General features: G+C 59.7%; 114 protein-coding genes, 3 tRNA genes and 1 riboswitch (2 of these 118 cut by a window edge). Of the genes, 59 read left to right on the forward strand and 58 right to left on the reverse strand.

The features are described from left to right. Positions 1–303 carry the start of a chorismate synthase gene (gene aroC / locus IF204_RS14160; protein ID WP_194097739.1) on the reverse strand. The gene continues 801 nt to the left of window position 1, outside the view, so only the first 303 of its 1104 coding nucleotides appear in the window; its start codon is at positions 301–303; its stop codon lies off the left edge, out of view. A gap of 95 nt (positions 304–398) precedes the next feature. Then, a riboswitch (TPP riboswitch) is annotated at positions 399–500 on the forward strand. Between the two features lie 36 nt (positions 501–536). Here aroC and thiB point away from each other — a divergent pair. The 3 genes from thiB to IF204_RS14175 are packed head-to-tail and all read left to right on the forward strand — an operon-like array spanning position 537 to position 3713. Next, positions 537–1520 (forward strand): thiamine ABC transporter substrate binding subunit, encoded by a 984-nt coding sequence (gene thiB / locus IF204_RS14165; RefSeq protein WP_194097740.1) that lies wholly within the window; start codon positions 537–539, stop codon positions 1518–1520. Continuing rightward, positions 1496–3037, forward strand: coding sequence for a thiamine/thiamine pyrophosphate ABC transporter permease ThiP (locus tag IF204_RS14170; RefSeq protein ID WP_194097741.1), 1542 nt, complete (start codon positions 1496–1498; stop codon positions 3035–3037). The genes thiB and IF204_RS14170 overlap by 25 nt, the downstream gene beginning before the upstream one ends. Next, positions 3024–3713, forward strand: coding sequence for a thiamine ABC transporter ATP-binding protein (locus IF204_RS14175; protein WP_194097742.1), 690 nt, complete (start codon positions 3024–3026; stop codon positions 3711–3713). The genes IF204_RS14170 and IF204_RS14175 overlap by 14 nt, the downstream gene beginning before the upstream one ends. A gap of 48 nt (positions 3714–3761) precedes the next feature. Here the strand turns inward: IF204_RS14175 and IF204_RS14180 are convergent, their stop codons facing one another. Genes IF204_RS14180 through petA form a run of 3 tightly spaced genes read right to left on the reverse strand, consistent with a single transcriptional unit; the run spans position 3762 to position 6523 of the window. After that, positions 3762–4622: a cytochrome c1 gene (locus tag IF204_RS14180; protein WP_194097743.1), complete on the reverse strand. Its 861-nt coding sequence runs from the start codon at positions 4620–4622 to the stop codon at positions 3762–3764. Between the two features lie 14 nt (positions 4623–4636). Further along, positions 4637–5950, reverse strand: coding sequence for a cytochrome b (gene petB / locus IF204_RS14185; protein WP_194097744.1), 1314 nt, complete (start codon positions 5948–5950; stop codon positions 4637–4639). 12 nt (positions 5951–5962) lie between these two features. After that, positions 5963–6523, reverse strand: a complete 561-nt coding sequence (petA, locus tag IF204_RS14190) for a ubiquinol-cytochrome c reductase iron-sulfur subunit (RefSeq protein WP_167636456.1) — start codon at positions 6521–6523, stop codon at positions 5963–5965. A gap of 166 nt (positions 6524–6689) precedes the next feature. Here petA and IF204_RS14195 point away from each other — a divergent pair, with 166 nt between their 5' ends. Both IF204_RS14195 and IF204_RS14200 read left to right on the forward strand, forming a co-directional pair. Next, positions 6690–7043: a GFA family protein gene (locus tag IF204_RS14195; RefSeq protein WP_194097745.1), complete on the forward strand. Its 354-nt coding sequence runs from the start codon at positions 6690–6692 to the stop codon at positions 7041–7043. A gap of 72 nt (positions 7044–7115) precedes the next feature. Then, positions 7116–7781, forward strand: a complete 666-nt coding sequence (locus tag IF204_RS14200; protein WP_194097746.1) for an outer membrane protein — start codon at positions 7116–7118, stop codon at positions 7779–7781. 25 nt (positions 7782–7806) lie between these two features. On the opposite strand, the gene IF204_RS14205 is transcribed toward IF204_RS14200, so the two are convergent. The 3 genes from IF204_RS14205 to dapF all read right to left on the reverse strand — a co-directional run bounded on the left by IF204_RS14205 (position 7807) and on the right by dapF (position 10544). After that, positions 7807–8409 (reverse strand): glutathione S-transferase family protein, encoded by a 603-nt coding sequence (locus tag IF204_RS14205; RefSeq protein WP_194097747.1) that lies wholly within the window; start codon positions 8407–8409, stop codon positions 7807–7809. Positions 8410–8481: 72 nt separating this feature from the next. After that, positions 8482–9735, reverse strand: coding sequence for a tRNA (N(6)-L-threonylcarbamoyladenosine(37)-C(2))-methylthiotransferase MtaB (gene mtaB, locus IF204_RS14210; protein WP_194097748.1), 1254 nt, complete (start codon positions 9733–9735; stop codon positions 8482–8484). Then, on the reverse strand, positions 9732–10544 hold the full coding sequence (dapF, locus tag IF204_RS14215; RefSeq protein WP_194098240.1) for a diaminopimelate epimerase: 813 nt from the start codon (positions 10542–10544) through the stop codon (positions 9732–9734). Before dapF ends, mtaB begins: the two co-directional genes overlap by 4 nt. A 93-nt stretch (positions 10545–10637) precedes the next feature. On the opposite strand from dapF, the gene IF204_RS14220 reads away from it, so the two are divergent. Then, positions 10638–10713 (forward strand) — tRNA-Lys (locus IF204_RS14220). Positions 10714–10815: 102 nt separating this feature from the next. Next, positions 10816–10891, forward strand: a tRNA-Lys gene (locus IF204_RS14225). A 41-nt stretch (positions 10892–10932) separates the two neighbouring features. On the opposite strand, the gene IF204_RS14230 is transcribed toward IF204_RS14225, so the two are convergent. From IF204_RS14230 to pcaH, 6 genes are all read right to left on the reverse strand, one after another. Continuing rightward, entirely contained in the window at positions 10933–11670 is a 738-nt protein-coding gene (locus IF204_RS14230; RefSeq protein WP_194097749.1) for a proteasome-type protease, read from the reverse strand. 12 nt (positions 11671–11682) lie between these two features. After that, positions 11683–12486 carry a transglutaminase family protein gene (locus IF204_RS14235; protein ID WP_194097750.1) on the reverse strand — a complete coding sequence of 268 codons (804 nt, stop codon included), beginning with the start codon at positions 12484–12486 and terminating at the stop codon, positions 11683–11685. Next, a complete protein-coding gene (locus tag IF204_RS14240) occupies positions 12483–13424 on the reverse strand; it encodes an alpha-E domain-containing protein (RefSeq protein WP_194097751.1) in 942 nt (313 codons plus the stop codon). Before IF204_RS14240 ends, IF204_RS14235 begins: the two co-directional genes overlap by 4 nt. A gap of 4 nt (positions 13425–13428) precedes the next feature. Next, on the reverse strand, positions 13429–14856 hold the full coding sequence (locus tag IF204_RS14245; RefSeq protein WP_194097752.1) for a circularly permuted type 2 ATP-grasp protein: 1428 nt from the start codon (positions 14854–14856) through the stop codon (positions 13429–13431). 144 nt (positions 14857–15000) lie between these two features. Next, positions 15001–15606 (reverse strand): protocatechuate 3,4-dioxygenase subunit alpha, encoded by a 606-nt coding sequence (gene pcaG, locus IF204_RS14250; RefSeq protein WP_194097753.1) that lies wholly within the window; start codon positions 15604–15606, stop codon positions 15001–15003. A 3-nt stretch (positions 15607–15609) separates the two neighbouring features. After that, positions 15610–16332 (reverse strand): protocatechuate 3,4-dioxygenase subunit beta, encoded by a 723-nt coding sequence (gene pcaH / locus IF204_RS14255; RefSeq protein ID WP_194097754.1) that lies wholly within the window; start codon positions 16330–16332, stop codon positions 15610–15612. Between the two features lie 123 nt (positions 16333–16455). Between pcaH and pcaQ the strand changes: the two genes are divergently transcribed. After that, on the forward strand, positions 16456–17373 hold the full coding sequence (gene pcaQ / locus IF204_RS14260) for a pca operon transcription factor PcaQ (RefSeq protein WP_194097755.1): 918 nt from the start codon (positions 16456–16458) through the stop codon (positions 17371–17373). Here pcaQ and IF204_RS14265 read toward each other — a convergent pair. Beyond that, positions 17370–18395: a LacI family DNA-binding transcriptional regulator gene (locus IF204_RS14265; protein ID WP_194097756.1), complete on the reverse strand. Its 1026-nt coding sequence runs from the start codon at positions 18393–18395 to the stop codon at positions 17370–17372. The genes pcaQ and IF204_RS14265 overlap by 4 nt on opposite strands. Positions 18396–18513: 118 nt before the next feature. On the opposite strand from IF204_RS14265, the gene IF204_RS14270 reads away from it, so the two are divergent. Both IF204_RS14270 and IF204_RS14275 read left to right on the forward strand, forming a co-directional pair. Next, a tRNA-Arg gene (locus IF204_RS14270) sits at positions 18514–18590 on the forward strand. Positions 18591–18710: 120 nt separating this feature from the next. After that, complete coding sequence (locus IF204_RS14275; RefSeq protein WP_194097757.1) at positions 18711–19589, forward strand: hypothetical protein; 879 nt, start codon at positions 18711–18713, stop codon at positions 19587–19589. Between the two features lie 75 nt (positions 19590–19664). Here IF204_RS14275 and IF204_RS14280 read toward each other — a convergent pair whose 3' ends face one another. Both IF204_RS14280 and IF204_RS14285 read right to left on the reverse strand, forming a co-directional pair. After that, positions 19665–20369, reverse strand: coding sequence for a winged helix-turn-helix domain-containing protein (locus tag IF204_RS14280; RefSeq protein ID WP_322743290.1), 705 nt, complete (start codon positions 20367–20369; stop codon positions 19665–19667). After that, positions 20341–20616, reverse strand: a complete 276-nt coding sequence (locus tag IF204_RS14285; protein WP_194097758.1) for a hypothetical protein — start codon at positions 20614–20616, stop codon at positions 20341–20343. The genes IF204_RS14280 and IF204_RS14285 overlap by 29 nt, the downstream gene beginning before the upstream one ends. Positions 20617–20772: 156 nt before the next feature. On the opposite strand from IF204_RS14285, the gene IF204_RS14290 reads away from it, so the two are divergent. From IF204_RS14290 to IF204_RS14300, 3 genes are all read left to right on the forward strand, one after another. After that, complete coding sequence (locus tag IF204_RS14290) at positions 20773–21282, forward strand: hypothetical protein (RefSeq protein WP_194097759.1); 510 nt, start codon at positions 20773–20775, stop codon at positions 21280–21282. A gap of 94 nt (positions 21283–21376) precedes the next feature. Continuing rightward, positions 21377–22000 (forward strand): ribonuclease HII, encoded by a 624-nt coding sequence (locus IF204_RS14295; protein ID WP_194097760.1) that lies wholly within the window; start codon positions 21377–21379, stop codon positions 21998–22000. Between the two features lie 108 nt (positions 22001–22108). Further along, positions 22109–23215 carry a site-specific DNA-methyltransferase gene (locus tag IF204_RS14300; RefSeq protein ID WP_167636486.1) on the forward strand — a complete coding sequence of 369 codons (1107 nt, stop codon included), beginning with the start codon at positions 22109–22111 and terminating at the stop codon, positions 23213–23215. A gap of 120 nt (positions 23216–23335) precedes the next feature. Here IF204_RS14300 and IF204_RS14305 read toward each other — a convergent pair whose 3' ends face one another. From IF204_RS14305 to mutY, 3 genes are all read right to left on the reverse strand, one after another. Further along, a complete protein-coding gene (locus IF204_RS14305; protein ID WP_194097761.1) occupies positions 23336–23896 on the reverse strand; it encodes a type 1 glutamine amidotransferase domain-containing protein in 561 nt (186 codons plus the stop codon). 94 nt (positions 23897–23990) lie between these two features. Beyond that, a complete protein-coding gene (locus IF204_RS14310; RefSeq protein WP_167636490.1) occupies positions 23991–25121 on the reverse strand; it encodes an alkane 1-monooxygenase in 1131 nt (376 codons plus the stop codon). A 27-nt stretch (positions 25122–25148) separates the two neighbouring features. Beyond that, entirely contained in the window at positions 25149–26225 is a 1077-nt protein-coding gene (gene mutY, locus IF204_RS14315) for an A/G-specific adenine glycosylase (RefSeq protein WP_194097762.1), read from the reverse strand. A gap of 66 nt (positions 26226–26291) precedes the next feature. On the opposite strand from mutY, the gene IF204_RS14320 reads away from it, so the two are divergent. From IF204_RS14320 to IF204_RS14330, 3 genes are read left to right on the forward strand one after another with little or no spacing between them, the layout of a single operon-like run. After that, positions 26292–26801, forward strand: a complete 510-nt coding sequence (locus tag IF204_RS14320) for a DUF721 domain-containing protein (RefSeq protein WP_194097763.1) — start codon at positions 26292–26294, stop codon at positions 26799–26801. A gap of 12 nt (positions 26802–26813) precedes the next feature. Beyond that, positions 26814–27506, forward strand: a complete 693-nt coding sequence (locus tag IF204_RS14325; RefSeq protein WP_194097764.1) for a DsbA family protein — start codon at positions 26814–26816, stop codon at positions 27504–27506. Further along, on the forward strand, positions 27503–28621 hold the full coding sequence (locus IF204_RS14330) for a CaiB/BaiF CoA transferase family protein (RefSeq protein WP_194097765.1): 1119 nt from the start codon (positions 27503–27505) through the stop codon (positions 28619–28621). Before IF204_RS14325 ends, IF204_RS14330 begins: the two co-directional genes overlap by 4 nt. Here IF204_RS14330 and lpxK read toward each other — a convergent pair. The 3 genes from lpxK to IF204_RS14345 are packed head-to-tail and all read right to left on the reverse strand — an operon-like array spanning position 28608 to position 31024. After that, entirely contained in the window at positions 28608–29585 is a 978-nt protein-coding gene (gene lpxK, locus IF204_RS14335) for a tetraacyldisaccharide 4'-kinase (protein WP_194097766.1), read from the reverse strand. The two genes, IF204_RS14330 and lpxK, sit on opposite strands and share 14 nt — an antisense overlap. A 1-nt stretch (position 29586) precedes the next feature. Next, positions 29587–30783, reverse strand: coding sequence for a 3-deoxy-D-manno-octulosonic acid transferase (locus tag IF204_RS14340; RefSeq protein WP_194097767.1), 1197 nt, complete (start codon positions 30781–30783; stop codon positions 29587–29589). Positions 30784–30790: 7 nt separating this feature from the next. After that, positions 30791–31024 (reverse strand): DUF4170 domain-containing protein, encoded by a 234-nt coding sequence (locus IF204_RS14345; RefSeq protein ID WP_194097768.1) that lies wholly within the window; start codon positions 31022–31024, stop codon positions 30791–30793. A gap of 123 nt (positions 31025–31147) precedes the next feature. Here IF204_RS14345 and IF204_RS14350 point away from each other — a divergent pair, with 123 nt between their 5' ends. After that, on the forward strand, positions 31148–31954 hold the full coding sequence (locus tag IF204_RS14350) for an HAD-IIB family hydrolase (RefSeq protein ID WP_194097769.1): 807 nt from the start codon (positions 31148–31150) through the stop codon (positions 31952–31954). Then, a complete protein-coding gene (locus IF204_RS14355) occupies positions 31947–33167 on the forward strand; it encodes a glycosyltransferase family protein (RefSeq protein ID WP_194097770.1) in 1221 nt (406 codons plus the stop codon). Before IF204_RS14350 ends, IF204_RS14355 begins: the two co-directional genes overlap by 8 nt. On the opposite strand, the gene IF204_RS14360 is transcribed toward IF204_RS14355, so the two are convergent. Genes IF204_RS14360 through IF204_RS14375 form a run of 4 tightly spaced genes read right to left on the reverse strand, consistent with a single transcriptional unit; the run spans position 33164 to position 38446 of the window. After that, positions 33164–33934: a 3'(2'),5'-bisphosphate nucleotidase CysQ gene (locus IF204_RS14360; RefSeq protein ID WP_194097771.1), complete on the reverse strand. Its 771-nt coding sequence runs from the start codon at positions 33932–33934 to the stop codon at positions 33164–33166. The two genes, IF204_RS14355 and IF204_RS14360, sit on opposite strands and share 4 nt — an antisense overlap. Then, positions 33921–35267, reverse strand: coding sequence for a TldD/PmbA family protein (locus tag IF204_RS14365; RefSeq protein ID WP_194097772.1), 1347 nt, complete (start codon positions 35265–35267; stop codon positions 33921–33923). The genes IF204_RS14360 and IF204_RS14365 overlap by 14 nt, the downstream gene beginning before the upstream one ends. A 60-nt stretch (positions 35268–35327) precedes the next feature. Next, positions 35328–36884, reverse strand: a complete 1557-nt coding sequence (locus tag IF204_RS14370) for a hypothetical protein (protein WP_194097773.1) — start codon at positions 36882–36884, stop codon at positions 35328–35330. A gap of 53 nt (positions 36885–36937) precedes the next feature. Further along, positions 36938–38446 carry a DUF2125 domain-containing protein gene (locus IF204_RS14375; protein ID WP_194097774.1) on the reverse strand — a complete coding sequence of 503 codons (1509 nt, stop codon included), beginning with the start codon at positions 38444–38446 and terminating at the stop codon, positions 36938–36940. A 123-nt stretch (positions 38447–38569) separates the two neighbouring features. Between IF204_RS14375 and IF204_RS14380 the strand changes: the two genes are divergently transcribed. Both IF204_RS14380 and IF204_RS14385 read left to right on the forward strand, forming a co-directional pair. After that, a complete protein-coding gene (locus IF204_RS14380; RefSeq protein WP_194097775.1) occupies positions 38570–39319 on the forward strand; it encodes an SDR family oxidoreductase in 750 nt (249 codons plus the stop codon). Then, the gene (locus tag IF204_RS14385) at positions 39316–39921 is read left to right on the forward strand and encodes an enoyl-CoA hydratase/isomerase family protein (protein ID WP_194097776.1); all 606 of its coding nucleotides are present in this window, start codon (positions 39316–39318) and stop codon (positions 39919–39921) included. The genes IF204_RS14380 and IF204_RS14385 overlap by 4 nt, the downstream gene beginning before the upstream one ends. Here IF204_RS14385 and IF204_RS14390 read toward each other — a convergent pair. Next, entirely contained in the window at positions 39918–40205 is a 288-nt protein-coding gene (locus IF204_RS14390; protein WP_194097777.1) for an HNH endonuclease, read from the reverse strand. The two genes, IF204_RS14385 and IF204_RS14390, sit on opposite strands and share 4 nt — an antisense overlap. Positions 40206–40251: 46 nt before the next feature. Between IF204_RS14390 and IF204_RS14395 the strand changes: the two genes are divergently transcribed. Further along, complete coding sequence (locus IF204_RS14395) at positions 40252–41421, forward strand: TIGR03862 family flavoprotein (protein ID WP_194097778.1); 1170 nt, start codon at positions 40252–40254, stop codon at positions 41419–41421. On the opposite strand, the gene IF204_RS14400 is transcribed toward IF204_RS14395, so the two are convergent. Then, positions 41388–42044 carry a hypothetical protein gene (locus IF204_RS14400; protein ID WP_194097779.1) on the reverse strand — a complete coding sequence of 219 codons (657 nt, stop codon included), beginning with the start codon at positions 42042–42044 and terminating at the stop codon, positions 41388–41390. The genes IF204_RS14395 and IF204_RS14400 overlap by 34 nt on opposite strands. A 175-nt stretch (positions 42045–42219) precedes the next feature. On the opposite strand from IF204_RS14400, the gene IF204_RS14405 reads away from it, so the two are divergent. From IF204_RS14405 to IF204_RS14420, 4 genes are all read left to right on the forward strand, one after another. Then, on the forward strand, positions 42220–44301 hold the full coding sequence (locus tag IF204_RS14405) for a YjbH domain-containing protein (RefSeq protein WP_194097780.1): 2082 nt from the start codon (positions 42220–42222) through the stop codon (positions 44299–44301). Then, positions 44298–44954 carry a YjbF family lipoprotein gene (locus IF204_RS14410; protein WP_194097781.1) on the forward strand — a complete coding sequence of 219 codons (657 nt, stop codon included), beginning with the start codon at positions 44298–44300 and terminating at the stop codon, positions 44952–44954. The genes IF204_RS14405 and IF204_RS14410 overlap by 4 nt, the downstream gene beginning before the upstream one ends. A 99-nt stretch (positions 44955–45053) precedes the next feature. Beyond that, the gene (locus IF204_RS14415; RefSeq protein ID WP_194097782.1) at positions 45054–45266 is read left to right on the forward strand and encodes a hypothetical protein; all 213 of its coding nucleotides are present in this window, start codon (positions 45054–45056) and stop codon (positions 45264–45266) included. Between the two features lie 72 nt (positions 45267–45338). Next, a complete protein-coding gene (locus IF204_RS14420) occupies positions 45339–45896 on the forward strand; it encodes a sugar transferase (RefSeq protein ID WP_228069212.1) in 558 nt (185 codons plus the stop codon). On the opposite strand, the gene IF204_RS14425 is transcribed toward IF204_RS14420, so the two are convergent. From IF204_RS14425 to IF204_RS14450, 6 genes are all read right to left on the reverse strand, one after another. Beyond that, entirely contained in the window at positions 45886–46779 is an 894-nt protein-coding gene (locus IF204_RS14425) for an NAD-dependent epimerase/dehydratase family protein (protein WP_194097783.1), read from the reverse strand. The genes IF204_RS14420 and IF204_RS14425 overlap by 11 nt on opposite strands. Next, positions 46776–47798, reverse strand: a complete 1023-nt coding sequence (gene holA / locus IF204_RS14430) for a DNA polymerase III subunit delta (RefSeq protein ID WP_194097784.1) — start codon at positions 47796–47798, stop codon at positions 46776–46778. Before holA ends, IF204_RS14425 begins: the two co-directional genes overlap by 4 nt. A 3-nt stretch (positions 47799–47801) precedes the next feature. After that, entirely contained in the window at positions 47802–48296 is a 495-nt protein-coding gene (lptE, locus tag IF204_RS14435; RefSeq protein WP_194097785.1) for an LPS assembly lipoprotein LptE, read from the reverse strand. Continuing rightward, positions 48286–50847: a leucine--tRNA ligase gene (leuS, locus tag IF204_RS14440; protein WP_194097786.1), complete on the reverse strand. Its 2562-nt coding sequence runs from the start codon at positions 50845–50847 to the stop codon at positions 48286–48288. The genes lptE and leuS overlap by 11 nt, the downstream gene beginning before the upstream one ends. Before the next feature lie 75 nt (positions 50848–50922). Continuing rightward, a complete protein-coding gene (locus IF204_RS14445) occupies positions 50923–51381 on the reverse strand; it encodes a DUF3576 domain-containing protein (protein ID WP_228069214.1) in 459 nt (152 codons plus the stop codon). 156 nt (positions 51382–51537) lie between these two features. Continuing rightward, entirely contained in the window at positions 51538–52569 is a 1032-nt protein-coding gene (locus IF204_RS14450; protein ID WP_194097788.1) for a porin, read from the reverse strand. A 230-nt stretch (positions 52570–52799) separates the two neighbouring features. On the opposite strand from IF204_RS14450, the gene IF204_RS14455 reads away from it, so the two are divergent. After that, positions 52800–53456: a YggS family pyridoxal phosphate-dependent enzyme gene (locus tag IF204_RS14455; RefSeq protein ID WP_194097789.1), complete on the forward strand. Its 657-nt coding sequence runs from the start codon at positions 52800–52802 to the stop codon at positions 53454–53456. Between the two features lie 58 nt (positions 53457–53514). Here IF204_RS14455 and IF204_RS14460 read toward each other — a convergent pair whose 3' ends face one another. Continuing rightward, the gene (locus tag IF204_RS14460; protein ID WP_194097790.1) at positions 53515–54009 is read right to left on the reverse strand and encodes a L,D-transpeptidase family protein; all 495 of its coding nucleotides are present in this window, start codon (positions 54007–54009) and stop codon (positions 53515–53517) included. Then, positions 54006–55079 carry a GTP cyclohydrolase II gene (ribA, locus tag IF204_RS14465; RefSeq protein WP_194097791.1) on the reverse strand — a complete coding sequence of 358 codons (1074 nt, stop codon included), beginning with the start codon at positions 55077–55079 and terminating at the stop codon, positions 54006–54008. The genes IF204_RS14460 and ribA overlap by 4 nt, the downstream gene beginning before the upstream one ends. 159 nt (positions 55080–55238) lie before the next feature. On the opposite strand from ribA, the gene IF204_RS14470 reads away from it, so the two are divergent. Next, a complete protein-coding gene (locus tag IF204_RS14470; protein ID WP_167636551.1) occupies positions 55239–55925 on the forward strand; it encodes a response regulator transcription factor in 687 nt (228 codons plus the stop codon). 117 nt (positions 55926–56042) lie between these two features. On the opposite strand, the gene IF204_RS14475 is transcribed toward IF204_RS14470, so the two are convergent. Next, positions 56043–56948 (reverse strand): hypothetical protein, encoded by a 906-nt coding sequence (locus IF204_RS14475; RefSeq protein WP_194097792.1) that lies wholly within the window; start codon positions 56946–56948, stop codon positions 56043–56045. 63 nt (positions 56949–57011) lie between these two features. Between IF204_RS14475 and IF204_RS14480 the strand changes: the two genes are divergently transcribed. Next, on the forward strand, positions 57012–57800 hold the full coding sequence (locus tag IF204_RS14480; protein ID WP_194097793.1) for an exodeoxyribonuclease III: 789 nt from the start codon (positions 57012–57014) through the stop codon (positions 57798–57800). On the opposite strand, the gene IF204_RS14485 is transcribed toward IF204_RS14480, so the two are convergent. Then, positions 57797–58432, reverse strand: coding sequence for an SGNH/GDSL hydrolase family protein (locus tag IF204_RS14485; RefSeq protein ID WP_194097794.1), 636 nt, complete (start codon positions 58430–58432; stop codon positions 57797–57799). The genes IF204_RS14480 and IF204_RS14485 overlap by 4 nt on opposite strands. A 111-nt stretch (positions 58433–58543) precedes the next feature. Between IF204_RS14485 and IF204_RS14490 the strand changes: the two genes are divergently transcribed. Genes IF204_RS14490 through IF204_RS14500 form a run of 3 tightly spaced genes read left to right on the forward strand, consistent with a single transcriptional unit; the run spans position 58544 to position 60278 of the window. Continuing rightward, a complete protein-coding gene (locus IF204_RS14490) occupies positions 58544–59452 on the forward strand; it encodes a thioredoxin family protein (protein ID WP_194097795.1) in 909 nt (302 codons plus the stop codon). 26 nt (positions 59453–59478) lie between these two features. Further along, complete coding sequence (locus tag IF204_RS14495; protein ID WP_194097796.1) at positions 59479–60105, forward strand: LON peptidase substrate-binding domain-containing protein; 627 nt, start codon at positions 59479–59481, stop codon at positions 60103–60105. After that, positions 60102–60278, forward strand: a complete 177-nt coding sequence (locus IF204_RS14500) for a Trm112 family protein (protein ID WP_194097797.1) — start codon at positions 60102–60104, stop codon at positions 60276–60278. Before IF204_RS14495 ends, IF204_RS14500 begins: the two co-directional genes overlap by 4 nt. Positions 60279–60281: 3 nt before the next feature. Here IF204_RS14500 and IF204_RS14505 read toward each other — a convergent pair whose 3' ends face one another. From IF204_RS14505 to IF204_RS14520, 4 genes are all read right to left on the reverse strand, one after another. Continuing rightward, the gene (locus tag IF204_RS14505) at positions 60282–61805 is read right to left on the reverse strand and encodes a DHA2 family efflux MFS transporter permease subunit (protein WP_194097798.1); all 1524 of its coding nucleotides are present in this window, start codon (positions 61803–61805) and stop codon (positions 60282–60284) included. After that, positions 61802–62881, reverse strand: a complete 1080-nt coding sequence (locus IF204_RS14510; protein ID WP_194097799.1) for an HlyD family secretion protein — start codon at positions 62879–62881, stop codon at positions 61802–61804. The genes IF204_RS14505 and IF204_RS14510 overlap by 4 nt, the downstream gene beginning before the upstream one ends. 14 nt (positions 62882–62895) lie before the next feature. Next, positions 62896–63315 (reverse strand): MarR family winged helix-turn-helix transcriptional regulator, encoded by a 420-nt coding sequence (locus IF204_RS14515; RefSeq protein ID WP_194097800.1) that lies wholly within the window; start codon positions 63313–63315, stop codon positions 62896–62898. Positions 63316–63492: 177 nt separating this feature from the next. Further along, positions 63493–64746, reverse strand: coding sequence for a UbiH/UbiF/VisC/COQ6 family ubiquinone biosynthesis hydroxylase (locus IF204_RS14520; protein ID WP_194097801.1), 1254 nt, complete (start codon positions 64744–64746; stop codon positions 63493–63495). A 43-nt stretch (positions 64747–64789) separates the two neighbouring features. On the opposite strand from IF204_RS14520, the gene IF204_RS14525 reads away from it, so the two are divergent. The 5 genes from IF204_RS14525 (at position 64790) to IF204_RS14545 (ending at position 72736) form a co-directional block, all read left to right on the forward strand. Then, a complete protein-coding gene (locus tag IF204_RS14525) occupies positions 64790–66115 on the forward strand; it encodes an amidase (protein WP_228069216.1) in 1326 nt (441 codons plus the stop codon). Between the two features lie 122 nt (positions 66116–66237). Continuing rightward, positions 66238–67416 carry an aminotransferase class I/II-fold pyridoxal phosphate-dependent enzyme gene (locus IF204_RS14530; protein ID WP_194097803.1) on the forward strand — a complete coding sequence of 393 codons (1179 nt, stop codon included), beginning with the start codon at positions 66238–66240 and terminating at the stop codon, positions 67414–67416. 14 nt (positions 67417–67430) lie between these two features. Further along, positions 67431–70469, forward strand: a complete 3039-nt coding sequence (locus tag IF204_RS14535) for a DNA translocase FtsK (RefSeq protein WP_194097804.1) — start codon at positions 67431–67433, stop codon at positions 70467–70469. 106 nt (positions 70470–70575) lie between these two features. Continuing rightward, on the forward strand, positions 70576–72015 hold the full coding sequence (locus IF204_RS14540; protein ID WP_194097805.1) for a hypothetical protein: 1440 nt from the start codon (positions 70576–70578) through the stop codon (positions 72013–72015). Positions 72016–72133: 118 nt separating this feature from the next. Beyond that, positions 72134–72736: a LolA family protein gene (locus IF204_RS14545; protein ID WP_194097806.1), complete on the forward strand. Its 603-nt coding sequence runs from the start codon at positions 72134–72136 to the stop codon at positions 72734–72736. A gap of 27 nt (positions 72737–72763) precedes the next feature. Here IF204_RS14545 and IF204_RS14550 read toward each other — a convergent pair whose 3' ends face one another. Both IF204_RS14550 and IF204_RS14555 read right to left on the reverse strand, forming a co-directional pair. Further along, the gene (locus IF204_RS14550; protein WP_194097807.1) at positions 72764–73354 is read right to left on the reverse strand and encodes a transglycosylase SLT domain-containing protein; all 591 of its coding nucleotides are present in this window, start codon (positions 73352–73354) and stop codon (positions 72764–72766) included. A gap of 72 nt (positions 73355–73426) precedes the next feature. After that, entirely contained in the window at positions 73427–74308 is an 882-nt protein-coding gene (locus tag IF204_RS14555; RefSeq protein ID WP_194097808.1) for an AEC family transporter, read from the reverse strand. An 83-nt stretch (positions 74309–74391) separates the two neighbouring features. Here IF204_RS14555 and hspQ point away from each other — a divergent pair, with 83 nt between their 5' ends. The 3 genes from hspQ (at position 74392) to IF204_RS14570 (ending at position 76084) form a co-directional block, all read left to right on the forward strand. Beyond that, entirely contained in the window at positions 74392–74718 is a 327-nt protein-coding gene (hspQ, locus tag IF204_RS14560; protein WP_167636587.1) for a heat shock protein HspQ, read from the forward strand. A 263-nt stretch (positions 74719–74981) separates the two neighbouring features. After that, on the forward strand, positions 74982–75437 hold the full coding sequence (locus tag IF204_RS14565) for a GAF domain-containing protein (protein WP_194097809.1): 456 nt from the start codon (positions 74982–74984) through the stop codon (positions 75435–75437). Continuing rightward, positions 75434–76084: an RluA family pseudouridine synthase gene (locus IF204_RS14570; RefSeq protein WP_194097810.1), complete on the forward strand. Its 651-nt coding sequence runs from the start codon at positions 75434–75436 to the stop codon at positions 76082–76084. The genes IF204_RS14565 and IF204_RS14570 overlap by 4 nt, the downstream gene beginning before the upstream one ends. Positions 76085–76155: 71 nt before the next feature. On the opposite strand, the gene IF204_RS14575 is transcribed toward IF204_RS14570, so the two are convergent. Continuing rightward, positions 76156–77592: an aldehyde dehydrogenase family protein gene (locus tag IF204_RS14575; protein WP_194097811.1), complete on the reverse strand. Its 1437-nt coding sequence runs from the start codon at positions 77590–77592 to the stop codon at positions 76156–76158. Positions 77593–77717: 125 nt separating this feature from the next. Between IF204_RS14575 and IF204_RS14580 the strand changes: the two genes are divergently transcribed. Then, on the forward strand, positions 77718–78371 hold the full coding sequence (locus IF204_RS14580) for a peroxiredoxin (protein ID WP_194097812.1): 654 nt from the start codon (positions 77718–77720) through the stop codon (positions 78369–78371). 66 nt (positions 78372–78437) lie between these two features. Here the strand turns inward: IF204_RS14580 and IF204_RS14585 are convergent, their stop codons facing one another. The 5 genes from IF204_RS14585 to IF204_RS14605 all read right to left on the reverse strand — a co-directional run bounded on the left by IF204_RS14585 (position 78438) and on the right by IF204_RS14605 (position 83354). After that, a complete protein-coding gene (locus tag IF204_RS14585; protein WP_228069217.1) occupies positions 78438–79022 on the reverse strand; it encodes a L,D-transpeptidase in 585 nt (194 codons plus the stop codon). A 164-nt stretch (positions 79023–79186) separates the two neighbouring features. After that, complete coding sequence (gene pnp / locus IF204_RS14590; RefSeq protein WP_194097813.1) at positions 79187–81319, reverse strand: polyribonucleotide nucleotidyltransferase; 2133 nt, start codon at positions 81317–81319, stop codon at positions 79187–79189. Between the two features lie 262 nt (positions 81320–81581). Next, on the reverse strand, positions 81582–81851 hold the full coding sequence (gene rpsO / locus IF204_RS14595; protein ID WP_167636598.1) for a 30S ribosomal protein S15: 270 nt from the start codon (positions 81849–81851) through the stop codon (positions 81582–81584). Between the two features lie 135 nt (positions 81852–81986). Beyond that, complete coding sequence (locus IF204_RS14600) at positions 81987–82754, reverse strand: calcium-binding protein (protein WP_194097814.1); 768 nt, start codon at positions 82752–82754, stop codon at positions 81987–81989. Between the two features lie 63 nt (positions 82755–82817). Then, the gene (locus IF204_RS14605) at positions 82818–83354 is read right to left on the reverse strand and encodes a DUF1643 domain-containing protein (RefSeq protein ID WP_194097815.1); all 537 of its coding nucleotides are present in this window, start codon (positions 83352–83354) and stop codon (positions 82818–82820) included. Positions 83355–83448: 94 nt separating this feature from the next. Here IF204_RS14605 and IF204_RS14610 point away from each other — a divergent pair, with 94 nt between their 5' ends. Continuing rightward, positions 83449–83733 carry a hypothetical protein gene (locus IF204_RS14610; RefSeq protein WP_194097816.1) on the forward strand — a complete coding sequence of 95 codons (285 nt, stop codon included), beginning with the start codon at positions 83449–83451 and terminating at the stop codon, positions 83731–83733. On the opposite strand, the gene truB is transcribed toward IF204_RS14610, so the two are convergent. Both truB and rbfA read right to left on the reverse strand, forming a co-directional pair. Beyond that, entirely contained in the window at positions 83734–84636 is a 903-nt protein-coding gene (truB, locus tag IF204_RS14615; protein ID WP_194097817.1) for a tRNA pseudouridine(55) synthase TruB, read from the reverse strand. Positions 84637–84700: 64 nt separating this feature from the next. Further along, the gene (gene rbfA / locus IF204_RS14620; RefSeq protein WP_194097818.1) at positions 84701–85120 is read right to left on the reverse strand and encodes a 30S ribosome-binding factor RbfA; all 420 of its coding nucleotides are present in this window, start codon (positions 85118–85120) and stop codon (positions 84701–84703) included. Between the two features lie 91 nt (positions 85121–85211). Between rbfA and dapB the strand changes: the two genes are divergently transcribed. Further along, entirely contained in the window at positions 85212–86021 is an 810-nt protein-coding gene (gene dapB / locus IF204_RS14625) for a 4-hydroxy-tetrahydrodipicolinate reductase (RefSeq protein ID WP_194097819.1), read from the forward strand. Positions 86022–86033: 12 nt separating this feature from the next. Here dapB and IF204_RS14630 read toward each other — a convergent pair whose 3' ends face one another. Then, entirely contained in the window at positions 86034–86207 is a 174-nt protein-coding gene (locus IF204_RS14630) for a DUF1674 domain-containing protein (protein WP_167636610.1), read from the reverse strand. Positions 86208–86279: 72 nt separating this feature from the next. Between IF204_RS14630 and IF204_RS14635 the strand changes: the two genes are divergently transcribed. The 9 genes from IF204_RS14635 (at position 86280) to IF204_RS14675 (ending at position 97815) form a co-directional block, all read left to right on the forward strand. Continuing rightward, the gene (locus IF204_RS14635) at positions 86280–87548 is read left to right on the forward strand and encodes an RsmB/NOP family class I SAM-dependent RNA methyltransferase (RefSeq protein WP_194097820.1); all 1269 of its coding nucleotides are present in this window, start codon (positions 86280–86282) and stop codon (positions 87546–87548) included. Positions 87549–87616: 68 nt separating this feature from the next. Then, the gene (locus tag IF204_RS14640; RefSeq protein ID WP_322743292.1) at positions 87617–89368 is read left to right on the forward strand and encodes a heparinase II/III family protein; all 1752 of its coding nucleotides are present in this window, start codon (positions 87617–87619) and stop codon (positions 89366–89368) included. Between the two features lie 20 nt (positions 89369–89388). Further along, entirely contained in the window at positions 89389–90978 is a 1590-nt protein-coding gene (purH, locus tag IF204_RS14645) for a bifunctional phosphoribosylaminoimidazolecarboxamide formyltransferase/IMP cyclohydrolase (protein WP_194097821.1), read from the forward strand. A 27-nt stretch (positions 90979–91005) separates the two neighbouring features. Next, the gene (lspA, locus tag IF204_RS14650; protein WP_194098244.1) at positions 91006–91479 is read left to right on the forward strand and encodes a signal peptidase II; all 474 of its coding nucleotides are present in this window, start codon (positions 91006–91008) and stop codon (positions 91477–91479) included. Between the two features lie 52 nt (positions 91480–91531). Next, a complete protein-coding gene (locus IF204_RS14655; RefSeq protein ID WP_194097822.1) occupies positions 91532–92029 on the forward strand; it encodes a DUF3035 domain-containing protein in 498 nt (165 codons plus the stop codon). 72 nt (positions 92030–92101) lie between these two features. Continuing rightward, positions 92102–93430, forward strand: coding sequence for a M16 family metallopeptidase (locus IF204_RS14660; RefSeq protein ID WP_194097823.1), 1329 nt, complete (start codon positions 92102–92104; stop codon positions 93428–93430). Further along, positions 93427–94758, forward strand: a complete 1332-nt coding sequence (locus IF204_RS14665; protein ID WP_194097824.1) for a M16 family metallopeptidase — start codon at positions 93427–93429, stop codon at positions 94756–94758. The genes IF204_RS14660 and IF204_RS14665 overlap by 4 nt, the downstream gene beginning before the upstream one ends. A gap of 55 nt (positions 94759–94813) precedes the next feature. Continuing rightward, on the forward strand, positions 94814–96667 hold the full coding sequence (gene mutL, locus IF204_RS14670) for a DNA mismatch repair endonuclease MutL (protein ID WP_194097825.1): 1854 nt from the start codon (positions 94814–94816) through the stop codon (positions 96665–96667). Further along, positions 96667–97815: a DNA recombination protein RmuC gene (locus tag IF204_RS14675; protein WP_194097826.1), complete on the forward strand. Its 1149-nt coding sequence runs from the start codon at positions 96667–96669 to the stop codon at positions 97813–97815. The genes mutL and IF204_RS14675 overlap by 1 nt, the downstream gene beginning before the upstream one ends. Here IF204_RS14675 and IF204_RS14680 read toward each other — a convergent pair. Together IF204_RS14680 and IF204_RS14685 are read right to left on the reverse strand one after the other, a co-directional pair. After that, positions 97812–98456, reverse strand: coding sequence for a ChrR family anti-sigma-E factor (locus IF204_RS14680; RefSeq protein WP_194097827.1), 645 nt, complete (start codon positions 98454–98456; stop codon positions 97812–97814). The genes IF204_RS14675 and IF204_RS14680 overlap by 4 nt on opposite strands. A gap of 5 nt (positions 98457–98461) precedes the next feature. Further along, complete coding sequence (locus IF204_RS14685) at positions 98462–99112, reverse strand: sigma-70 family RNA polymerase sigma factor (RefSeq protein ID WP_167636630.1); 651 nt, start codon at positions 99110–99112, stop codon at positions 98462–98464. Positions 99113–99213: 101 nt separating this feature from the next. Between IF204_RS14685 and IF204_RS14690 the strand changes: the two genes are divergently transcribed. The 7 genes from IF204_RS14690 (at position 99214) to IF204_RS14720 (ending at position 106103) form a co-directional block, all read left to right on the forward strand. Beyond that, complete coding sequence (locus IF204_RS14690; protein ID WP_194097828.1) at positions 99214–100515, forward strand: NAD(P)/FAD-dependent oxidoreductase; 1302 nt, start codon at positions 99214–99216, stop codon at positions 100513–100515. After that, complete coding sequence (locus tag IF204_RS14695) at positions 100512–101267, forward strand: DUF1365 domain-containing protein (RefSeq protein WP_194097829.1); 756 nt, start codon at positions 100512–100514, stop codon at positions 101265–101267. The genes IF204_RS14690 and IF204_RS14695 overlap by 4 nt, the downstream gene beginning before the upstream one ends. Before the next feature lie 9 nt (positions 101268–101276). Next, a complete protein-coding gene (locus IF204_RS14700) occupies positions 101277–101831 on the forward strand; it encodes a DUF3833 family protein (protein ID WP_228069220.1) in 555 nt (184 codons plus the stop codon). A 1-nt stretch (position 101832) separates the two neighbouring features. Further along, entirely contained in the window at positions 101833–102561 is a 729-nt protein-coding gene (locus IF204_RS14705) for an SDR family NAD(P)-dependent oxidoreductase (protein WP_194097831.1), read from the forward strand. Between the two features lie 69 nt (positions 102562–102630). Continuing rightward, positions 102631–102954 carry a DUF3775 domain-containing protein gene (locus IF204_RS14710; RefSeq protein ID WP_194097832.1) on the forward strand — a complete coding sequence of 108 codons (324 nt, stop codon included), beginning with the start codon at positions 102631–102633 and terminating at the stop codon, positions 102952–102954. Between the two features lie 63 nt (positions 102955–103017). Beyond that, positions 103018–105042, forward strand: a complete 2025-nt coding sequence (locus IF204_RS14715) for an NADPH-dependent 2,4-dienoyl-CoA reductase (protein WP_194097833.1) — start codon at positions 103018–103020, stop codon at positions 105040–105042. A gap of 155 nt (positions 105043–105197) precedes the next feature. After that, the gene (locus tag IF204_RS14720; RefSeq protein ID WP_194097834.1) at positions 105198–106103 is read left to right on the forward strand and encodes a LysR family transcriptional regulator; all 906 of its coding nucleotides are present in this window, start codon (positions 105198–105200) and stop codon (positions 106101–106103) included. On the opposite strand, the gene IF204_RS20265 is transcribed toward IF204_RS14720, so the two are convergent. The 3 genes from IF204_RS20265 to IF204_RS14735 are packed head-to-tail and all read right to left on the reverse strand — an operon-like array spanning position 106104 to position 108463. Further along, complete coding sequence (locus IF204_RS20265; RefSeq protein WP_194097835.1) at positions 106104–107024, reverse strand: OmpA family protein; 921 nt, start codon at positions 107022–107024, stop codon at positions 106104–106106. 3 nt (positions 107025–107027) lie between these two features. Further along, a complete protein-coding gene (locus IF204_RS14730) occupies positions 107028–107744 on the reverse strand; it encodes a GNAT family N-acetyltransferase (RefSeq protein ID WP_194097836.1) in 717 nt (238 codons plus the stop codon). After that, positions 107741–108463 (reverse strand): competence/damage-inducible protein A, encoded by a 723-nt coding sequence (locus IF204_RS14735; protein WP_194097837.1) that lies wholly within the window; start codon positions 108461–108463, stop codon positions 107741–107743. The genes IF204_RS14730 and IF204_RS14735 overlap by 4 nt, the downstream gene beginning before the upstream one ends. A 41-nt stretch (positions 108464–108504) precedes the next feature. On the opposite strand from IF204_RS14735, the gene sfsA reads away from it, so the two are divergent. Further along, positions 108505–108858: the start of a DNA/RNA nuclease SfsA gene (sfsA, locus tag IF204_RS14740; protein WP_194097838.1), read on the forward strand. It continues 375 nt past the right edge of the window; the window shows 354 of its 729 coding nt (coding positions 1–354); the start codon lies at positions 108505–108507; its stop codon lies off the right edge, out of view.

A 108858-nucleotide genomic window follows, 5' to 3' on the forward strand; every position in this document is an offset into this window, starting at 1 on the left:
GGACTGGGCGATATTGCCGTAGTCCTTGGACCGCTGGTCGGTGTTTTCGATCATCAGCTGGATCGAGGTGCCCGTGGTCGTGTCTTCGAACACACCCGACAGGATCTTCACCGCGTCGGGTTCGTTGCGCTGGGTCGTATTCTTGTTCTGACCTGGTTTGCGCTTATCCAGCCACACCTGGATCATCTCAGGAGTCAGCGGGACGCCCGGCGGAACACCGTCGACAGTGGCACCCAGAGCGGGTCCGTGGCTTTCGCCCCAAGTGGTGGTGCGGAAGATATGGCCGAAGGTGTTGTATGACATGGGCGCCTCCTTTGCCCTGCGTTTACCGCGCGTTGGCTGCTTGTCCAAGCTGTTTCATCATTTTGCTTGCGCCCGAATAGAAGCTGGATATGTTTCGTCTCACCTCGGGGTGCTGGCGATGCTGGCTGAGATGCGAAAGCGAACCCGTTGAACCTGAACCGGTTAAAACCGGCGGAGGGAAGGTCATTAGATACGCTCTAGGCCCCCATCCGTTCGGCGCATGGAGCAAGACTATGAAGAACTACCTCTACCATGTTGCAGGACTTTGCCTCGTCGCTACTGGCGCAATGGCGGATACCCCTGTCCTGAACGTTTACACCTACGATGGCTTTGACAGCGACTGGGGCCCCGGCCCGCAGATCGAAGCGGCGTTCGAGGAAACCTGCGCTTGTGATCTGCAATGGGTTGCAGCTGGCGATGGCGCTGCCGTCCTGTCACGCCTGCGTCTCGAAGGTGACAACACCGACGCTGACGTCGTGCTCGGCCTCGACACGAACCTCGTCGCGGCTGCCCGTGAAACCGGCTTGTTTGCTGCGACCAACGTATCAGCTGAATACGATCTGCCGGTCGCTTGGGAGGACGACACCTTTGTGCCGTTCGACTGGGGCTACTTTGCCTTCGTCGCGAACAAGGACGTCGAGGCGCCCGCCGATTTCAAAGCGCTGGCTGACAGCGATCTGAAGATCATCATCGAAGATCCGCGCTCGTCCACGCCGGGCCTTGGCCTGCTGATGTGGGTGAAAGCCGCCTATGGCGACGAAGCTGCCGATGTCTGGGCTGATCTGGCCGACAACATCGTTACCGTCACGCCGGGTTGGTCGGAGGCGTATGGCCTGTTCCTCGACGGCGAGTCGGACGCTGTGCTCTCCTACACCACCTCGCCCGCGTACCACGTCATCGCCGAAGAGGACGACAGCAAGACCTCGTGGAGCTTTGCCGAGGGCAACTACATGCAGGTCGAAGTCGCGGCCAAGCTTGCATCGACCGACACGCCCGAGCTGGCTGACCAGTTCCTCGCGTTTCTCGTGACGGACGCGGCCCAGTCGATCATCCCGACCACCAACTGGATGTTCCCTGCGGTCACTCCCGAAGCCGGCCTTCCCGAAGGTTTTGGTGATCTGACCCAGCCCGCTGACGCTCTGCTTCTGTCGCCGGAGGATGCCGCTGCCGCTGCTGCGCCGGGGATCGAAGAATGGCGCGACGCACTCGCTCAGTAAATTTACCGCGCTGGCCAGGGGCGGCGGTTGTCGCCGTCCTCTTGTTGCTGACGCTGGGAACGCTCGCCGCAGTCCTGTGGCGGGCGGATTCCTTTAGTGGTCTTGGCCGCGCTGATTGGGCGGCGGTCAGGTTCACTGTTATCCAAGCCTTTGTATCTGCGCTGCTTTCCGTCGGTTTCGCGATCCCTGTCGCTCGGGCGCTGTCGCGTCGGCGATTCATCGGGCGCGGGCTTTTGATCACTCTACTTGGTGCGCCGTTTATCCTACCTGTGATCGTGGCGGTCTTCGGACTGCTGGCGGTTTTCGGTCGCAACGGGCTGCTGAACGAGGCGCTGCAATGGCTCGGCGTATCCAAGGTTTCGATCTACGGGTTCAGCGGTGTCGTCCTCGCGCATGTGTTCTTCAACCTGCCTTTGGCGGTGCGGATGATCCTGCAAGGCTGGCTCGCCATTCCGGCGGAGCGGTTCCGTCTGGCAGCGTCGCTTGGCGCGCCTGTCGGCGTGCTGCTTGAACGCCCCATGCTGCGCGCTGTACTGCCTGGAGCCTTCCTGTCCATCTTCCTCATTTGCCTGACCAGCTTTGCCGTGGCCCTGACGCTCGGCGGCGGGCCTAAAGCGACAACGGTCGAGCTGGCGATCTACCAAGCGGTGCGGCTCGATTTCGCGCTGGACCGCGCTGCGTTACTGGCGGCGGTGCAGTTCGGATTAACCATCGTGGCGGCTACGGTGTCGCTTTGGATTGCGCTGCCCGAAGGGTTCGGCTCCGGCCTTGACCGCGAGATCACGCGCTGGGACGGGCAGAAGACTTGGCAGAAGGTCGTGGACTTCGGGTTCATTACCCTTGCGGCGCTGTTCCTGATTTTGCCGCTGATGATGGTGATCCTGCGGGGTGTCGCTGGCCTTTCCGACCCGCCGTCATCCATCTGGCCCGCAATCGGGCGATCGCTAGCGGTGGCGCTGACGTCAACGGCGCTATGCTTGTTTGCTTCGCTCGTGCTGGCCCTCCGCGGCGGGCGGGCGATCAATGTCGCCTCGGCTCTGCCGCTTGCTGCCTCGTCGCTCGTCGTCGGCACGGGGCTATTCGTGCTGGTGCAGCCGTGGATGAACCCCGCCAAGGCGGCACTGCCCGTCACGGTCGTCATGAACGCGCTGATGGCGCTGCCATTCGCACTGCGGGTCATCGAACCTGCCGTGAACAAGGCCGAGGCAGACTACGCCCGCCTTTCCGACATGCTGGGCCTTAAAGGCTGGGCGCGGGTCCGGATCGTGATCCTGCCGCGCATCCGCCGCCCACTCGGGTTTGGCGCTGGCCTTGCGGCTGCGCTGTCGATGGGTGACCTCGGCGTGATTGCGCTCTTCGCGACTGAAAAGCAGCAGACTCTGCCGCTGCTGATGTACCAATTGCTCGGAAGTTACCGGAATGACGCGGCGGCGGGTGCGGCGCTCGTGTTGCTTGGCCTGAGCCTTGCGCTGTTCTGGCTGTTCGATAGAGGAGGGCGCGTCGATGTTGACGCTTGATGCACTGGAGATCACGCAGGGCGACTTTCGCCTCTCCGCCGAAATGTCATTCAAATCAGGGCAAGTCACCGCGCTGATCGGCCCGTCGGGTGCAGGCAAGTCTACTTTGCTGTCCATCGTGAACGGTTTTTTCGCGCAGGCCTCCGGACGTGTTCTGTGGAACGGGCAAGCCATTGACGACCTGCAACCTGACGAGCGTCCCGTCGCGACACTGTTTCAGGACAACAACCTGTTTCCGCATCTGACCATCGCACAGAACGTCGGGCTGGCGCTGGGGCCGAAACTGTCGTTCGGGAGCGATCCACGCGTGGCAGAGATGCTGGCTGCGGTCGGTCTGACAGGGATGGAAGACCGCAAGCCTGCACGCCTCTCGGGCGGACAGCAAAGCCGTGCCGCGCTAGCGCGTGTGCTGTTGATGGACCGCCCAATTGTGCTGCTTGATGAGCCGTTTTCAGCGCTTGGTCCGGGCCTTCGGACCGAGATGCTCGACCTTGTCCGTAGCAAGCTCCTGACGCCGGACCGGTGCATTCTACTCGTGACCCACGATCCCGACGATGCGCGGCGCAGTAGTGATACGGTGGCGCTGATTGACGACGGTGAGGTTGCGCCGCCTGTGCCGACCGAGGAGCTTTTCGCAAACCCGCCGGAGCGGCTCAAAACATACCTCGGAATATAAAAAAGGCCCGCCAGATTGGCGGGCCTTCTTCATTCGGTCGAAGCAGGATTAGTGCTTCTTGTCTTTGTTTTTGTGCGGCGCCCAGATGCGCTTGTTGGTCGCGTAGAGCAGAACCGACAGGACGATCAGGAAGATCACGCCGGTCAGACCAGCGGTCTTACGTGCGTTGAGCTTCGGTTCGGCTGCCCACATCAGGAATGCCGAGACGTCTTCGATCTCGTGCTCCAGCTCGTTCGAGTGCTCGTCGTCGAAATCGACGTCTTCACCCATGAGCGGCTGCGGCATTGCGATCCAAGAACCCGGATACAGGTGGTTGCCGTGCTCGTCCTTACACTCGTTCGGGAAACCGCCGGTTTCGAAAACGGTGTTGTAGTAGCCCGGGAAGTCTTCCGGAGCACACTCGGGTGCTTCGTGATAGCCGTGCAGCAGCGACGCGATGTACTCGGGGCCGCCCATGCCTTTGACGATCTGGTTGATGCCCAGACCGTAGGGGCCGTGGAAGCCAGCGCGAGCCTTGGCCATCAGCGACAGGTCAGGTGCGTTCGACATCGAAGAACCCGGGAACTTGTCTGCCGGAGTAGCGGGGCGGTAGTCGCCGTCGCCGCCAGCAAGGGTCGGATCCCAAACTTCGAAGTTACCGGCGTAGGCGTAGACCTGATCTTCCGGCAGGTGCGGTCCGCCCTCGTCGGCAAGGGTGCCGAAGCGGACGAATTCCATGCCGTGACAAGCTGAGCAGACTTCGGTGTAGATCTTCAGACCACGCTGAAGCTGCATCTGGTCGTACGAGCCGAACGGGCCTTCGAACGAGAAGGCAAAGTCTTCGACGTGGCTCTCGCCACCGCCCGCTGCCTGAGCACCGGACGCGAGGCCAAGAACGATGGCAGCGGAAAGGGTTAGTTTACGAAACATCTTTCGGTCCTTTCTCACTCGGCCGGGGTGCCGTAGTGGGCGTTGAAGTCTTCCTCGATGGTCGCCGGCTGTGCCAGCGGCTTTTCGATCACGCCGAGCAGCGGCAGGATGATGAGGAAGTATGCGAACCAGTAGGTCGCAGCGATGAGCGAAATCCAGTCGTACGGGAAGACGGTCGACTGGGCACCGACCCACATCAGGACGAAGAAGTCGACGACCAGCAGGGCGAACCACCACTTGAACATCGGACGGTAACGACCCGAACGGACCGACGAGGTGTCGAGCCACGGAGCCAGCGCCATGACAGCGATCGCGCCGAACATCGCCAGAACACCGAAGAACTTGGCGTCGACGATGCCGAAGGTGATGAAGCTTACGAACTGAACAGCCCAAACGTCGGCGGTGAAGGCACGCAGGATCGCGTAGAACGGCAGGAAGTACCATTCCGGAACGATGTGCGCCGGAGTCGCCAGCGGGTTCGCCTGGATGTAGTTATCGGGGTGGCCGAGGTAGTTCGGCATGAAGCCGACGATGGCAACAAAGACAACGAGGATCACGGCCAGTGCGAACAGGTCCTTGATCACGAAGTACGGCCAGAACGGCAGGGTATCGCGCTCGGCTTCTTCTTTCGAAGTGCGGCGGACTTCCACACCGGTCGGGTTGTTGTTGCCGGTCGAGTGGAAAGCCCAGATGTGCACGATGGTCAGGCCGGCCAGAATGAACGGCAGGAGGTAGTGCAGCGAGAAGAAGCGGTTGAGAGCGGGCTGGCCAACAGCGGTCGCACCAAGCAGCCAGGTCTGGATGGCTTCACCGATGAACGGGATAGCGCCGAAGAGACCTGTGATAACTGCGGTACCGTGGAAGGACATCTGGCCCCAGGGCAGAACGTAGCCCATGAACGCGGTGCCCATCATCACGAGATACATCAGCATACCGATGATCCAGGTGACTTCGCGGGGCGCCTTGTAGGAACCGTAGTACAGGCCGCGGAAGATGTGGGCGTACACAGCGATGAAGAACAGCGAAGCGCCGTTCATGTGGAAATAGCGGATCATATGACCGCCGTTCACGTCACGCATGATGTGTTCGATCGAAGCGAACGCCATGTCTACGTGTGGGGTGTAGTGCATGACCAGCACAACGCCGGTGATGATCTGAAGACCAAGGGTGAACGCAAGGACAATGCCCCAGATCCACATCCAGTTCAGGTTCTTCGGGGTCGGGATCATCAGGGTGTCATAGAGCAGGCCGATGATGCCAATGCGGTTGTGAAGCCACTTTTCGCCGCGTGTCTTCGGCTCGTAGTGATCGTGCGGGATACCGGACATTCGTGCCTCTCCTTAGCCGAGCTGGATGGTCGTGTCGTCGATAAACGCGGCGACGGGGACATCGAGGTTGCGCGGAGCCGGTCCTTTGCGGATACGGCCTGCGGTGTCGTAGTGCGAACCGTGGCACGGGCAGTACCAGCCGCCGAAATCGCCGGCTTCGCCGAGCGGAACGCAACCGAGGTGGGTACAGATACCCATCTGGACGAGCCATACGCCGTCTTCCGACAGGGCGCGGTTTTCGTCGGTTGCCGGTGCGTCGCCAGCAATGTTCGAGTTCTCAGCGACCGGGTCAACGAGTTCGCTGACGTCAACCGCACGAGCCTGTGCGATTTCTTCTTCGGTACGCGCGCGGATGAACACCGGCTTGCCTTGCCACAAAACAGTAAGCTGGGTGCCGACTTCCACCGTCGACACATCGACACGGATCGAGGCCTGCGCCTGGACATCGGCGGAGGGGTTCATCTGGTTGACCAGCGGCCAGACAGCGGCGCCGGCCACTACTGCACCGGCACCAGCCGTTGCATAGTAGATGAAGTCGCGGCGGGTGCCCTGGTGTTCTTCGTGGTTTGACACGGGGTGCATCTCCGATTGTTCCGGGCCTGAAGGCCCATACGAATGGGACAGAAGGCGGAATCCCGCCGTCCATTGGGGCGCTGTTTAGCCACGATTTGTCTTTACGTCTAGCGGACAATCGGGCGCAGGCGGCATAAAGCTCTTGAATAATCAAAAGGGGATACCAGTGATCGAGGGGCAGTGCCTTTGCGGAGAGGTCAAATTTCGCTTCCACGGAACACCCGAGTACCTCAACGAGTGTAATTGCGGCGCATGCCGTCGATATGCGACGCTTTGGGCCTACGGAGATCACGACACGATCGAGATCGAGCATGGCGAAATGGTAGTGTATTTTCGCAACGACAAGACGCTGGGTTTCTATAGCTGCGCGAAATGCGGATGCACGACTCACTGGGATGGCGCAGAGCCGGGATATCGCGGACGCCGCGCCGTCAACATGCGTCTGGCCGAGCCCGAAGACATCAAGGACATCCGGATCCGTCACTTCGACGGTCGCGACACTTGGACATACCTTGACTGATTCTACGGTGCCTCACTTGAGACTCTTCGGAGCGAGGCGTAGCATCACGCCGAAATTCATGGGATCTGACTGATGAAAACCAAACTGTTTCTTACTGCCGCCGCTCTCGCGACGCTTCCGGTCGCTGCGATGGCCGAAGTCGAGCTCAGCTTCTATTCGGGCATTCAGGAATCGCCCCACGCCAAGGTCACCGGCTACGATCCGGACAACCTCGTGTCGCAAGACCTGTCGTTCACAGCAGGTTGGGAAGGCAAGTCGTTCGAGATGCCGCCGTACTACGGTCTGCGCGCAACGTGGTGGCGTAGCGAAAACTGGGGCTGGGGCGTCGAGTATACCCACAGCAAAGTCTACGCGAATGCCGAGACCCTGAACGACAACGGTTATTCGCGCCTCGAGCTGACCGACGGCATGAACATCGCGACCCTGAACGCCACCTACCGTATGCCGAACCAGTGGGGTGCTGTGACGCCCTACGCCGGTGCGGGTGTCGGTTTTGCTGTGCCGCACGTCGACGTTCAGGCCACCGGCAGCGCGACCCATACATGGGAATACCAGCTCACCGGTCCGGCGATGCGCCTTTATGCCGGCGCAAAGTACGACCTGAATGCCGATTGGGCGCTGTTCGGCGAGTATCAGTTCTCGTACTCGCAGCACGAGATCGAACTGGATAACGGCGGCAACATGGCCACCGACATTATCACGAACGCCATCAACATCGGCGTCAGCTACTCGTTCTGAGTTGAGGGGGCTTCGGCCCCCTTTTTCATTCGGGGCGGGTGCGCGCCAGCGACGGGCGTTCCGACACTGTTGCCTGCCAATCGGACAGAGCGGCGCGTCCTTGGCGCCAGTTGCGGTCGCCGCAGCGCAAATCCACATATTCCAGCGCAATACAGGCCGCGAGCGACGCCATCGTCGTCGGGCCTTCCAGTACATGCATCCAGTCGTCTTCGAGCGCAGAGATCGCACGGTCGACTTTGGCCCATTGTGCTTCGATCCAATCTTCAAAGACCATACCGTCGGGACGGAAACGCTTTTCATATGTCATGAGCACGGCGGCTTCCATGATCGCGTCACAGGCCGCCTCGACCGTGAGGACTTCCCAGAGGTTTGCATCCGGATAGAGGCCGACGTTCCACAGTGAGTCGAAATAGCGTGTAATCACGCGGCTGTCGTAGATCGCGTGCTCGCCTTCACGGATTAGCGCAGGGATTTTGCCGAGCGGATTTGCCGTCAGGATTTCCGGCGCGGTCGCATAGGGCGAGGTCGTCACGGAGATTTCTTCGACCGCGGCTTCGTGACCACTCTCGTAGAGGGCAACGCGGGCCTTGCGAACGAACGGGGAGGCGGCGGAAGTAATCAGCTTCATCTCAAATCCTTTACTGTCCCAATTCCGGCTGCGCCGGAGCCTCCGGCGGAGGTATTTGGGTCAGATTGAAGATCAGGCGCGAAGCTGATTGCCGTCAATGCCTTTGATGACCGCTTCGATAATCTGCGACTCGGACTGGTCGGTGTCGAAGAGCACTTCGGTAAACTGCGCGGTGCGGCCCATGCGGTCGTTTTCCATCAGGATGTGATGGGTTTTGCCGACCTGAGCGGCGAGGTGGCGGGCGACGACTTCGTCACCTTTGGCGCGGAGGCGGGCTGCGCGGTCTTTGATGGCCTTGCCGTTTACTTGCGGCATACGCGCGGCGGGAGTGCCAGGGCGGGCCGAGTAGGGGAAGACGTGCAGCCAAGTGAGGTGGCAGTCATCCACAAGGCGCATCGAGTTTTCAAAGGCTTCTTCGGTTTCGGTCGGGAAGCCAGCGATGATGTCCGCGCCGAAGGTCATATCGGGACGCAGTTTGATCGCATCTTCCGCGAAACGAATAGCATCGTCGCGCAGGTGGCGGCGCTTCATCCGTTTGAGGATCAGGTCGTCACCGTGCTGGAGCGACAGGTGAAGGTGTGGCATCAAGCGCGGCTCGGTCGCGATGGCCTGCATGAGGTTTTCGTCGACCTCGATCGAGTCGATGGACGAAATCCGCAGGCGCGGCAGGTCGGGGACCAGTTTGAGGATACGCATCACCAGATCGCCGAGCTTCGGTGTGGCGGGCAGGTCGGCACCCCAAGAGGTCAGGTCGACGCCTGTCAGGACGACTTCGTTATAGCCTTTGTCCACGAGGCGTTTGATCTGGTCGACCACGACACCCGCAGGGACGGAACGCGAATTGCCGCGGCCGAAGGGGATGATGCAGAAGGTGCAGCGGTGATCGCAGCCATTCTGGACCTGCACATAGGCACGCGAACGTGTTCCGAAGCCGTCGATCAGGTGACCAGCGGTTTCGGTGACGGACATGATGTCGTCGACCTGCACGGCTTCGGTCTCGCCGATCAGATTAGGCGCCATGCCCTGCCACGTGGCGGGGTTCATCTTTTCCGTGTTGCCGATGACCTTGGTCACTTCGGGCATCGTCGCAAAGGTTTCAGGCTCGACCTGCGCGGCGCAACCGGTGACGATCAGCGTCGCATCGGGGTTTTCGCGGCGGAGTTTGCGGATTTCCTGTTTGGCTTTGCGGACGGCCTCGGACGTCACGGCGCAAGTATTCACGACCACGGCGTTTTCGACCCCTGCCTGCTTGGCGAGGTCCTTCATGGCTTCGGTTTCGTATGCGTTCAGGCGGCATCCGAGGGTCGAGAATACGGGCGGCTTCATTTCCACACTCCGTCAAAGACATGAGCGGTTGGACCGGTCATCCAGACGCCGTCCTCGCGCCAGTCGACGTGCAGCGTACCGCCGTCGAGGTCGATGCGCACTTTACGGCCCGTCAGGCCACGGCGGGCGGCTGCCACGGCGGTCGCGCAGGAAGACGACCCGGAGGCCAGTGTCAGGCCCGCACCGCGCTCCCAGACCCGCATCCGCAAATGGTCGGGACCGACGACGGAGGCGAACTGAACGTTGGTGCGCTGGGGATAAAGCGGATCGTGCTCGAACTTCGGGCCGAGGGTCATCAGGTCGACCGCTTCAGCGTCATCCACGAAGAACGTACAATGCGGATTGCCCATGCCGGTCGCGGTGGGCTTGCCGTCGATGGGCAGCTCCAGCGTATCCATTTCCTCGCGCAGCGGAATTTCGTGCCAGTTGAGCTGCGGTTGCCCCATGTTGACCGAGGTCAGGCCATCACCTGCGTCGAGCGCATAGAGCGTGCCGCGGTCGGTGGTGATCGTCAGTTCGGTCTTGCCGGTGCGATCCATCTCCCAACGGGCGATACAGCGGGTGGCATTGCCGCAAGCCGCAGACTGCGAGCCGTCGGAATTCCAGAACACCAGATGCATGTCCGACTCGCGACCGTCATGGATTGTAGCCAACTGGTCGAAGCCGATCCCGCGGTGGCGGTCGGCCATGGCAATAGCCAACGACTCGGTCACCACGGTGCCGAGTTCGCGTTCATCTATCACTACGAAATCATTGCCTAACCCATGCATTTTCATGAAGGGCAGGCCGGTGTTCTGTTCTGCGCGCATGGGGGCCATATAAGCGCCACCGAAAAAATATTCCAGAGACGCCATTTGCGGGTTGACCCTTTTCACCGAGATACATAGAAGGCGCCCCACAGTGGGCCGTTAGCTCAGTTGGTAGAGCAACTGACTTTTAATCAGTGGGTCGCAGGTTCGAATCCTGCACGGCTCACCACTTACTCAAAAAGACGCCTCTCGCAGGCGTCTTTTTTGTTACAAGACTGTCAATTATCGAATTGACGCCACCGCGACCGACACCTAGAAGTCGCGGCATAGTGGGCCGCTAGCTCAGTTGGTAGAGCAACTGACTTTTAATCAGTGGGTCACAGGTTCGAATCCTGTGCGGCTCACCACTTCCATGAAAAAAGACGCCCCTCGGGGCGTCTTTTTCGTTTCAGCTGTTGAGGTCGATGTCTGGCAGAGAATCGAAGGCCGATTTCAGCGCCGTCCCCCAACCGTTCGAGATGGCGTGATACGAAGCATCATCCGCTGCAATCCGGCGGCGGAGGCCTTGCTGGAATGTATCCGTCTCGTAGACTTGCAGATCGAGCGGCAAGCCGACCGACAGGTTCGCCTTGATGGTCGAATCGAACGACACCAGAAGCAGTTTGGTCGCTTGCTCCCACGTCATGTCAGGCTCGAACGCACGAACGAGAATCGGTTTACCGTATTTGGTCTCGCCAATCTGGAAGAATGGCGTGTCATCGCTGGCTTCGACGAAGTTGCCTTCGGGATAGACGAGGAACAGGCGCGGTTCGGAACCTTTGATCTGGCCGCCGAGAATCAGCGTCGCATTGAACGTCGCATCGGCGCGCTGGCCGGTCATGGCGTTCTCGGCGATGGTTTCCTTGAGCATATCGCCCACCAGACGCGCGATCTGGAACATCGTCGGCGCTTGCATGATCGACGGCGCGCGATCCTCGGGCGCCTTGTTGCGCTCTTCGAGTTTGGAAATGACGGCCTGAGTCGTTGCGAGGTTACCGGCTGACAGGATTGTGATGAAGCGCTCTCCGGGTTCGGAGAACGTCCGCATCTTGCAGAACGACGAAATGTTGTCGACACCCGCGTTCGTGCGCGTGTCGGACATGAATACCAGACCGTTGTTGAGCCGCATTCCTACGCAGTAGGTCATTGCCGGTTGCCTCTATTGCTGCACCTGTAGTTCGACAATGAGTTCTTCACTCGCACCGCCGAACCGAGTGCCCGATATAGGTGCCGCGTCGTTATAGTCTAGTCCAGTTGCGACCCTTACATACCGTGTATCCGGCGAAATACCGTTCGATATATCGAATCCTACCCAGCCGAGACTCGGAACCAGCGCCTCTGCCCACGCATGTGTGGCTTCCTGTTCGATGCGGTCGTCCATCAACAGATAACCCGACACATATCGTGCGGGGACGCCGGCATGACGGCAGCATGCGAGGAAGATATGCGTGTGGTCCTGACAGACTCCGTGGCCCGCACTGATCGCGTCTTCAGCGGTCGTCATCGCGTCCGAGCGGCCCGTTTCATAGGCGACAGATTCAAGAATTGCCGCCGACAGCGCGTGGAGCCAGTCGAGCGTGCCGACCTCGCCATCCGTCTTCGACAGAATCGAGCGGCAACCTGCACCCGGTTTGGTGAGCGGGGTCTGGTTTTCGAATAGCCAGCACGGTGCGTTGCCCGAATGCGGGCCATAGACGCCGTGGGTGTCCACGATTTCGACGACGCCTTGGCTCACCAGCGTAACTTGCGTGGTGTTCGGCTCGAAGCTCACCAGCGTAACGTGGTTCTGATGGTGATCTTCATAGGACAGCTCGACTTTGCCGCCTTCGACCTGAATGTCCCATTCAAGCACAGTCTGGTTGCGCGTGCCTTTCGGCGTGACGCGCAACTGCTGGAGACCGAAGGGCACGGGTTCGTCGTAGCTGTAGGTCGTACGGTGAATGATGTGCAGTTTCTGGGTCATGCGTAGAACCTGTAATCGACTTCGATCTGGTTGCCGAGTTCGGCTACGCTCTTCAGGTACTCCTGAATGAACTCGTGCAGACCGTCGTCGAGCACTTCGTCGATTGATCGTTGCATGGTCCGCAGCGCGAGCTTGTCCGCCATGTCATGGCATTTCAGGCGCGTGCCGTAGTCCGCCATCAGATACCCGAGGTTATCGCGGATCTTGTCCGTACAGAACGACAGGCTGCGGGGCATACGCTTGTCCAGAATCAGGAACTGCGCGATTTCGCGGGGGCGTGGATCCTGCCCGTAGGAAATCTGGAAGCCGCCTTCGGCAGATACCGAACGCAGGATCGTCTGCCACTGGACGTTATCCAGCGACGAGCCGACCGACATCGCGGAGGGCAGCAGCACGTAGTACTTCACATCCAGAATGCGGGCGGTGTTGTCGGCGCGCTCCACGAACGTCCCGATACGCGAGAAGTCGTAGAAGTCGTTGCGCAGCATGGTGCCGTGGGTCGCGCCGCGCACGTAGGCGGTCCGCTGACGGATCATCTGGAGCACTTCAGGAAGATCGCGTTCGGCAACCTTACGGGCGAGTTTGTTGCACAGAACCATGTAGCATTCGTTCACACCCTCCCAGACCTCGCGGGTCAGGGCGGTACGTACGGTTTTGGCGTTGTTACGCGCCATGCAGATCAGGTTCAGGACGCTCGACGGGTTGTCCTTGTCGCGGAGCATCCAGTCGATGACCTGTTCGCGGGTGTAATCCGCGCCATATGCCGCCTGATAGCCCCAATGCATCGCGGCGGTTTCAAGAACGCTGGACCATTCGTCCTCACCCGATGGGCGGGTGAGCGACAGGCGCTGGCCTGCTTCGATCAGGCGCGCGGTATTTTCGGACCGTTCAAGGTAGCGGAACATCCAGTAGAGTCCGCCTGCAGTTTTTCCCAGCATCGCGTTACTCCTCCAGAACCCAAGTGTCCTTGGTCCCGCCGCCTTGGGACGAGTTCACAACGAGCGAGCCTTTTTTCAACGCAACGCGGGTCAGGCCGCCTGGCGTGATGTCGACCTTATCGGGGCTGACGAGCACGAAAGGACGCAGGTCCACGTGGCGCGGTGCGAGGCCGGTGCGCGTGAACGTCGGAACAGTAGAGAGCGAAAGGGTCGGTTGAGCGATGTAGTTACCAGGGCGCGCTTTGAGCTTCTTGCGGAAGTCGGCGATGTCCTTCTTCGTCGCGGTCGGCCCGATCAGCATCCCGTAACCACCCGATCCGTGAACCTCTTTTACGACGAGGTCTTCGAGGTTGTCGAGCACGTAGGACAGGCTTTCCGGGTCGTTGCAGCGCCAGGTCGGAACGTTCTTCAAAATGGCTTTTTCGCCGGTGTAGAACTCCACGATATCAGGCATGTAGCTGTAGATCGCCTTGTCGTCGGCGATGCCTGTGCCAGGTGCGTTTGCAATGGTGATGTTGCCAGCGCGGTAGACGTCCATGATGCCCGGAATGCCGAGCGCCGATTCAGGATTGAAGTTCAGCGGGTCGAGGAATTCATCATCCACGCGGCGGTAAAGCACGTCGATCGGCTGGTAGCCTTCGGTCGTCCGCATCTGCACACGGCCATCGACCACGCGAAGGTCGTGACCCTCGACCAGTTCCACGCCCATCTTGTCCGCAAGGAAGCTGTGTTCGTAGTAGGCAGAGTTGAAGATGCCCGGTGTCAGAACGGCCACGCGAGGGCGATCACCGGCGCAGTTCGGCGCGCAGGCTGCCAGAGAACGGCGAAGCATCTTGGGATAATTCGACACCTGCTGTACGCGGTTCCGGCTGAACAGCTCGGGGAACATCTGGAGCATGGTTTCGCGGTTTTCGAGCATATAGCTCACGCCTGACGGCGTCCGCGCATTGTCTTCCAGAACGTAGAATTCATCGGGGCCGGTACGAACAAGGTCGATACCGACAATGTGGGTGTAGACGCCGCCCGGAGGGGTCACGCCAATCATCTTGGGTTCGAATGCGACGTTCTTGGAGATCATCTCTGCCGGAATACGGCCTGCGCGCACGATTTCCTGACGGTGATAGATGTCATGCAGGAAGGCATTAATCGCCCTGACACGCTGCTCGATCCCTCGGGACAGGCGGCTCCATTCGCGGCCGGAGATGATGTGCGGAATGATGTCGAAAGGGATCAGTCGCTCTGCAGCTTCTGCACGTCCATAAACGTTGAATGTGATGCCCGTGAGCCGGAATAGGTCATCCGCCTCGCGCTGTTTTTTACGTAATCTGGACGGATTTTCGCCCTGAAACCAGTTATTGAAATCTGCGTAGGGATCACGGATCGATTCTTGCCCGCTGCCCCACATTTCATCGAAATTGACGCGGTCGTTCATAGGATCAGAATGACTAGCTGTGCACGGATACACAACCGACGACTGCGATCTGGCAGTCATTAATCACTTTTCCGCTGAAAACTTGGGCGGTTTGTGAACGCGCATTCTTAAATGCGAAGGGCGCCGAGAGGCGCCCTCAACCTATCAGAGATCAAAGAAGACTGTTTCGTCCGGACCCTGCAAATGGATCTCGTGGCGGTATGTGTTTCCGTCCCGCTTTGCGATCAGTGTAGGAACGCGTGATTTCAGCTCGATGCGGGACAGGAACGGGTCGGCCTCGTTCGCTTCGGCCTCGTCATCGAAATAGACGCGGGTGGCGAGGGCGAGGTTTATGCCGCGTGCAGCGATCCACATCAGGACATGCGGGGCGTAGGTCTTGCCGTCGACGCTGACAGCGCCCGGTTTGATCGTCTCGAAGCGGAAGACGCCTGTGTCGTGGTCGGCGTGCTGACGACCAAAGCCTGTGAAATGCGGATCGGCTTCGCGGCCATCTTCGGGCGAGGCGAAAACGCCGTTCGCGTCTGCCTGCCAGATCTCGACCATTGCGTCTTTGACCGGAGTGCCGGAGCCGTCGAAAATCACGGCTTCGATGTTGATGCGCTCGCCTTTCGCTTCGCCCGTAAACATCGTCGAGCCGAGGTCGGTGTCGAAGATCGTGTGGATGCCCGTCGTGTTCGGCATGCAGCCGATGTGGACGTAAGGGCCGGCGGTCTGCGACGCGGATTCTTTGAGCTTCGGTGCATAAGGCATGGCTTAGTTCCCTTCCTTACGGTTTTCGAAAACGGTGGAGCGCTTGCCACGCAGAACGATGTCGAAACGGTAGGCACGCATGTCGTGCGGACGCGAGTTGTGCATATCGAGGCGCGCAATCAGACGGTCGATTGCGTCCGCGTCGGGGATCGTTTTCACAATCGGGCAAAGCGCAATGTTCGGGTCGCCTTCGAAGTACATCTGGGTAATCAGGCGCTGGGCGAAGGCCGTACCAAACACCGAGAAGTGGATGTGCGCGGGGCGCCAGTCGTTTTTGCCGTTCGGCCACGGATAGGCCGCCGGACGGATGGTGAAAAAGTGGAAGTAGCCACTCTCGTCGGTCATCGTTCGGCCGCAACCACCGAAGTTCGGGTCGAGCGGCGCGAGGTAGGTGTCCTTCTTGTGGCGATAGCGACCACCGGCATTTGCCTGCCAGAATTCGACCAGCGTGTTACGGATGGGGCGGGCCTCTTCGTCGAGGACATAGCCGTGGACCATGATCCGCTCACCGATCGCGCTCTCGCCCGCTTGGGCGAAGTTGAGGATCAGGTTGTTATCCAATTCGCCGATCAGCGAATGACCGAAGGTCGGACCGGTGAACTCGGTCGGCGAGCCATCAAAGCCGATGGGCGCCTTTTGCGGCGAGCGCAGGATCGATGTCCGGTACCCCGGTGTGTATGCGGGCGGGTGCATATTCAGGTCGCGGGGATAATACCCAGATTTCATCTGTCCTCCTCCAGCGCTCGGCGCGCTTTGGTCACTTCCTCGGGTGTTGAGGGATCGTGACTGATTGCTTTTGGAAAGTAAAATGACGATATGAAGTTTATGATTTCCAGAATCGGAAAGTAAATGATCGACCGCAGGATCAAATTCCGCCACATCCAGTGCTTCGTGGAAATTGCGCGGATGCAGAGCCTCAAGCAGGCCGCTGACCGGCTGTGTCTCACGCAGCCTGCGATTTCCAAGACGTTGAAAGAGCTCGAGGATATCCTTGGAAAAGCGTTGATGACGCGCAGTCGGGCGGGTGTGGAATTGACCCGCGAGGGCGAGGTGTTCCTCCAGTTCGCAGAGATGAGCGTCGGCGCGATCCAGCAGGGGATCGACAGCGTTGCGCAGTCGGGCGACAGCGGAAAACAGGTGCTGATCGTCGGGGCGTTGCCGTCGGTCGCCGCATGGCTGATGCCGGTCGTGGTGCAGGAATTTACGCAAATAGCGCCCGATGTGGTGCTGCGGATTATCGACGGTCAGCATGGCGTGCTGGTGGATCGGCTGCGACAAGGCGCGCTGGATCTTGTCATTGGTCGCCTTGGCTCGCCCGAGAGCATGGCGCAGGTGTCGTTCACCCAGCTTTACAACGAACAGGTCGATTTCGTCGTAAGGCCGGGGCATCCGATCCTTGATGACCCGCGGCTTGAGCGGATCGACGAATGGCAGGTGGTCTACCCGTCACCGGGGTCCGCGATCCTGCCGCTGGTTCAGCGCTATTTCCTCGCGCACGCCATAAGTGAGCCGCAGAACCGCATCGAAACGGTCTCGGGCGCTTATGGGCGGGTGTATGTGAGGAATTCCGACGCGGTCTGGATCATCTCGGCCGGAGTGGTCGCGAACGAGGTAGCCGAGGGCCGCTTGGTTCGCTTGCCGCTGGACACGTCACTGACGCGCGGGCCTGTTGGCCTCATGTCTCGACCTGAGGCTGAACAAACGCCGGCCGAACGCATGTTCCGGCTGGCGGTCAATCGGGCGCTGGCGTCGCTGGGGATCGGTTAGATCCGATTCAGCGTCTCGCCGGGGTGCAGTTTTGGGGTGAGCTCGATGACGAGGCCTTCGTCCGCATCGGGATCGGCTACGCGGTTGGCGATGATCTTCGCCGCGCGCTCACCAACTTCACGGCGGCAGGCATCCATCGACGCCAGCTTACGCGGCAGACCATCGAGAAGTTCGACGCCGTTGAAGCCCGCAAGGCCGATCTGACCCGGCACGTCGTAGCCCTTCTCCAACAAGTACAGCAGGCCGCCCGCACCGATCATGTCGTTTGAGTAGTACAGAAAATCGAGGTCCGGCGTGCGCTTCAGCAGCGCTTCGGTCATCTCGCGGCCTTTCGCCAGCGCGGAGCCGCCCGAGTAGAATTCCTGATCCGCGATCTCCAGACCGGCCTTGGCCAGTGTCTGGGTGAACCCTTCGAAACGCTTCCGCGCACGGTGGTCGAGCGGCATCTTGGTGCCGAGGAAGCCGATGCGTTTGAAACCGTTCTCAAGGATCGCCTCGGCCATCTTGCGGCCTGCGCGGCGGTGCGAAATGCCCACGCAGGCATCTACAGGCTCGCCGTCCACGTCCATGATTTCGACAACGGGACAACCCGCCTGCGCCAGCATCGCACGGGATGCTTCAGAGCGTTCAAGGCCCGCAATGATCACGCCCGACGGGCGCCAAGACAGCATCTCGAAAAGGACTTTTTCTTCTTTTTCAGGGCTATAGTCGGTCACGCCGACCACAGGCTGAAGGTCTGTGCCCGACAGAACGTCCGAAATGCCCGAAAGCACTTCAGGGAAAACCATGTTGCCAAGGCTCGGAATGATGACCGCCACAAGATTCACGCGCTGCGACGCCAGAGCGCCCGCGATCTTGTTCGGCACATAGCCCAGACGTTTGGCAGCTTCCTGAACACGCAGGCGCGTCGCCTCGCTCACGTCGCCTTTGTTGCGCAGAACGCGGCTGACGGTCATTTCACTGACGCCCGAAGCTTCGGAAACATCACGCAGTGTCAGGGGGCGGCGGTTCGTAGGTTTCAATGTGCTACCTTTGAGAGTGTCACGTTTTCTTTAACTATCACCTCATACAGTACCAATCCAACCACGCAATGAGACAAGATTGACCTTCGTCTCAATCTTGGGCAATCAGTGCGGCGATGGCCCCGTGGCTCAACTGGATAGAGCAGCCCCCTCCTAAGGGGCAGGTTACAGGTTCGAATCCTGTCGGGGTCACCATCACCTTCATTTAGATATGATGAGTCGCAAGAAACATTTACTTGTGTTTCGAGAGTATATTTAACCCATACTACGTAATTAGTGAGTAGTTTAAATTAGATGAGCCATAGATTTTCCGAGTTGAAGTACACTGACACTGATGTACTTGCCCTCTATATTAAGTACCGAGAAGCTGATATTGGACCATTTACAAGAGAGGTGGGCGATTTCATTGCGCATAGTCGTCGAGATCGAGGCGCAACTCTCGATCGAACTGCCTACATGTTTTCGCAATTGGCATTTTTCCAAAAATATCAGAGCAATACGCGAACTGAATTAGATTTTTGGGGGGAGTGCCCTTGGTGGATGAAGTCTTGGTTTTTGGGTAAAATTGAGCGCGAGCCTATGTCGGTTCTAAAGAGGATTTCAGGTCTAAATAAGAAACCATTGGTTCGTGAAGTAAAGTCTTGGTTCAACGGTAGTGAGGCATACTCAACTCAGCTTGTTTGCAAAAATCCAAAGCTTTACTACAATTTGGCTCAGCATTTTAGTCGTATGATTTCTGGGGAATCTGTATTTTCTTCCCACGAAGTTCGGAAAGAGCTTATCAAGCTACTTGAGCTAGAGAGCATTTCTCGATCCGAACTTGAACCGGTAATCGTGGCTACTGCGGTCTTGCTTCAATCGAAATCTGCTGAAATCGTTGCCAACTTCGCCGCAAATGTCAGGCTCAGTGTGCACCCAACGCGCACTCATCCAGCCGTTCCGCCGCCCGGAAAAACAGGCAAATACGTGAACATTTTGCCTGACGGAAATTTGAAAATTTCAGTTTCGACACAAAATGATACAGGCGATGGTTTGGTCAATGTTGCGCTGGATCTATTTGATACTGGAATCGATACTGAGAAGTACTTCTCCCGTTCGCTTGTCGAGATCGATGAGCACGGTTTCCCAGTTCTGAATCTAGAAAGGAAACTTGCATTTGAACGGAGTGCTGAACAGATGGTTTTTCCAGTGTAGAAAATAGGGGCTACTTCCTCGCTTCTAAGAGGCAGGTTACAGGTTCGAATCCTGTCGGGGTCACCATCACCCACATCAGGTCATGCGGATGACGTCCTTGTCGATGGCGAGCATGTAGCCGCGGCGGGCGATGTTTTTCACGAGCAGTTCGCTAATCATCTGGTTGCCGAGCGTGTCGCGCAGGCGTTTGATCCGCGTGGCACCTGCGGCTTCATCACAGTCTGACGGATCGCGGCCCGATATGACGGCTTCGATCTGGAGGCCGGACATGACTTCGTCGTCCATGCGCGCTTCGGCCAGAACGGCGAGCGTTTCGATGGATGCTTCGGTCAGTTTGAATTCGAAATCATTCAGCGTGACCGTATTCTGGTCGCGGCTGATGACGAGCGAATTGATCTCGATCCCTGCACGTTCGATCTTACTCATGCGGCGGTTCATCTCGATCAGCATGACAAGGAAAGCGACGGCCGCGATCAGTAGGGCGGTCGCAAAGACGAACAGCACGAAAATGACGAAGCGGTATGAGGCAAGCGTGTCCTGAAACGCCGTGCCGGATTGGGCGAGGATTTCCAGCAGCTTGAGCTCTGCCTGCGCTGTCAGGTCATCATTCTGGATGAACAGCTGCTCGACACGGGCGTTGAACGCGTTCGCATCGGGAAGGTTCGCGAACAGCACAACGGCTGCCAGAACGAGGACCAGAACAACTGCCGAAATGCCCGCAACCACGACGCGGTTACCTGCCTTCAGCGATTCAGAAGCGGAGAAAATTTTCGCCTGCACTATCGCGCCTTTCTTCCAGTCCGTTCTCGTCGAACACGCTGACAATATTCAGCAGTATCCAGCCCGCACCTTCAAGACGCGGAGCCAGTTCGTTTGCGGCTGCCTCGATTTCGCAGGCGCCGTTGATCTGAGCGACCCCGTACTGCAATCGCAGCGGGTCGTCTTGCTTGGCCTTGTAGTCGGCGTAGCAGTCGGCCTGAGCCGCCGTACCGAGCAGTGCCAGAACGATGGGAAGTATGTGTTTCATGATGCGCTTAAATGAACAGAGCGGGGGCAGCTATTCAATAACACTTCGCGCCAGATGCCTTTCAAAGGCGCGTTATTGTCTGACAGGGCGATTTGGACCGATCACCGTGGCAAGCGCTGCACGACGCGGCGCATCTATGCCACGGAGGAGGTCCACATGCGAAACGCTCTCATTGCCGGCCTGGTTGCTGCCGCTCTTTCCCTTGCCAACCCTGCTGCAGCGCAGACAGCGAATAGCAATAATAATGATGATATCGGCAAGCTGATCGTCGGGCTCACGTTCCTCGCGCTTGTCGGGACCGCGCTGTCCAAAAAGGACGACATGCCGCCCGCGCCGGAAACTGCCGAGAATGATGACCACCGCGATTGGGACCGACGCAACGATTTTTTCCGCGACGACCGCCATGACCGCGACAACAACGGCCGCTGGACCGACAACCATCCGTCAGAGCTGACCCGCGCGTTGCCTGCGCAGTGTCTGCAAGGGGTGCCGACCTACAACGGTCCGGTGTCGATCTACACGTCGGAATGCCTTCAACAGAACCGCGTGCAAATCACGCGGCTTCCCGGAAACTGCGCACGTCAGGTGCGCGGGGTTCGTGACGAACACTACGGGTTCGATCCGGACTGCCTGAGCAGCTATGGTTTCAACATGTTGCGCAGGTAAATTCCTGACAGGGAGGAGGCGCGCGAAACCCCGATAGCGCGCCACCAGCGGGGCAGGGGGTTCCAACAGCCCTCTGCCCCATCTATCAGAAGGCATGACCAAGACTGTTCCCGATCTGAGTTTCGAACTGGCCGCGCGAGAGCGCGGTTTTCTGCGTATCGCCGGTGTGGACGAAGTGGGGCGCGGCCCGCTTTGCGGACCCGTGACCGCCTGCGCCGTGGTGTTGGATTTAGAAAAGGTACCCGAGGGCCTGAACGATTCAAAAAAGCTGAACGCGAAGCAACGCAATGCCGCGCTGGAAGCTCTGCTCGACGTGGCCGAGGTGTCGATTGCCCACGCGACGGTCGAGGAAATTGACGAGATCAACATCTACCACGCCTCGCACCTCGCGATGGTCCGTGCGGTCGAAAGGCTTTCTATCCAGCCTGATCATGTGCTCGTAGATGGCAATCGCCTCCCCAAGGCGCTCCCGATGTCAGCCGAAGCGATCGTTAAAGGCGATGCGCGGTCTGTGTCGATTGCTGCCGCTTCCATTGCCGCCAAAATCTGCCGAGACCGCTTGATGGTGGACTTGGCGCAACAGTATCCAGGCTACGGTTGGGAGCGGAACGCGGGTTACGGAACGGCAGAACACCTTGCTGCGCTTAGAGAATTTGGCGTCACGCCGGTTCATAGACGGTCCTTCAAGCCCGTCCACAATATCTTGTATCAAGAGTAAAACGTAAGCTCTTGATTCAATAAAGCTTTTGACACCGCTCCTTCTCTGCCCCATTTTAGCCATCAACCAGAGAGCGGAAAAATCCGCCGGTTAACGAGGCAGTAAAAAATGAACAGAGCAAAGGAGACGGGCGTGGAAACGCTCCCTCTTAACACCATTCTTGCGGGCGATTGCATCGAACAGATGAACTCACTGCCGGAAGCAAGCGTCGATCTTGTTTTCGCAGACCCGCCCTACAATCTTCAGCTTCGTGGCGATCTTCATCGCCCCGATAACAGCAAGGTCGATGCCGTCGACGATCACTGGGACCAGTTTTCGTCGTTCAAAGCGTATGACGACTTCACGCGTGAGTGGCTGAATGCGGCGCGCCGCATCCTCAAGCCGAACGGCGCGATCTGGGTGATCGGCAGCTATCACAACGTGTTCCGCATGGGCGCAGAGCTTCAGAATCAAGGGTTCTGGATCCTCAACGATGTTGTGTGGCGCAAGTCGAACCCGATGCCGAATTTCCGCGGCAAGCGCCTGACCAATGCGCACGAAACGCTGATCTGGGCCTCGAAAGAGGAAGCCAGCAAGTACACCTTCAACTACGAAGCGCTCAAAGCGCTCAACGAAGGTGTGCAGATGCGTTCGGATTGGGTTCTGCCGATCTGCACCGGTCACGAGCGTCTCAAAGACGATGCCGGTGATAAGGCACACCCGACGCAGAAGCCTGAATCGCTGCTGCATCGCGTCCTGCTTGGCACGACGAACCCCGGTGACGTGGTCCTCGACCCGTTCTTCGGCACCGGCACCACTGGTGCAGTTGCCAAGATGCTAGGCCGCGACTTCATCGGTATCGAGCGTGAGGAAGAGTACCGCAAGGTCGCCAAGCGCCGTATCGATGCGATCCGCAAGTTCGACCGCGAAGCGCTTCAGGTATCCCAGTCCAAACGCGCCGAACCGCGCGTCGCCTTCGGTACGCTTGTCGAGCGTGGCCTGCTGCGTCCGGGCGAGGAGCTTTTCAGCTTCAACGGCCGTCACAAAGCCAAGGTCCGTGCAGACGGCACTCTGGTCGGTTCAGACGTGAAGGGATCGATCCATCAGGTTGGCGCACACTATGAAAGCGCACCGAGCTGTAATGGTTGGACTTACTGGACATTCAAGCGCGACGGTCAGCTTGTGCCGATCGATCTGCTCCGCCAGCAGATCCGCGCAGAAATGAAGGGCAACTGATCTTTCTACCAGTTACCGCCGGAGCCTCCGACCCTGCTCGGTCGAAGTAGGCTCTAACTTACCCCGCCGTCATGAACGGCGGGGCTTTTTGGCAAAGATTTTTATCAATCTTTTCCCGTATTAGGCAGCAGCGCGCTGATGCTCGCCTTCTTCGATTTCCTCGACAATTTTCGCAACAAACGCCGGAAGGTCGTTCGGATTGCGCGACGTGATCAGGCCCTTGTCGGTCACGACTTCCTTGTCGTGCCAGTCACCGCCAGCATTGACGATGTCGGTCTTGATCGAATTGTACGAGGTAACCTTCTTGCCCTTCACGATACCTGCTTCGACCAGCAGCCACGGTGCGTGACAGATCGCAGCAACGGTCTTGCCTTCGTTGTAGAAGGTTTTGATCAGGTCAACGGCTTCGGGAATGGTGCGCAGGATGTCGGGGTTGATTTGGCCGCCAGGCAGGACAATCGCGTCATAGTCGGCAGCCTTCACATCGGCGAGCGCGAGGTCGGCTTTGACTTCATTACCCCAGTCCTTTTCGTCCCAGCCCTTGATGGCCTCACCATCAGGCGATGCGACGTGGACGGTGGCGCCTTTGCCTTTCAGCTCGTGCAGCGGGGTTTCGAGTTCCGACTGTTCGAAACCGTTGGTGGCGAGGATAAGGATTTTTGCTTCGGTAATCTTCGGCATGGGAGCCTCCTGATTGAATTTCATTTGGCCGGAAAACCAATGAAACAGGGGCTTTGTTCCTACTGCCGGACTGACATCGTTGTGAGCCGCACTGTTACCGCGGCATCGGGTTGGTGCCCTTTTTGTAGGGCGTCCAGTCGGTGATGTCGGGGTAATACGTTCGCCGCCAAGCACGGACTTTGGGGTTCATCCAGCGCCGCCAGACGGGCGGAACCATCGCCGCCATTGCCATCATAGGATAACCGAACGGAAGCTGAGGCGCTTCGACCTCGGGGTAGGTCTGGAGCAGCGGAAAACGACGGTCGGGGCGGTAGTGATGGTCGGAGTGGCGCTGCAAATTGATCAGCAACCAGTTCGACGCCTTGTGCGCGGCGTTCCACGAATGATGCGGACGAACGGGCTCGTATTTGCCATCGCCCAGATGGCGGCGGGTCAGGCCGTAGTGTTCGACGTAATTCGTCAGCTCCAGCGCCCAGATGCCGACAAAAGCCTGGACGACGAACAGGCCGACGCCCTCCCAGCCCCCGATCCAAGCGGCGAAGACGATCATCCAGAATTGCATCGCAAGATAGCGCCAGAACGGATTGCTGATGTGCCACCATGGCAGCTTCTTGCGGGCGAGCATCCGCTTTTCAGCCTTGAACGCGGACGGCGGGCAGGTGCGCAAAACGCGCGCGAAGTAACGGTGAAATCCTTCGTTGTACCGCGCGGTGACTGCATCGCGCGGCGTGCCGACGTAGACGTGGTGAACCAGTAGGTGCTCGGTCCGGAAGTGTGAGTAAAGCGCCATTGCCAGCAGCACGTCGCCTAACCACCGTTCGAGGCGGTTTCTTTGGTGCAGCAACTCATGCGCATAGACGATCCCGATGGTACCGGTCAGGACGCCGACGTCGAACATCACACCGATCTTGCCCCATGTGCTGAGGTGGTCGGTGTGTGTGATGTACGCCAGTAGCCCGAAGATCAGGCCAAGTTGCACCGGCGGCCAGATCATCGTGATCAGCTTGTACCAGAACAGCTGGGGATCGGGCGTTTCGGGATCGGGATTCGCATCACTCAGGCCCGCGAACGAGTCGATCACGGTGAACAGGTGCCATGCCAGAAGCGGCGTCAGCAGGATCGTCCAGCCGCCGTAGATTGCGGCGATCACCGGCAGAGGCACCAAAGCGAGCGACAACCAGAATGGCGCGGCGTTCACGAATGATACCTGAGCTTTGGCGGACATGTCCTGTTCCCTTTGACTACCGCGACGCTACTGCTCTGACCTGCTATCGGCAACCGGAACGAATGTCGCTGCCGCAAGGTCGTAGACCTTTCGCATCACAGTGGGGAGCGATGACGGTTTGAAGTCGTGCTTGCCGATGAGAACGGCATTCTCCGGCTCGGCCCCCTGTGGAAGCTCGGCGGTATGGACCTTCAGACGCAGATGAAAATGCGTGAAGGTATGCAGCGCTTCGGCATTCAGCGTGGTCCAGTTGCCGTCGAACGGCGGGGCGGGGGGCGGATCATCGCTCCAATCCGACCCGGGCCAGCCAAGCATACCGCCGAGCATTCCTTTTTCGGGCCGCGTTTCCAGCAGCCAAGCCCCATCGGCGCGGCGGGCGACGTAGGCGTGGCCGAAACGGGTGGGCACCTTCTTCTTTGGCAGTTTGCGCGGCAGGCTTGCTGCAGTGCCTTCGGCGCGGGCAACACAAGGTTCGCGCCACGGGCAGATACCACACGCGGGATTGCGCGGCGTGCAGATGGTCGCGCCGAGGTCCATGACAGCCTGAGCATAGTCGCCGGGACGTTCGTCAGGCGTCAGGTCGCGGGCCAGTTCGGTCAGTTCGGGCTTCGACGTCGGCAGTGGTGTTTCGACGTTGTAGAGCCGTGACATCACCCGCTCGACATTGCCGTCCACGACCACTTCAGAGCGGTTGAACGCAATCGAAGACACGGCGCCAGCCGTGTAAGGCCCAACCCCAGGCAATTTCAGCAGCCCTTCGCGGGTGTCGGGAAACTTGCCGCCGTGATCGTCGACAACGGCACGGGCGCACTTCAGCAGGTTGCGCGCGCGGGCGTAGTAACCGAGGCCCGCCCATTCGGCCATGACATCGGCATCTTCGGCGGCGGCCAGATCGGCGACGGTCGGCCATTTCTCGGTAAATCGATGGAAGTAATCCTTGACCGCAGCGACCGTGGTTTGCTGTAGCATGATCTCGGACATCCACACGCGATAGGGATCGGGCAGAACGCCGTCCTTGCGGTCTTGCGGCGAAACCCGCCATGGCATGACCCGCGCATGGGTGTCATACCATTCCAAGAGAATATCACTTAAACCGTCACGCAATCTTTAGCCCCTGTAACAGTGGTTTTGCTGGCACCTGCCGTACCTGCCGATAAGATGACCCCCAAGATGACAAAAGATCGATCCAGAGGAACCACCCGCGGTTTTGCCCGCGCTGTCACGCTGATGCAAACCCGCATCCGCACCGCGACAGAGTCCCGTGGTTTCGCCGTATCCCGCGTCATCACGCACTGGGAAGATATCGTCGGAAGTGGCATCGCCGGAATAGCCCGTCCGGTCAACATTTCGTATGGCCGAGAGGGCATGGGCGCAACCCTTACCGTTCTGACGACCGGTGCGCAGGCTCCGATGCTGGAAATGCAGAAAGAGCAGATCCTGAACAAGGTGAACAGCTGCTACGGCTACCGCGCCATTTCCCGCATCAGGATCACGCAGACCGCTCCGACCGGATTTGCCGAAGGGCAGGTCCAGTTCAAACAGAAAACCAAAACGGTTGCCGCACTTGATCCCGTGGTCGTGAAAGAGGCAAAGTCGATGGGAGAGAGCGTGGGAAATGATGACCTGCGCCTTGCCCTCGAAAGCCTTGCAACCAATGTACTTAGCAAACGCAAAACCTGACAGAGGCCAAATATGAACCGACGCCAATACCTGACCGCCACGACCGCCATGGCTTTCGCCAGCATAATCGGCGTTCCGGCCTTCGCACAGGATGAGACCGAGTCGCTTATTCCTGACATGGTACTGGGCGACCCCGATGCGCCGGTCGAAGTGATCGAATACGCATCCTTCACCTGCCCGCACTGCGCCAACTTCGAAGCGAACCAGTTCAAGGAAATTAAGGCGAACTACATCGACACCGGCAAGGTCCGTTTTGTCTTCCGCGAAGTGTACTTCGACCGTTACGGCCTCTGGGCGTCGATGATCGCCCGTTGTGGCGGTCAGATGCGCTTCTTCGGCATTACCGAAATGGTATTCGCCAAGCAGCGTGAATGGACCCAAGGCGAGCCGGCACAGATCGCTGCAAACCTACGCTCGATCGGTAAGGCTGCCGGTCTGGACGATGCCTCGCTCGACGCATGTATGCAGGACGCCGAAATGGCCCAGAACCTGATCTCTTGGTACGAAACCAACGCAGAGCGTGACAACATTGAAGGCACCCCGAGCTTCATGATCCAGGGTCAGAAGTACTCTAACATGGCTTATGACGACTTCGCCAAGATTCTGGACGAAGAGCTTGAAAAGGCGGGCTGGACCGAAGAAGCTGCCACCGAGGAAGCACCCGCAGAAGCGGATGCGGAAGGCGAAGAAACCAAGACTGAATGACACCACTACACGGCCTCAAGGTAATCGAACTTGCCCGTATTCTCGCAGGCCCATGGGCCGGACAGACGCTGGCAGACCTCGGGGCCGAAGTGATTAAAGTCGAGGCTCCCGATGGCGATGATACCCGCCGTTGGGGGCCTCCTTTCGTTGAAAGAGACGGCGAGACGACCGCGTCCTATTTCCACGCAGCCAATCGCGGGAAGAAATCCGTCGTTGTCGATTTCCGCACCGAAGAAGGCCGCGAAACGGTCCGCAATCTGGTGCGTGACGCCGATGTGCTGATCGAGAACTTTAAAGTCGGCGGGTTGAAGAAATACGGCCTCGACTACGAAAGCCTCAGGGCCATCAACCCGCGCCTCATCTACTGTTCGATCACCGGCTTCGGCCAGACCGGCCCCTATGCGCATCGCGCGGGCTATGACTATATCATCCAAGGCATGTCCGGTCTGATGTCGATTACTGGCGAGCCCGACCAGCAGCCACAAAAGGTCGGCGTGGCGGTCACGGACATCTTTACAGGTGTTTATGCGACGACCGCGATCCTTGCCGCCCTGCACCAGCGGCAGAGCACGGGGCAGGGGCAGCACATTGACATGGCGCTGCTGGACGTGGCGACCGCGATATCGGCAAACCAAGGCATGAACTACCTCACCACCGGCAAAGCGCCGCAGCGGATGGGCAATGCGCATCCGAATATCGTGCCGTATCAGGTGTTCGATTGCTCTGACGGGCATATCATCATCGCTGTTGGTAATGACGGCCAATACCAGCGGCTTTGCCAGCAACTCGGCCTGCCTGAGCTGGCGGACCAGTACCCCACGAATGCCGACCGTCTGGCGCACCGCGATGTGCTGGTGCCGATCCTGACAGCGGCGACACGGCAGCATACGCGGGATGGCTTGCTAGCGATTTGCGAAGCGCACGGCATTCCCGCCGGTCCCATCAACGATATGGCTGACGTCTTTGCTGACCCGCAGGTCGTCGCGCGCGGCATGGTTGTAGATTGCGATGGGATGCCGTCGATCCGGACGCCAATCACCTTCTCGGATGCCGAGCTTAGCCTCGATCGCGCGTCACCGAACCTCGGACAGGATCAGTCGCTTATCGAGGAGTGATGCCGACTTTCGCGAGCGCCGCGTCAATCGGGCTCCAGTCGTCGACTTCAAGCCGCACAGGCACCGTCAGTACTTTCGGGCGGAAACTTGCGGGCAAGCGGACTGCGTCTTTTTCTGTCGTGACCAGCTGGGCGACACGGGTTTTGCCCTCAAGCTCCAAGCGGGTGAGCAGCGAGTCAGTCAGCGGCTGGTGATCTTCCAAAGCCTCTGCGCGGATGATGTCACAGCCAAGATCGCGAAGAGTGGCAAAGAACTTCTCGGGGTTGCCGATGCCTGCAAAGGCCAGCACACGCATATTGCTCCACGTCATGCCGGTCTTGAGCGGCTCCAGTCGTCCCTTGACCAGCGGAACTGGCAGAGCGCCGAGCGGTGCGAGTTCTTCACCGATAGAAAGCACCACATCTGCCCGCTTTAGACCCTTTTCCACGGGTTCCCGCAGCGGTCCTGCCGGCAAGACACGGCGGTTGCCAAACCCGCGGCGGGCATCGACGACAACGATATTCACGTCCTTCACAACGCTCGGGTTCTGGAAACCGTCGTCGAGCAGAATGACTTCGGCACCCGCTGCTTCAGCGGCCTTCACGCCTGCCGCGCGGTCCTTCGCGATCCACGTCGGCGTAAACGCGGAGAGCAGCAGCGGCTCGTCACCGACCTGATCGGCTGTGTGTTCGCGTTCGTTGACCTGCAGCGGCCCTTTGAGGCTGCCGCCGTAGCCACGCGACACGACATGCGGCGCGTAACCCATCGAAATCAGTCTCTGTGCCAGCGCAATCGCGGTCGGCGTCTTACCTGTGCCGCCGACATTGATGTTGCCGATGCAGATGACGGGGATCGCCGCTTTGTAGCCGACCTTGGCCACGCGGCGGGAAGTGGCGGCAGCGTAGAGCGCCGCGACAGGCGCCAAGAGCCGCGCTTTGAAACCGGGTTTTTTCGGATCGTTGAACCAGAATAGCGGTGCGGGCATGTCAGTGATCCAACGTATCAAGGAGGCTGGCGATCATCGACGCCACACGGTTGGTCACCTCTGCGCCTTGCGAAGTAACGGCCCAAGCGGCGTGAGCGATCTGCGCGGCCTTGTCGGGGGAAAGAAGCTTTTCGATCGCACTCGCCAGCTCGACGTTATTCTTCACGGCCTTCGCGCCCCCCGCTTTATCAAGGCGATTATAGGCGTCCTGATAGGGCTTATTCTCGGGGCCGTGCACCACGACCGACCCGAGCGATGCGGGCTCGAATGGATGCCGCCCACCGCCGAGGATCGTGCCGCCGATATAGGTCGTGGGTGCAATGCGGAACCACATTCCGCGCTCCTGACCAAGGTCGGCGATGTAGACGTGGGTGGTATCTTTTGGGTCGTCCTCGGAGCGGAGAACGGCCTTCAGCTTGGCCTTCTCGACGGCCTCGGCATAAATCGGGCCGTCTTCCGGATTGCGGGGCTCCAAGATCAGCAGCAAGCGGTGCGAGCGGCGCAGCGCGTTCTTGTGCGCAGCGATCACGCCCTCAAGTTCCTGCACCGGCACGTCCGATGCCAACCACATCGGGCGCGACCCGACGACTTGAGCAAAGTCGGCGCGTTCGGCCTCGTTGTAGGGCAAGACCGGAATGCTTTCCGTAAAGGAGCCTGTGACCGTCACGGCCTCTTGCGACATGCCGAGGCGGATGAGCCGCGTGGCGGTCATGGTGTCTGCGGCAAACGCGGTTTCGAATTCGCTGATGGTGTCGGACTTGATACCCGGAAGCCACCCGCCGCCTGTCACAATGGGATCGTCCGAGCGGATGTTGACCAGAAAACGCCTGATCGGGCGTTCCTTGACCACGGCAACCACCAGCGGATCGACCTGCCCGCCAAGCCAGAACAGCGCGTCGGGTAACCAGTGATCGAGAAACCCTTCGACTTCGGCCTTCGTCCTTCCAGGACCGGTGCCGATGATGACATCGCCGTCGTCCAAGACTTCAGGCTCGCTTTGTGTGCCAGTGATCAGAAAACTGACCTGCTCCTGATCGTCCTGAAGCGTATCGATGACGCTTTGCGCATGGAGCAGATCGCAGGCCGTCGGGCAGTGGAACCACACAAGCGGACCGTCGGGGCGCGGGTCACGGCTTACGCCGTCCTTTCCGCGTCCGCGTAGGGCGACATAGGTCGCGAGGGCCAGCGAGTGGGCCATATGCGGATCAGGCCTGATCGACCGGTGTCATCTCTTCGTCGCGCAGACGGTGCAGGTGCGCGATGAAATAACGGGTGTGGGCGTCGTCCACGGTGCGCTGGGCAGCCGATTTCCAAGCCGCATAGGCGGTTTCGTAGTTCGGGAAGATGCCGACGATGTCGATTTTTTCGACGTCCGCGAATTGGGTGGTGGACGGATCGACGAGTTCGCCGCCGAAGACGAGGTGCAGGCGTTGGGCCATGTTGTGCTCCAGTGCTGAAAGTTGGGGCCAAACTAAACTTTCACCCTACATCGTCAAGTAACACCGCTGCGGGTTGCTGCAATGCAGCAAAGCGGTAATGATAGGGCTAACAAAGGAGACGCGATGCCTCGGATTGCCGTATTTTCGGATCTGGACGGAACGTTGCTGGATCACAGCACCTATAGCTGGGAACCCGCGCGCCCTGCACTTGAGCGGTTGAAGGCGGATGGGATTATGCTCGTTCTCGCCAGTTCAAAGACAGCAGCAGAGCTTGTGCCGCTGCGGAGCGAGATGGGTTTCGACCACTGCCCGTGCATTGTTGAAAACGGCGCTGGCATTATCGCGGCTGGCGAGGAGGCAGGTTCGGAAGCCATCGTACACGACGCGCTGATGAACGCCGTGTCTCAGATGCCAGAAACGCTTCGCCAGAAATTCGAGAGCTTTTCGGATTGGGGTGCCGAGGGCATCGCCGAGCACACGGGACTGCCGCGCGACGCTGCAAAGGCTGCGGGCAAACGTCAGTTTTCGGAACCTGGCATCTGGAACGGCACTAACGCAGAGCTGGAGGATTTCATCGCCAACCTTGCCGAGCAGGAGGTCCACGCCCGTCACGGCGGCAGATACCTCACGCTCAGTTTCGGCGCGAACAAAGCCGACCGCATGAAGGAAATTGCCACGAGCGCAGATGCGGAATTCACGCTCGCGCTCGGCGACGCGCCCAATGATATCGAGATGATCGAGGCCGCGACCCACGGCGTCATCATCAAAAACGGTCACGGCAACCCGATGCCGACGCTTCAGGGCGAGGCCGACAAACGCATTATCCGCACCGCAAAGGAAGGCCCCTCGGGCTGGAACGATGCGGTGAACCATTTCCTCGATCATTTCGAGAACGGTCAGAATTGGCACAAAGGAGTTGAACTTGGCTGATTTCCACCAGAGCGGCAGCATTGCCACCCTGCATAACCTTCGGACCCGTAGCACCGAAGACATGACGCGGGAGCTGTCGATTTTCGGCGAGCGCCGCAAGATCAACCTCATCCTTCCGTCGCTGTTCTCCGAACTCGAAGGTGACGCGCTTCCAGCTATCATCGACGAGTTGAACACCGTTCCCTACCTGAACCGCATTATCATCGGCCTCGACCGTGCGGATGCCGAGCAGTACCGCTATGCCCGTGAGTTCTTTTCCAAGCTGAAGCCGCAGCACGAGGTGCTCTGGCACGACGGCCCGCGGATGAAAGCGATCGACGAGCGCCTCCAGCGTCTGACCCTGTCACCGTCCGAGCCGGGGAAGGGTCGAAACGTCTGGTTCTGCATCGGTTACACGCTGGCGCAGGCTGAAGCTGCGGTGGTTGCCGTGCACGATTGCGACGTGGTTACCTACTCGTCCGATATGCTGGCCAAGCTGATCTACCCCGTCGCTAATCCGGCGTTCCCATACCAGATGTCGAAGGGGTTCTATCCCCGCGTGGCCGACGGCAAGATGAACGGACGTGTCAGTCGTCTGCTGGTGTCGCCGCTGCTGCTGGCGCTGAAGAAAGTGCTCGGCCCGCGCGATTACCTCGATTTCCTTTCGTCGTTCCGCTACCCGCTCGCGGGCGAATTCGCGATGCGTACGCCGATCCTGCCCGACATGCGTATTCCGTCGGATTGGGGCCTCGAAATCGGTATTCTGTCGGAGGCGTGGCGCAACCTGTCCCCGCAAGCTGTCTGTCAGGTGGAGATCAGCGACCGCTACGACCACAAGCACCAAGACCTATCGGCAGAGGACGCGACGCAAGGTCTTAGCCGTATGTCGGTCGACATTTGCAAGGCGCTCTATCGCAAGCTGGCCGCTGACGGCACGGTGCTGAGCGAGGAGGTGTTCCGTTCGATCAAGGCGACCTACTTCCGCATGGCTCTTGATCAGATCGACACCTACTACAACGACTCGCTTATCAACGGTCTGCATCTTGATCGCCATGCCGAGGAAACGGCCGTCGAACTGTTCGCCGCCAATATCATGCAGGCAGGTCAGGTGTTCCTCGAAAATCCGATGGAGACGCCGTTCATCCCGAACTGGAGCCGCGTGAATGCCGCAGATCCGGATCTGATGACGGACATGCTCGCGGCGGTTCAAGCCGACCGCGACGAATTCGGCTAAGCCAGATTATCCCGCAGCAAACTGTGGGCGGCATTGGTCCCTGCGACCACGCCGTCGACCTGCGGGAAGGGATTGTTGAACACGAGCGGATCGCCTGCGCGGTCCGTTGCGATGCCGCCGGCCTCTTCGATGATGAGAGAGCCGGCAGCAATATCCCACTCCCAGCTGGGCCTTAATGTAAGCATGGCGTCAAATCTGCCCACTCCGACAAGGCACATGCGGTAGGCTAGCGACGAGCGGAAATGCTGGTCGCACTCCGGTGGGGTGCCGTTTTTCCAGAACTTCGGTTGCCAGTTCGGCTTGGCCGCGAGGACGGATGGAATACCGACGCGGTCGCGGATCGAGAGACGCTCGCCGTTCAGGAAAGCACCCGTGCCGCGGCCTGCGGCGTACATCTGGTTGCGGATCGGCAGGAACACGACGGCAGCGGTGATTTTGCCGTCCGTCGCGATCGCGATGCTGTGCGCCCAATCGCGCGAGCCGTTAATGAAGGCGCGTGTGCCGTCGATCGGATCGATGATGAACTGATGCTTGGTCGACAGGCGTTCAGCGTTGTCTTCGGTTTCCTCCGACAGCCAGCCGTAGTCGGGGCGCGCGCTGCGGAGCTTTTCGCGCAGCATGTGATCGACCGCGTAGTCGGCCTCGGTCACGGGGCCTGCGTCATCGGGTTTATGCCAGACCTGCGGATCGGCGGTGTAATATCCGCTCGCGATTTCGCCGGCCTCGTTCGCGGCCTCGATCAGGAGATCAAGATCACTCGCCGGCAAGGGTCAGCCCCTCGACCAGAAGCGACGGGATCACGCGGCTGAGGTAGGTGCGCGCATCGTTCGCTGGTGTGATCTTTTTCAGCATCTCGATCAGGTTGCCCGCCACGGTCACTTCGTTGACGGGATAGGCGATCTCGCCGTTTTCGATCCAGAAGCCCGACGCCCCGCGCGAATAGTCACCCGTGTTCGGGTTAATCGTCGCACCGATGAACGAGTTGATGAGGAAACCTGTGCCGATCTCTTTCATCAAGTCTTCGCGGGACTTGGTGCCTTGGGTCAGTTCAAGGTTCGTCACGCTCGGCGACGGCGGGGCGGAGGTGCCGCGCGCTGCGGAGCCGGTGCTTTCGAGGCCCAGCTTGCGCGCGTTGGCGAGGTCCAGCGTCCAGTTCTGGAGAACACCGTTTTCAACAATGGCGCGCTTGCGGGTCGGCAGACCTTCGGCGTCGAACATCTTGGAGCCGGAAATACGCGAACGGTGCGGGTTCTCGATCAGCGAGATACCGTCCGGCAGCACTTGCTGGTCCAGCAATTTGCGTGCCCAAGACGAGCCGCGGGCGATCATCGCGCCATTGGTAGCGGAGAGCAGGTGGCCGATCAGTGTCGAGGACACGCGTTCGTCGATGATGACAGGATAGGCGCCCGTTTTGACGCGGCGCGGGTTCAGCGCGGCAACGGCACGTTCGCCAGCAGTGCGCCCGATATCTTCGGCACTGCGCAGATCGCTACGGAAGATGCGCCCGTCGCCATCAGCGTCGCGCTCCATCTTGCCACCCTTGCCGGCAAGCGCCACGCAGGACATGCCGATATCGCTGCGGCGATAGCCACCCGAGAAACCATTGGTCGCGGCGAGGTGCAGAGCGCGGTTGCTGTATCCGGCAGAAGCAGAGATGACCTGCTCGACACCGGCGACCGAAAGGCCGGCGGCTTCGGCGCGTTGGGCCATGTCTTGCAGTTCGGCGGGGGCGGGCTCTTCGGACGGGTCAAAAAGTTCGAGTCCAGAGCTGTCAATCTCTGTCGCGAGCTGCGCGGGATCGGCGAGGCCGCAATACGGGTCTTCGGGTGCAAGGCGGGCCATCTGAACGGCACGCTCCGCCACGGTTTTCAGCGCATCGCTACGGGTGTCAGAGGTGGACACGCAAGCCTGACGGTTGCCGACGAAGACGCGCACGCCGATATCGACGCCTTCTGACCGTTCGGCGTTTTCAAGCGCGCCTGCGCGGACGTCGATTGTCATGGAGGTGCCGTCAACGGCGAGCGCATCAGCAGCGTCCGCGCCGGACTGGCGGGCATAGTCGAGAAGTTCGTGGGTCAGGTCGGCCAGAGTGCGTGTCATGCAAGATCCTTTCGGTCTCGCATGAGGTAGCTCTCCGGCCGACCTATCGCAAGTGTTCGATCAGAACGGCATGCCGTTCAGGGTGAAGCCTTCCGGAGTGAGCTCGATATCACCGACGAAGCGATCTTCGATACCGTCCTGCGGTTCCTGACGCAGGAACGCGCCCAGCATCATGCCTGCATTCGGCGGCACCATGCCGGTGCTTTCGAGGCGGGACAGCAGTTGGTTGATGTTGGCCACGACGACCTGAGCGGTGCCGGTCACGCTGAAGGGCATACCTGTCATCGGGTCCATCATATCGGTAAATTCGAAATCGCCTTCGGCCGTTGCCATTGCGCCCAGCAGACCAAGGTCGAGCGAATTGACGGATACGCTCTGCACGGTGACGGGCGTATCTTCGAGGCCCATCATCGTTTCGATATCCAGCAGATCCTGCATCACGGTCATCTCGCCGCTGATATCGACGACGAGGTGGTTTTCGCCCTCGGTCACGTCAAAGCCCATCAGCATTTCCTGCGGCTCGAACGAGGTGATCGCGAAGGACGGAACGTCGATTGCAAGCGAGAATTCCTGCGGATCTTCGGCTGCCATGAGCGGAGCGGCCATTTCCATGGTCGACGGCTCTGAAGTCAGCGACACATCGAACGGCATACCGTTCATATCGCCAGCGATATCTGCAACGGAACCGCCGAAGCCCATATCCAGCGAGAGACCATTCTCACCAAAGCCAAAGCTTGTGGTGGAGTTAACAGTTTCACCGTTGGCTTCGATGCTTACTGAGGAGGCCTCCGAGTACTCGGTTGCTTCGGATGTAAAGGTCATTGACTGCGAGCTAGTTACTTTTTCGGACTTGCTGGACATATCGACCGAAAGGCCCGCGCGGATCGACGCCGCAACGTTCATCAAGTCCAGCGGCTGACGCGGAAGCTGGACGATGTAGTCGACTGTCGAATTTTCGTTCGCTGTATAGGCCGTCTTATCGCTGCCCCCTCCGATATTTTGGGACGTCGTCTCAACCATCGCAGCCGTGGAGCTGCCGTTCTGGATGATCATGTCACCGAGCGATACTGTGGTGGTCTGCGAGCCGTCGGTCATGATGACGTGATAGGTCGAAACGATGTCCGAAACATCTTCGCCCATCGAGTCGAGAGCCGCCATATCGGACATATCCGACATCGCTTCGATGCTGTCATAGGTACGCTCGATCTGCATCTGGTCGGGATCGCCGGTCACGTGGTCGCGCATGTTTGACATGCTGACGGTGAACGGCGTGACCAGTTCGTCGGCACCTTCTTCGGGCGGCGTGATGGTAAGCTGGCCGTCCATCGTCTCGCCATAGACGACGTCGAGCTCACCATCGCTTGCGGTGATGGTGAGAGTCGGAACGGTCATTGTGAACGCACCGAAATCCATCGGCAGGGTCATCACGAGATTGAGGTTCTCGACCGTGGTGACATCGCCGTCCGCGCTGACGTCCGATGTCACTTTGAACCCAGACGCGTTCGCGACCTCGGTGATCATGTTCAGGTAATCGTCTGCAGTGACGTCTGCGAGCGCGGGTACGGGAACAACTGCCGCGACCAGCGCGAGACTGCGGGGGGAAAGTTTGCTAAACACGATAGACCTTTCAAGACAGGATTTTGCCCCGCGTGAAAGCGGGGCTCTGGATATTATTTAATACGTTGGCCGTTCAGGGCGACTTCGCCAGCTTCATTTATCTCGAGAGTTGTTTCAAGCTGATCGTCCCCTGTGGCGCGGGTGAACATGCCCATCATCATGCGGGCGCCCATCAGTTCGTCCTCAATCGGCAGGCCCATCGTCTGAAGCGTATCCATCAAGGTATTGATGCCCGTCGCGCGCAGCGAAGCGGACCCTTGCGGGCGCGGCATGCCGTCAAACGACTCCATGTCGCTGTAGTCGAAGGTCATCGCGCCTTCGCCGGTAATCTTGGCGCCGACCGCTTCGACGTTCAGCTTTTCGATATTCATTTCGGTCACTTGGCCGGTTTCCTCGACCATGCCCATCATGATGTCGAAAGCGCTGGGCATGAGGATCATGCCGCTGGTGCCGAATTGCAGGGTGACGGGGTCATGCGGCAGCATTCCCATCGGGTCGACCATGCTCCACGCGACCTCCCCAGTGTTGACCTGTTCGAGGTCTATATCGACGCTGAAAGGCATGACCTCGCTCGCACCGGACATCGTAGGCAAAGGCGTTTCGATGCCGAAGCCGATGGTCTTGGCGGAAAGCTCGACGGGAAGCGGCACATCAACGATCTGCCCCATGATCGCCAGATCATTCGCGTTCATGGTCATGCTGATGCGCTGCGTGCTGCCCGCCATGCCGAAGTCGAAAGCACCCAGCTCGCCCGACATCATGCCGGTGTCACCGTAGTCGTCCCACTGCACGATCATTGCCGTGCGGTTCAGGCTGTAGTTGGCGGCAAAGGCGAGTCCGTCGATCGAGTAGGGGTCGAAGTTCGGCTCTTCCATGACGCTCAAGTCGGTCGGCAGGGTGGCCGAGCCGTTCATGCGGGTGCCGTCGGACTGCAAGCTGACGTCCACCATCGAATAGCCGCTGTCATAGCCAAACGCGAGGTCCATGCCGCCGAAACCGAAGTCATAGGTCCAGTCGGTGATATCGCCGCGCGGGCTGGTGCTGTAGCTGCTGCTGAGGTCACGCATATTGAGGTTGAAGTCCGCGTCACCCGGTTCGCCGCGGTCCATCATCTCCAGCAGGGTCAGATTATAGCTCGCTGCTTCATAGGAGAAATTGATGAGGTCGGGCTCTCCGCTGGCGGTCATATTCAGCCCGCTCGTGGTGGCGCCAAGCAGCGCGTAGTCCATTTCGGGATCAAGCGAATTACCGAAATAAACGGTCGAGTCCGGCGACATATCGATCCGCACCGTGCCGTCGCCTTGCTCGACGAACTCCATGTAGGGGTAGTGGGTGCGAAGTAGGATGTCGCCGTCATCGTAGATGATATCGAGGTCCATCACCGAAACCTGACCACCGCCTTCGGACAGATTACCCGTACCAAATTCAAGCTCCGGAATGGCGTCGAAATTGGATTGGAAGGCTTGCCATACCTGATCGGCAGTCACGTCGGCGCTCGCGCCGGTCGCCGTAAGAAGGGCTGCGGTCGCGGCGGTTGCGCGGAAATTCCAAATCGTTTTCATCGTCTGTCCTTTCAGGTAACGCTACGGAAAGGTTCGACCCCGCGCCTTCTTCGGTCAAGGTGAGGAAATCATCCATTCGGATATAAATTGAACTTTAAAACCAAGATGATGCGGAATTGTGAAATGGATCTGAACGGAAAAGTTGTAGTCATCACAGGGGCTAGTCGCGGTATTGGTGAGGCTGCCGCCCGCGCGTTCGTCGCCGCTGGAGCCAAGGTCGCTCTGCTGGCGCGTAGCGAGGACCGCATCGCCGATCTGGCTGGCGAGCTGGGCGAGAACTCCCTCGCGATCCCCTGCGACGTTTGCCGATTCTGGGAAGTGCAGGAGGCGATTGCCGCCACCGCCGAGCGCTGGGGAACGGTCGATATTCTCATCAACAACGCTGGCATGATCGAACCGATGGCCCGCCTTGAGGAAACCGATCCCGAAGACTGGGGGCGTGCGATCGATGTGAACCTCAAGGGTGTTTATAACGGAACCCGCGTTGTGCTGCCGCTGATGGTCGCTGCGGGGGGCGGCACAATTATCAACATCTCGTCCGGCGCCGCGCATAACGCTTACGAACACTGGTCGGCCTACTGCACCTCGAAAGCAGGCGTCTACATGATGACCCGCCAAGTTCATCTGGAGAACGGTGCGCAAGGCGTCCGCTCGCTGGGCCTGTCGCCGGGAACGGTGGCCACGCAGATGCAGAAGGAGATCAAAGCGTCGGGCCGTGGCCGTGTGGCCGAGCTCGAATGGAGCGACCACATTCCGCCAGAATGGCCGGCGAAGGCATTGCTTTGGATGTGCGGCTCCGACGCAGACGCCTACCTCGGACAGGATGTCAGCCTGCGCGAAGACAGCATCCGCAAAGCCATCGGTGTCGCATGATCCGGCTCGAAAAGGACGGGGACCTTTGGCTCGTTACGATTGACCGGCCCGAAAAAGCGAACTCGCTGACCGCCGACATGCTTTCCCGTCTGATCGAGATCGCAAAGGACGCGGACGCGGCAAAGGTGCTGGTTATCACCGGCAACGGGAAGGTGTTTAGCGCCGGTGCCGACCTTGATGAGGCGCGCGCCGGTCTGGCGACCAGTCCGTTGTGGGAAGAGCTATCGGGCACCATCGCGGCGCTGCCGTGTCTGACCATCGCCGCCCTGAATGGCACGCTCGCCGGCGGTGCATTTGGTATGGCGCTGGCATGTGATATGCGGATTTCGGTGTCGACAGCGAAGTTCTTCTATCCGGTGATGAAGCTTGGGTTTCTGCCGCAGCCGTCCGATCCTGTACGGATGACGCAACTCATCGGCCCCTCACGGGCCAAGATGATCCTGATGGGAGGACAAAAGATCGCTGCTGACGAAGCGCTAAACTACGGGCTGGTGGACCGGTTGGTGGCTGGCGATCTGTTGGCTGCAGCACGCGATATCGCAGCAGACGCCCTCAGTGCTACGCCCGAACATATCGCAGGCATCAAAGCCCTGATCCGCTAGCGCTTTTTCGGCACGCGCGAGATAAATGACGGTGGGCGCTTTGCGACCCAGTTCGCGAATTTGGCAAGGCGCGGGTGGCTGCGCAGCGCCTCGGGCGTGTTGAAGTTCCTTGCCAGCTCGGCCTCTGACAGTGCCGCGTGGATTTCTTTGTGGCAGATGTGGTGGAGCAGCACGGTCGGCCCGTTCTTTCCACCTTTGAGCTTCGGGATCAGGTGATGAAGGCTCTGCGGCACATCCGGTGGAATGGGGCGCCCACAAAGCACGCAGGTTGGATCGTCTGACATCGCGTGATACCGCCTTTCGAGGAAAGAGATGGCACGGAGCAGTCGTTTGGCAAAGGCAGTTGTGATCGGAGCGGGACCCGCAGGGCTGATGGCTGCCGAAATGCTCGGCGCCGCCGGTCACGACGTTCTGGTCGCCGACCAGATGCCGTCGCCCGCGCGAAAGTTCCTGATGGCCGGCAAGAGCGGGCTGAACATCACCAACGCAGGCGACGGGTTTGCGGCGGCGTTCGGCGATATGCCCGAGGCGTTGAAAGCCGCGCTGGACGATTTCGGCGCGCGAGACGTGACCGACTGGGTCGAGGGGCTGGGGCAGGAGACTTTCGTCGGATCGACCGGCCGCGTGTTTCCGACGGTGATGAAAGCATCTCCGCTGCTGCGCGCTTGGCTGGCGCGGCTGGGCGACTACGGCGTCGAACTGAAAACCCGTTGGCGTTGGACGGGTTTCGCGGATGGAGCCATGCTGTTCGAAACGCCCGACGGCATGGTCGAAGTGGCTGCCGACGTCATTATCCTCGCGATGGGCGGGGCGAGTTGGAAGCGGCTCGGGTCAGATGGCGAGTGGGCGAAGGCGTTTGCAGGCGACTGCGCGCCCTTTAAGCCCGCGAATATGGGGTTCGTCGTGGACTGGTCCGATCACATGACGCCGTTCTTCGGGCAGCCTGTCAAAGGATGCGGTCTGATCGTCGACGGCCAGACGACCCGTGGCGAGTTCGTCATTTCCCAGCGCGGGATCGAGGGCGGCGGGATCTATACGGTGTCCCGCCAGATGCGTGAGGGCGCGACGCTTTACCTCGATCTGCTGCCGGCTCAGACAATTGCTGCCGTCCGCGCCAAACTTTCCAAGCGCGGCAAGGCCAGCCTGACCAACCATCTGCGGAAGGCGCTGAAGCTCGACGGTGTCAAAATCGCTCTGCTGAACGAATTCGGGCGCCCGTTCCCCGATGACTTGGCGTCTCTGCTCAAGGCTCTCCCCATCAAGCACACTGGCCCGCGACCGATGGACGAGGCGATCTCCGTCGCTGGTGGATTGCGTTTCGATGCCCTGACCGATGATCTGATGCTTCGAAAAATGCCTAGTGTCTTCGCTGCTGGCGAGATGCTTGACTGGGAGGCACCGACAGGCGGCTACCTTCTCACGGCCTGCCTCGCGACGGGGCGCAAGGCAGGGCTCGCCGCTGCCGATTACGCAACCCGTTTGAAGCAGGGCGGCGTGTAGCCGAATTTCGCGATGTCGTTGGCGTAGCGTTCCGAGATTATCTTGCGGGCAACGCGGGTCATGATGCCCGGTGTGACCCGCCTAATGTCATCCATCGCAGGCAGGTTCGCGGGCGGCAGGCCACTTTCGACAAATATGCGTGTAATCTCGCTCTGCGCATCTTCGGCCTTGATCACAAAGCGGACTTTGCCGCCGGTCCAATTGTCGATGGACCAAGTCCCGCACTGCCGCCAACGCGCATGAGGCGCACCGCCGCCGCCGCGTCCTTCGGTGTAGGTGCCATTGAGCCAAGTGACGAAATGCGGCGGGGCCAGACCTGCGGATTGGCGAAACCTCCACAAGCGATCGGTCTTTTTGATCCGCTCATAAAGCGCAGGAAGCCGCGTGAACGGATCGCGGATACAGGTGATGCTGACGTATTCGTTGTAGGGCAGGCCTTTCATCTCCATCGTTTGGGCGACTTCGGCGGGCGGCATGTACGTATAGAACGGATGGCGCGGTGTGCGCAGGTGATATGGCTGAACGACCTCGTCCTGCATGAAGGCCAGCGCGTCGCGTATCCGAGACGATCCGGTCAGCGGATTGTTGTAGAGGATGAACTTAAACCTATGAGAAATAATCATTACCTGTCCGCACATTTTGTCCCTGTGCACGGCAAGCTACGATTGAAAACTTAAGAAAGCGCAAATCCGCCGATGCGAACATGCAACCTTTCGATGCCAACTGCGCCTTTGGTTTTGAAAAGTGACATCATTAGCCCTAGAAAGATGCTGAACTAGTGAAAAGGCGCCGATTTCGATGAAGAACCGCTATTATCTCTGGCTCGGTGTGAGCGCGACAGCCATCGCGACCATCGCCGCAGCCCAAGAGACGCCGCATTACTCGCTTTACGGTACTCCGGGCCTGATCGAAATGCCGAGCGCGTTTTCGGCTCCCGATGCCGAAATCGGGCTTTCGTACAACAGTTTCGAGCTGCAACAGCGCGGCACGCTGACATTCCAGATCACGCCGCGTCTGAGCGGTAGCTTCCGCTACACGCACTTCGACAACTATACCGGCAACGGTGTGGACGACACTTACGACCGCAGCTTTGACTTCCAGTATCGCCTGTTGGACGAGAGCGAATGGATGCCTGCCGTGGCCGTTGGTCTGCGCGACTTTGCCGGTACGGGCCTGCTGACCTCGGAATACGTGGTCGCCAGTAAGCATCTGACTGACGACATCAACGTCACCGGCGGCGTCGGCTGGGGCCGTCTGGGGTCTTACAATGGTGTCAGCGGTTTTGCTGAACGTCCCGCGAACGACTATGAAAATGGCGGCGTGCCTGCGTGGGATCAGTACTTCCGCGGTGACATGGCTGCATTCGGCGGTGTCGAATGGCAGATCACGCCGCAGTTCGCGATGGTCGCCGAATATTCGTCGGATGCCTACACGCGTGAAACCGATAACGGCAGTTTCGAGCATAACAGCCCGTTCAACTTCGGTGTGACCTACACGCCGACCGACCGCATCGCGATCAGCGCCTATTCGCTTTACGGTACCGATGTGGGCCTATCGTTCACCACGACGCTGAACCCCAAATACCGCGCAACGGTGGGCGGCGCTGATCCGGCCCCGCTTCCGGTGCGCGTACGTCCGGCAGGCAGCCAGAACGAGGTCTGGGCACGCACGCCCGAGGTCGAGAGCGCTTTGCGCACCGCTGTGACCCAAGCACTGGCCGCTGACGGCATCGTCGTTGATTCGATGTCCTTCACCGACGATCAGGTCCGCATCCGCTACACTAACAACAAATACCGCGCCGAAGTGCAGGCTGTCGGCCACGTTGCACGTACGCTGACCCAAGCCATGCCGAACGGGATCGACGATTTCCTGATCGAGCCAATGCGCAATGGTATTCCGATTTCGGCGACGCTGATCCACCGCTCCGACCTTGAACAGTTCGAGACCTCGGCGGATGGCACCGCTGAAATCTACCGCCGCTCGCTGACGACTGCCGCCGGACCGCGCGGCGATCTCGTTGATGCGCCGCAGACCGAGGATCGCTTCACTTGGGGCATCGTGCCCTACGGAGAAGTCATCCTGTTCGACAGCCAAAACCCCGGCTCGTTCGAAGCAGGCTTGCAGGCATCGTTCGAATACAAGATCGAGCCGAACCTCGTTCTGGCCGGTTCGGTCAAAAAGAGCGTCTACGATAACCGTGACCAGCTTGGCACAATCAAGCCGTCGACCCTTCAGCCGGTCCGCCGTAACGCGCCGATCTATGCCGAAGAAGGCGATGGCGGCATCGAACGCCTCTCGTTGAGCTGGTACGGCCACCCGAGCGCTGACCTCTATAGTCGCGTAACCCTCGGTTACATCGAGCAAATGCACGGCGGCGTCTCGACCGAGCTGCTCTGGCATCCGCTGGAAAGCCGTTTGGCGCTGGGCGCAGAACTCAACTACACCGCGCAACGTGATTACGATCAGGGCTTCGGTTTCCAAGACTACGAAGTCCTGTCGGGCCACATGTCTGCCTATTACGAGTTTGACCAAGGCTTCCACGCCACCGTCCACGCTGGCCGCTATCTGGCTGGTGACTGGGGTGCGACCGTCGCTTTGGACCGCGAGTTCGACAACGGTTGGAAGATCGGCGCATACGCGACGCTCACCGACGTGCCTTTCGACGACTTCGGCGAAGGCTCGTTCGACAAGGGCATCCGCGTGACGATTCCGTTTGACTGGATCACCGGTCAGCCGTCGCGCCTCGAAAACAACACGACGCTTAGCTCGCTGACCCGTGACGGCGGTGCGCGCCTCGACGTGCAGGATCGCCTCTACGAGGTCGTCCGTGACGGCGATATCACTTCTTATGACGCTTCCTGGGGACGGTTCTGGCGATGAAATTGACTAAACTCGCTTTCGCGGCTCTTGCCGCACTCGCCGCCTGTGGCCCGATGGGTGAAAACAGTGGTGCCGGAAACTTTGTCAAAGGGGTGCAGGGGCTCGCATCTTCGCTGATCTCTGGCCCGGCAGAGCCGGTCGAAGTCGCTCCGCTGTCGCGAGAGCAACTCGCTGCGACCGGTGTCCCGATGATGGTCATGGTCCTGCCGTCCCGCAACGCTACGGCCGCCATGGCGCAAATCAGTGACGCCGGTGGGCGCAAGACGTGGATGTCGCCTGACGGCATCTCTGTCACCACGCAGGACGGTATCGTCGTCGCCACGCGCGGCCTCGGTGATGACCTGATGGGTGCGGATGTCGACGGCGTGCTTTCGGCAATCAGAAACGGCGGCACCGTGCAGCGCACCCACGCGTTCCTGAGCGGTGAAGACCAGATTATCCGCCCGACGCTGACCTGCACCTACAAAAAAGATGCAGATCAGACGATCACGATTCTCGGCCAAAACATCGCGACGACGCGGATGGCCGAAGACTGCGAAAACGCACAGATCGCTTTCAAAAACTACTATTGGTTAGCTAATTCGGGAGAAATTGTCCAAACGCAGCAGTGGATCTCGTATGGGGTTGGCCATTTGGCAACACAACGCCCATGAAAGAAATAATGCAGATAGTGCTGGAAACTTATTCTTGAGTTTCTAGTTCTTTCTGAGTACCCAAATCCTTGAGCGTCAAAATTCTATTGGAGAATAATCATGCGCAAAATCGTACTCGCTTCGGCTCTCGCCCTCACCGCTGCTACCGCTGCTAACGCTGGTGGTATGAACCCGCCGGCAGAAGTTCCGGAAGTCACCGTTGTTCCGGCACCGGCTCCGGCTGGCTCGCTCGGTTCGCTGGGTGGTTCGTCGGCTCTGATCGTTGCCGGCATCCTGGCAGCTCTCGTTGCTGCAGCTGGCTCGGGCTCCTAATAAGTCTTTCGGCTTCGGCCGATACGCAAAGGGCGGACTTTGGTCCGCCCTTTGTCATTTCCGGAGGGTTCATTGCTCTACTCTTTGTTCGAGCGTGTTTTTGCGACGGTCCTATTTGTTCTGACGCTTCCGATCCTCGCGATCGTGGCCCTGCTGATCAGGCTCGATAGCGCGGGCTCTCCGATTTTCCGCCAGACCCGTGTGGGTCAGTCGGAAACCACATTTACTCTCTACAAACTCCGCACGATGAAGATCGGCACGATCAATGCCGGATCGCATCAGGTGTCCGACGCGCAAGTCACCGCACTTGGCAAGCAACTGCGCCGCTTCAAATTGGACGAGCTCCCGCAGCTGTGGAACGTTGTCAGAGGCGATATGCGGCTCGTAGGGCCGCGACCTTGTCTTCCAACGCAGTCTGACGTGATTGAGGCCAGACGACGCTCTGGCGTGCTGCATATCAAGCCTGGGATCACCGGATTGGCGCAAGTGCGGAATATCGACATGTCCACGCCCGACAAACTGGCCGAAGCCGATGCGGAATACGCAAGGAATCGCACCGCGAAGGGTGATCTTCAGCTTCTCGCGGCGACATTCGGCGGCAAAGGCCGCGGCGACGCCGTCAAAGGTTGAGATATTTCAACGTATCAGGCATCCGCGCCTCAGGGCTCCAGTGCCAATCGTCGAATGCTTGACGGTCATAGCGCACCGGCACAGCATCGAGAGCGCTTCGGATCAGCGCTGATTTCCCCGTAGAGGCGCCTGCAAGCCGCAGGAGGGGCGTCGGCACCGGAAGCAGGCGCGCAGACTGGCGGGTGGCCGCTGCGATAGCCTCACAGACCTGTTTCGTGGAGAGCTGAACGCCGTCATGCGGCTCTGGCGTGGAGAGGTTATTCAATGTCCAATCGCTCTCTGTCGCCGTCACTAATGCGTTCATAAAGCTCTCGAAGTTCTGGGCTGCCAGATAGGGGCGCGGGGTATTCGCACAGCCAAGCGGCAGCGGCATCCCCTTTTTCACCAGTTTTGCCAGCGCGGCGAGCGGCCCTTGGCTCCCGGGACCATAGATCGCAGGCGGACGGACGAATACGCATTTGGTCCAAGCGGGCAGAAAGGCCCTCGCGGCGTGTTCGGAGGCCAGTTTCTCGATCCCATATCGCGACGCTTTGGTCGGGTCGATTTCAGCCTGCGAGGCAGCGATGGATGAAATGAAGATCAGACGCTTCGTGCCGCCAAGCGCGATGTTGCGTGCCAGTTTGACGTTCACCGACTCATCGAGCGGCAGGCGCGGATCGCTGGGCGTAACCTCGCCAGCGCAATGAACGACGAAATCGAAGCCACGCGTGTCCAGCGGCGATTCCGAGAGGTCATGCCGGATCTTGCGCGTGTTCGCGTGGGCGCTCTGTTCTGAACCGGGGCGGACGAGGGATGTGACGCGGTGACCGCTCCGGACCAACCTGCGACTGACGCGACCGCCTACAAAACCGCTCGCACCTGTCACAAGTATTTCCAGAGTCATCGCCGTGCCATCATTGCTAGTCTTACGAGTGTTCTTTCGACCAAGGCGGTCAGCGGGACTTTCGATCCCGACCGCAAGGTCATGTCAGTGGCAACCAAATCACTCAGTGCTCGTTCAAGCTTGTCGCGTCCCCACGAACCGGCCTGACGTACAATCGCGTCGCGGCGCGGGCCGAACGCTGGTGGGCGAAGCCGTCCTACGCCTGCTGCAGGGCCGCCCGGATCGGACGCGGCGGTATGCAAGCGGCGGAAGTGTTGGATCGCACCGATACACAACCCTACGGGTTGCACGCCTTGGGCATAGAGCCTGCGGAGGATGGGTGCAATCTCTCCGACCTTCCCATCTGCAACGATATTCAACAAATCGTCCAATCCTGCCTCGGCAGAGCGCGGACGGCAGGCGTCGACATCCTCGACTGTGACCGGCGAGGTGTCCTGATATTTATAGAGACCCAGTTTTTCGAGTGTCTGGCGGAAGTCGCCCGGATCAATCTGGCGCGACAGGCCGACGATGGCATCCATCGCATCGCGGCTGACGTTCGTGAGGCCTGCAGCAGCGATAAGCTGGTCGATTTCCTCGCGTCCCGGCGGGTCGTCGTAGATCCCGATTGAGACGGTGCTGCGGTGGCCTTCGAACAGCTTGCGCAGCGCGGACTTTGCCGTCAGTTGGCCAGCCGTCACGACGATCTGCGCGTCACCGTCGCGCCATTCTTCGAGCGCGGTTTTAAAGGTGTCTGCCAACCCGTCGGTCGCGTCCTCGATGAAGGTCACGCGATGACCTGGGAAGAAGCTGATCGCCTTGATCGAATCGAGCAGCGCCGCGCTGTCCTTGCGCAGTTCAGCGCCGGACATGCGGGTCAGACGCATTTCCTCGTCACCTTTCGGACCGACGAGCGCGTCGATGACCTCTTTCCGGCGGGTCGCCACGCGCATTCCGTCAGAGCCGTAAATCAGGATGCCTGCACGTGCTGGATCGGGCTTACGGAAAAAAGCAAGGGCGTCGCGGGGGCTCAGCTTCATCGGTCAGAGGGACGCGGCTGCAGCCATGACGCGCGCGATGACCTGATCTGCTAGCGCAACGGCGAGGCGGTCGTACGCGTCGTCTTCTGCGGCACGGATCGCAACAATGCTGCCGGTGGTCGAATAGCCGGTGAAGTTATCGACGATGCCGCTGTCGATCACGGTGCCGTCTTCGGCGGTGAGCGAATAGGTCGCCTCGCCAATGACCGTCACGCGGGTCGATTTGTCATTCTGGTCGATAGCGACGTTGTTTTCGGTGATGGAGGTGTTCACCGTCAGCGCATAGGTCGGGGCGCTTGATTGGCCCAAACGACGCGTCAGGCGTTGCGCTATGCGATACCCCACGACCGAATCGTCGGTGATGTAGGCGGTGTGATCGCGGAATGCCGAAGCCATTCCGCGATCACCATAAACGGGTTCGAAACCGCAGCCCGCGAGAACCGTCAGCCCCAGAAGAGCGGTGCGGCGGGTAACGCGGGCATTTGGTTTAGACGACAACGTTCACAATCCTGCCGGGGACAACAATCAGTTTTTTCGGCGCGGACCCATCGAGCGCCTTGGCGACAACATCATGCTCAAGGACGAGCTTTTCAACCTCTTCCTTCGGCATGTCCTTGGGTACGCTGATTTCAGCGCGGCGCTTGCCGTTGATCTGAATCGGCATGGTGACGCTGTCTTCGACAAGCAGCTTTTCGTCAGCCACCGGCCACGCAGCGGAGGTGATGAGACCTTCGCCGCCAAGCAGGCTCCAAAGCTCTTCGGACAGGTGCGGCGTCATCGGGGACATCAGCTGCGCCAGAATGCGCGCTGCTTCTTTCTTGGCCTTACCGCCTGCCTGCGATTTTTGCAGGGTGCTGGTGAAGGCGTAGAGTTTCGCGATCGCGGCGTTAAAGCCGAAGGAGTCAATGTTCGAGGTGATTTCCTGAATGGCCTTGTGAGCGGCCTTCAGAAGATCCTCGTCACCTTTGCCTGCGGCATCGTCCATCTCTGCGATCTCGGCGCAGATACGGTAAACGCGGGCGAGGTGCTTTGCAGCCGCTTCGGCACCCGAAGCAGTCCACTCGACGTCACGCTCCGGCGGCGAATCGGACAGGACGAACCAACGCGCGGTATCTGCGCCATACGACGAGATGATGTTCAGCGGATCGACGACGTTGTTCTTCGACTTCGACATCTTGGTCGAAGGCTCAACGATGATCTTCTCGTTGGTTTCGGTCAGCCAGTGGTTCCCTTCGGCGTCAGAGCTGACCTCCTTGGGGTAATGATACATTTTTCGTCCGCCAGCGAGGGTGCGCTCTGCGTTGACGTAGGCGGCGTGCGTGACCATGCCCTGCGTGAACAGTGCATTGAACGGCTCGCGCGCGGTGTCTGGCAGGTGGCCGGTCACGTTCATCGCGCGGGCGAAGAAACGCGAATACAGCAGGTGCAGAATCGCGTGTTCGATGCCGCCGATGTACTGATCGACGTTCATCCAGTAATCAGCGTCTGCCTCAACGGTCGGCGTGTCGGCGCGCGGCGCGGTGAAGCGGGCGTAGTACCACGACGAATCCACAAAGGTATCCATCGTATCGGTTTCACGCTTGGCAGGCTTGCCGCAGCTCGGGCAGGCGCAATCGCGCCACGTCGGGTGACGGTCGAGCGGGTTACCAGGAACGTCGAAGCTGACATCGTCAGGCAGGCGGACCGGCAGGTTCTCTTTCTTCTCGGGTACGACACCGCAGTCGGCGCAATGCACGACGGGGATCGGACAACCCCAATAGCGCTGACGCGACAGGCCCCAGTCACGCAGGCGGAACTTGGTGACGCCTTTGCCCCAGCCTTCGGCCTCGGCTTTGTCGATGGCGGTGTTCACGCCATCGTCGCCGGTCTGAACTTCGGCACCTGCAAAGCCGCGAATGTAGCGGACCTTTTCCGACTTCATCGGGACGAAGGCTTCGGTCAGAGTTTCCTCTTCGGTGCCCTCGGCGATGAAGACCGGCTTGATCGGCAGGTCGTATTTGGTCGCGAAATCAAAATCGCGCTGGTCGTGGGCAGGGCAGCCGAAAATGGCGCCGGTACCATAGTCCATCAGAATGAAGTTCGCGATCCAGACGGGCAGTTCCCAGTTCGGATCAAGCGGGTGCTTCACGCGCAGACCAGTGTCGAAGCCGAGCTTTTCGGCTTTTTCCAGAGCCTCTTCGGTGGTGCCACCCTTACGGCACTGAGCGACGAACTCTGCAATTTCGGGGTTCGATGCTTCGAGGTCTTTGGCAATCGGGTGATCAGGCGAAATGCCGACGAACGATGCGCCCATCAGGGTGTCCGGACGGGTGGTGTAGACGGTGATCGGCTCGCCCGCGTCGGTGCGTTCAAAGCCGAATTCTAGACCGCGCGATTTGCCGATCCAGTTTGCCTGCATCAGTTTGACCTTGGCGGGCCAGTTATCCAGAGTGTCGATGGATTCCAGCAGGTCTTCGGCCATGTCGGAAATCTTGAAGAACCACTGCACCAGTTCCTTGCGCTCGACCAACGCGCCGGAGCGCCAACCGCGACCGTCTTCGACCTGCTCGTTGGCCAGAACGGTCATATCGACGGGGTCCCAGTTCACCACGGCGTTCTTGCGGTAGACCAGTTCCTTGTCGAGCATGTCGATGAACAGCGCCTGCTGCTGGGCGTAGTATTCGGGATCGCAGGTCGCGAATTCACGGCTCCAGTCGATTGACAGACCGAGCGGCTTCATCTGACCGCGCATGTCGGCGATGTTCTTGTAGGTCCAGTCCTTGGGGTGACCGCCCGAAGCCATCGCAGCGTTTTCCGCAGGCATACCGAAGGCGTCCCAGCCCATCGGGTGCAGCACGTTGTGGCCGGTCGACATTTTGTAGCGCGCGACCACGTCACCCATGGTGTAGTTGCGGACGTGACCCATGTGGATACGGCCCGACGGATACGGGAACATCTCGAGTACGTAGTACTTCGGCTTCGATTCATCGCGCTTTGCGGTGAAGACGCCGGCCTCTTCCCAGGCGGCTTGCCATTTCTGTTCGATATCTGCGGCGGTGTAGCTGGACATAGTCTGGTCCTTTGGGACATGGAAACGCCGGGCATTGGGCCCGGCGCGGTACTTACTCGGTTTTATCGGCGGATTCTATAGGCCGCGGTCTTGAATGCGGATCTGGCGCGCGCGAGCAAAAATCGCATCTTCGATGGTGCGCTGGGTCGCAGCGCTGACTGGTCCGGAAGTCGTTTGCAGCGACAGGCTCAGCGAGCGTGCATCAAGCGCAGGATCGGATACGTGGACCGTGGCGCGATAGGCGCGGCTACCACCCGGAGGGGTGCCGTAGCCGAACACGATAACACCCGTGAATGGATCGACGCTTTCAATGGGCAGGAACGACAGGACGTCGAGCGATGCGGCCCAGAGATACCGGTTGACTGCAACGCTTTCAGCGCCGCGGGTGCGTGTGGCCTGAACCGTCGCGGGTTCTGCCGAACGACTGCCGAAGAGGCCCGAAAACGGATTGCTGCCAATGGTCGAGCAAGCGGTAAGGCCCAAAGCCAGCGCGCTGAGTGTGCCAAAACGGATCGTGCGAGAAATAACCGACAAAATTGCCCCCGTGACTTTGCCCATTCGGGTCGAGTTGCCTGAAATGTGTAACCAAGCGAAACACACCTCACAAGGCTTTTGGCGTCATGGGGTTCTGCCAAAAAAAGAAGAGCGGCCCCGAAGGACCGCTCCCTTTTAGTCTAGATCGCGTTCAGATTAGAACGAGAACGAAACTTCGACGGTGGTGCCGACCTGGTAGTCGCCAGCGCCAACTTCGTCGTCTGCGTTGCCGGTGTCGCCAGCGTCAGCGTAGGAAACGAGCAGGGTAGCGTCGCCACCGAGGTCGTACTGACCAGCGACGTAGTATTCGTCATCCTGGTTGTCTTCCATGTACGCACCAGCGTAAACCATCAGACCGTTTGCGAGGTCGTACGAACCGTCGATCGAGGTCTTAGCAACGCCCTGGTCGTCCTGGTAGTCAACGGTCAGCGAAAGCGGGCCGTTCGAGTAAGCAGCAGCAACACCGTAGTTGTCGTCGCCAACCGATTCCGAAACGTAGTAAGCGGTCAGCTTAACCGGGCCTACCGGGTAGGTGACTTTGAGACCGGTCGAGTCCGAGTTTTCGTCTTCTGCGTAAGCGAGAACGAAGTCAGCGCCAGCCATCGAGGTCGAAACCGAGAGACCCATGATTTCGTCGTCGTTGAAGTCGCCAGCTTCTACAGCAACGTCAGCAGCTTCTTCGTATGCAGCTACAACAGTGAACTGGCCGAGAGCAGCTTTAGCAGCAACCGACAGCTGGTCCAGATCGTTGTCAGCGATGGTGTACGAAACCGAAACGTCAACGTCGCCGAAGGTCATGTCACCACGGAGAACAGCCTGGTTGTCAGCTGCGTCATCCCATGCCGAGGTGAAGCCGTCCGACTCCATGTCGCCAGCCGAAACCCAGAGGCTGTCAGCAGCGGTACCGGTGTCACCGTAGTACAGGCCAGCCATGTCCGAGGTCAGCGACAGAACGTAGCCGCCCGAAACCAGGTCTTGACCGGTGTTGTTGTCAGCAACGTCGTAGTCGAACGAAGCAGCAGCGGTCAGGCCGTTGTCCAGTTCCTGCGACAGGGTAACTGCAACGTTTGCGTCCCAGTAGAAACCGTCGTTGTAGCCCAGAGTAGCCGAGCCGGTGTAGTTAACTTCTGCAGCAGCGACGCCAGCGAAGGCGACGATCGAAGCCGAAGCGAGAAGAATCTTTTTCATGGTTTTCCCTCGTGTTTGCATTCCCGAGAATGCCATTGATTAGGCATTGACGTTCTTCTGCTCCCAAAGCCCTTTTGGCTCAAGTAATTTGAAAGTCGTTAATTCGCCTTCGGATGAATTGATGCAAGGATGACACACACATTTCAGGCGCTATGGAGTGGATGACTTGTGCTCGCGCAGGCCCTAAATGTGATCAAAACCCAATGAAGATAGGCAAAATGGAGCATCCGATGGGGCTGGAAGATATCAAGTCGCGGATCACGGCGGCGGAAAAGGAAAGTGGTCGCGCGGCGGGCAGCGTGACGCTGATTGCGGTCTCCAAGGTCCAGCCCAACGAGCGCGTCGAGGCTGTTCTGAATCAGGGGCAGCGCGTCTTCGGAGAGAACAAGGTGCAGGAAGCGCAGGGAAAATGGCCCGACTTCCGTTCGAAGTTCGACGGCGTCGAGCTGCATCTCATCGGGCCACTTCAGAGCAACAAGGTGCGCGCCGCGATGGGAATCGCGGATGCGATCCATTCGGTAGATCGTCCCAAGTTGGCCGAAACGATTGCCCGGATCGCTCAGGAAGAAGGTCATTGTCCCAAGTTGTTCATTCAGGTGAATACGGGCGAGGAACCACAGAAAGCTGGTGTTCTGCCTGCCGAAGTCGACGGCTTTGTCGCGCATTGCCGTGAACTTTCCCTGCCGGTTGTCGGCCTGATGTGCATCCCGCCCGCTGATGAAGATCCAGCGCCGCATTTCGCAATGCTACGCGAGTTTGCCGAGCGGAATGGTCTGGAGGGATTGTCGATGGGGATGAGCGGCGACTTTGAAAAGGCGATTGCCTTCGGGGCGACCCATGTCCGCGTCGGGTCAGCGATCTTCGGAGAGCGTGACTATAGTAAGTAGAGGGGGCGCTGCCCCCGCGCTGACGCGCTCCCCCGGGATATTTGAGGCACAAAGGCAGTCAACGAACGACCAGTCGGGTGCCGAGGCTGATGCGGGAGCTGATCTTGTAGAGGTCTGCCCGTTTGAGCGCGACGCAGCCAGCTGTTGGAAAGACGGCACGGCGCCATTGGTGGATGAAGATGGCCGAACCTTTGCCGGGTTTGGCATCAGGCCAGTTCCAATCAGTCAGCAGAATCAGATCGTAAACCGGTGCCGAGCGGCGGAGCGGTTCGTGGCTGTATTTGTATGGTGCTTTGACGAAGTGATTATAGTCGGATGCGTCCGGATCATCTGACCAGAGGTCACCGAGGCCGATAGGCTCCGCCCACGCGTTTGGTTTTGCGATGCGGTCCGGGCGGTAGAGCAGTCCTATGATGCTGTGGGTCCCGCGCGGTGTTGCCATGTCGCCTTCGCGTTTATCCGAGGTCAGGCCGCCACGTCCGATGGTGCAGGGATACTTGCGCCCCTGAAACCAGAGGCCCGTGGGCGTGAGGGTGAGGTCGTTGTACCTCACAGGAGGTGGCCGGATTTGCTGGCTTTGGTCGCGAGGTAGTGGTGGTTGTGCCTGTTTTCGCCGACCTTGAGTGGGACGCGTTCAGTGACGGCGATACCGTGGTCCTGCATCCGTGCGACCTTGTTCGGGTTGTTGGTTAGTAGACGCACGGACTTGAAGCCCATCTTGCGCAGGATCTCTGCGCCAATGCGGAAGTCCCGTTCGTCGTCTTCGAAACCGAGGCGGTGGTTGGCCTCCACCGTATCAAAGCCCTGATCCTGAAGCGAATAGGCACGCATCTTGTTGGCGAGGCCAATGCCGCGGCCTTCTTGGTTCAGGTAGAGCAGCACGCCAGCGCCGTTCGCACCCATCTGGCCGAGCGCAGCACGGAGTTGCGGGCCGCAGTCGCACTTGAGACTGCCGAGGACGTCACCGGTAAAGCACGCGGAGTGAAGGCGGGCCAGAACGGGCTCGTCGCGGGAAGGATTGCCGATCTCAATCGCGTAGTGCTCTTCGCCGCCGTCTTCAGGGCGGAAGATATGCAAGCGGCCGGCCTCGGATGCCTCAATGGGTACGCGGGCAAAGATAACGGGGTCGATGGGCGAAAGCTCGGTCGTCAGTGCGGCGTATTCGGGGACGATGGTCAGACCGTTTTCGGCGGCGAACGACGCGGCGTCGGCGACGGCCGCAACCAGAACGGACGGCAGAAGGCGCGCGGACTTGGCGAGTGCGATACCTGCACGGTGGGGCAGGGCGTCGCCCTCGCGCAGACCGTAGAGCGGACCCTTCATCGGCATCGTCAGGTCGTCGGCAGGATCGGCAATCGCACGGACCCAGCGCACATCGGCGTCGGCAGGTAGCGGGACGCGGGCCAGATCGCCGTCATAGGCGGCAATCTTCAATGTAGCTGCGCGGCGTGCGGTAATCGCGAGCGCCAGATCTCCCAGCGACCGGACGGCGGTCAGACGGTCCTGATCGAGCGTTTCGACGGCAAGGATCACGTAGCCGCCCTGCAATACCACAGGTACGCCCATCCGCAGATCGGCGCGAGCACGGGCGATGCATTCAGTGGTGTTGGGGCCGAAAGTCATGTCGCTCACCTTAATATCGAGCCGCATACGTAGGTCATTGTTGCAGGAATTGAAATATTCAGGATGGAACCGACACGTCCGCGTGAGAGTTTTGTAGCAAAGGTTGTCGATCACACGTGACTCTCACATCTCATCGACAAGAAGTGAAGGAGGCCGATAATGGCACAATTGAAACGCATTCTTCTGGTTGATGATGACGACGACCTGCGCGAAGCGCTGGGTGAACAGCTCGTCATGACCGAAGACTTTGACGTTTTCGAAGCCAGCTCCGGTGCCGATGCGATGGGACGTGTCCGTGAAGGACTCTACGACCTCGTTATTCTTGATGTCGGTCTGCCCGACACGGACGGCCGCGAGCTGTGCAAGCTGATGCGCAAGCAGGGCGTCAAATGCCCGATTCTCATGCTCACCGGCCATGACACTGACAGCGACACCATTCTTGGTCTCGACGCCGGCGCGAACGACTATATTACCAAGCCGTTCAAGTTCCCCGTCCTGCTGGCCCGCCTGCGTGCCCAGCTACGGACGCACGAGCAGTCTGAAGATGCTGTATTCCAGCTTGGGCCGTATACGTTCCAACCGGCACAGAAATTGCTCGTCACTACTGACGACAAGAAAGTCCGCCTGACCGAGAAAGAGACGAACATCCTCAAGTTCCTCTATCGCTCGTCTGATGGTGTGGTTCCGCGCGACGTGCTGCTGCACGAGGTTTGGGGCTACAATGCAGGAGTGACGACCCACACGCTGGAGACTCACATTTATCGCCTGCGCCAGAAGATCGAGCCCGATCCGTCAAATGCGCGCATTCTTGTCACAGAAAGTGGCGGATATCGACTCGTCGCCTAATAAGTGTAAACTTTATTAGTGATTTGTCGTAATATGCGAAAGAGTTCCCCTGGTGGCGGGGTCAAGCCACTCCTCCCTGTTGGACTTGCCCCCGCCCACTTGCGGGGGCTTTTTTTGTCAAAGTCCAAAAGTCATATCGGCGCAAACCGCTTCGGTGATATCCGCAGTTTCGTAGGTTTCTGCAACATTTTGAAAGAGTTGCACGGCTGCCGGTAGGTCGCCAATGACGTGCATCATGATGTCGTTGTACGTCTGGAAGCTGTCTGCGAGCATACGGTCAGCCATCTCATTGGCTCGCGAAAGCCCGTCTTCATACTCGTCCGCCGTACCGACGAGGCTGAGCGATAGGCTCATTACAGATGCGGCTTCTCTGTATTGCGCAGACACCTCGCGAGCGATTTCTGAGTCTTTTTCGCTCATCGTGTAAGTCGGACCATAGCGCGTTGCGAGGTGCGACATTTCCATAAGGGCGCGATAGTAGTCGAGCGCGCTGTAGAATTCAGCGTTTCCGCCGGACTGCTCGATTTCCGACATTTGCGTAATTTCACATCCGTTGAGGCTGCGCGCCGATACTTCGACACCCAAGACAAAGGCGATGGTCCGCATCAGATTGTCGTAGGACATCGGCACGATATCGTCGGCGCTCCTGTCGATGGCCTTCATTAAGGGTATGAAATAGAGGGCCTCGTCGAAGTTCGTGAAACTCCCTTCGACCGGAAAGTCGGACACCTTGTCATCGCGAAGCACCTGATGGCTCACGACACGAGTGCCGTTGGTTTCCATCACAAGCCCGTCCCAGACGGGATCGCACATGCCAGTCTCGGCGCACATGTCGGCGTCCGGTTGGTAGAGTGCGACAAACGTGGCCCTGATCGTGTTTCCGTCGACATCGAGGTGCACATAGCGCGGCGTGGCGACCTCGGGATCAAAGATCTGCGGCCCGACTGCATAGCTCCCGTCCTCAAGCGCCGATGCGGGCAGGGCGAATGCGGAAATCATTGCGGCAGCAAAGAGCGACTTCATTGCAGGGCCTTTTGGAAACGGGTTCATCTTGCTAGGACTGCCTCACCAAACCGGAGCAGCACCATGACTTTCAGCCTTGCCACGTGGAATATCAACTCGGTTCGTCTGCGCGAAGCGCTCGTGTCGCGCCTCATGACCGAAGAACTGCCGGACGTCCTGTGCCTGCAAGAGTGCAAAAGTCCGGTCGAGAAAATCCCGTTCGATACCTTCAAGGCGCTTGGCTACGAGTACATGGTTGCGCGGGGACAGAAGGGCTACAACGGCGTGGCGATCCTGTCGAAAATCCCGATGGAAGAAACCGACAGTCAGGATTTCGCGACGCTCGGCCATGCGCGTCATATCGCGGGCAAACTGGAAAACGGCGTGACCGTTCACAACTTCTATGTGCCTGCGGGCGGCGACGAGCCGGATCGCGAAAAGAACGAGAAGTTCGGCCAGAAGCTCGATTACCTGACCGAGATGCGCGACCACTTCCATGCACAAAAGCCTGAAAAGGCAATCCTTGTGGGTGACCTCAACATCGCACCGCGCGAAGATGACGTCTGGGATCACAAGAAGCTACTGAAGATCGTCAGCCACACCCCGATCGAGGTCGAGCATCTGGCGCAGGTTCAGGATGCCGCGAACTGGGTCGACATCACCCGTCAGGACATCCCTGAGGGCCTGCTTTATTCTTGGTGGTCGTACCGTGCGAAGGACTGGGATGCGGCCGACAAAGGTCGCCGTCTGGACCACATCTGGGCGACCCCTGATATTTCGAACGCTGCCCACAGCAGCCGCGTTCTGCGTGCGGCACGCGGCTGGGAACAGCCGAGCGACCACGCGCCGGTCTTCGCGACGTTCGACCTTTAAAGCTTGGCGACGGCCTCCGCGACCGCCTTGCCCAAGGTGACATGGGCGTCCGCTTCGAAGTGGACGCCGTCTACCTCGCTCACCGAGATATGCTGGCCTGCATCCATGAACGATGCGCCCCAGTGCGCAGACAGATCGGCGTAGAGCGCGGGCAGTTCCGCGCCCTTTTTGTCCCCACCATAGAACACGTCCTTGATCGCACCCTGCACTTTGACGGGCGGCGGGCAGATGACGAGCACTTTGAAGCCGCCGTGCTTTTCCTGCATTTCTAACGACATCGCGATTCCGAGGAGTGCTGCGATGCCGCCCGTGATCGCTTCGGGTGTCGCGCCGAACATCGCTTTGGTATCGTTCGTACCAAGCATGATCGTCAGCACGTCGATCGGTTTGTGCGAATCCAGCGCGATCCGCAGCCCGAGCGTGCCGTCCATGTGCGCGCCCATCAGCGGATCCGTGAAGATTGTTGTACGGCCAGGAAGCCCTTCTTCGATCAGCGTCCAGTCGCCGCCCAGCTTTTCATGCATGACGGTCGGCCAGCGGGTGCCGACAGGGTGGCGCAGATGCTCGATACGGTTGGTCATCGGCGGGGTGCCGTGCGTGTTGCTGTCGCCGAAGGTCAGAATAACGGGCATGAACTTTTCCAATGCTCAAAAGGATTGTGTCAGCTTGACGCAAAGCGCTGTCCCTTGTCCATCGGGAGTCATCACCGCATATAAGGGGCAACACTTATTCAGGAGGGCAACATGCTCGAACTTGGTGCAAACACCGCCCCGCAAGGTGATCTGATCAAAGAAGGTTCGGACGCCACCTTTATCGAAGACGTCGTCGAAGCGTCGAAGACCGTTCCTGTTATCGTCGATTTCTGGGCACCGTGGTGCGGCCCGTGCAAAACGCTCGGCCCTGCGCTGGAGAAAGCCGTGACCGCTGCGAAGGGCGCAGTGAAGATGGTCAAGATCGACGTCGACCAGCATCAGGGCTATGCGGGCCAGCTGCGCGTGCAGTCGATCCCGACCGTCTATGCGTTCTGGCAGGGCCAGCCGGTTGACGGTTTCCAAGGCGCCGTTCCGGGCAGCCAGATCGAAGAGTTCGTGAAGAAGCTTGCTGCCATGGGCGGCGGTGCGGACGAGGGCCTCGAAGCTGCTGTCGAAGAAGCCTACAACGTGCTCGAAGAAGGCGACATCGGAAGCGCCACCGAGATTTTCCAAGCGGTTCTGGGTGAAGAGCCCGAGAACACCAAAGCCTATGCCGGTCTGGTCAGCTGCTACATTGCTGCCGAAAAGCTGGATGAGGCCGAAGCCGTTCTGAACGGCGCGCCGGAGCCGATTTCGCAGTCCGCGGAACTCGACGCAGTGCGTGCACAGATCGCGCTCGCCCGTCAGGCCGAAAACGCTGGTCCCGTGGCCGAGCTGACCGCTGCTGTCGAAGCAAACCCCGCCGACCATCAGGCGCGTTTTGATCTTGCCAACGCCCTTGCCGCGCATGGTCATACGCAAGAGGCTGTCGACCAGCTTCTGGAGATCTTCCGCCGTGATCGCGAATGGAATGACGGGGCTGCCAAAACCCAGCTGTTCCAGATTTTCGACGCGCTCAAGCCGAACGATCCGGTCGTGCTGAGTGGTCGCCGGAAACTTTCGTCGATGATATTTGCCTGAGGGCAGGGCGGCGCTAACTCAAACCCATGCAACGACCCTCCGAACTCTCGCAGACAATTCCGGTCTTTCCACTTCCGGGAGCTCTCTTGCTCCCGCGGGCGAAACTACCGCTGCACATCTTTGAACCGCGTTACCTCCAGATGGTCGATGACGTCCTGAAAACGCAGGACCGTCTGATCGGTATGGTTCAGCCCAACGGTGATCGCGGCCTTCACAGCATCGGCTGTGCAGGTCGTCTGACCGGATTTTCGGAGACGGAGGATGGCCGGTACATGATTACCCTGACCGGCATCTCCCGCTTCCGCATGAAGGACGAGGTCGAGGGCTTTACCCCCTACAAGCGGTTCAACGTGAGTTGGGATGGCTTTGAGGGTGATCTGGGACATCCGGAGCATGACGCCGGCCTTGATCGCGAAAAGCTCATGGATCTGCTGGGCCGCTATCTATCGGCCAACGATCTGTCGACAGATTGGGATGGCATCCGCGAGGCGGAAGACGAGATGTTGATCAACTCGCTTTCCATGCTATGCCCGTTCGAGCCTGAGGACCGTCAGGCTCTTCTGGAAGCACCCGATTTGGTGACACGTCGCGAAACGCTGGTCACCTTGATCGAATTCGCCCTGCGGGGCGGCGGAGACGAGAGACTACAATGACCGACGTCGCATTCGACCCCAAAATGCTCGAAGCACTGATGTGCCCTGTCAGCCAGACCCGCCTGTCCTATGACGCGGCAAAGCAGGAACTGGTGTCGGAAGTCGGTAAGCTGGCGTTCCCCATCCGGAACGGCATTCCGGTCATGCTCGTGGACGAAGCACGCCAGCTTTGATCTTTATTCCGACGGCGGACCTGCTTCGACCGGACCTTGCGGTTTGCGGAGCAGGAACACGATCGGGATGACCGCAAGCGTCAGCAACAACATCAGGAAGAAGTTGTCGAGGTAGGCGATCATCGCCGCCTGCTGCGTGACGAGGCCATCGGCAATCGTCATGAACGTCGGCTGGTGGTTCAGCAGCAAAGGCATCGCGTCACGGACCTGCGGCGACTGCGCGGTGATCTGTGTCGCGAGCGACTCGTGGTTGACCACCATCATCCGCGACAGAACCGCCGTCACGATAGAGATGCCCGCGCCCGAACCAACGTTACGGATCAGGCTGAACATCGACGTCGCATCGCCTCGCAGGTTCTGCGGCAGCGTGGCGAAGGCCAGCGTCGACAGCGGAACAAAGACGAAGCCGAGGCCGAAGCCCTGAATGACGCCCGTCCAGATGATTGGATGAGAGTCCATCTGAAGGTCGAAGCCCGTCATCAGGTGCAGCGACCATGCAGTCAGAAGCACACCGAACATCACCAAGGCGCGCGGGTCGAATTTCGACACCAGCCGCCCGACGACGATCATCGACAACATCGTCCCGACACCTCGCGGTGCCATCACAAGGCCGGTTTCGATCACCGGATACCCCATTAATCGCTGAAGCAGCGGCGGAAGCAGGGCGAGGCCGGAGAACATGGTCAGACCGACGACAAAGATGAATAGCGATCCCATCGCAAAGTTGCGGTCGGCAAAGATGCGCAGGTTCACGAACGGATCGTCAGAGCCGAGGCTGTGGATCACGAACGCCCAGATGCCGGAGACGGTCAGTGCCGCGTAAATCCAGATCTCTGTCGATTCGAACCAGTCCACGCTCTCGCCGCGGTCGAGCATCATCTGAAGAGCGCCGATGCCAATCGCCAGCATGGCAAAGCCCATGAAGTCAAAGCGCCGCTCGCGCGTCTCTTCTTGAGGAAGGAAAGCGAGCACGCCGAAAAGAGCGACTATGCCGACAGGCAAGTTGATCAGGAACACGTAGCGCCAGTTGAAGACCTCGGTCAGATAGCCGCCGAGGGTCGGACCAACGATAGGTCCGACCATAATGCCCGCGCCATAGATCGCCATAGCCTGACCAATCCGCTCGCGCGGGTTGATGTCGAGCAGCAGCGACTGCGCCATGGGGATGAGCATCGCGCCGCAGACGCCTTGCATGATGCGGAAGACGACCATCTCTGGCAGGCTGCTGGCGAGGCCACACAGCATAGAAAACAAGGTGAAACCCGCAATCGCACCGACCATCACGCGGCGGCGGCCAAGGCGGTCGGCTGTCCAGCCAGTCAGCGGCGTCGCGATGGCTGAGGCCACGATGTAGGAGGTCAGGACCCAAGTAATCTCGGACTGCGTTGCGCCGAGGCTCGCCGCCATGTGCGGCAAAGCCACGTTCGCAATAGTCGTGTCGAGCACCTGCATGATGGTCGCCACCATGATGGAGGCGGTCAGCCAACCAGGCGCCGGAACGACGAACGCTGGTTTGGAAAAGCTCATAGCATTTCGTCCAGACGCGACGCACCCGTGTCGACGGAAACATGCGCGCTCATACCGTCACGCAGCAGGCCATCGGGGGCGTCGTCGAGCTTGATACGGACAGCGAGACGTTGGACGACCTTCACCCAGTTGCCCGTCGCGTTCTGTGCAGGGATCAGCGAGAACTGAGAGCCGGTGGCAGAATTGAAGCTCTCGACCGTGCCATGCAGTTTGAGGTCAGGATAGGCGTCGATCTCAACCTCGACCTCCTGACCGATCTCGATTCCGTCGAGCTGCGTTTCTTTGAAGTTCGCCTGAATCCACGTGTCCGAGGAATTCACGAGCGTCGCGGCTTGCGTTCCCGCACCGAGGAATTGGCCGACGTTCAGGCTTTCGATCTGCGAAACGGTACCCGGGCTAGGAGCAACGACTTCGGTATGTGCGAGGTTGCGCTGCGCCGCATCACGGCTTGCCAGAGCTGCGCGCACCGACGGCATGTCATCGGTTTCGATTTCGGGATTGCCGCTGAGGGCTGCTGCTGCGGCCTCAAGCTGACGCTGGGCGACGTTGACATTGTTACGCGCCGAACGCTCGGCCACGGTCGCTTGGTCAAGTTGCGCTGCCGTGCCGACACCGCGGTCGGTAAGCTGCTGCTGACGTTCCAGCTCGCGTTCTTGTACGTTCAGAATGCCCTGTGCCGCTTCCAGTTGGGCGGCCGCAGTCGCATGGCTGGCGCGAAGTTGTGCGACCTGTAGACGGGCGGCCGACAGCGATGCTTCGGCCTGATCCAGCGCGATCTCATATGGGACCGGATCAATGCGGAACAGCACATCGCCCGCTTGGACAATCTGGTTCTCGTCAATGTCGACCTCGATCACACGGCCGCTCTGATCGGCGGACACCGAAATCATCGGCTGGTGGATATAGGCGTTGTCGGTGGTGATGTAGCGACCGCCGGTCGCCCAGTAATACCCTGCGCCCACGAGGATGAGGGCGGGGACGGCCATCATCAGTGCGCGGCGGCGACCTTTGCCGGCCTTTTTCGGGGTCGGTATAGTAGCGTCCGCAGCTTCGATCTTATTGGTTTCTGCGTTCATTTTCTGTCCTGTCGTTAGAGCTTGCCGCCCAGATTTTCGATAATGCGGGTCAATGCCCGTTCCATCACGGCAAGGTCTTCTGCGGAGACACCTTCGAAGACCTCTTCGAAGACACCTTCGCTAATCGCTTTCATTAATTCTGATTTGGAGTGGCCCGCTTCGGTGAGTTCGAGCACCTTTGCGCGGCTGTCGTCGGGGTCGTTGGTCCGGCTGATCAAGCCCGCCGTTTCCATACGGTCGGCCAGATCGCTGATGGTCATCGGCGAAGCTTGAAGTGCTGCGCAGAGTTCCACCTGGCGGATCGGTCCACGCCTCTTGAGCATCCCCAAAGCCCGCCACTGGTTCATGGTCAGGTTCTGCGGACGCGCTTCTTTCTCGAAGCGACGCTTTATGAGCGTGTAGGCCTCGTGGAGGATAATCGGGAGAGGTTTCATGTCGGCCCACCAGTTAACTACGAACCCTGATAATATGGGTCCGTATAATTGCAATGGCGAAATTCGTTTCTGCATGTGCATTGGTGCAGAAAGAGGTGCAATTTCTGGCAGTGGAGGGGGCTCTGCCCCCTCGGCCTTGCGGCCTCACCCCCGAGGTATTTCAGTCAGAATGAAGGGTCAGTCGCGCATGAGGCTGGGGAGGTCACCGGTGAGGCCGGCGGCTTCGCGGACGAAGTTGCGGCGTAAGCTGGGGACTGCGTTGACCATACCCATGCCAAGGTCTCGGACGGAGCGGAGTAGCGGATTATCGTTCGAGAACAGCTTGTTGAAGGTGTCCGTCGCAAGAGCCAGAGTCGCGGTGTCGAAGCGGCGCCACTGCTGGTAGCGGGCGAGGACTTGGGGCGAGCCGATGTCTTGTCCGGTCTGGTGGGCCTTTTTCAGGACGTCGGCCAGTGCGGCGATATCGCGAAGGCCTGCGTTGAGGCCCTGACCGGCGATGGGGTGCATTCCATGGGCGGCGTCACCGACGAGAGCGACGCGATCCGCGATGAAGGAGTTGGCGAGGGTGAGGTTCAGCGGGTAGCTGAAGCGTTTGCCCTCAAGCTTGATGTCGCCGAGGAAACTGCCGAAGGCGGGTTTGAGCACTTCGAGAAAAGCGTCGTCGTCCATGGCCATGCATTCTTTGGCGCGGGCTTCGGTTTCGCTCCAGACAATCGAAGAGCGGTTGCCGTTGAGCGGCAGGATTGCCAGCGGGCCGTGGGGCATGAAGAACTGGTGGGCGATGCCGCCGTTGGGCTTTTCGTGGGCGACAGCGCAGACGATGGCGGTTTGGCCATAGGACCAGCCGGTGCGCTTGATGCCCGCGCGGGTTGCGGTGCCCGACTTGCGGCCGTCGCAGCCGACAATAAGCGATGCCGCCAGCGTCTTTCCGGATGCCAGCGTGACGCTCGCGCCCTGCTGGTCTGCTGTCTGTGCAACTACGGTTTCGGGCGCATAGACGGTGATGTTCGGATCGTTTTCGAGCGCGTTGACGAAAGCGGGGCGGAGGTGGCGGTCCTCGACCATGAAGCCCATCGGGCCTTCTTCGATTTCGGCGTGGTCGAAGTGCATCATCCACGGTGCTGGGCCTTGGCCAGCGACGCCGTCAGTGACCTTGATTTCCAGCATCGGGCAGGCGTGCTCGGCGATGCTGTTCCAGATACCGATCCCTTTGAGCAGACGCTGCGACGCGAGAGCGAGCGCGTAGGCGCGGCCGTCAAACGCCGGATCCTTGTAGGTTTCGAGTGGAACGGTGTCGATCACACCCACGCTGAAACCCGCGCGGGACGCAGCCAATGCAAGCGCGGGGCCGTTCAGGGCGCCGCCGACGATCAGGATATCATGGTCGAATGTCATGGCTCTGAATATGGCTGCTTGAACGGGATTGTCCATGCGACATCCGCTCGCTAGCTTTGCGCCGAACAAGGAGACCTGCATGGATAACTTACGCAAACTGACCGCGACGGAACTGGGGCGCCGGATCGGTGCGGGACAGGTTGATCCAGTCGAACTGACCGAGGCCTATCTCGATGCAATCGCGGCCAGTGAGTTCGGCACGCGTATCTATGCGCGTCTCACCCCTGAGCGTGCACTGAGCGAGGCGAAGGCCGCGGCGAAGCGTGCGAAGGTTGGGCAGCGGTTGTCGCTGCTCGATGGTGTGCCGGTCAGTTGGAAGGACCTTTTCGACACGGCCGGTACGGCGACCGAAGCGGGTACGCTCTACATGGAAGGCCGCGTGCCGAGCGAGGATGCGGCGGTGCTGAAACATGCCACGGCGCTCGGGCTGGTCTGTCTGGGCAAGACGCATATGACCGAGATCGCGTTTAGCGGTCTGGGCTTGAACCCGAAGACCGAGACGCCGCCGTGCGTGAATGACCATGACGCGGTGGCGGGCGGATCGTCTTCGGGTGCTGCAACGTCGGTCGCGTTCGGGCTCGCTGCAGCGGCGGTCGGGTCGGACACGGGCGGGTCGGTGCGTACGCCGAGCGTCTGGAACGATCTGGTAGGGCTGAAAACGACGCGCGGGCTTTTGTCGCTCGAGGGCGTCGTGCCGCTTTGCAAGACATTCGATACCGTGGGGCCGCTTTGCCGCACGGTTGAGGATGCGGCTGCGATGTTTCATGCGCTCGGTGGTCCGCAGGCCGACCTGAACGGAGCCGACCTGCGCGGCGCGCGGTTTGCTGTGCTCGACACCATTGTGATGGATGATCTGGACGCCACAGTTGCGGGCGCCTTTGACGCTGCGGTAAAATCGCTGGAGGCAGCCGGTGCGACAGTCGAACGTATAAGCTTTCCCCGCTTGATCGAAGCCTATGATATGGCAGGCATTCTCTACACGTCCGACGCCTATTCCTACTGGGGCAAGACGATCGAAGCTGCGCCAGAGAAGATGTATCACCAGATCCTCAAGCGCATCCGTCCGGGCGGGGATTTCCTTGCTGCGGACTATATTGCCGCGTGGGAGCGCCTGGGTGAAATCCGCAAAGCCTATCACGCAACGATGGCTGGTTATGACGCGGTGATCATGCCGACCGTGCCGATGCTGCCGCCAAATGCCAAGCGGCTCGAGGAGGACAGCGACTATTTTGTCTCCGAAAATCTGCGTGCGCTGCGCAATACCCGTGTTGCGAACCTAATGGGCGGTTGTGCGCTGACGATCCCGACGGGTGTGCCGTCGACGGGTGTCATGCTCAATCTGCCTCCGATGCAGGAAGGAAAACTGCTTCGCTTGGGGGCGGCAGTCCAAATGGCGCTTGGCTGAAAAGACACAATCAGAAGGATAGGCCCGCCCGAGAAAGGCCGTTTTTCTGGACACCGCCCATTATCTTTGGCTAAATCAGGTCAAAACGGGACGACAATGATCCCGTAACCTTGAGGCAGCCAATGGAATATCCCGAGCGGTTTTCGAACCTGTCGGACTACGCGTTTCCGCGTTTGCGGAAGCTTCTCGACGTCCATGAACCGGGTGGAGACCCGCTCCCGCTGACTATCGGCGAGCCTCAACACGCCTTCCCCGAATGGGTTGGTGCCGTGATTGCCGAGAGCATCTCGGGCTTCAACAAATACCCGCCGAACGATGGATCGCCTGCGCTGCTGGAAGCGATTTCGCGCTGGATTGGGCAACGTTTCAACGTTTCGGTCGATGAAGACTGCATTATGGCGCTGAACGGCACCCGCGAGGGGCTGTACAACGCGGCGATGGCGCTGTGTCCCGAAACGAAGAACGGCAAGACGCCTGTCGTTCTGATCCCGAACCCGTTCTATCAGGTCTATATGATCGCCGCGATTTCGGTCGGGGCGGAGCGTGTGTTTGTTCCGGCAGATGCCGAAAACGGTTTCCTGCCCGACTACACTAGCTTGCCTGCTGACATTCTGGACCGCACCGCGATTGCCTACATTTGCACGCCGTCGAATCCGCAGGGTGCTGTGGCGAGCCACGAATACTGGCGTCAGCTTATCGCGCTCGCCGAAAAGCACGATTTCCGCATCTTCGCGGACGAGTGCTATTCCGAAATTTACCGCGAAGACGCTCCTGTCGGTGCCCTTGAGGTCGCTGCGGAAATGGGGGCTGACCCCGAGCGCGTTACGATTTTCCATTCGCTGTCCAAGCGTTCGAACCTTCCCGGCCTGCGCTCCGGCTTTGTGGCGGGCGGTCCGGAATCGATCCGCCGCATCCGCCAGCTTCGTGCCTACTCCGGCGCACCGCTGCCGTTGCCGATCCAGAAGGTGTCGACCCGCGTTTGGTCCGACGAGGCGCACGTCATCGAGAACCGCGCGCTCTACAACGAGAAATTCAAGCTTGCCGAAACCATTCTGGGCGAAGTGCCTGGCTACCAGACACCCGAGGGCGGTTTCTTCCTCTGGCTTCCGGTAGAAGATGGTGAAACAGCAACGCTGAAGCTTTGGCAGGAAACAGGCGTTCGCGTCCTGCCAGGCGGCTATCTGAGCCGCGAAGTGAACAATCAAAACCCCGGAAAGGGGTACATCAGGGTCGCAATGGTCGCCCCGACACAAGAGATGCAGCGCGGGCTCACCCTGATCCGCGACTGCCTCTATGACTGAGGAAACGAGCAGGTATGGCATTGTATTCGACACGACAGCGCGACCCGTTACTCGATAGCACGACGCAGGCTGCGCTGGAAAAGCGGAGTAAAGAACTGTTCGGCATCGGGCTGGTGATACTCGGCACGTTGGCGGCTATGATGCTGTGGTCGTATTCGCCGGACGATCCCAACTGGATGCTGGCCACCGATGCGCCCGTCCAGAATTGGCTGGGCCGCACCGGTGCGTCGATTGCCGCGCCGCTGATCATGGTGATCGGCAAGGCCGCTTGGTGGATTCCGGTGCTGCTGTTCGCATGGGGTGTGCGGATGGGCCTGCATCAGGGCGGCGAGCGTGCGATGACCCGCCTTGTGTATTTTCCCCTGCCTATCGTCGTCGGCACCATCTGGGCTGCCACGCTGACGCCGGGCGATGAATGGAGCCATGCTTTCGGCCTCGGCGGTATGCTCGGAAACACTGCGCTGGGCGTGATCCTTTCGGTTATCCCTTCGAGCGATGTCGTTGCACTGGCCGGTGTGGGCATCGTTTCGGGCATTGTTATGCTAGTCCTTGGACTGTTCGTGGCCGGATTCACCCGTCCGGAGCTCGCGATGATCCGCCGCAACGTCTTCATTGGCCTCGTGATGGGCTACAGCCTGCTGCTCCGTATCGCAGGTCGCGGTGCCGAAGCATCGGTCCGCGCCGCGCAGAGCGGTTACGCCAACGTCCAGTCGCGCCGCGAAATGCGTGTGCAGCGTCCGGGTGCGCACATGGAAGTGTTCGAGGACGACGATCCTTACGATGTGCCGATGGCCGCTCCGCGTGCCAGCCGCACTGCATCGGTCGTTCGCCCTGTTGCTGCGCCGACCTATCAAATGCCTGCCGCAGAGCCTGAGTATCATCAAACTTTCACTCAGCCGGAACAACCGAGCCTCTTTGGTAAGCTGATGCCCGGCAAACTGCGCCGCAACCAAGCCAAAATCGAACCCGAGCTGATCGAGAACGAACCGCCGCTGGCGGCCTTCACGGAAGAGCCGAGTGACGACCGCGTTCGCGCACGCATCGCCGACGCGATCCGCGCTCGGAAAGCTCCGGTCGAGCAAGCTCCGCTGCCGCCGATCACCCGTAGCGCTGAAGGTGACGTTCGTATCGAGCCGACCCTGACCGCAGGACGTGGCCCCCGCGCACTGGTTGTCGAGCCGCCGATGAGCCGTGCCCAGCAGCCCGCCGCACCGGTTGTGGCCGCGCCGATGCCGACGATTTCGGCCACGCGCAGTGCCGAGCCCGCACCGTTCGAAGAGCCGCTCTCGACCGTTGATTTTACCAGCGGCTGGGACGAAGTTCCGCCGATCGACGAGACTGACGCCGACAATATCTTCACCGAAGTGCCGCTCGATATGGAGCCGGAAGGCTACCAGCAGTCTTATGAAGCGGAGCCCGCCGTCGAGGAAACTCACGTCGAACCGCGCCGTGTTGTTCCTGCTAAAACCATGAAGCGCTCGGTTCTGCCGTCGAAACCCGCCAAGCCGGAACCGGCTTCGTCGCTTCACGCCGACTACGAAACCCCGCCGGTTGATCTGCTGCTCGATCCGGCGCAAATCGAGCGTCATCACCTTGCCGATGAAGAGCTCGAAGACAACGCGCGTATGCTGGAATCGGTGCTCGAAGACTACGGCATCAAAGGCGAGATCGTCAGCGTGCGTCCGGGTCCGGTCGTCACCATGTACGAACTCGAACCCGCGCCGGGTCTGAAGGCGAGCCGTGTGATCGGCCTTGCCGATGATATCGCGCGTTCGATGTCCGCTTTGTCCGCGCGTGTTTCGACCGTTCCGGGGCGCTCGGTCATCGGTATCGAACTGCCGAACGACAAGCGCGAAAAGGTTGTCCTGCGCGAGATCCTGAACAGCCGCGATTACAGCGACCCGAACTGCCGCCTGCCGCTTGCGCTGGGTAAAGACATCGGCGGCGAGTCCATTGTCGCCAACCTTGCCAAGATGCCCCACCTGCTAATCGCGGGTACCACGGGTTCGGGTAAGTCTGTTGCGATCAACACGATGATCCTGTCGCTCCTCTACCGCCTCACGCCGGAAGAGTGCCGCCTCATCATGATCGACCCGAAGATGCTCGAACTTTCCGTCTATGACGGCATTCCGCATCTCCTCTCCCCTGTTGTGACCGACCCGAAAAAAGCGGTCGTTGCGCTGAAGTGGGTCGTGGGCGAGATGGAAGAGCGTTACCGCAAGATGTCCAAGATGGGCGTGCGGAATATCGAAGGCTACAACGGCCGCGTCCGCGATGCGCTGGGCCGTGGCGAGATGTTCGAACGTACCGTTCAGACCGGCTTTGACGAGGAAACCGGCGATCCGATCTTCGAGACCGAAGAGCTGACCCCCGAAGCGATGCCGTACATCGTCGTTATCGTCGACGAAATGGCCGACCTCATGATGGTGGCGGGCAAGGAAATCGAAGCCTGCATCCAGCGCCTTGCGCAGATGGCTCGTGCATCGGGTATTCACCTGATCATGGCCACGCAGCGTCCGTCGGTCGACGTCATCACCGGTACGATCAAAGCGAACTTCCCGACCCGTATCTCGTTCCAGGTCACCTCGAAAATTGACTCGCGCACTATTCTGGGCGAGCAGGGTGCCGAACAGCTGCTGGGTATGGGCGACATGCTCTACATGGCTGGCGGTGGCCGCGTGACCCGTATCCACGGCCCGTTCGTTTCGGACGAAGAAGTCGAAGAGATCGTGAACTACCTCAAGGCGTTTGGCCCGCCGGAGTACATGTCGGGCGTTGTCGACGGTCCGGATGATGACCGTGCGAACGACATCGACGCGGTGCTCGGCCTTGGTGCGTCGGGTGGCAACACCGATACCGAAGATGCGCTCTATGACACCGCTGTTGCGATCGTCATCAAGGACCGCAAATGCTCTACCTCGTACATCCAGCGTAAACTGGCGATCGGCTATAACAAAGCCGCGCGTTTGGTCGAGCAGATGGAAGACGAAGGCGTCGTGTCAGCCGCGAACCACGTCGGCAAGCGAGAGATCTTGGTACCGGAACAACACTGACGTACCGTCACTCAACCTAAAGGCCCCCTCGTGGGGCCTTTATATTGAATAACAATCTGCCGTTAAGCATATGGAAGCCTCATCCTAGAATGCTCACGGTGGAAAAATGCCCCAATACGTCAGCGACTTCACAGCCATCCTCCCGTACTTTGATCAGAACGATTACTGGGGGCCGAACACACGTCTGAATACGGGCATGGATACCGGCACGCCGGTCGCGATTACGTATAAATTTCAGGACTCTGCCCACCTGACGAGCAAGTGGGACATGCCCTACGACTATAACGTCAACGAAGTCGTTGTGCTCAACGGCGCGCAGAAAAATGTCATCCGCGATTCGCTCGATTACTTCGAAACCCAGACAGGCGTGATCTTTATCGAGGTCGATGCCAATCAGGACGCGATGTTCGAGTTTAACGGCGCGTATGGCCCGCTCGACGTAGGGATCGCGGCATTTGCCGACCTCGCCTATTCGACCGAAACCTCGGTGAGCCTCAGTACGCTGACATTCGATATCGACGCGCTCGCGCCGTTCTCGGGAGGCTTTTCCATCGAGACAATTAACCACGAGATCGCCCACTCGCTCGGTCTGTCGCATCCGCACGAAGGGTCGATCCGCCTGAAGTCGTCATACGATAACAACCAGCAGACCGTGATGACCTATAATTGGGGATCGTCGCCGAACACCGGCATCGGTGTGCTGGACAATCAGGCGCTTGATTTCCTCTATGGCGACAAGCTGGGGAACAGAGCGCCGTCAGTGGCCTACCGTGGTGGCGATGATATCCGGTTCAGCTTTGGCGGGGGCGATGATGTGCTCGTGGGAACGAACCTGAACAACAAAATGCTTGGCCGTGGCGGCGATGACAGCTTTCTTGGCCGTCAGGGCAACGACATCCTGCTGGGCCATGCGGGCGAGGATACGCTCGAAGGCGGGGCCGGAAGCGATCTGCTGAAGGGCGGCAAGCACAACGATATACTCACTGACTTTGCGGGTTCGGACAATGTGCTCAAGGGGCAGGCGGGTTCCGACTACCTCGAAAGCTCTGGCACCTATGATCGGCTCGATGGCGGCGGCGGTAGCGACTACATCGAAGCTAGCGGTGCATACGTTGATATGATCGGCGGAAATGGTGCTGACGAATTCGTCTATACCGGCACCATGGGTGCGTCGGTCAATGGCGGCAAAGGCGCGGACACATTCACGGTCGATAGTTACTACGCCTATAACCTCTATCTCGATATGGGTGATGGCGACGACACCAGCTACCTCGATGGTGCGACGACGACCTACTACATCGCCGCGAATGCCAAAGGTGACCACGATGTCATTGACGGTTGGGCCAGCTATGCCAGCGATTTCGAGTTCGATAGCAGCACCGGTTGGTCGCTGGCCAACAGCTCGCGCACGGCCATCGATACAGACGGTGACTTCTACACAGACTCCGTCCGGTTGCAGTGGGGGGCGGGCAGCGATCTCTACACGCTCGACCTCTACGATGTGACGCTCTACGAATTCGAGAGCGCTTATTACTACTACATCTGACGCCAGTGGGCGGCGCAGAGGTCATCGGTCAACTTATCGTCGATATTGAATAACGTCTGGTTTTTCGCTGGGGTCGACCCATCTGATAACGCAACAGACGGAAATATCAGGATTGACCATGAACCCTCTTCGCCGCCTCTTCCTCGCCGCGCCGTTCGCGCTGGCTGCTTTTGCCGGTCAGGCGCAGGCTCAGGAGCTGTCGCTTTCCGAGATTTCGAGCTACATGAACCAGCTTCAGACGGCTCAGGGTGACTTCACCCAGATCAACTCGGACGGCACTATCTCGACCGGTACCATCTACATCAAACGCCCCGGTCGTATCCGCTTCGAATACGATGCCCCCGAAAAATCGCTGGTGATTGCCGGTGGTGGCTCGGTCGCGATTTTCGATGCGCGGTCCACTGACAACCCGCAGCGTTACCCGCTGAGCGAAACGCCTCTCAGTATCATCCTTCAGGACAATGTGGACCTGACCCGCGCGAGCATGGTCACCGGCCATACCTCTGACGGAACCTCGACGACCGTGACCGCTCAGGACCCTGCACACCCCGAGTACGGAAATATCCAGCTGAAGTTCACCAATCCGGCGCAACTGCGTCAGTGGGTGATCACGGATAACACCGGCACCCAGACGACGATGGTGCTTGGTGACATGACCGTCGGGGGAGGCATCTCGGACCGGATGTTCAACATCATCGCCGAGACCGATAACTGGAACTAAAAAAGGCGCCCTCGGGCGCCTTTTCTTTTAGAACCGTGCTTGCCTGCAATAAGCCAACTGCTGCTGGTACATGATCGAACGAGCCGCAACCTCATCCGCAATACGCACCAGCCAGCTCTTGCTGCGGTAGCTGCCGCGCAGATAGCCCGAACGCCCCTCGTGATAGGCGAGGTACTGGTTGCGGGTGTCATACAGCGCGACGCCCGTCTCTTCGGTGGTCTGGGCCATGTACCAACCCATGAAGTCCGTCGCGTCCTGAATATCATCCCGACGCGAGCCGTAGCCGCCATGGTCACGCTGGTATTCTTCCCATGTGCCGTCGAGCGCTTGCGAATAGCCGAAGGCCGAAGACTGGCGACCGATGGGGATCACACCCAGCGCGAACTGGTGCGGGGTCCGGTTGTTCGAGATGAATTTGCTTTCCTGATAGATCATCGCCATCAGGACGTAAGGTTCCACGCCCCAGCGGCGTTTGGCGTTGCGGAACGCCCGAACGTAATGCGGACGCTCTGTCAGGATCGAACAGGCGTCATCAAGCTCGCGCGGTGCGGAGCCTTGTCGTTCTCCGCAGCTGCCGAGAACGAGCGCAATCATCAGGGCGAGGAAGAATCTGCTCATCTGCCTCTCGCTTTCTTGTTTTTCAAAGCCTAGCGCATTCGCCCGTTCATTGAAACGGTTTAACAAGAGGCGTCAGACCAGAAACGCGAGGATGAGCGGTAATCCGACTACCGACATCACGGTCGAAACCACGACGAGGCCCGCGACGGCCTGCGAGTCCGCGCCGTACTTCTCGGCCAGCATGTAGGAGGTCACGGCGACCGGCGTTGCGAGCTGCACGATCAGCACGCTCATCGCGACAGGTTCAAGGTCAAACCACTGACCCGCAATGACGCCCGCGCCGACGCAGACCGCGATCTTGATGACGGCCATGAGCATGGCCTTCCCAATCGCGCGTGTCTCAAGGCGGGCAACCGCGACGCCGAGGGTAATCAGCATGATCGGGATCGCCATCTGGCCGATGAGTTCGAGCGAGTTCGTCAGAAATTTCGGCGTGTGCCAGCCTTGCCAGAGGAACAGCGCGCCGAGCATGGTGGCGGCGACGATGGGTTCCTTGATGATCTTCGTCAGCGACCCGCTGCCCGACACCAGCCAGATTCCGACCGTAAAGGACAGGATCGCCATAACGGCAAACACCACGACCGCGTAGCCAAGTCCAGTCTCGCCGAATGCGAAGAGGGCCAGCGGCAGGCCAAGGTTGCCCGTGTTTCCGAAGATCAGTGGCGCGAGGTAGGTTTGCCTGTCGGCGCGCATCACGGTGACGAGTAAGAGCGACGCTGCGGCGATGATGCCGTAGCCGACGAATGCCGCCAGCGACAATGCTGCGAGGGCCTCGGGATTGATCTCTGTCCGCATGAGCGCGGTGAAGATCAGGCAGGGCACCGAAAGGGTCATGGCAAGCCGCGTGACGAACTCGACGCGGTATTCAAAGCCAAGGCGCACCCAGCCAAAACCGATGGCCGCAAGAATGAAAACCGGAGCTGTGATCTCCAGTACTGTTAGTGCAAGGTTCACAGACTGTTTCCACCCCATTTCGTGCCGTCCGATGGACAAGCAACTCCCCAAAGGATTAGTAATGGTTAAGGGGGCTTTGTGCCATGCTGAAAACGCGCGCCAAATACCAGTTGGGACAGATCGTCCGCCATCGCAAACATCCGTTTCGCGGTGTGGTGTTTGATGTCGACGCGATGTTCAGCAATTCCGAGGAATGGTACGAAGCCATCCCCGAAGATGCCCGCCCCAGCAAAGACCAGCCCTTCTACCACCTGCTCGCCGAGAACAGCGAAAGCTTCTACGTGGCTTACGTGTCCGAGCAGAACCTGATCGCCGATTATTCGGGCGAGCCGGTGTCGCATCCTGATGTGGAAGAATTCTTCGATACGTTCGAAGACGGGCAATATCACCTCGACGTCCAGCTTAACTAAGCTGGGTCCCCGACGCCGCGTAACTGGGTGGGGGCAAATGCACGCGACATCGGGGTGAAGCATTTTGCAGCTACCTGTCCATTATGAAGACTCGCGAAGGCTCAAGCATGATCAAATAAGGGCAGTTTGGCGGCGCGAATGGATATGAAATCACCAATGTTTATTGATGGTGTAGATTGTCCTGTATCTGGAAACATGCCGCGATAGGTGGCGGAGCGCGCCGTCATCCGCTAAATCACGGTGAAACCGAACAGGATTTTGCCATGCGCGCCGACTACCCCACGCTTGCCAAACAGATCGCCGCTTTGACCGAGGGCGAGACAGACGAGGTTGCACTGATGGCGACCTTGGCGTGCGAGCTGCACCACGCGGACGACCGTTTCGACTGGACCGGCTTTTACCGCGTGACCGAACCGGAAGTACTGAAGATCGGGCCCTATCAGGGCGGTCATGGTTGCCTCGTTATCCCGTTCTCGCGCGGCGTCTGCGGTGCTGCGGCCCGATTACAGGAAACACAACTTGTGCCGGACGTCGAAGCGTTCCCCGGTCACATCGCCTGTTCATCCTCGACACGTTCCGAGATTGTTTTGCCGGTGTTCAACGCGGCTGGCGAGATCATCGGCGTGCTCGATATCGACAGCAATCAGCCGGATGCCTTCACCGTGGATGACCAAACCGCACTGGAAGCCATCCTGCGCGATACGTTTGCTCGCGCATGAACGGCAGCGAGTATAACCCGCCGCAGGATCCGCTGGTCGTCTTGCACGAAGACCACGAGATCGTCGTCGTCGACAAACCCACGGGACTTTTGTCCGTGCCAGGAAAGGGCGAGCACCTTGCGGACTGCCTGATCACTCGCGTGCAGGCTGCATACCCGACTGCGCTGCTGGTGCACCGTCTTGATCGCGATACGTCGGGTGTGATGATCTTTGGCCTGACGCCGAACGCGCAAAGGCACCTTGGTAAACAGTTCGAGGCGCGCGCGACTAAGAAAACCTACGTTGCGCGGGTTTATGGTCGGGTTCAGGAAAAGACCGGAACCGTCGATCTGCCGTTGATCGTAGACTGGCCGAACCGTCCGCTGCAAAAGGTCGACCATGAAGAGGGGCGGCAAGCCGTCACAGACTGGCGCGTGGTTCGTGCGAGTGACGACGAGAGCCGCGTCCGTCTCTATCCGAAGACCGGGCGGTCACATCAGCTCCGTGTGCATATGAGAGAGATCGGGCATCCGATCCTCGGTGATCCGTTTTATGCAACGGGGCCGGCGCTCGATTATCCGCGCCTCATGCTGCATTCGGAAACCCTGCAATTCCGTCACCCTGACGGCGGCCGCGGAATGCGTATCACAGCCAAAGCGCCGTTCTAGGATGGGTGGAGGGGGCGCTGCCCCCTCGGCCTTGCGGCCTCACCCCCGAGGTATTTTCGTCAGAATGAAGATCACTCGTCCCAGCCGGAGATGGCTTTGACTTCGAGGAATTCTTCGATCCCCCAGACGCCGCCTTCGCGGGCGCGGCCGGAGGCTTTGACGCCGCCGAAGGGTGCGCCTGCTGCACGGCTTTTGCCGTTCATCTCGACCATGCCCGATTTGAGCTGACGCGCGAGGCGACGTTTGCGGTCGGTGTCGGTGGTCTGGACGTAGTTTGTCAGGCCGTAGGGCGTATCGTTGGCGATGCGGACGGCGTCCTCTTCGGTGTCGAACGGGATGATCGACAGGACGGGGCCAAAGATTTCTTCGCGTTCGATCGTCATGCCGGGATCGACGTCGGCAAAGACGGTCGGGCGGACATAGAAGCCTTTGTTCATGCCTTCGGGCAGGCCGAGCCCGCCAGCAACGAGGCGAGCGCCTTCATCGATGCCCTTTTGGATATAGCCCTGAATCTGGTCCCACTGGCGTTTGTTCACGACGGGGCCGATGTGGTTGCCGTTCTGGTGGCCGGAGGCAACGGGGGTGTTCTCTGCGACCGATTTGGCGATCTCGACCGCTTCGTCGTAGAAATCACGCTCGACCAGCATACGGGTCGGGGCGTTGCAGGACTGACCCGAATTGTAGAAGCAGTGCTTCGCGCCGCGGCGGACAGCTTTTTCGCCCGCATCTGCAAAGACCACGTTTGCGCCTTTGCCGCCGAGTTCGAGGGTCACGCGCTTCATCGTTTCGGCGGCGGTTTTCGAAATCGCACGACCGGCGCGGGTGGAGCCGGTGAAGCTGATCATCTGAACATCTTCGTGCGCCGAAAGCTGGGTGCCGACGCCTTGGCCATCGCCGTTCACCAGATTGAACACGCCGGCGGGGATGCCGGCGTCATGGACGAATTCTGCGAACAGCATCGAGGAGAGCGGGGCTTCCTCGGACGGTTTCAGGACAATGGTGCAACCAGCGAGGAGGGCAGGGATCACTTTCAGCGTCACCTGATTCATCGGCCAGTTCCATGGCGTGATGAGGCCGACGACCCCGATGGGTTCGAGCGCGATCTGGGTGTCGGTGACATCGTCGCTGAGCGGCTTGATCCATTCGATTTTCTCGAACGCATCAAGGAAGTTGCCGAGGTGCCACGGCAGGCATTCGGCCTGATCCTCGTAGCTCATGTCGATCGGGGCACCCATCTCGCGCGAGATCGCTTCGGCCATTTCCTGACGGCGCAGGTTGTACTGGTCGAGGATTTTGCGAACGTAGTCGGCGCGGGTTGCGGGCGCAGTCGCAGCCCACGACGGGAAGGCGGCAGAGGCTGCATCGACGGCGGTATTGGTGTCCGCTTCGCTGCCGAGCGAAATGACAGCGGTGACTTCTTCGGTCGACGGGTCGATGACGTCGCAGTCACGTGCCACGGCAGGAGCGACCCATTTGCCGTTGATGTAGAATTCGCGCTTTTCGAGCATGATTGGCTCCTGAAATTTGATCAAAAATCAGCCTGCCATTGCTGCGACAAAATCACAAGTGGAGGTAGCGGTAACACTTCCGCAATCCTATATCGGGGCATGAACATATCATTACGGAGGATATTATGGCTCTGCGAATTAACGATACGATCCCGAACCTGACCGTTGAAACCGATCAGGGTACCCTCAACCTTCATGACTGGATCGGCGATAGCTGGGCTATCCTGTTCTCTCACCCGAAAGACTTTACCCCTGTTTGCACCACCGAGTTTGGCGCTGTTGCCCAGCTGACCGACGAATGGGCCAAGCGCGGCACAAAGGTCATGGGTATCTCGGTCGACGGCGTTGAAGAGCACAAGAAGTGGAAAGGCGACATCGAGAAGTTTGCCGGTGCGGAAGCCAGCTTCCCGATCATCGCTGACAGTGATCTGGCCGTCGCGAAGGCCTTCGATATGCTGCCCGCCGAAGCCTACTTGCCGGACGGCCGTACTCCGGCCCACACCGCGACCGTGCGTTCGGTGTTCATCGTCTCGCCGGACAAGAAGCTCCAGCTGTCGATGACCTATCCGATGTCGGTCGGCCGTAACTTTGCTGAAGTTCTGCGCGCTCTGGACGGCCTTCAGGCCACCTACGGCAACCCGATTGCGACCCCTGCGAACTGGCAGGTCGGCCAGGACGTCATCGTTGCTCTGTCGCTCAACGACGATCAGGCCCGCGAGAAGTTCGGCGATCTGGACATCAAGCTGCCGTACCTGCGTACTGCCAAATACAACGGCTGATCCGCTCAGTCGGACAGCAAAAAGCCCCGCACGTTTGTGCGGGGCTTTTTTGTTGCGCTGTAAGGCTTACGCCATGTTGCGCGGATAGAGGAAAACTTTGGTTCCGGTCGGAACGCGATCATACAGGTCTTTGACGTGATCGTTGATCAGACGGACACAGCCGTTCGAAACTTCGCGACCGATGGTCAGCGGGTCGGGCGTACCGTGAATGCGCAAATATGTGTCGCGATTACCTTCGTAGAGGTACAGCGCGCGGGCACCCAGCGGGTTGTCGATGCCGCCTGGCATACCGTCAGCGTACTTGGCATAGACCTCGGGCTCACGAGCGATCATGTCAGGTGTCGGGGTCCAAGTCGGCCATTCCTGCTTGCGTTTGATGGTGTAGATGCCGTCCTCATAGAGGTTCGCACGGGCCACACCGACGCGGTACATGATGGCTTGGTTCTCTGGCAGCACCCAGAACAGATTGAACGACGTCGGGTCGACGTGGATCGTGTAGGGTTCATAGCCAGCACCAATCGTCACCATCTGCGGTGCGAATTGCTGGGCTTCTTTGGCAAGCTGATCTTGAGCAGCTTCGGTTTGAGCAAATGCTGGGATGGCGCCACAAACGGCTGCCCCAGCGAGAAAATTACGGCGATTAAAAATCATAATGCGTTTCCCTTATTACGGGCCGCCTCAGTGGCGGGTTCGTCAGCTAACGCGCGATTTTCTCAGAAAGTTTCCTGTTCCCTTCCTCACATAAAAGAGAAACCCCGACGTCAACGCCGGGGTTTCCAAGAGAAGTCAGTGACTTACAGAGATAAGAAAAATTCTTATTCTGCCTCTTCTTCCTTCACGATTTCTTCGCCAGTTTCCTGATCGACGATCTTCATCGACAGGCGAACTTTACCGCGATCGTCGAAGCCGAGCAGCTTGACCCAGACTTCCTGACCTTCCTTGAGGACGTCAGACGGGTGGTTCAGGCGACGGTTTTCGATCTGGCTGACGTGGACGAGACCGTCACGCTTGCCGAAGAAGTTCACGAAAGCACCGAAGTCGACAAGCTTGACGACTTTGCCTTTGTAGACTTTGCCTTCTTCCGGCTCTGCGACGATCGAGTAGATCATGTCGTAGGCCTTCTGGATGGCTTCACCATTCGACGAAGCGATCTTGATGACGCCGTCGTCGTTGATGTCGACCTTGGCACCCGAAGTTTCGACGATCTCGCGGATGACCTTACCGCCCGAACCGATGACTTCACGGATCTTGTCGGTCGGGATCTGCATGGTCTCGATGCGCGGAGCGTGAACCGAGAAGGTGTTCGCAGTGGTCAGCGCCTTCGACATTTCGCCGAGGATGTGCAGACGACCCTGACGTGCCTGCTCCAGAGCTTTCTTCATGATTTCCGGCGTGATGCCAGCAACCTTGATGTCCATCTGCAGTGAGGTGATGCCGTCTTCGGTACCTGCAACTTTGAAGTCCATGTCGCCGAGGTGGTCTTCGTCACCGAGGATGTCGGTCAGAACGGCGTAAGAGCCGTCGTCTTCGAGGACCAGACCCATAGCAACACCGGCAACCGGTGCCTTCAGCGGAACGCCGGCATCCATCATCGACAGCGAGCCACCGCAGACCGAAGCCATGGAGGACGAACCGTTCGATTCAGTGATCTCGGACACAACGCGGATGGTGTACGGGAAGTCGGTTGCGGCCGGCAGAACAGCCTGAAGCGCGCGCCATGCGAGCTTGCCGTGACCGATTTCGCGGCGACCCGGCGAACCAACGCGGCCAACTTCACCAACCGAGTACGGAGGGAAGTTATAGTGCAGCAGGAAGTTCGAGCGGAAGTTGCCGTGCAGGGCGTCGATGATCTGCTCGTCGTCGCCGGTGCCGAGGGTGGTCACGACCAGCGCCTGGGTTTCACCGCGGGTGAACAGAGCCGAACCGTGGGTACGCGGCAGCAAGCTGGTTTCCGAAACGATCGAGCGAACCTGATCGAGTGCACGGCCGTCGATGCGCTTGCCTTCTTTGACAACCGAACCGCGCAGAACCGACGACTCGAGCTTCTTCAGAGCCGAACCGAGGTTCGCGTCTTCGAGTTGCTCTTCGGTCAGGGTCGCTTTGACAGCTTCCTTGGCAGCCGAAACGGCAGCAACGCGCTCTTGCTTGTTGGTGATGGCATATGCAGCGCGCATCTGCTCTTCACCAGCGGCTTTCACGATCTCGTAGAGGTCCGAGTAATCCGGCGCGTTGAATTCGAACGGCTCTTTCGCAGCTTCTTCAGCCAGCGAGATGATGCAGTCGATAACCGGCTGGAGCTGCTCGTGAGCGAAGGTAACCGCGCCCAGCATTTCTTCTTCGGTCAGCTCGTAAGCTTCCGATTCCACCATCATCACGGCATCTTTGGTGCCTGCAACAACGAGGTCCAGACGCTGCTCGGGGTTCGAACGCAGGTTGGTCATATCGTCGACCTGCGGGTTCAGTACGTATTCGCCATCGACGAAACCAACGCGAGCCGCACCGATCGGGCCCATGAACGGAGCGCCCGAAATGGTCAGGGCTGCCGAAGCGGCGATCATTGCAACGATGTCGGGATCGTTCACGAGGTCGTGCGACAGGACGGTGCACATGACGAGCACTTCGTTTTTGAAGCCCGGGACGAACAGCGGACGGATCGGACGGTCGATCAGGCGCGCAGTGAGCGTCTCTTTCTCGGTCGGACGAGCTTCGCGCTTGAAGAAGCCGCCCGGTACTTTACCGGCGGCGTAGTATTTCTCTTGGTAGTGAACCGTAAGCGGGAAGAAATCCTGACCCGGCTTCGCTTCTTTGGCGAAGGTCACGTTTGCCATGACGGAGGTTTCGCCCAGAGTGGCGATAACGGTGCCGTCGGCCTGGCGAGCAACCTTGCCGGTTTCCAGCGTGAGCGTTTCTTCGCCCCACTGGATCGATTTTTTCACTTCATTGAACATCAGCGTATCCTAAAAGGGAGCACTCCCGGCCCTCCGGGTCTCCCGTTTGATTGGCGGCCCCATTGCCGCCGACCCCATCCATCCATTTCGAGTGCCGGGGTCATAGCACAACGTCTCAGATGGCGCGCACATACATGAAAACAAGGTGTTTGGAAAGCATTGCTTTCGTGAGGCAAACTCGCCTGCTTGTGGCAGCGGTGCGGCACAAATAAAAACGCCCGCTCGAATGAGCGGGCGTCTCAATTCCGGATCGGATAAGCGATTAGCGGCGGATGCCGAGGCGCTTGATCAGGTCCTGGTAACGGGCCTCTTCCTTACCCTTGAGGTAGTCCAGCAGCTTACGACGCTGAGCAACCATCTTGAGCAGGCCGCGGCGGCCGTGGTTGTCTTTTTTGTGGGTCTTGAAGTGCTCGGTCAGAGTGGTGATGCGCGAGGTCAGGATCGCGATCTGAACTTCCGGCGAACCGGTGTCACCTTCTTTGGTGCCGAATTCTTTGATGACGCGTGCTTTTTCTTCAACGGTGATCGACATCGGGATCTCCTTAGTATCAAAGGGTTATGGCGCAGGCCGGGATGTCGTCCAGCAAGGCCCTTGGAGTAGTATCCCTGTCCATGACAGCGGATCAGCGGCGCATAGATGAGAATCGTCAGGAAATAAAGAGAAATCTCACAGTTTCACCAGCTGCACGCGGCCAAGGTCGAATTCGGAAAGGTGCCGGAGTTTTGCAAGGTCGGTACCGTCGGCCTGTAGAATGAGCCCGTCGTCGGTTTGCATCGAACTCAGGGTAGGGGGCTCGCCGGAGTAGTTCAGGACCAGAACGTCGTCGTCAGTCAGGTCGTCGATGGTGACCGGGCCGGCGATATCGGATGAGATCATGAACACATCGTGACCAGTGCCGCCGTTCAGGTTGTCATGCGCAGCACCATGCAGGATGTCCTCGCCTGCGCCGCCATTCAGGAAATCCTGTTCGGTGTCTTGGCCCCCATAAATCTCATCGGAGCCGCTGCCGCCGTTCAGAACGTCCTCGCCCGCTCCGCCGACCATGACATCATCGCCCAGCGAGCCGAGAAGCGCGTCGTTGCCATCGCCTCCGTACATCTCATCGTTTCCGGATCCGCCAATTAGGTTGTCGTCGCCAGTGCCACCGTTCATCAGGTCGTCGCCGATATGTCCCGCAAGATAGTCGGCATCGGATTCGCCCGAGAGTTGGTCATCGCCTTCCCCTCCGTGTAGTTCATCCTCGCCGTCGTTCCCCGACAGCAAGTCGTTCCCCATCGCGCCATCGAGGAAATCGGCACCATTCCCGCCGCTCAATGTATCGTCGCCATCTCCGCCGATGATGATGTCGTCATCGTCCGTTCCATCCTCGGAAATTCCGGGGATAAGAACGGCTCCGGCCAAGGCCATCGTAACCAGTCCGACAAGATACAGCATTGCGCCCTCACCATTTGCAGCTGAAATAGCGCTAGCCCGAGTGCGGTACGAAACGCGAACGAATTATGTGGTTATGGTTAACGCCGGCCACGGCTGAGGCTGCTGGCTGTAGGAGATATACAGCGGGTGCTTCGGGTGGCCCGCAGCAGTAAGTCCGAGCGTAAACAGCGGCTTACCGGTTTCTCGCAGAAGTGCCTCGACCTGTGGTCCGCGATTAAGGAATTCTCCGTGCGTTCCCCAAGCGCAGATAATCTGGTCCCCGTCGCGAATCCATTCCACAGCAGAACCGCGAATCGCAGCATCGTTTGCAGGTCCGACCGGATCGGCAGCCGCGCGCATTTTCTTGGGGTCGGTGTCACGCCACGCGAAAATGTTAGTCACGCGGAACGCCCCGAAACCCAGCGCGCGCGCGCGGCGTTCGCAGCGTTCGACGGTCGGGTCGTTCTGGACCTCGGTCGCGGTTGACGGATTGAGCATGATAAACAAGGCGCGCCGGCCTTCGGGGTTCCACATGCGGGTCAGCAGATAGCGGTATTTCTCGCATGGCGAGTAGACGGCGACTGATTCAGCGTCGCCTTTGAGATGACATTTTTCGATCATTGCCTGCCCTAAAATCCGCAAAATTCTAATCAATTATCTCTGTCAGGGACACAAAGTTAAACCCTCAAGAAGAATCATAAATGAAGAGGTTGGTATGGATTGGACCAGCTTGTTGTTGATTGGTTCCATGGGCCTAGGACTTGTCTTCGAATTCAACTTTGACGGCGGAGTAGAGACCGACGTCAATGATGAGGCGGACATGATGGAAACCGACGAGCACGCGGCATCGATGATGTCGTTTGAAGAGGATATCGATGCTGAGATCGATATCTGGGATACGCCGATTATCGACTACGGGCCGATTAATCCCGAAGTCGCGGTGCTGCCTTGGGGTGACCCTGAGGTCGACACCGAGGTATTCGGCGACATGGCTGCGTAATCAGCTGACGAACACGCGTGAAGGGTGAAGTTCACCGCTGCGGAAATGTCCGACAGCAATGGCTTGCCCTTCAAAGCTTGCCCAACATTCCTCATTGAATTCAACGTCATGCGCAATAACGGTCGCAGCGTTGCCGTTGCGCAGCCGTGTGATGCTTTCGGGCGGGCAGCGGACTTCGGTTATATCGCAAAGGCCGTCTTCGAGAGGGCGGAGATAATTGTCGAGCTCCGGCGTCTTCGCCAGTTCCTCGATCTGCTCCATCGTCATGGCACCTTCGGTTTCGAACGGGCCGGACCAGATGCGGCGCAGACGCAGGACATGGCCGTAGCAGCCAAGTTTCGCACCGAGGTCGCGTGCGATCGAGCGGACGTACCCGCCTTTGCCGCAGGTCATCTCCAGAACGACATGATCGGCGTCGGGACGGTCGACCATGACAAGTTCCTCGACCCACAGCGGACGCGCGGCGATCTCGAACTCTTCGTCATCGCGAGCGAGCTTGTAGGCGCGCTGGCCGTCGATTTTCACGGCCGAGAACTTGGGCGGCACCTGCATGATGTCGCCGAGGAAACCGTTCAGGGCTTCCTTGATCTCGTCATCCGTCGGGCGCTGGTCGCTTGAGGCGATAATCTCACCCTCAGCATCGTCAGTATTTGTCGCAGCGCCGAGCGTGACGGTGAACTCGTAAGCCTTCAGCGCGTCGGTGATGTAGGGGATGGTCTTGGTCGCTTCGCCGATAGCGACGGCCAGAAGGCCAGTGGCTTCGGGATCGAGGGTGCCAGCGTGGCCGGCTTTTTTCGCGCCCAGCGCCCAGCGGATCTTGTTGACCACAGCGGTGGAGGTGATGCCAGCAGGCTTGTCCACGATGATCCAGCCAGAAATATCGCGACCTTTGCGCTTGCCCATCGTCATCTCCTTGATCTCGGGGCGGGTCTGCTATCGGCCCGCCGCCGGTCCGTCAACCGCGTGCTTATTCGTCAGCGTCTTCGATATCGTCGTCTTCGAGGTCCTGACGCACGTGTTCATCCGCAAACATGCGGCGCGTGTCGTCCATCCGGTCGAAGGTCTCGTCGATTTCGAAACGCAGGTCGGGCGCGTATTTCAGCGTCAAACCTTTAGTGACGAGGTGACGCAGCTCTGCCTTGTTACGGCGGAGGGCAGCGAGACACTCGTCCTTGTTCTGACCGCCGAGCGGAAGAACATATGCGGTTGCGTATTTAAGGTCAGGGGAGCACTGCACCTCGCCCACAGTGATCGACATGCGACCCAGATCAGGATCGTGCACATCGCCACGGGCAAGGACGTCCGACAGTGACCTGCGGACGAGTTCGCTCACACGGAGCTGACGCTGGGAGGGGCCGGAGCCCGAATTGAAACGGTTCTTTGCCATATCGCCCATGTAAGCGCGATCAGCGCACTTGCCAAGCAAGGCGTTGCAGGGCTAGCACCGATACGCAATTCAAAGCCAAGAGGATGACGACATGACCGACCTGCCGGGTATCGTGATTACCGGAGCTTCGGGCCGTATGGGCCAGATGCTGATCAAGACTGTTCTGGGGTCGGACAAAGCCAAACTCGTCGGCGCGATCGAGCGTGACGGCCACGACTGGATCGGGCAGGATGTCGGTGTTGTCATGGGCGGTCAGCCGATAGGTGTGACCGTGACTTCTGATGCGGCGGCTGCCTTTGCCGAAGCGAACGCTGTCATTGATTTTACTGCACCTTCCGCGACTGTTGCCTTCGCTCAGGCTGCTGCTGAAGCTGGTATTGTCCACGTCATTGGCACCACAGGCATGGAGGACGAGCACCTCAGCCAGATTGCTGCATCCGCTGCCAAAGCGACCGTGATCCGTGCGGGTAACATGTCGCTGGGTGTGAACCTCCTGACCGGTCTGACCAAGAAGGTTGCGGCTGCGCTGGGCGAGGAATTCGACATCGAAGTCATCGAGGCGCACCACAACAAAAAGGTCGATGCGCCGTCGGGGACTGCTCTGATGTTAGGTGAGGCCGCTGCCGAAGGACGCGGTGTGAAGCTATCCGACGTTCGCGATTCGGGTCGTGACGGTATCACGGGTGCCCGCAAGAAAGGCGACATCGGCTTTGCCGTGATTCGCGGTGGTGACATCGTGGGCGAGCACGACGTGCTTTTCGCGGGCGAAGGTGAGCGTATTATCCTGCGCCACGTTGCCACTGATCGCGGCATCTTTGCCCGCGGCGCGCTGCGTGCTGCAATCTGGGGGCAGGATCAGGCGCCGGGTGAGTACGATATGATGGACGTGCTGGGGCTCTAAGCCCCGCCGCGATCAGAAATCGATCGCGATTCCCTTCTTTTCCCAATCGCCGAAACGAACGGGCTCCGGCCCGTCGCGGCCACCAAGCTCGGTCGGAAGATCGAGCTTTTCTGCATTCTTGCGGCGCTCTTCGGCTTCGGCGAGCGCACGCTGTGCGGCGGGGGGCAGATCTGGCTTCTGGGTCATGTTTTCTTGTTCCTCGGCTTTCTCTGATATAGGGCAGGGCATCTTTCAGGCCAAGGACCCATGGAGTTTCCTATGTCGACGACCGGTCTTGCGCCGCGCCTCGCTGCGTACCACCTGCTTAACGCTGTGACCATCGACGGTCGTCTGCTGTCCGAGGAAATCGGCGGCGGTGCCCTGTCTCGCCTGTCGCCAGAGGATCGCGCTCGCGCCCAGCGCCTCGCGATTTCGACCCTCCGCGCGGCAGACCGCGCCGACCGGATGCTCAAGCCGTTCCTGCAAAAACGCCCGCCGCTGTCGGTCCGCAATGCGATGCGCCTCGGCACGGTAGAGATATGGTCGGGCGAAGCCGCACATGGTGTCGTCAACGCTTGCGTCGAAATCGTGGGACGTGACAAGAAAACCCAGTCGATGAAGGGCCTCGTAAACGCCGTTCTGCGCAAGGTCGCCGCCGAACGTGAGGGCGCTTGGGACCGTCTGCCGATCCCGCGTCTGCCCGACTGGCTGCGCCTGCCGATGATCGAAGCGTGGGGCAAGCCAGCCGTCAGCGGCATGGAGGCCGCGCATTATGCAGGCGCGCCGCTGGATATCACGGTGAAGTCCGATGCCGCGGGATGGGCTGAAAAGCTCGGTGGTCAGGTTCTGCCGACCGGCACGGTTCGCATTCCTGTTGGCGTCCAGGTCTCCGGCCTGCCCGGTTTCGAAGATGGCGAATGGTGGGTGCAGGACGCGGCTGCGGCGCTGCCCGTCAAAACGCTTGGCGATATCCAGGGTCTGAACGTCCTCGACCTCTGCGCCGCGCCGGGTGGTAAGACGATGCAGCTTGCTGCGGCCGGTGCCAAAGTGACTGCCGTCGACATTTCGCCGTCGCGTCTCGACCGCGTTCAGGAAAACCTTGAGCGGACCAAGATGAAGGCAGATCTGATCGACGCCGACGCGCTGGTCTACGATGTCGAGGGCTTCGATGTTGTTCTGCTCGATGCGCCGTGCTCGGCCACCGGCACCATTCGCCGTCACCCCGATCTGCCGCACGCCAAGGACGGCAGCGAATTCGGCGACCTGATCGCGCTGCAAACGGAGCTGATCGACCACGCGCTGACCCTGCTGAAGCCGGGCGGTCGTCTGGTGTTTTGCACCTGTAGCCTGCTGCCCGACGAAGGCGAAGTGCAGGTTGAAGAGGCGCTCGAACGCCACGAAGGTCTGACCGTCGAAAAGCCGGAGTTCGAAGGGCTCGACCCTGCGTGGATCACCGAAGAAGGCGGCGTTCGCCTGCGTCCCGACTACTGGGCGGAATTTGGCGGAATGGACGGGTTCTACCTCGCCGTGCTGACAAAGGCTGCGTGACACTAAGGGTATTCCTACGTATCATTCTGCCTTAACAATGCGGCAAACGCAGTATCGAGGCAGCACCAGTGGTCAAGGCTCAGACAAGGCGTGGTAAATACACGCAGTGGATGAACCGCGCGCACGCGCGGCTTGCGGCTTATACTGCCAAACAGCCTTCGTTCGCCCATCGACCAGAACCGCAATCCATTGGCTTATTTGCAAAAGGTCGCCAACTCGTTGCCGGTAACTTCCTCTTTTCCGGCGATCTGATCGAGGCCCCCGGCGCCAGCATTTGGGATATCGCGCCCGAGGATTCGGAAGTCGCGCTGATGCTCCAGAATTGCAGTTGGCTGGACGATCTGGCTGCTGTCGGGGACGCTGACGCACGGGAACGGGCGCAGACTTGGGTCTTCGAGTGGATCGACCGCTACGGGCGCGGTCATGGCCCTGGTTGGACGCCCGAACTGACTGGCCGCCGTCTGATCCGCTGGATCAACCACGCGTATTTCCTCCTCCGCGCAAGGGAGAAGGACGAGAGCGACCGCTTCATGCAAAGCCTCGGTGCGCAGACGAAATACCTCTCAAAGCGCTGGAAAGGCACCAAGCCGGGTTTGGAGCGGTTCGAGGCGCTCTGCGGCCTCGTCTACGCCAGTCTGGCGCTAGACGGCTCCATGCTCGTGCTCGACGATGCGCTCTCGGCGCTGGCCAAAGAGTGTAAGGCCCGCATCACCGAAGACGGCGGCATCGACACCCGCAATCCCGAAGAACTGCTGGAAGTCTTCACGCTCCTCGGTTGGGCCGTCACTGCACTTGAAGAAACGGGTCGCTCCGCGCCGCAGGACGTCACTGACGCGATGGGACGTATCGCGCCGACGCTCCGCGTGCTGCGTCATTCCGATGGTGGCCTCGCGCGGTTCCACGGCGGTGGTCGCGGCATCGATGGGCGCTTGGATCATGCGCTGGCGCTGCTGCCAGATCGCACCGTGCCGAAAGGCGTCCTGCACATGGGTTACGGGCGCATCACCGGCGGTCGGACCAGTGTTATCATTGACGCAGATGCTCCACCGAGCGGGCCTGCCAGCCACGATGCCCATGCCTCGACCTGTTCAATGGAAGTCACCTCTGGCCGTCGTCCGCTGATCGTCAATTGTGGATCGGGGAGCCGTTTCGGCCTCGACTGGCGGCGTTTCGGACGTGCGACCGCGAGCCATTCTACGCTGGCGATCGAAGGGTATTCTTCCGCGCGTCTCGGCAAAGCAGGCAAATTTGGGAGTGTCGGTCATGAACTGCTCGTCGATATCCCCGACCACGTGCCGACCGACCAATTGAGCAGCCGTAAGGGCGAGAAATTCGAGGTCGCGCACAACGGCTATCAAGCAACGCACGGCCTGATGCACGCTCGCATCCTCGACCTCAGCCACGACGGGCGGACGCTGGAGGGTGAAGAGCTCCTCGCCACACTATCCGAAGCTGACAAGAAACGGTTCGACGTCTGCATCAAGCGCGAGCCGCTGGGGATTCCCTATTCGGTTCGTTTCCATCTGCATCCCGATGTCGAGGCGTCTCTCGATATGGGCGGAACGGCGGTGTCTCTCACACTCAAAAGTGGTGAGATCTGGGTGTTCCGGCATGATGGGCGGGCCGAAATGAACATCGAGCCGTCGGTTTACCTCGAAAATGGACGTTTACGCCCCCGAACATCGCAACAAGTGGTTTTAACCGGACGCGCAATGGCCTATGCGACGCGCATCCGCTGGTCCCTAGCCAAGGCGCATGAAACCCCGAGCGCCGTACGCGACTACGTTCAGGATGACCTTGCGGAACTGGATCAAGATTGACAGCCCGGAGAGCCCGCCCGATGACCGACCTCTATCCCCTGCGCCGCGCCCTATTGTCCGTGTCCGACAAAACCGGACTTCTCGAACTTGGAAAGGCGCTCGCGGATCGTGGTGTCGAACTGCTCTCGACCGGCGGCTCCGCCAAGGCGCTGCGCGATGCCGGCCTGACCGTTCGTGACGTTTCGGACGTCACCGGCTTCCCCGAAATGATGGACGGCCGCGTCAAGACCCTGCACCCCAAGGTGCACGGCGGTCTGCTGGCCCTGCGTGACAACGATGCGCACGTCGCTGCAATGGAAGAACACGAAATCGGCGGCATCGACCTGCTGGTCGTGAACCTCTACCCGTTCGAAGCCGCTCTGGCCCGCGGTGCCGAGTATGACGAAATGATCGAGAACATCGACATCGGTGGCCCTGCGATGATCCGCGCCGCAGCGAAGAACCACGGTTTCGTCACCACCATCGTCGACGTCGAAGATTACGACGCTCTGCTGGCCGAACTGGATGCCAACGACGGTCAGACCTCGTTCGCCTTCCGTCAGCGTCAGGCTCAGATCGCTTACGCCCGTACCGGCGCTTACGATGCCGCCGTCAGCAACTGGATGGCCGACGCGATTGGTGAGGCCGCGCCGCGCCGCCGTTCGTTTGCTGGTCAGATTAAGCAGACCCTGCGCTACGGTGAAAACCCGCACCAGTCGGCTGCGTTCTACACCGACGGCACCAACCGTCCGGGCGTTGCGACTGCTGTCCAGCATCAGGGCAAGGAATTGTCTTACAACAACATCAACGACACCGACGCTGCATTCGAGCTGGTGGCTGAATTCGATCCGGCTGCTTCGGCTGCCGTTGCGATCATCAAGCACGCCAACCCGTGTGGTGTTGCCAAAGGCGCGACCCTGCTCGAAGCCTACCAGAAGGCTTTCGATTGCGACCGCACTTCGGCTTTCGGCGGTATCGTTGCGCTGAACCAGCCGCTTGATGCTGACACCGCTAAGGCAATCGTTGAAATCTTCACCGAAGTCGTCATCGCTCCGGGTGCTTCGGACGAAGCCAAGGAAATCTTTGCAGCCAAGAAGAACCTGCGTCTTCTGACTACCGATGGTCTGCCGAACGTCCTCGACAAGTCGAACACCGTTCGTCAGGTCGCTGGCGGCTTCCTCGTACAGGACAAAGATGCTGGCTTCATCGGCATGGATGACCTCAAAGTAGTCACCAAGAAAGCCCCGACCCAAGAGCAAATGGAAGACCTCCTGTTCGCTTGGAAAGTCGGCAAGCACGTCAAGTCGAACGCCATCGTCTACGTCAAAGACGGCGCGACCGTTGGCGTCGGTGCTGGCCAGATGAGCCGTGTCGACTCCGCGCTGATCGCCGCGAAGAAGGCAGAACGTATGGCTGAAACCATCGGCCTCGAACAGCCGCTGACCATCGGTTCGGCCGTTGCTTCGGATGCGTTCTTCCCGTTCCCCGACGGCCTGATGGAAGCCGCTGCCGCTGGTGCGACCTGCGTCATCCAGCCGGGTGGTTCGATGCGTGACAACGAAGTTATCGCAGCCGCTGACGAAGCGGGCCTCGCGATGGTCTTCACCGGCATGCGCCACTTCCGTCACTAAATGAAAACGATCGCGACAGCCCGTGGAATGCGCCTTCTCTTCTGGGCAGGCTTCTGGACATTCCTGATCGACCAGATCTCCAAGTATCTGGTCGTGCACCTTCTTGGCCTCCGCACACTGGAGGTCATCAAGGTCTTTCCGCCATACCTCGAATTTCGCATGGCGTGGAATCGGGGTGTGAACTTCGGCCTGTTTTCGGGCTTCGACATGCGCTGGGTGCTTGTCGGCGTGGCTGTCGTGATTTCCGCCTTTGTCCTCTACTGGCTGCGCCGTGAAGGCGGGAGCCGCTGGGCGTTCATCGCTGGCGGTCTTCTTGTTGGCGGAGCCATGGGCAACGTCATCGACCGCGTTCTTTATGGCGCGGTCGCCGACTTCCTGAATATGTCCTGCTGCGGGATCGCGAATCCCTACGCATTCAACGTAGCTGACGTGGCAATTTTCATTGGTGCGATTGGGCTTGCGCTCTTCACCGGCACCAAGTCGAAGAACAAAGCTACGTGACGGACCGGTAAAGCTGCGCTAACTATAGGGCCGGTAAACCGGAGGGGATTTCATGCGCGCAATTTCGTTGGCTGTCGTAGCGATGCTGGCGCTCTCTGCATGTGGAGGCGGCGACAAGTCGCTTCATAGCGTGAACTCACTTCAAACCGGTCCCGATGAGTTCAGTGTGCTGCCTTACAAGCCGCTCGAAATGCCGCCGTCGATGGCGCTGCTGCCACCGCCGAACCCGAACGGCGCAAACCTTGCCGATCCGACTCCGATTGCTGATGCGATCGTTGCGCTGGGCGGCAACCCGAATGGCGGTGTGGCCGGTGATGCCGCGCTGATCGCGCAGGCGACCCGTTACGGCACCGATGGCACGGTCCGCCAGACGCTTGCGTCGGAAGACGAGCGCTATCGCCGGACCCGTCGCAACCTCGGCCTCTTTAACATCTTCGCCAAAGATCGCTATTTCTCGGCTTACAACGGTATGGCGCTCGATCCTTACGCGGAATTGGAGCGTTTCGGCGCAGCAGGTGTCGCGGTCCCGTCAGCACCGCCGCAACAGTAGTCACAACTCCGTTGCCAGTATTGCACGTCCGGCGGGAGGCAGTAGGCTCACCTCATCGTTCGGAGGTGAATAATGCTGCGATCTCTTGCATTTGCTGCCGCTCTAGCCGCATCGCCGGCAGTGGCTCAGGATGTTTCTACCTTTCAGCTAGATAACGGAATGGATGTTGTGGTGATCGAAGATCACCGCGCGCCGGTCGTTGTCCATATGGTCTGGTACCGACGCGGGTCGGCTGACGAACCCGTCGGCGAATCCGGCGTGGCGCACTTCCTTGAACACCTGCTGTTCAAAGGCACCGAGAACATGGCCCCCGGTGAGCTGTCCGAGACCGTGGCCGCAAACGGCGGGTCCGATAACGCGTTCACCAGCTACGATTACACCGCCTATTTCCAGCGCGTTGCGGCTGACCGTCTTCCTCTGATGATGCAGATGGAAGCCGACCGGATGGTGAACCTCAAGCTGTCCGAAGGTGACATCGCGACCGAGCGGGACGTGATCCTCGAAGAACGCAACATGCGGACCGAGAACAACCCGAGCGCGCTGGCCCGCGAACAGATGATGGCTGCGCAGTATCTCAACCACCGCTACGGCGTGCCGGTCATCGGTTGGAAGCACGAGATGGAGACGCTCTCGCTCGAAGACGCAACTTCGTTCTATGATCTCTACTACAGCCCGAATAACGCGACGCTGGTTGTTGCGGGCGATGTGGACCCGTCCGAGGTCGGTGCGCTGGCTCAGGAATATTACGGTGTCATCCCGCGTCAGGAAAACCTGCCTGAGCGCATCCGTTCGCAGGAACCCCCGCAGACCGCCGCGCGCCGCCTGACCTATTACGATCCGCGCGTATCCCAGCCCTATGTCGCCCGCAGCTACCTCGCGCCCGAGCGTGACAGCGGCGAGCAGGAGAAAGCCGCAGCGCTGGTCTATCTGGCCGAATTGCTGGGCGGCTCGCCGTTTACCTCGGTCCTCGGCATGAAGCTGCAATTCGACACGAACACAGCCGTTTTCACGAACGCGAGTTACAGCGGCACGTCCTTGGATGACACGACGTTCAACCTGTCCGTTGCTCCGGCTGAAGGTGTCACCCTTCAAGAAGCCGAAGATGCGATGGATGATGCCATCCAGAGCTTCATGGATGCCGACATCGACCCCGACCGTATGGAGGCAATCCGCACCCAGCTTCGTGCGAGTGAGGTTTATGCACTCGATGATGTGCAAGGTCTGGCAAACCGCTACGGCGCTGCGCTGTCGATCGGCCTGACGGTCGACGATGTCCAACAGTGGCCCGCGATCCTCGAAGCCGTCACGGCGGAAGATGTCAAAGCCATCGCGGCAGAGGTGCTCGACCCGCGCCGCTCCGTCACAATGTGGGTCAGCGCCGAAGAGGAGAGCGCAGAATGAAACGTCTGATTCTGGCTACCGTTTTGTCCCTCCTCGGCGTTGCTGCCCGCGCAGAGGTGCAGATCCAGCAGGTCACTTCCCCCGCTGGCATCAACGCTTGGCTCGTCGAAGAACGCGAGATTCCGTTTGTCGCGCTGGAGATTTACTTCAAAGGCGGTACGTCTCTGGACGAGCCCGGCAAACGCGGCGCGACCAATCTGATGATGGGGCTTCTCGAAGAAGGCTCGGGGGAGATGACTGCGCAGGATTTCCAGCGCGAGCGTGAATCGTTGGCTGCGTCGTATGGTTTTGACGCCTACGACGACGGCGTAAGTGTGTCCGCCAAGTTCCTGACCGAAAACCGTGATGATGCCGTGGCGCTCCTGCGTCAGGCGCTCGTCGCACCGCGTTTCGATCAGGACGCCATCGACCGCGTGAAGGGGCAGGTGCTCGCGGGCATCGCGTCGCGCAAGACAGACCCCAACCGCATTGCGGGCGACAGTTTCTACAGCGAAGCCTACGGCGATCATCCTTACGGCACCGATGACAGCGGAACCGAAGAAACCATCCGCGCGCTCACGCAGGACGATATCTTCGAAGCCTATCGCAACGCGCTCGTCGAAGGCCGCGCCTATGTCTCGGCTGTTGGTGACATCAATGCCGAGGAATTGGGCGAGGTCATCGACACCCTGCTCAGCGGCCTTCCCGAAGACGGCCCCGCCGTTCCCGGGGCGGTGGACTTCGGCCTCAAAGGCGGCGCGACAATTGTCGACTTCGCCACGCCGCAGTCCGTGATCCTGTTCGGTCATGCGGGTATCGACCGTGATGACCCCGACTTCTTTGCGGCCTACGTGCTTAACACGATTCTCGGCGGCAACGGTCCGCAGTCGATCCTGATGAACGAGGTCCGTGAAAAGCGCGGTCTGACTTACGGTATTTATACCTATCTGGTGGACAAGGATTACTCGAACATGTGGCTCGGCTCGGTCGCGACTGCGAACGAGAAAGTCGGTGAGACCATTGATGTGATCCTCGACAACTGGGCCCGCGTTGCGACTGTCGGTGTGAGCCAAGAAGAGCTCGATAGCGCCAAGACCTATCTGACAGGCTCCTATCCGCTGCGGTTCGACGGCAACGAAGAGATCGCTGGCATCATGGTCGGAATGCAGGTGCAGGGTTTGCCGCCCGAATACGTGGTGGAGCGCAACGCCTACATCGAGGCGGTGACGCTGGAGGATATCAACCGCGTTGCCCAGCGCTTGCTGAACCCCGATGCGCTACATTTCACCATCGTAGGCCAGCCCGAAGGCGTCGATGAGGCCATGCTGACCGACGCCGGCGAAGAGTGAGTGTTCACGAAATATCCCCTCGTGAATCAGTGAGGGCCATGCTACGTTTTGTGGCATGGCTCTAGCAAACCCCAAGATAACCCCCAACCGTCCCGTAATCAGGCAATTGGACGAAACCGCCATCAACCGCATCGCTGCGGGTGAGGTGGTGGAACGTCCGTCTGCTGCGGTCAAGGAACTGGTCGAGAACTCCATCGACGCTGGTGCGACCCGTATCGAGGTCGTGATCGCCGATGGCGGTAAGACTCTGATCCGCGTGACCGACAACGGCTGCGGCATCACTGCTGACCAGCTGCCGCTCGCGCTGTCGCGCCATGCGACGTCCAAGATCGACGGCTCGGACCTTCTGAACATCCATTCGTTCGGCTTCCGCGGGGAGGCTTTGCCGTCGCTCGGCGCGGTCGGCCGCCTGACCATCACCAGCCGTTGCGGCGGTGAAGAAGCCTCGGTCATCGCTGTTGCCGGTGGCCGCATGGAGGCGGTGAAGCCCGCCGCGCTGTCCGAAGGCACGGTCGTCGAACTGAAAGACCTGTTCTACGCCACGCCCGCCCGCCTGAAATTCCTGCGCACGGATCGCGCAGAGGCGCAGGCTGTGACCGACACAGTTAAACGCCTCGCCATGGCGGAGCCGTTCATCAGCTTCAGCCTCGTCGATGCGTCCGGTGGCAACCGCCGCGAGGTCTTCCGCGCCGATGCGGAGCAGGGCGAGATGTTCGACGCGCTGAACGGGCGTTTGGCCACCGTGCTGGGCCGTGATTTCGCGGAGAATTCGATTGCCATTGATGCCGAGCGTGATGGTTTCCACCTGACTGGCTACGCCGCGCTGCCGACTTATTCGCGCGGTTCGTCCGTTGCGCAGTTCTTGTTCGTGAATGGCCGTCCGGTAAAGGACAAGCTGCTCATCGGTGCGCTGCGCGGCGCATATATGGATTTCCTCAGCCGCGACCGCCATCCTGCCGCTGCGCTGTTCGTCGACTGCAATCCGCAGCTCGTCGATGTCAACGTGCACCCCGCGAAGTCCGAGGTCCGTTTCCGCGAGCCTGGTCTGGTGCGCGGCCTTATCGTTTCTGGCCTGCGTCACGCGCTCGCCGGTGCCGGTCACCGCGCGTCTTCCACAGTCGCGTCCGAAACGCTGGGCGCGATGCGTCCCGAACAGCCAACCGCGCCGGTCTATCAGGCGCCATACCGCGTCGAACGGCCGACCTATACAGCCCGCAGCACGAGCTACGACATGCAGGCGCCCGCGCCAGAGTATTCGGGCTTTGCCGAGATGTCCGCGCCGTCCGCCCGCGTCGAGCCGGTGATCGAAGAGGCCAAGCCGCTGGAGGCGCTCCCTCTTGGCGCTGCACGCGCGCAGGTCCACGAGAACTACATCATCGCGCAGACGGAAACGGGTATGGTGATCGTCGATCAGCATGCGGCGCACGAACGCCTCGTTTATGAAAAGCTGAAAAAGCAGATGGCCGAGAATGGCGTTGCTGCACAGGCTCTACTGATCCCCGAAATTGTCGAACTATCGTCTGGCGATGCGCAGATGTTGCTCGATCTGGCTGACGATCTGACGAAGCTCGGCCTGACAATCGAACCCTTCGGCGGCGGCGCGATCTGTGTCCGCGAAACCCCTGCTATTCTTGGAGAGGTCAACGCGGATGCCATGCTGCGCGATATCCTCGATGAACTCGCGGACCTTGGTGACAGCACCACGGTCCAAGTGCGGATCGAAGCGATCCTGTCGCGCGTTGCGTGCCACGGCTCCATCCGTTCCGGTCGCCGGATGCGCGGCGAGGAAATGAATGCTCTCCTCCGCGAGATGGAAGCCACGCCGCATTCGGGCCAGTGCAACCACGGGCGCCCGACCTATGTGGAGCTCCGCCTATCAGACATCGAACGCCTGTTCGGTCGCACCTGATGACGCTCGATCTGAATGATCCGCAGACGTTGATCGTGCTAGCAGCGGGTGCCTTGGCCCTGTTCGTCATCGTCCTGCTGCTGATGGTCGTAAAGCGGGCAGGGCAATCGGCGCACATGGCGCAGATGGTGGCGAGCCAGATGGGCCATGTGAACCAGCGCGTACAAATGCTTTCGGACGGGCAGCAGCAGCTCGTCGGCGGTCTGTCGTCGGTGTCCGAAGCGCAGGCCAAATCGCAGGCGCATATGCTCAAGCTGATGGAAGCGCGGCTCCAGCAGGTGAACGAGGTCGTGAACCGGAACCTCACGCTCAGCACCAAAGCCACGGCGCAGAGCCTTGGTGAGCTTCAGCAACGCCTGAAGACCATCGACAAAGCGCAGGAGAATATCACCAAACTGTCGGGCGACGTGCTCGGGTTGCAAGACATTCTCTCGAACAAGCAAACTCGTGGTGCGTTTGGTGAAATCCAGTTGCAGGACATCGTGTCCAAAGCCCTGCCGAGCGACAGTTATCGCCTCCAGCACACGCTCTCGAACGGCAAGCGCGCCGACTGTCTGATCCACCTGCCCAACCCGCCAGGGCCGATTGTGATCGACAGTAAATTTCCGCTCGAACCATACGAACGGATGCGCAAAGCCGAGACCGAGCAGGAGAAGCTGGAAGGCGTGCGCCAGATGCGGATCGCGGTGCGTAACCACATCCGTGCGATCAGCGAGAAATACATCATCGAGGGCGAGACCGCTGACGGCGCGATCCTGTTTTTACCGTCCGAGGCCGTCTACGCGGAGATCCACGCGAACTTCTCTGAACTGGTCCGAGAAGGGTTTGCTGCGCGCGTCTATATCGTTTCGCCGACAACATGCATGGCCACGCTAAACACGATGCGCGCGATCCTGAAGGATGCGCGTATGCGCGAACAGGCGGGTGCCATTCGTCAGGAGTTATCGAAGCTTTATGGGGACGTAGATCGCCTTGGCTCTCGCGTGGAAAACCTCGACCGCCACTTCAACATGGCGGCCAAGGATATTGCCGAGATCAAGATTAGTGCCGAAAAGGCAGGGAAGCGGGCTCAGCGGCTCGACAACTTCGATTTCGAAGAACTTGCCCCCGAAACCAATCCGTCAGTCGTCCCGCTGGTGCAGGATTAAATCTTCACGAACGGCTGCGCGAGGCGCGGCAGGAACGAATTGAACTTGAGCGGCGCATCGGTCGCGGCAAGGCAGATGCAGTCCAGCCCGTCCTCGGCAATCGGCGTGTGGTCCAGTTCTTCGTTCGCGACTTCGATGTCACCAGTGCCGAAGCGGTCGGTTTCATCCTTGAACGCGCCTTGCAGAACCAGCGTCAGTTCCAATCCACGATGACCGTGGTCAGGCACCGACGCACCAGCCGGAATGTGCAGCAGGCGAACGGTCGCACCGCCGTCGGTCGGCAGGATCATCTGCTTCACACCGCCGCCAACGCGGCGCCAACGCACGGCTTCGACGTCGCCGCCGACATAGTTGGCGAGCGGAGTCGGAAAGATACCTGCACGCTCGGCTTTGATCTGCACTTCCTCTGGCGAGTCCGTCAGGGCGGCGAGCGCAATGTCCAGTGCATCGGCACTCATGGCCATCGCATCGGTGCGCATCATGACTTCGCCGCCAACGGCTTCGAATTCGGCCAGTTGGGCACGGCATTCGTCACACAGCGAAATGTGCGTCGCCACGACGAGGTTGAACGCTTCAGGCAGGGTGCCCGCAGCGTAACCCATCAGCAGGGAATTGGTGAGGTGGTGTTTGATATCTTTCATCGGCTTCATCTCATCGCATGACGCAAGCGGTCCAGCGCCAACCTTATCCGTGATTTGATCGTGCCCAGCGGCAGGCCAGTTTCTTCGGCAATCTGCGCATGGGTCAATTCGCCAAAGTAGGCTTTTTCGACCAGCTCTCTTTGTTTGTCGGGCAATTCGGCTATCGCCTTGCCCAGTCGTTCGGTGTCTTGCTGGAGCGCGACCTGTTCTTCCTGGTCCGGCTCCGCTTCGGGTCCCCAAGGCAGATCCTCGGGTTCGGGTCGTCTTGCGCGGCGGATGATGTCGATCTGCCTGTTGCGCGCGATCGTGAAGATCCAAGTGGACACACTCGCACGGGCAGGATCGAACAAGTGTGCTTTGCGCCACATCGTGGCCATCACATCCTGAGCAATCTCTTCTGCCTGATCCGGAGCCGCGCCGCCCCGCACCAAGAAACCTTTCACACGCGGTGCGAAATGGCTGAACAGGCGGGCAAATGCCTGCTTGTCCTGATGTTCACGGATCGCGTTAACTTCTGCGACCCATGCCATTCGACCGTTGTTTTCGTTTACCACCCGTTTTTCCTTGCTCTTCCGATTGGCCAACGGCTGCCGCATTGCGCGGACGTGCATTGGTATGGCCACATTATCGGCACGGGTATCGACGAGGTTCAACATACTTCTTCTACGGAAGTCGCGCCAAAGTGGATCACCGCGTTTTTTATTTTCATCCAAGCTGCATGAACTCACGTAAGTCTTCAAAAATACGGAGAACTTTGATGAACGTGCACGTCCCCCGCCGCATCCCGAGCAAAGTCGCCATTATCGGCGGTGGTATTTCGGGTATGGGCGCCGCCTACAAACTGGCGGAGACGCACAACGTCACGCTCTTCGAAGCGGAAAAAGACCTCGGCGGTCATGCCCGCACCCGCATGGGCGGACGCGATGGTGACCAGTCGGTTGATACCGGTTTCATCGTTTTCAATCACGTGAACTACCCGCACCTGGTCGAGCTGTTTCGCGAGTTGGAAGTGCCGACTGTCAAATCAGACATGAGCTTTGGTGCATCGCTGGGTGACGGTCGGTATGAATACGCGCTGAAAAGCCTTCGCGCGATTTTCGCGCAGCCGATGAACGCGTTGAATCCCAAGCACCTCCGCATGGTACGCGATATCATGCACTTCAACGCGAACGCGCTGGACGTTGCGCGGTCCGATCGCACGATGACGGTCGAGGAGATGCTCAAGAAACTCGGCACCGGAGAGTGGTTCCGCAACCGCTACCTCCTCCCGCTGTCGGGTGCGATCTGGTCGACGCCAGTTGAAAAAATCGCCGACTTCCCCGCCTATGCGATGATGCAGTTCTTCGAAAACCACGCGCTGCTGCACCACACTGGACAACACCAGTGGTACACGGTGGCCAGTGGCTCGCGCAGCTATGTGTCGCGTTTGGAAAACCGTCTGAACCTGAACAACGTCGATCTACGCCTTGGGGCTTGGGTAGAAGGCGTGCGCCGCACCGGTGCTGGTGCTGAGGTGCGTGTTCACGGTGGTGAGTGGGAGCACTTCGACGAAGTGATCTTTGCCACCCATTCGGATGACAGCCTCCGTCTACTGGCTGATCCGACCGCTGCGGAACAGGAGGCGCTCGGCGCGATCAAGTATCAGCCGAACCGCGTCGTCCTGCACTCGGACGCGGACATCATGCCCAAGCGCCGCGTTGTCTGGTCGTCGTGGAACTACACCGAAATGCACGGCAAGCAGACCGATCAGATCGACCTGACGTATTGGATGAACAACCTCCAGCCGTGGCTGAAGAAGGACGAGCTGTTCGTGACCCTCAACAGCACCCGCACCATCCGCGAGGAGCTGATCTGGGACGAAGTGACCCTGCGCCATCCGGTTTATGATCTCGCGGCGCTCGAAGGGCAAAAGCAGGTTGCTGCGATCAACGGTCAGAACCGCACGTGGTTCTGCGGCGCATGGATGAAGAACGGTTTTCACGAAGACGGTCTGTCGAGCGCGATTGACGTGGTCAACGCGCTGCAATCGGCTCAGGAATTCAGTGTGGCGGCAGAATGAACGGTATTCAACATATCGAGGGAAAGACCTTCCACGGCAGGCGGGGCGACATCAAGAATGCCTTCTCCTACCACGTGGATTACGTCCTGCTTGATCCCGAGCTAGAGGTCGATGCGCCGTCGCTGTTCGGCCGCAACAAGAGTGCAATGGTTGCCGTCCATGACCGCGATTACGGCGGTGAGCCAAAGAACGGCACAGGCGTTGCTTGGGCGCGACAGGCGCTGGGCGAAGCGGGTATCCAGCTGGGCGGCCGTATTCTGCTGCTCGCGCAGCCGCGGGTGCTGGGGCATGTGTTCAATCCGGTCAGCTTCTGGCTCTGCCATGATGAATGCGGAGTGCTGCGGGTCGCGATTGCAGAGGTCACGAACACCTTTGGCGATCGTCACAGCTACCTCTGTCATCACGATAACTTTGCACCGCTGGGAAGTGGCGGCTGGGTCGAAGCGCAGAAGATTTTCCACGTCTCGCCCTTCCAGCCGATCAACGGGACCTACCGGTTCCGGTTCGGTGTGGAGGACAACAAGGTCAATATCGTCATCGACTACCGACATGCTGAAGGCGGGGTGGTCGCGACGCTGGTTGGTGAGCGCAAACGGCTTACCAACTCCGGCATCGTCCGGACGGCCATCAAACGCCCGTTGGGGTCGATCCGCGTACTCGCGCTGATCTACTGGCAGGCGCTCAAACTCAAGTTCAAGGGCGCTCTGTATCGCAGCAGACCAGAGCCGCCTGCTCAAGAAGTCAGTCGTTAAGGTGTCATGATGATTATCGGTATTCTGGTCGGCCTCATTATCGCGGTCGTCGTCGCCTTGCTGTGGCAACGATACGCAAGTTTCGTCTCGCAAAAGCTGGACCACTATCAGTCTGGCCGCCCGTTCGATATCCGCCGCGATCTCAACGGACCCATCCTGAGCGAGGGGCTGATCTACGGGCCGCTCGGAAGGGTGTCGTCGCGCTTTGTCGGCAATTTCTCGGTTAATTGGGACGGTGATCGCGCCATCATGATCGAACGTTTCCGCTATGACAGCGGCAACACGCAAGACCGCCGTTGGGACCTCGTTCTGCACCCTGATGGTCGGATTTCCGCCGAAGCAGAGGACCTCGTCGGCACCGGACATGGCCGCGTCGCTGGATCGGCGCTTGTGCTGCACTATCGTATTAGACTGACCGAGGATGCGGGTGGGCATGTGCTGTCCGTCACGGACTGGATCTATACGACCCCGGACGGTGTCCTCATGAATAGATCGCAATTTAGAAAGTTCGGGCTGAAAGTTGCTGAACTCGTCGCGACGATGAGGCCCGCCGGAGAGTATTGAGATGGATGATTGGGCAGGCAAGCGGTACTGGATTATTGGAGCCAGCGAGGGTTTGGGGCGCGCTCTTGCGCAAAAGCTGAGCAAGAGCGGCGTAAAGCTCGTACTCTCGGCGCGGAGCGAGGATCGGCTGAAAGAACTGGCCGCTGAACTGCCCGCGCACGCCGATGTGGTGACCATTGATGTGACCGATATCAAAAGCGTCGAAAAGGCTGCCAAAGAGGCAGGCGCCATTGACGGCATGGTCTACCTCGCCGGTGCATACTGGCCGATGGCCGCGACAGAATGGGACAATGAAAAAGCCGAACTGATGGGCGACACCAACTTCCTTGGCGCGATGCGCTGCGTGGGTGCGGTGCTGCCGACCATGGTGCAAAAGAACCAAGGCCACATCATCCTGACCTCGTCGCTGACAGCCTACCGCGGCCTTCCTGGTTCGATCGGCTACGGTGCGTCCAAGGCCGCGCTTCTGTCGCTGGCCGAAGGTATGCGCGCCGACCTCAAGGAAACCAACGTCAACGTTCAGATCGTCAATCCCGGGTTCATCAAAACCCGCCTGACTGACAAGAACGACTTCAACATGCCAATGATGATGGAGCCGGAAGACGCGGCTGCTGAAATCTTCGAGCACATGAACTCCGATGATTTCAAGAAGTCCTTCCCCGCACCGATGGGCATCATGCTCCGTGCGTCGCAGTTCCTGCCGGACTGGCTCTATTACAAGCTCGTCTGACTTGCTCTGGATCAAAGCCTGAGCACTCTACAAGGGCCATCCTGTTCTACGAAGGAACAGGAGGCCCTTATGCATATCAGCGCTGACAAAGTTGCCGAAGTCATCATCCTCGCCCGCGATGCACGTCGCGGCGCGCCGGAAATGGATCAGTTCATCAACACGCTGACCGAAGACGAACAGGCGGGACTTGTTGCGGTCTTCTGGATCGGTCGCGGGAGCTTTGATGCTGCCGAATACGACGAAGCCTACGCCACTGCAGTGAACGAGGCATCGACGCCCACCACGACCTACCTTGGCGGCTCGCCACATCTCGCTGATCACTTGGAGGCGGGCATGGACGCGCTCGGGGTCGACGTGAATGCAGAGGAAGACGATCTCTACCGTTCGGTATGACGCCGCGTTGCAGGTGACGGAGGCGTCAACAAGGTTCATGGTCACCCGCAAAGGGAGGCAACCATGACCGATTATCCGCATCTTCTCGCGCCGCTCGACCTCGGCTTTGTCACGCTGCCCAATCGCGTGCTGATGGGTTCCATGCATACCGGCCTTGAGGAGACACGCGACTGGAACCGAGTTGCCGAATTCTATGCTGCTCGTGCGCGCGGCGGGGTCGGTCTGATCGTCACGGGCGGTATGGCTCCGAACCGCGAGGGCGGCGTGTTTCCGGGTGCTGCGGGGCTATTCACAGATCAGGACATTGCCAACCACCGCGTTGTCACGGACCGCGTTCATGATGCGGGTGGTCGTATCGCGATGCAGATCCTTCACGCGGGGCGCTACGCCTACGGCAAGGATTGCGTCGCGCCGTCCCCGATCAAATCACCGATCTCTCCGTTCGTGCCGAACGAACTGGATGAGGACGGAATTGAAAAGCAGATTGCGGACATCGTCACCGCCGCGACCCGCGCCCGCGAGGCAGGGTATGACGGGGTCGAGATCATGGGGTCCGAGGGGTACTTCCTGAACGAGTTTCTCGTCACCCACACCAACCGGCGCGAAGACCGCTGGGGCGGCTCGTACGAGAACCGTATGCGCCTGCCTGTTGAAGTTGTCCGCCGCGTGCGCGAGGCTGTCGGCACGGACTTTATCGTCATCTACCGCCTGTCGATGATCGACCTGATCCCGAATGGCTCGACCTTTGAAGAAGTCGTCACCCTCGCCAAAACAGTCGAGAAAGCAGGCGCAAGCATCATCAACACAGGCATCGGCTGGCACGAGGCTCGCATTCCGACCATCGCCACAAGCGTGCCGCGCCGCGCGTTTTCGTGGGTGACGAAAAAGCTGATGGGGCATGTGTCGATCCCCGTCATTACCTCCAACCGCATCAACGATCCTGCCGTCGCAGAAAGCGTGTTGGAGGACGGCTGCGCCGACATGGTTTCAATGGCCCGCCCGTTCCTCGCCGATCCGGATTTCGTGCGCAAAGCGGCTGAAGGTCGTGCCGATCAGATCGCGCCGTGCATCGCGTGTAACCAAGCCTGCCTCGACCACACCTTTAGCGGCAAGCTGACATCCTGCCTCGTGAACCCGCGCGCGTGTCACGAAACCGAACTGGTTATTGAGGCAGCCGAGACGCCCAAGAAGATCGCTGTCGTTGGTGCCGGCCCTGCTGGCCTGTCCGCCGCGCTGACCGCTGCCGAGCGTGGCCACCACGTTGCGCTCTTCGACAAGTCCGACCGTATCGGCGGTCAGCTCAACCTCGCCCGTCAGGTGCCGGGGAAGGAAGAATTCCACGGTCTGGTCCACTGGTTCACCACGATGGTGCAGAGCCGTAATATCGACCTGAAGCTCGGCACTATGGCGACCGTCGAGGCTCTGGAGGGCTATAACGAGGTCATCATCGCTACCGGCGTCAATCCGCGTGACCCGAGGATCGAAGGGCAGGACCTGCCGCATGTGCTGAACTACATTCAGGTGCTCAAAGGTGCTGACGTGGGCAAATCCGTCGTGGTCATCGGGGCAGGGGGCATCGGTTTCGATGTGTCCGAATTCCTCGTCACCGGCGAAAACAGCCCGACCGATGACCTGCCTGAGTGGCTCACCGAATGGGGCGTCACTGATCCCGAACAGCAGCGCGGGGGCATCGCGCCCGAAGGCCCCCAGCCGACCGAACCGCTGCGTCAGGTCACACTGCTCCAGCGGAAGGCCGAAAAACCGGGACGTCGTCTTGGCAAGACAACCGGCTGGATTCACCGCTCGACGCTCCAGATGAAGGGCGTAAAGATGAAGGGCGGTGTGAACTACGAACGCATCACGCCCGAAGGTATCTGGGTCAGCGAAGGTGAGGCCCGCGAAAACGAGCAACTGATCCCGTGCGACACCATCGTGCTTTGCGCTGGTCAGGAATCGGACCGCTCGCTAGCTGACGAACTCGCGGACAAGGGGATTCCCTGTCACGTGATCGGCGGCGCGGATGTCGCGGCAGAGCTTGATGCGAAGCGTGCGATCGATCAGGGGACGCGCCTCGCTGCGAGCCTTTAATTACAGGCATCTCGACGGATTCCATAAGATAAGTCGCTAAAATTCCGTTCACCATAGCATGGGCGGAATCCGCGATATTGTCAGGCAACGGCCCAGATTGTGCCCGATTTGGACACGATAACCAGCCTGAGGAATTGGTAGAGAGGACCACGCGAATGGATCGCCTCACAGAGATGGAAGCGTTCGCCACAGTTGTGGATCAGGGTGGATTTACAGATGCAGCCAAGAAGATGGGCATCTCGAAATCGGCCGTATCCAAGCACGTGTCGTCCCTTGAGGCGCGACTTGGCGCACGCCTGCTGAACCGCACCACGCGCCGTGTCAGCCCGACCGAAATCGGCCTTGCGTATTATGACCGCGCTCGCCGCGTCCTCAACGACGCAGGCGAAGCCGACGCGCTGGTCACGTCGATGCAATCCGCGCCGTCGGGTCTGCTCCGCATCAGCGTTGCAACGGACTTCGGCGTGAACCATCTCTCGCCCGTGCTGAACGGGTTCCTTCAGGAGTTCCCAGACATCACTGTCAACATGGTGTTGAACAACCGCTACGTGGAGCTGATCTCCGAAGGGTTCGACATGGCGATCCGTGTGGGCGAATTGGAAGATAGCACGCTGCGTGCCCGCAAGCTCACCGACACGACGCTGCGCATGATCGCCTCACCAAACTATTTCCAACAGTATGGTCGTCCGCAGAAGATCGACGATCTGAACGACCACAAGCTGCTGCATTACTCAAACCAAGCGAACAACGCGGTCTGGAAAATCACTGCGCCGAGCGGCGAAAAGCGTCAGGTTCGCACTGCCGGTTGGCTGACGGTCAATGATGGCCAGTCGCTGCTGAACGCATGTGTTTCGGGCCTCGGCATCGCATACCTGCCGTCGTTCCTCTATGCGGATGCGATGAAGCGGGGGCTGGTGCAGGAAGCCATTCCGGACCTTCCGGCAGAGAAGCAGGGCATCTATGCCGTCTACCCGCCGGGTCGTTTCACCCAGCCAAAGGTGCGCGCGTTTATCGATTTCCTCGTGAACTCGTTTGCGGACAAGGGCCCCGATAACTGGTGATCAGTTACTAAGCGCGATAGCCTCGACCCGCCGGTTGGCGTCGCGGCCTTCTTGCGTCAGATTTGAGCTGCGGGGGGCGAGGTAGCCCATGCCCTGCGCATCCATGCGGTCACGCGAAATACCGTAGGTGCCTGCAAGGCGCTCTAGCACAGCGCGGGCACGTGCTTTCGACACGTCGATGTTAGCATTGAGCGAACCTTGGCTATCGGTGTGGCCGACCAGAGCTATCCTTACCGTTGGGTGAGATTCAAGATAGGAAGCGAGATCGGCGAGCGACTGGTAGGTGTCGCCGCTCAGTTCGGAAGAGCCGGTCTCGAACGTCAGATCCCAAAGCTCCACATGACCGGTCGTCATAAAGGCGCTGGCCATGTCGTCCGCTACCGGTTCCTGTTCGGCAGCGACAACAGGTGCGGCTTCGCTGTCGGCTACTGGCTCGTCGTTTAAACGGCCGATGCGGATAACTTCGACATACCCAGCGCCGAGCGTTTTGCTGACGAACAGCACCACCGTTTCGCCTGCCTTCTTTGCAAGGAGATAGCGGTAGTCACCGAGGTCAACGAGCATCGCGGGTGGCGGCGTCAGGTCCAGACCGAAGCGGAAATCGAAACCGCCACAGCTATCGGTGCGGCACTCGAAGCCGATTGTGTATCCGTCCTCGGTCAGTTGCTGCCGCAGTGGGGCGATAAGCTGAAGCGTTGTGAGGCGGTCGGCATCAATGCGCCAGACCTGCCGCGCGACATTGCCGGCGGTGTCTTCTGTGCTCATACCGCGGTCGATATTCCAAGGGCCGGTTGGGACTTCGAAGCTCGTAGCGGCTTCGGTATCCTCGTAAACAAGCGTCGCGTTCTCGGGCAGAGAAATCGCAGCCGCCATGGAGGGCAGCAACATAGATATGAGCGCAATGAAAAGCCGGATCGCCACGGGTCACTCCGCCTTGATGCGGTAGTGGTAGTCCGCGACCTGCTCGAAACCCATGCGCTGATAGAGAGCATTGGCGGGGCCGTTGGCTTTGACGACGAGGAGCGCGATTTCTTCAGCGCCGTTCTCGCGTGCCCAGAACGCCATCGCACGGATCATGTGTTGCGCAAGGCCGCGACGTCGGAAGCGGGGCAAGGTGACAAGGCCATGGAACATCGCGACGCCGTTGTGGATGCCGACGTATCCCGTGCCTGCAGGGGTATCGTCCAGACGTCCAAGGATGGTCATACGTTTGCAACCTGCACGCTCCATGACGGCAACGCGGGCAGGGCCGACACCATCCTCCAGCCAGATTTCGCGCTCAACGGCGAGCGGGGGCCAGACCTCGAATGTGGTCACGGCAGGAGGGCGCTCGGTCGCGATACGGTCGATCGGAGAACTCATCAACGTTACAGGGTCTTTGACCACGTAACCCTGTGCGGCGAGCATTTCGTCAAGTTCGGTATCGCCATGCCGGATCATGAACAGCTTGGGCTGTTCCAAGGTGGTCATCTGCGCTTCGGCGGCGGGCAGATCGGCGAGCGTACCGCTGCCCGTGGTTGCCGAAACACGGCTACCGGCACCGAGGCCTTTGCGGAACGTCCACGGTCCGTCAGTCCATTTCTCTGCCGCAGGCCACGTCGCGTCGATCACGTCATAGAGCGTTTCGGGGCTTGCCGTCATGCAGGGAAAAGCCCTGCCAGTTTCACCATTGCCGCGTCGAGCTGCGCTGCATCCGTGCTGCGCATCACGATGTTTGCACCGAACATGCCGTTTTCGGTGAACGGGTAAGAGCCGATGGAAATGTCGGGGTATTCCGCCGCAAGTTCACCAAGCGGGCCGGCGATGTCGCCTTCGCCACGGTTGATGCGGTAGGTCTGCGACAGCAGCGGCGCGCCGCCTGTGAGGGTCGGCAGGACCGAAGCAACCATTGCCTCGAATACCGACGGCACACCAGCCATGACGTGCACGTTTTCCATGGTGAAACCAGGAGCGATGCTCACAGGGTTTTCGATCAGGGTTGCGCCGTCAGGAATGCGGGCCATGCGCTGGCGGGCTTCGTTGAACTCTTTGTTCTGGCGTTTGTAATGCGCGTCGAGCAGGTCGAAGGCGTCCTTGCGCACGCCGATATTCGCGCCGAAGGCGGCAGCAATGCAGTCCGCCGTGATATCGTCGTGCGTCGGCCCGATACCGCCCGAGGTGAAGACATAATCGCAGTTTTTGCGCAGGATATTCACCGCGTCCACAATCACGTCGCGGTCGTCGGGCACCATACGCGCTTCTTTCAACTGGATACCTGCTTCGGTCAGCTGGCCTGCGAGAAAATGCATATTCGCATCGCGGGTGCGACCGGAGAGGATCTCGTCACCGATAATCAGGATTGCAGCGGTAGGGTTCGACATCGGCTTCTCCAAATCTGGTCACTTCGGTATAGGGTTCGGCTATGAAGTTTTCCACTCCTCTTGTGCCCGCCCGCCTGATCCGTCGCTACAAACGCTTCCTCGCCGATTGCAGGCTAGAGGACGGCACCGAAGTGACTGCGCATTGTGCAAATCCGGGCAGCATGATGGGGCTAGCCGAGCCCGATTCAAAGATCTGGCTAGAGCCGAACGACGACCCGAAGAAGAAGCTGAAATACGGCTGGCGTCTCGTTGATCACGAAAATGGCCACTTCACCGGCGTCGATACCTCTGTGCCGAACCGTGCGCTGAAGCTGGCGTTGGAGGAGCGGCGTGTGGCTCCGCTTGCTGCGTATTCAAACGTGCGGGCCGAGGTGAAGTATGGCGACAACAGCCGC

Source organism: Marivivens aquimaris (assembly GCF_015220045.1).
In the GTDB taxonomy this organism is placed as follows: domain Bacteria; phylum Pseudomonadota; class Alphaproteobacteria; order Rhodobacterales; family Rhodobacteraceae; genus Marivivens; species Marivivens aquimaris.

What these genes read in the sequence shown, in the direction of transcription:
- thiB (WP_194097740.1), top strand. Translation starts at nt 537, where the DNA reads ATGAAGAACTACCTCTACCATGTTGCAGGACTTTGCCTCGTCGCTACT.
- IF204_RS14170 (WP_194097741.1), top strand. Translation starts at nt 1,496, where the DNA reads ATGGCGCGACGCACTCGCTCAGTAAATTTACCGCGCTGGCCAGGGGCG.
- IF204_RS14175 (WP_194097742.1), top strand. Translation starts at nt 3,024, where the DNA reads ATGTTGACGCTTGATGCACTGGAGATCACGCAGGGCGACTTTCGCCTC.
- IF204_RS14180 (WP_194097743.1), bottom strand. Translation starts at nt 4,622, where the DNA reads ATGTTTCGTAAACTAACCCTTTCCGCTGCCATCGTTCTTGGCCTCGCG.
- petB (WP_194097744.1), bottom strand. Translation starts at nt 5,950, where the DNA reads ATGTCCGGTATCCCGCACGATCACTACGAGCCGAAGACACGCGGCGAA.
- IF204_RS14200 (WP_194097746.1), top strand. Translation starts at nt 7,116, where the DNA reads ATGAAAACCAAACTGTTTCTTACTGCCGCCGCTCTCGCGACGCTTCCG.
- IF204_RS14205 (WP_194097747.1), bottom strand. Translation starts at nt 8,409, where the DNA reads ATGAAGCTGATTACTTCCGCCGCCTCCCCGTTCGTTCGCAAGGCCCGC.
- mtaB (WP_194097748.1), bottom strand. Translation starts at nt 9,735, where the DNA reads ATGAAGCCGCCCGTATTCTCGACCCTCGGATGCCGCCTGAACGCATAC.
- dapF (WP_194098240.1), bottom strand. Translation starts at nt 10,544, where the DNA reads ATGCGCGCAGAACAGAACACCGGCCTGCCCTTCATGAAAATGCATGGG.
- IF204_RS14230 (WP_194097749.1), bottom strand. Translation starts at nt 11,670, where the DNA reads ATGACCTACTGCGTAGGAATGCGGCTCAACAACGGTCTGGTATTCATG.
- IF204_RS14235 (WP_194097750.1), bottom strand. Translation starts at nt 12,486, where the DNA reads ATGACCCAGAAACTGCACATCATTCACCGTACGACCTACAGCTACGAC.
- IF204_RS14240 (WP_194097751.1), bottom strand. Translation starts at nt 13,424, where the DNA reads ATGCTGGGAAAAACTGCAGGCGGACTCTACTGGATGTTCCGCTACCTT.
- IF204_RS14245 (WP_194097752.1), bottom strand. Translation starts at nt 14,856, where the DNA reads ATGAACGACCGCGTCAATTTCGATGAAATGTGGGGCAGCGGGCAAGAA.
- pcaG (WP_194097753.1), bottom strand. Translation starts at nt 15,606, where the DNA reads ATGCCTTATGCACCGAAGCTCAAAGAATCCGCGTCGCAGACCGCCGGC.
- pcaH (WP_194097754.1), bottom strand. Translation starts at nt 16,332, where the DNA reads ATGAAATCTGGGTATTATCCCCGCGACCTGAATATGCACCCGCCCGCA.
- pcaQ (WP_194097755.1), top strand. Translation starts at nt 16,456, where the DNA reads ATGATCGACCGCAGGATCAAATTCCGCCACATCCAGTGCTTCGTGGAA.
- IF204_RS14285 (WP_194097758.1), bottom strand. Translation starts at nt 20,616, where the DNA reads ATGAAACACATACTTCCCATCGTTCTGGCACTGCTCGGTACGGCGGCT.
- IF204_RS14290 (WP_194097759.1), top strand. Translation starts at nt 20,773, where the DNA reads ATGCGAAACGCTCTCATTGCCGGCCTGGTTGCTGCCGCTCTTTCCCTT.
- IF204_RS14295 (WP_194097760.1), top strand. Translation starts at nt 21,377, where the DNA reads ATGACCAAGACTGTTCCCGATCTGAGTTTCGAACTGGCCGCGCGAGAG.
- IF204_RS14300 (WP_167636486.1), top strand. Translation starts at nt 22,109, where the DNA reads ATGAACAGAGCAAAGGAGACGGGCGTGGAAACGCTCCCTCTTAACACC.
- IF204_RS14305 (WP_194097761.1), bottom strand. Translation starts at nt 23,896, where the DNA reads ATGCCGAAGATTACCGAAGCAAAAATCCTTATCCTCGCCACCAACGGT.
- IF204_RS14310 (WP_167636490.1), bottom strand. Translation starts at nt 25,121, where the DNA reads ATGTCCGCCAAAGCTCAGGTATCATTCGTGAACGCCGCGCCATTCTGG.
- IF204_RS14320 (WP_194097763.1), top strand. Translation starts at nt 26,292, where the DNA reads ATGACAAAAGATCGATCCAGAGGAACCACCCGCGGTTTTGCCCGCGCT.
- IF204_RS14325 (WP_194097764.1), top strand. Translation starts at nt 26,814, where the DNA reads ATGAACCGACGCCAATACCTGACCGCCACGACCGCCATGGCTTTCGCC.
- IF204_RS14330 (WP_194097765.1), top strand. Translation starts at nt 27,503, where the DNA reads ATGACACCACTACACGGCCTCAAGGTAATCGAACTTGCCCGTATTCTC.
- lpxK (WP_194097766.1), bottom strand. Translation starts at nt 29,585, where the DNA reads ATGCCCGCACCGCTATTCTGGTTCAACGATCCGAAAAAACCCGGTTTC.
- IF204_RS14340 (WP_194097767.1), bottom strand. Translation starts at nt 30,783, where the DNA reads ATGGCCCACTCGCTGGCCCTCGCGACCTATGTCGCCCTACGCGGACGC.
- IF204_RS14345 (WP_194097768.1), bottom strand. Translation starts at nt 31,024, where the DNA reads ATGGCCCAACGCCTGCACCTCGTCTTCGGCGGCGAACTCGTCGATCCG.
- IF204_RS14350 (WP_194097769.1), top strand. Translation starts at nt 31,148, where the DNA reads ATGCCTCGGATTGCCGTATTTTCGGATCTGGACGGAACGTTGCTGGAT.
- IF204_RS14365 (WP_194097772.1), bottom strand. Translation starts at nt 35,267, where the DNA reads ATGACACGCACTCTGGCCGACCTGACCCACGAACTTCTCGACTATGCC.
- IF204_RS14375 (WP_194097774.1), bottom strand. Translation starts at nt 38,446, where the DNA reads ATGAAAACGATTTGGAATTTCCGCGCAACCGCCGCGACCGCAGCCCTT.
- IF204_RS14380 (WP_194097775.1), top strand. Translation starts at nt 38,570, where the DNA reads ATGGATCTGAACGGAAAAGTTGTAGTCATCACAGGGGCTAGTCGCGGT.
- IF204_RS14385 (WP_194097776.1), top strand. Translation starts at nt 39,316, where the DNA reads ATGATCCGGCTCGAAAAGGACGGGGACCTTTGGCTCGTTACGATTGAC.
- IF204_RS14390 (WP_194097777.1), bottom strand. Translation starts at nt 40,205, where the DNA reads ATGTCAGACGATCCAACCTGCGTGCTTTGTGGGCGCCCCATTCCACCG.
- IF204_RS14400 (WP_194097779.1), bottom strand. Translation starts at nt 42,044, where the DNA reads ATGATTATTTCTCATAGGTTTAAGTTCATCCTCTACAACAATCCGCTG.
- IF204_RS14405 (WP_194097780.1), top strand. Translation starts at nt 42,220, where the DNA reads ATGAAGAACCGCTATTATCTCTGGCTCGGTGTGAGCGCGACAGCCATC.
- IF204_RS14410 (WP_194097781.1), top strand. Translation starts at nt 44,298, where the DNA reads ATGAAATTGACTAAACTCGCTTTCGCGGCTCTTGCCGCACTCGCCGCC.
- IF204_RS14415 (WP_194097782.1), top strand. Translation starts at nt 45,054, where the DNA reads ATGCGCAAAATCGTACTCGCTTCGGCTCTCGCCCTCACCGCTGCTACC.
- IF204_RS14425 (WP_194097783.1), bottom strand. Translation starts at nt 46,779, where the DNA reads ATGACTCTGGAAATACTTGTGACAGGTGCGAGCGGTTTTGTAGGCGGT.
- holA (WP_194097784.1), bottom strand. Translation starts at nt 47,798, where the DNA reads ATGAAGCTGAGCCCCCGCGACGCCCTTGCTTTTTTCCGTAAGCCCGAT.
- leuS (WP_194097786.1), bottom strand. Translation starts at nt 50,847, where the DNA reads ATGTCCAGCTACACCGCCGCAGATATCGAACAGAAATGGCAAGCCGCC.
- IF204_RS14450 (WP_194097788.1), bottom strand. Translation starts at nt 52,569, where the DNA reads ATGAAAAAGATTCTTCTCGCTTCGGCTTCGATCGTCGCCTTCGCTGGC.
- IF204_RS14455 (WP_194097789.1), top strand. Translation starts at nt 52,800, where the DNA reads ATGGGGCTGGAAGATATCAAGTCGCGGATCACGGCGGCGGAAAAGGAA.
- ribA (WP_194097791.1), bottom strand. Translation starts at nt 55,079, where the DNA reads ATGACTTTCGGCCCCAACACCACTGAATGCATCGCCCGTGCTCGCGCC.
- IF204_RS14470 (WP_167636551.1), top strand. Translation starts at nt 55,239, where the DNA reads ATGGCACAATTGAAACGCATTCTTCTGGTTGATGATGACGACGACCTG.
- IF204_RS14475 (WP_194097792.1), bottom strand. Translation starts at nt 56,948, where the DNA reads ATGAAGTCGCTCTTTGCTGCCGCAATGATTTCCGCATTCGCCCTGCCC.
- IF204_RS14480 (WP_194097793.1), top strand. Translation starts at nt 57,012, where the DNA reads ATGACTTTCAGCCTTGCCACGTGGAATATCAACTCGGTTCGTCTGCGC.
- IF204_RS14485 (WP_194097794.1), bottom strand. Translation starts at nt 58,432, where the DNA reads ATGCCCGTTATTCTGACCTTCGGCGACAGCAACACGCACGGCACCCCG.
- IF204_RS14490 (WP_194097795.1), top strand. Translation starts at nt 58,544, where the DNA reads ATGCTCGAACTTGGTGCAAACACCGCCCCGCAAGGTGATCTGATCAAA.
- IF204_RS14495 (WP_194097796.1), top strand. Translation starts at nt 59,479, where the DNA reads ATGCAACGACCCTCCGAACTCTCGCAGACAATTCCGGTCTTTCCACTT.
- IF204_RS14500 (WP_194097797.1), top strand. Translation starts at nt 60,102, where the DNA reads ATGACCGACGTCGCATTCGACCCCAAAATGCTCGAAGCACTGATGTGC.
- IF204_RS14505 (WP_194097798.1), bottom strand. Translation starts at nt 61,805, where the DNA reads ATGAGCTTTTCCAAACCAGCGTTCGTCGTTCCGGCGCCTGGTTGGCTG.
- IF204_RS14510 (WP_194097799.1), bottom strand. Translation starts at nt 62,881, where the DNA reads ATGAACGCAGAAACCAATAAGATCGAAGCTGCGGACGCTACTATACCG.
- IF204_RS14515 (WP_194097800.1), bottom strand. Translation starts at nt 63,315, where the DNA reads ATGAAACCTCTCCCGATTATCCTCCACGAGGCCTACACGCTCATAAAG.
- IF204_RS14520 (WP_194097801.1), bottom strand. Translation starts at nt 64,746, where the DNA reads ATGGACAATCCCGTTCAAGCAGCCATATTCAGAGCCATGACATTCGAC.
- IF204_RS14525 (WP_228069216.1), top strand. Translation starts at nt 64,790, where the DNA reads ATGGATAACTTACGCAAACTGACCGCGACGGAACTGGGGCGCCGGATC.
- IF204_RS14530 (WP_194097803.1), top strand. Translation starts at nt 66,238, where the DNA reads ATGGAATATCCCGAGCGGTTTTCGAACCTGTCGGACTACGCGTTTCCG.
- IF204_RS14535 (WP_194097804.1), top strand. Translation starts at nt 67,431, where the DNA reads ATGGCATTGTATTCGACACGACAGCGCGACCCGTTACTCGATAGCACG.
- IF204_RS14540 (WP_194097805.1), top strand. Translation starts at nt 70,576, where the DNA reads ATGCCCCAATACGTCAGCGACTTCACAGCCATCCTCCCGTACTTTGAT.
- IF204_RS14545 (WP_194097806.1), top strand. Translation starts at nt 72,134, where the DNA reads ATGAACCCTCTTCGCCGCCTCTTCCTCGCCGCGCCGTTCGCGCTGGCT.
- IF204_RS14550 (WP_194097807.1), bottom strand. Translation starts at nt 73,354, where the DNA reads ATGAGCAGATTCTTCCTCGCCCTGATGATTGCGCTCGTTCTCGGCAGC.
- hspQ (WP_167636587.1), top strand. Translation starts at nt 74,392, where the DNA reads ATGCTGAAAACGCGCGCCAAATACCAGTTGGGACAGATCGTCCGCCAT.
- IF204_RS14565 (WP_194097809.1), top strand. Translation starts at nt 74,982, where the DNA reads ATGCGCGCCGACTACCCCACGCTTGCCAAACAGATCGCCGCTTTGACC.
- IF204_RS14570 (WP_194097810.1), top strand. Translation starts at nt 75,434, where the DNA reads ATGAACGGCAGCGAGTATAACCCGCCGCAGGATCCGCTGGTCGTCTTG.
- IF204_RS14575 (WP_194097811.1), bottom strand. Translation starts at nt 77,592, where the DNA reads ATGCTCGAAAAGCGCGAATTCTACATCAACGGCAAATGGGTCGCTCCT.
- IF204_RS14580 (WP_194097812.1), top strand. Translation starts at nt 77,718, where the DNA reads ATGGCTCTGCGAATTAACGATACGATCCCGAACCTGACCGTTGAAACC.
- IF204_RS14585 (WP_228069217.1), bottom strand. Translation starts at nt 79,022, where the DNA reads ATGATTTTTAATCGCCGTAATTTTCTCGCTGGGGCAGCCGTTTGTGGC.
- pnp (WP_194097813.1), bottom strand. Translation starts at nt 81,319, where the DNA reads ATGTTCAATGAAGTGAAAAAATCGATCCAGTGGGGCGAAGAAACGCTC.
- rpsO (WP_167636598.1), bottom strand. Translation starts at nt 81,851, where the DNA reads ATGTCGATCACCGTTGAAGAAAAAGCACGCGTCATCAAAGAATTCGGC.
- IF204_RS14600 (WP_194097814.1), bottom strand. Translation starts at nt 82,754, where the DNA reads ATGCTGTATCTTGTCGGACTGGTTACGATGGCCTTGGCCGGAGCCGTT.
- IF204_RS14605 (WP_194097815.1), bottom strand. Translation starts at nt 83,354, where the DNA reads ATGATCGAAAAATGTCATCTCAAAGGCGACGCTGAATCAGTCGCCGTC.
- IF204_RS14610 (WP_194097816.1), top strand. Translation starts at nt 83,449, where the DNA reads ATGGATTGGACCAGCTTGTTGTTGATTGGTTCCATGGGCCTAGGACTT.
- truB (WP_194097817.1), bottom strand. Translation starts at nt 84,636, where the DNA reads ATGGGCAAGCGCAAAGGTCGCGATATTTCTGGCTGGATCATCGTGGAC.
- rbfA (WP_194097818.1), bottom strand. Translation starts at nt 85,120, where the DNA reads ATGGCAAAGAACCGTTTCAATTCGGGCTCCGGCCCCTCCCAGCGTCAG.
- dapB (WP_194097819.1), top strand. Translation starts at nt 85,212, where the DNA reads ATGACCGACCTGCCGGGTATCGTGATTACCGGAGCTTCGGGCCGTATG.
- IF204_RS14630 (WP_167636610.1), bottom strand. Translation starts at nt 86,207, where the DNA reads ATGACCCAGAAGCCAGATCTGCCCCCCGCCGCACAGCGTGCGCTCGCC.
- IF204_RS14635 (WP_194097820.1), top strand. Translation starts at nt 86,280, where the DNA reads ATGTCGACGACCGGTCTTGCGCCGCGCCTCGCTGCGTACCACCTGCTT.
- purH (WP_194097821.1), top strand. Translation starts at nt 89,389, where the DNA reads ATGACCGACCTCTATCCCCTGCGCCGCGCCCTATTGTCCGTGTCCGAC.
- lspA (WP_194098244.1), top strand. Translation starts at nt 91,006, where the DNA reads ATGCGCCTTCTCTTCTGGGCAGGCTTCTGGACATTCCTGATCGACCAG.
- IF204_RS14655 (WP_194097822.1), top strand. Translation starts at nt 91,532, where the DNA reads ATGCGCGCAATTTCGTTGGCTGTCGTAGCGATGCTGGCGCTCTCTGCA.
- IF204_RS14660 (WP_194097823.1), top strand. Translation starts at nt 92,102, where the DNA reads ATGCTGCGATCTCTTGCATTTGCTGCCGCTCTAGCCGCATCGCCGGCA.
- IF204_RS14665 (WP_194097824.1), top strand. Translation starts at nt 93,427, where the DNA reads ATGAAACGTCTGATTCTGGCTACCGTTTTGTCCCTCCTCGGCGTTGCT.
- mutL (WP_194097825.1), top strand. Translation starts at nt 94,814, where the DNA reads ATGGCTCTAGCAAACCCCAAGATAACCCCCAACCGTCCCGTAATCAGG.
- IF204_RS14675 (WP_194097826.1), top strand. Translation starts at nt 96,667, where the DNA reads ATGACGCTCGATCTGAATGATCCGCAGACGTTGATCGTGCTAGCAGCG.
- IF204_RS14680 (WP_194097827.1), bottom strand. Translation starts at nt 98,456, where the DNA reads ATGAAAGATATCAAACACCACCTCACCAATTCCCTGCTGATGGGTTAC.
- IF204_RS14685 (WP_167636630.1), bottom strand. Translation starts at nt 99,112, where the DNA reads ATGTTGAACCTCGTCGATACCCGTGCCGATAATGTGGCCATACCAATG.
- IF204_RS14690 (WP_194097828.1), top strand. Translation starts at nt 99,214, where the DNA reads ATGAACGTGCACGTCCCCCGCCGCATCCCGAGCAAAGTCGCCATTATC.
- IF204_RS14695 (WP_194097829.1), top strand. Translation starts at nt 100,512, where the DNA reads ATGAACGGTATTCAACATATCGAGGGAAAGACCTTCCACGGCAGGCGG.
- IF204_RS14700 (WP_228069220.1), top strand. Translation starts at nt 101,277, where the DNA reads ATGATTATCGGTATTCTGGTCGGCCTCATTATCGCGGTCGTCGTCGCC.
- IF204_RS14705 (WP_194097831.1), top strand. Translation starts at nt 101,833, where the DNA reads ATGGATGATTGGGCAGGCAAGCGGTACTGGATTATTGGAGCCAGCGAG.
- IF204_RS14710 (WP_194097832.1), top strand. Translation starts at nt 102,631, where the DNA reads ATGCATATCAGCGCTGACAAAGTTGCCGAAGTCATCATCCTCGCCCGC.
- IF204_RS14715 (WP_194097833.1), top strand. Translation starts at nt 103,018, where the DNA reads ATGACCGATTATCCGCATCTTCTCGCGCCGCTCGACCTCGGCTTTGTC.
- IF204_RS14720 (WP_194097834.1), top strand. Translation starts at nt 105,198, where the DNA reads ATGGATCGCCTCACAGAGATGGAAGCGTTCGCCACAGTTGTGGATCAG.
- IF204_RS14730 (WP_194097836.1), bottom strand. Translation starts at nt 107,744, where the DNA reads ATGACGGCAAGCCCCGAAACGCTCTATGACGTGATCGACGCGACGTGG.
- IF204_RS14735 (WP_194097837.1), bottom strand. Translation starts at nt 108,463, where the DNA reads ATGTCGAACCCTACCGCTGCAATCCTGATTATCGGTGACGAGATCCTC.